The sequence below is a fragment of the Lysobacter sp. 05T417 genome (genome assembly GCF_056396405.1).
Genome location: NZ_JBFTLK010000005.1, coordinates 396,567 through 511,909 on the forward strand (window position 1 = coordinate 396,567; position 115,343 = coordinate 511,909).

Below are 115,343 nucleotides of genomic sequence, written 5' to 3' on the forward strand. Positions count from 1 at the left end.
GCCAGCGCATCGCCGACATTGCCGAACGCACTGCCCATGACCTGGTAGCTCGGGCCGACGATGCCGCCGAACGGATCGAGCGTGGCGCCACCGCCCAGTGCGTTGACCAGGTTGCGGCTGGCGGCGAACAGCTGCGCGCCGTTGACCGCTTCCATGCTGCCGCTGTTGATCGCGCCGGCCTTGAGATTGGCCAGCGTCGTGCCCGCTGCACCGTCGAGCGTGATCCGGTCGCGCGCTTGCCCGTCGTAGGTGACTGCGCGCACCGGGTTGCCGTCTTCGTCCACGAGTCCGGCCTCGCGCAGTTGCCTGACGTTGACAGCGTCGTTGTCCTGCGTGCCGTCGGCGACGTTGACGATCTGTCGCATCGCATTGCTGCTGCCCACCGACACCGAGTTCGCGCGATCGGCGAGTGAACCCTTGCCCAGCGCCACGCTGTTCTCCGCGACGGCAAGCGAATCGGCGCCCAGCGCCATGCTGTAGTCGGCATCGGTGCGTGCGCGAAGGCCCATCGCGATGCTCATCTTCGCCATCGCGTGGGTGAACTCTCCCACGCCGACCGAGCCGGCGCCCATCGCCGTGGCGCCGCCGCCGATCGCCACTGCGATGTCGGCGCCGGCATACGAGTGCCTGCCGATCGCGATGGCGAACTCGCCGTCGGACGTGGCGTCGGAACCCAACGCGACACCGAAGTCCTTGAGCGCGCTGCTGGCAGTGCCGATCGAAAGCGAGATGGCGCCATTGGCCTGCGCCACGCCGCCGAGCGCGATCGCGCCGTCGGCGGTGGCCTGGCTGCCCGCGCCTACCGCCATCGACTGGTTGCCCGATGCCAGCGGGTTCCATTCCACCCAGCCGTTGTCGGGAATGCTGAACATCCGATACGCGCCGCCGATGGCCAGGCTGCTCTCGCCGGTGGCCTGTGCGCCGGTGCCGAACGCCTGGCTGTTCTGGCCACTCGCGGTCGAACCGTAGCCGACGGCAGTGGTATAGGCGCCGGTGGCGAACGCACCGCTGCCCAGTGCGGTGGCGCCGATGTCGAGCGCATTGCTGGCCGAACCCACCGCAGTGGCGTACTCGCCGTCGGCGAGCGCATCGTCGCTGCCGTCACCGGCGCCGTTCGCATCGACGTAGTGGATCGAACCCGATACTGCGTCGCTGACCTCACGCAGCTGCGAGAGATTGACCGCATCGGTGGCTTCGGTGCCGGCGCCCACGTGGGTGATCTGGCGCGTCTGGGGAAAGCCATCGACGTTCTCGCCCGCACCCACCGAAATGGTATTGGCGCGATCCGCCACGGACCCTGCTCCCAGCGCGACGCTGTAATCGGCCAATGCAAACGAGTAGTAGCCCATCGACAGCGCGCCCTCGCTGCCGGCGAAGGCCTGCGCGCCCAACGCCGTCGAGCGCCGCATCGCGGCACGGGCCGATTCGCCCAGCGCCGTCGAGCTGATGCCTTCCGCCGCGGAATTGCCACCCACCGAGGTCGAGTAGTCGCCCGTCGCCCAGGCAGCCGAACCCAGGGCGGAGGACCGGATGCCGGTGGCCTTGGTGGGCAGGTGGCCGAACAGGCGACCGGCCGGCTGGCTGCCACCGACCGCCGTGCTCTGCGCGCCCGTGGCCTGCGCCGAATCGCCGATGGCCACCGCGTTGTCGCCTTCGGCATTCGCGCGCGAGCCGGTCGCGGTCGACCACAGGCCCGACGCGCTCGACGCCGCGCCAATCGCGGTGCCCAGGTTGCCCGATGCCTGCGCGCCTGCACCGAATGCACTGGCCGCCGCGCCGCTGGCAGCGGTAGTCCCCTGCAGCACCACGGTCTTGCCCGTCTCGAGGTCCTGGTAGGTGTAGTCGAGCTCACCGCCCACGCCGGTGCTGCTGTTGCCGCTGGCTTCGCTGCTGGCGCCATACGCGGTGCCGTGATCGCCGGTGGCGACGCTGTTGAATCCGCCGGCGGTGGCGAATTCACCGCGCGCCACGGCGCCGCTGCCGACTGCGGACGAACCCGTGCCGATCGCGCTGCTGCTCGCGCCCAGTGCCGAGCTGTAGTCGCCTTCGGCCAGGGAGTTGGCGCCCAGGGCGGTGCTGTCGATGCCCTGCGCGATCGCCGAGTAACCGTCAGCCGTGGCCTGCTCTGCGACCGCCTGGCTCAGTGCGCCGGTCGCGCTGGTGCGATCCGAACTGGCCTGCGCACCGGCTCCCACCGCGCTCGCACCCTCGCCGTCGGCGCGAGTGCGCACAAGCACGCCACTCCAGTCGCTGCCGTCGTCTTTCATGCCGACGAAATAGGCGCCGCCCAGCGCGGTGCTGTTGGCGCGGCTGGCTACCGTGCCCGCGCCCACGGCGGTGGCGGCATGCGCGCCGGCAACGCTGTCGCCACCCACCGCGGTCGCATAGGCGACGGTGGCCGCGGCGCCGGCGCCAATCGCGGTCGCGTGGTCGGCCTCGGCCGAGCTGTACGCGCCAAGGGCGGTACTCAGGTCGGCCGTCGCCCAGGCACTGGTGCCGGAGGCGATGGAGTCGATGCCGCTCGCCTTCGATGCCACGCCCATGGCCGTGCTGCGCTCGGCCTGGGCGAACGAGCCTTCGCCCACCGCCGTCGAGTCCGAGCCCTCTGCCACCGCCGCCGTGCCCAGCGCGGTGCTGAAGTGGCCGATGGCGAGCGAAGCGGTGCCGACCGCCGTGGAGGACTGCCCGGTCGCTTCGGTCTTGTGCCAGCCGCCGATCCAGTTGGTGGCGCCGCCAATGGCGACGCTGCCATTGCTGGCCGCGTGAGCCATGGGACCGATCGCGATGGTTTGCGCGTCGGCGGCGTGGGCCGACCAGCCCATGGCCACGCTCCATTCCTGGTCAGCCTGCGCGGCGTGACCGACCGCGACGCTGCCGGGCCCGCTGGCACGGCTGGCGGCGCCGACCGCTATCGCGTTCTCAGCCGTCGCTGCGGCATCGTCGCTGCCGTCGGCCAGGCCATTGGAAGAGAAGTAATGCAGGCCGTCGCCATCGGCGTCCGGCGGTGGCGTTCCTTTCACGCCCACGGCGGACAGCGTCGCCGCGCCCGCCTGCGCGACAGGGTCGCACTCCAGCAGCGCGCGATAGCGTCCCGCCGCATCGGGCTGGCCGGATTCGACGACCTTGCAGTTGTCCAGTTCGGGAGCGTGGGTCGGCTCCGGCGAGGTCGATGTGGTCGCAGGGGAGGGGGCCGCACCGGGGGAAATCTGGGCCAACGCGGCCGGGGGTGCGGCCAGTAACAGCAGGATCGCCACGTGCAATTGCGTGCGCTTCATGGTGCGTCTGTCTCCGGGGTGGAGACGCCCGCTCCGGAGGGGGCGGGACACGGGCGTCGAAAGAGCCCGGGACGCTGTCATGCAGGTCGATGGCGGTCATTCCAATCGCATTACAATCTCTTTACAGCGGATATTTCCCTTTGGATTCAGTTCCTTGAAGGTGCTGTCGCGTTGGATCCTGGAGCATTGGCCAAGGTCAGCTCCGCCGGAATCGGGCGTTCGCCTGCGAGCCGCTGGGCATGCTCGAGCGCCGCCCGCCACTGCATGGGTTGACCGAGCTGGCGGTACAGCTCGACCTGCAGCAGCGCCAGCTCGAAGTCGCGATCGGCCCACGGCGTGATCCGGCCGATCAGCGCAGCCGCGTCGCCCGGTTGCCCGTCATCCATCAGCCAGCGGGCGTGGGCGACGACCGCGCTGGCGATCTCGCCAGGGATGCCGCGTTCGTCGGCGAGCGCCAGCGCCTGGCGATAACTGGATTCAGCGGCCGCATCCTCGCCGGCCCGACGCTGACGCAGCGCCTGGCCCAACCGGTCGGCAAGGGCGTCGCCGGCCAGGGCCGAATCGTGGCCGGGCGAGGGCAGGTCGGCCGCCAGTGCGGCCTCGTGCTGGCGCAGGGCCATCCATGCGCGTCGCTGCGGAACGACGCCGGCGGGCCAGCCCTGCAGCGCCGCTTTCGCCAGCAACACGGTGGAGCGCAGGTCGCCCGCCTGCCGCGCCAGGTCCATCTGCAGGTACTCGCGACGGCGGTAGTCGCCAGCGGCGAAGGTCGCGTTCTCCGTCGTCTGCAACAGTTCGCGGGCCTCGCGCAGCCGGCCCACCGCGATCAGCACCTCGGCCCGGCACAGCATCAGGTCGGCCAATTGCGAGGGATCACGCACGCGCGAGCGCATCGACCAGGCGCGGTCGTTCACCGCCAGCGCCTGTTGCGGTTGCAGCAGCTGCAGATGGGCCGTGGTCAGCATGCCGCGGATGCCGGTCAGTTCGTTCACCGCGCCCATCGATTCGAAATCGGCCGTCGCCTTCTCGTAATAGGGCACGGCCTGTGCCGGGCGTCCACGGTCCATCTCCAGGTTGCCCAGATTGGCATCGACGCGCGCGACGGAAAGCCGGTCGCCGGCGCGGACCAGCGTCACCCGCGCCTTGCCGAAATCCGACAGCGCGCCGTCGAAGTTCGCCTGCGAGGAGCGCGTGACGCCACGACCGAGCAGGGCATGCCCCAGCTCGACGGGGGAATGGGGCAGCGCCTCCAGCAGCGCGATGGAATGGTCGTAGCTGCGCTCTGCGTCGAGATATCGGTCCAGGCGGATCAGCAGTGCGCCGCGCAGGTTGAACAGGCGCGCGTGGAACACGGGATCGTGGCGAGCGGCGTCGCCCTGCAGCAGCCCGTCGATCGCCGCCACGCCCTGTTGGTAACGTCCGGCGCGGAAGTCGATCTGCGCCAGGCGATAGCGAAGCTGTGGCTGCGAACGCTGCAGTTCCGGTGCGCCGACGAGAATGCGGCGCGCGGTCTCAAGTTCGTTGGCGAGCATGGCCGACTGCGCGCGCTGCAGTCGCTCGTCCAGTCCCGGCAGTTCGCCACCGGATGCCGGCGCCACGCCACCCAGCGCCGCCAGCAGGCGATCACTGGCGACGCGCGTGGCGGTGACCAGATCCGGGTTCGATGCCTGGCCGCGCTGCACCAGCCCCGAGGAATCGGTTGCCGCGAGCAGGACGTTCCACTGCTCCCGGAGCCGATGAGCGCGCGTCTCGACAATCCAGCTCGCGCCGGCGCTTCTCCTGAGTTCCGGCGTGGCCGCGTCGCCCTGGACCCGGCGCAGGACGCTGAGCGTCGCTTCGCTGGACAGCACTGGCAGGCCGGCGCGGCGCATGCGGTCGACCACGAAGTCCATCATGCCAAGGCGCGCCCACGCAGCATCGGTCGGGCCGTTCACCTGCATCGGCATGACCAGGATGGCGCTGCCCTCTTCGACCGGCGTTTCCGAGCCGGTGTGGCCCAGGCCCGCTCCGTGCATCGGACCAAATGACATCGCAACCGCCAGCACTGCGACAGCGATGAACCCAAGGTCGGCCAGGGCGAGCCACCACGGACGCGCAGCCCGGTGCGATGGCACAGGGGGCACCTCAGCCGCCGCGCTTCCTTCGACATCGATCGCGTCATCGGTGATCGCTTCGTCGAGGATGCCTTCGTCGACGATCGCTACGGCGACGGCTGCTCCTGCGAGCCGCGCTCCGGTGAGCGCCGGCGCGTCGCGGTCGTCCGCGGCAACCTCGTGCGCGGGTGCCGGTGCGTCGGCGTACTCCACCGAAACCGGCGCGACCCAGCGGAACCCATAGCGCGGCACGGTCCGGATCGCGCGCTGTTCATGGCCGTCGTCGCCAATCGCGCGGCGGGTGCGCAGCACGATCTGCGCCAGTTGCGAGTCGGATACGTCGGCGCGGCCGAAAACCGCGCGAACCAGTTCGTCCCGGCCCACGGCGCGATCCCGGTGCGTGATCAGACAGCCCAGGCATTCGAACGCGCGTGCCGGCAGCGCGATCGCGACGCCATCGCGCTGCAACTCGCGCTTGGCCAGCTCCAGCGTCAGCCGGTCAAAGCGATAGCGGGCGACGTTCATCGCTGTCCGCGTCTGCATGGGAGAGCAACCCCGCTTTCGTCCCGAGGCCGGTCGCCGCTGCGGCGAGGCCGTTCAACTTTGGGTGACGACACTCCGGCGCACCAGCAGGCCGGAACCACGTGCAGTGGGTCGCACCATCGAAGCATTGCGTGGCCCGATCATAGCCGCACGACACCTTAACGGTTGCGTGATGGGCAGGTGCAACACTGTGTTTGCCGTATCGGGCGAACGGCTCGGACCGTCGGTCGCGGCGGCCCGTGCAGAGACCGCAGCTGGTGGCATCCATCGCCGATTCAGGCGCATCCTTGGCCGGCTTGGGTTCCCTCCCCTCCGCACCCATAATCGGTACCCATGGAGATCAAATCCGAAAACCCCGACCACGGCTTCCAGTTCCCCGGCACGTTCGAGCTCAGCGCCATGGGCGCGGCCGAGAAGGACCTGGAGACGGTGCTGCCGACGTTGCTGCTCGACGCCGGCATCGAAGTGGTCAGTGAATCGGTCAGCTGGAAGCATTCCAGCAATGGTCGCTACGTGTCGGTGCGCATCAGCTTTCGCGCCGTGAACCGCGAGCAGTACGACCTGGCGCATGCGGTGCTGCGGGAACATCCGGAAGTGAAGTGGACGCTCTGAGCAACATGGACGTTCCGGCGGCTGAGACCCATCCCCTCCCCGGCCCTCCCCTTGAAGGGGAGGGGGCCATGTTTCCGACTCGCGTGAGGGATCTGGGGCGGCGCGCCTACGAGCCGGTCTGGCGGGCCATGCAGGCCTTCACCGATGAACGCACCGCCGACAGCCCCGACGAGCTGTGGCTGGTCGAACACGATCCGGTGTTCACCCTCGGACAGGCCGGCAAGGAAGAGCACGTGCTGTTCGCCGGCGACATCCCGGTGCTGCATGTCGACCGTGGCGGCCAGGTGACCTACCACGGTCCCGGCCAGATCGTCCTGTACCCGCTGCTGGACCTGAAACGGCTCAAGGTCGGGGTCAAGGAATACGTCCACCGGATCGAGCAGGCCATGATCGACACCCTGGCCGACTGGAACATCCACGCCGAACGCCGCGAAGGCGCGCCGGGGGTGTACGTCAACGGCGCCAAGATCGGCGCGCTCGGCATCCGCGTCCGTCGCGGCTGCACCTTCCACGGCCTGGCCTTCAACATCGCGATGGACCTGGAGCCGTTCGTGCGCATCAATCCGTGTGGCTACCAGGGGCTGAAAGTGACCTCGATGCTAGACTTGGGCGGCCCTTCGGGGCTGGACGCGGTCAAGCCGGTACTGATCGGCCACGTCGCCCGCCAGTTCGGCCTGCAGGTCGAACAGGCGCCGCCGCCGCGACTTTGAAAATGTCCCTTCTCCCGCTCGCGGGAGAGGGGGCAAACACCGCAGAGAACGCTTCGCCATGACCGATTCCACCGCCAAGTCCATCCCGCTCGCCATGGTCAGCGGCAACGCCGCGCCGGAAGCCTTGCAGCCTGGCGTGAAGCAGCTGGCAGGCGACAAGATCGCGCGCTCGCCGGTGCAGTTCGCCGATGCGCCGGTGCTGCGCAAGCCGTCGTGGATCCGCGTGCGCATTCCGTCTGGCAACTCGGTGCAGCAGCTCAAGGCCAAGCTGCGCGAGAACCGCCTGGTCACGGTCTGCGAAGAGGCCAGCTGCCCCAACATCCACGAGTGCTTCAGCCACGGCACCGCGACTTTCATGATCCTCGGCGAGGTCTGCACCCGCCGCTGCAGCTTCTGCGACGTCGCCCACGGCCGGCCGAAGCCGCCGGACGCCGGCGAGCCGCTGAGCCTGGCCACCACCGTCGCCGACATGGGCCTGAAGTACGTGGTGGTCACCAGCGTCGACCGCGACGACCTGCGCGACGGCGGTGCCCAGCACTTCGTCGACTGCATTGCCGCCATCCGCGAGCACAGCCCCAGGACCCGCATCGAGGTGCTCACGCCCGACTTCCGCGGCAAGGGCCGCATGGAGCGCGCGCTGGAGATCCTCGCCACGAACCCGCCGGACGTGTTCAACCACAACGTCGAGACCGTGCCGGACCTGTACCGCAACGTCCGCCCGGGCGCCGACTACCAGTGGTCGCTGACCCTGCTGCAGAAGTTCAAGGCGCAGCATCCGGACGTGGCCACCAAGAGCGGCATCATGCTCGGCCTGGGCGAGACCATGGAGCAGGTGCAGGCGACCCTGCGCGACCTGCGCGCCCACGACGTCGACATGATCACCATCGGCCAATACCTGCAGCCCAGCCCCCACCACCATCCGGTGCTGCGTTACTGGACCCCGGAAGAGTTCAAGGAACTGGAGGTCTACGGCATGGCCCTGGGCTTCACCCACGTTGCCTCCGGCCCGCTGGTGCGCTCGTCCTATCACGCCGACCGCTCGGCGATCGAAGCCGGCTTCGTCGCCGCCAACTGACTGCCCGCAGCCTCACGCCTCGTTGACCGGCCAGGCCGCAACTTGGCGGCGACGCGGGCCATCTAACGCTTGCGTAACGCCTGCCTGAACGCTTCCTCATGAACGGGCGTTTGTGCGGGCGATGGCACGCTTATTCCCACCCGTGGTGGGGTGACAGCCGCCGCAACTTTCGGCACTGTGGGGTTGTCGAACACCGGTCCATGCTGTCGGTTCATGCCGTTCCTTGTCCGTGTCCTGACGCCCCCCGCACCAAAGATCAGGCCGGCAACGGCCGCGAGCCCCGCGATGAATGCCAAGACCACGTTATTCGCTTTCCTGCTGACCACACCGCTGGCATTGCTCGCGCAGTCCTCCGATAGCGTCGACAAGAAGACCACCCAGGTCGAATTGCCGCAGCACGAGAAGCCGAGCCTGATCAAGTCGATGGAACCGTCGCCGCTGCCGCGTGCGCCGACCGCCGACCAGACCACCGCCGCCAAGCTCGTCTACGGGCTGCTCTCCGACAGCCGCTACGCCTACCGCCCGGTGGCGCTCGACGACACCTTGTCGGCTGACATCTACAAGCGCTACCTGGAGTCGCTCGACGGCGGCAAGCAGTTCCTGACCGCGCAGGACGTCGCCAAGTTCGACGTCTTCAAGCTCAAGTTCGACGACGCCATCAAGAGCGGCGACCTCGATCCGGCATACGCGATCTTCGCCACCTACAAGCAGCGCGTCGACCAGCGCGTGACCTTCGCGCGCAACCTGCTCAAGCAGGACATCTTCGATTTCACCGGCAGCGACCGCTACGAGTACGACCGCGAGGACGCGCCCTGGGCCACCGACGACGCCGCGCTCGACACGCTGTGGAAGCAGTCGGTGCGCAACGACTGGCTGCGCCTGAAGCTGGCCGGCAAGAAGCCCGAGGACATCCGCAAGACGCTCGACAAGCGCTACGCCAACATGGGCAAGTCGATCGCCGAGCTCAAGGGCGAGGACGTCTTCCAGACCTTCCTCAACAGCTACGCCAACTCGGTCGATCCGCACACCGATTACTTCACCCCGAAGACCGCCGACAACTTCAACGTGTCGATGTCGCTCTCGCTCGAAGGCATCGGCGCGGTGCTGCAGAAGCAGGACGACGTGGTCGCGATCCGCGAGATCGTGCCCGGCGGTCCGGCCGGCAAGTCCAACAAGCTCAAGCCCGGTGACCGCGTCGTCGGCGTCGGCCAGGGCGAAAGCGGCGCGATGGAAGACGTGATCGGCTGGCGCATCGACGATGTCGTCGCCAAGATCCGCGGTGCCAAGGGCACCAAGGTGCGCCTGGACGTGATCCCGGCCGAATCGGGCCTCGACAGTCAGCCGCAGCGCATCGTGCTGGTGCGCGACAAGGTGCGCCTGGAAGACCAGGCCGCCAAGTCGAAGGTCATCACCATTCCCGCCGTCAACGGCGCGCCGCAGCAACGCATCGGCGTTATCGAACTGCCGGGCTTCTACCAGGACTTCGAAGGCCGCCGCAAGAACAGCGCCGACTACGCCTCGGCCACGCGTGACGTTGCCAAGCTGCTGACCAAGCTGCGCGAGGAAAAGGTCGAAGGCGTCGTGCTCGACCTGCGCAACAACGGCGGTGGTTCGCTCAATGAGGCGATCGAGCTGACCGGTCTGTTCATCGACCGCGGCCCGGTCGTGCAGGTGCGCGAGTCCGGCGGCCGCGTCAGCGTCGAAGGCGACAGCGACAGCGGCATTGCCTGGGAAGGTCCGCTCGCGGTCCTGATCAACCGCGGCTCCGCTTCGGCGTCGGAGATCTTCGCCGGCGCGATCCAGGACTACGGCCGCGGCCTGGTCATTGGCGAAACCAGCTTCGGCAAGGGCACGGTGCAGAACCTGGTCGACCTCGACCGCTGGCCGGCCAACGAGGAAGCGCGCTTCGGCCAGGTCAAGCTGACCATCGCCCAGTTCTTCCGCGTCAGTGGCGGTTCGACCCAGAACAAGGGCGTGGTGCCCGACATCGCCTATCCGGTGTCGGTCGACGCCAGCGAATACGGCGAGAGCACCTACGACAACGCCTTGCCGTGGACCCGCATCTCGGCCGTGCAGCACACCGCCTACGGCAACTTCGCACCGCTCCTGCCCAAGCTCGAGACCCTGCACACCACCCGTATCGCCAAGGACAAGGAGTTCCAGTGGTGGTCGGATGACGTCAACGAGTTCCGCGAGGAACGCGCCAAGAAGTGGGTCAGCCTCAACGAAGCCGAGCGCCGCACCGAGCGCGACCGCGACGACAACAAGCGCAAGCAGCGCCAGGCAGAGCGCAAGACCCTGGGCCTGGACTTGGACCCGCTGGCCGACGACTACAACGACGACGGCCTGGCGGCGAACGAGCGCGACATCGCCAAGGACGCCGAACGCGAGAAGCTGGCCGAGAACCGTCCGGACCCGCTGCTGCGCGAATCGGCTGCGATCCTCGCCGACGCGGTGCACCTGCTCAACAGCGACCGCCAGCTTTCGGCGCAGGTGCTGCCGACGGCGACGACGGCAGGTCACTGGGCGGACTGACATGTAGCCCTCCCCTTCAGGGAGAGGGCTGGGTGGCGATGGGTTCAACGGTCGCCACCAGCAGCAAGAAACGGATAGCGGGCGCCCCAGGGCGCCCGTTACGCTTTGGACCATGAACACCGCCCGCCAGCTCCGCGACAAGCTCGACCACGCCCGGCAACTGCTCGACGCCGGCGAGCCGACGCTGACCGACCTGGCCATCGCGGTCGGCCTGAGCGCCTCGCACCTGCAGCGGCAATTCGGCGCGCGTTTCGGCCTCAGTCCGGCCGAGTACCTCGCGCAGCGCAAGCTGGGGACGCTCAAGGTCGCGTTGCGCGAAGGCAACGATGTCAGCGCGGCGCTGTACGACGCCGGCTACGGATCGCCGTCGCGCGTGTACGAAGGCGGTGCCGCGAAGCTCGGCATGACGCCCGCGCGCTATCGCGCCGGTGGCGCCGGTGAGCAGATCCGCTGGAGCATCGCCGCCACCGCGCTCGGCCAGGCCCTGGTCGCGACCACGCAGCGCGGCGTGTGCATGATCGAACTGGGCGAGGATGCCGATGCGCTGGAAGCGCGCCTGCACGAAGAGTTTCCGCAGGCACAGCTGGAGCGCGTGGATGCCGGTCGCGACGAGTTCCTCGCGCCGCGGCTGCGCGCGGTTGCCGATGCACTGGCCGGCAAGCAGGCACAGGTGCCGGTGGACCTGATCGGCACGGCGTTCCAGAAGAAGGTCTGGGACGCATTGATGAAGATCCCCCGCGGCGAGACGCGCAGCTATGCCGAAGTCGCGCGTGCAATCGGGCAACCGCGTGCGACGCGCGCCGTGGCCAGTGCGTGCGCCGGGAACCATGTGGCCATCGTGGTGCCGTGCCATCGCGTGATCCGCGGCGATGGTTCGCTCGGCGGGTATCGCTGGGGCCTGCCGATGAAGCAGAAGGTGCTGGCGCGCGAGCGCGCGGCGTGATGCCTTACCTCCGCCGCCTCGCCGGCATCCGGGTCGGTACGTGCAACCCCGCCTTCACCACGTCGAACACCATCCGCGTCTCGTAGCGCTTGATGTTGCCTTCGTCCATGAACAAGCGGTCGGCCACTTCGCGGCAATGGGCCACGCCGGTGGTCGACAGGATCACCAGGTAGTCCCACTCGCCCGCCAGCGTGTAGCACTGCTGCACTTCCGGCGCGGCGCGCATGCGGGCGTGGAACGCCGCATGCAGCTTGGCCGCCTCACGCTCCATCGCCACCAGCACCGTGGCCAGGGTGGTGGTGCCGAGCAGGGTGGGGTCGAGCACCGCGATCTGCCGCAGCAGCCCGCTCTTGCGGTACCGCGTGAGCCGCCGCTGCACCGCGCTGGCGGATAGCCCGACGGCTTCGCCGAGCGCGGTCAGGGTTGCCGAGGCATCGCGCTGCAGCAGCTCCAGCAGGCGGTGGTCGAACTCGTCCAGCATCACGGGAGTCTTGGCCATGCAAAATTTTTGCGTTTATGCGCACGATTTATCAATCCCGTCGCGGCCACTGCCGTTACGATTCAGTCATCCGAACGATCCCTGCACCGGCGGTGCGGCGTCCCGGCCGTCGATGACGGCACCGGGTCGCCGCGCGGCGCGGTGCCGGTCGCGTCGGCCGGCAGCACCGCCAACTCCCCACCTGGACTCCGCATGAGCACCGCTGCACCTACCGCCGCCCGCGCCGCTCCCGGCGGGCTGGCCGTCGCCTTTGCCCTGGCTTCGGTCTACATCCTCTGGGGCTCGACCTACCTGGCGATCCGCTTCGCGCTGGAAAGCTATCCGCCGTTCCTGCTCGGCGCCGGGCGCATGTTCCTGGCCGGCGCGATCATGTTCGCGGTGCTGCGCTGGCGCGGCGTCCCCAAGCCGACCGGAAAGCAGTGGCGCACGCTGTGGATCCTGTCGATCTGGATGGTGCTGCTGTCCAACGGACTGGTGAACCTGGCCGAGACCGAGGTCGGCTCCGGCCTGGCCGCGATTGCCGTGGCATCGATGCCGCTGTTCGCCGGCGTGTTCGCGATGCTGCGCGGCCGCCATCCTTCGAAGATCGAATGGGTTGGCCTGATCATCGGCTTCCTCGGCGTGCTCTGGCTCAATGCCGGCGGCGAGCTGTCGTCGTCCACGCTCGGCCTGGTGTGCCTGGTGATCGCGCCGATCGCATGGGCCTGGGGCTCGATCTGGAGCCGCGACCAGGACCTGCCGCAACCGTTCATGTCGGCCGCCGGGCAGATGCTCACCGGCAGCATCTGGATGCTGATCGCCGCCGTGTTGCACGGCGAGCGCATGACCGCGATGCCGAGCGTCAGCGCGACCGCGGCGATGCTGTACCTCGTGGTCGCCGGGTCGATCTTCGGTTTCACCGCCTACATCTGGCTGCTGCACCACGTGCGTCCGGCCCTGGCGACCAGCTACGCCTACGTCAATCCGCCGATCGCGGTGGTGTTCGGCGCGCTGATCGGTGGCGAGCACTTCACCGCGCACGACCTGGGCGCGATGGCGGTGATCCTGGTCGGCGTGGTCATCATCACCCTGGCCAAGGCGCGCGCCGGCAAACCGGCGGCGGTGGCAGCGGCAGCGACAGCGGTACCCGAGGAGCCGGCGGCATGAGCGATCACGCCGCCGCGCGCAGCGGCCTGTGGGTCGCGGCTGCCTCCTTCGTGCTGTGGGGGCTGATGCCGTTGTACTGGCATCTGCTCAAGGTGGTGCCGTCGCTGCAGATCGTGATGCACCGCATCGTCTGGAGCGCGCTGCTGGTGGCGGCATGGCTGGCGTGGAAGCAGGGCCGTGGCTGGCTGCGCGCAACGCTGGCGCGACCGCGCGCGGCCTGGATGCTGCCGCTCAGCGGCGCGCTGATCGCCTTCAATTGGGGCCTGTATATCTGGGCCGTCAACGCCGGGCACGTCGTCGAAAGCAGCCTGGGCTACTTCATCAATCCTCTGGTGAGCGTGTTGTTCGGCGTGGCCTTCCTGCATGAGCGGCTCAACCGCGTGCAGTGGCTGTCGGTGGCGCTGGCGGCGACCGGTGTTGCCTGGCTGACCTGGCAGTACGGCCAGCCGCCGTGGATCGCGATCGGGCTGGCGTTGTCGTTCGCGCTGTACGGCCTGATCCGCAAACTGGTGGCGGTCGACGCGGTCAGCGGCCTGGGTGTGGAGAGCGTGTACCTGTTCCTGCCTGCACTGGTCGTGCTGCTGTGGAGCGAGACGCACGGCAGCGGCCACTTTGCCGGCGGCTGGGGCCTGGGCGTGGATGCGCTGCTGATCTTTGGCGGCGCACTGACGGCATTGCCGCTGATCGGCTTCGCCTTCGCCGTGCGCCGCGTGCCGCTATCGGTGGTCGGATTGATGCAGTACATCGCCCCGACCATCCAGTTCCTGCTTGGCGTGCTGTTCTTCGGCGAAGCCTTCAACCGCGACCGCGCCACCGGCTTCATCTTCATCTGGGTGGCGCTGGCGGTGTTCGCGATCGATGGTCTGATGCGCGCGCGGCGCAGTGCCGCGCTGGCAAGCTGACTAGACGGCAGCCAGCGGCAGCGCCCGCACGCCGAGGACGGAGAGGATCACCGCCTCGTACTTCGCCAGCGCGGTCCTGACGATGGTGGTATGGACCGCACCCTGTGACGTCAGGTCGACGTTGCAGGCGTCGTTGACCTGGCCGCCCCAGAACGGATTGCTGCCCAGTGCGTAAGGCGAGCACTGGAGGAAGTTCAGGGTTTCCCAGCTGTCGCTGGCCAGCGTGTAGCGCCTCTGCATCGGCAACGGATTGAGCGGGCTGTGCGGATCGAACGCGACCAGGCCCTTCACCTCCACCGAACAGGCCGCCAGGTTGTTGGCCAGCCGCAGCACCTGGTCGCCGCCGACGCTGTAACCGAACAGGTAAACCGGACTGCCGGGCGAGACCGCCAGCCGGTCCAGGATCGAACGCTCGACGGTGGCCAGCGGCGCGCCGAAGATCGCACGCCCGTCGTACATGCTCGCGCCAATGGCGGCGCCGAATTCGTTGATGGCAATGTTGTCGAGCAGGTCTGCGGAACCTGCGCCGTCGATTCCGATCCGGATGCTGTTGTCCGTGCTTGAGACCGTGCTTGAGACCGTGCTTGAGACCGTGCTTGAGTCCATGTCCGAGTCCATGTACTGCGCGGGGAGCGGGGCGTCCCCTTCTGCATGGATCATCGCAACGCGCAGGCACGCGCCGCCTTCCACGGCGCGCACAGTTGCTTGCCAGGCGGCGCCCTACGCGCACACATCGCGCGAACCCCAGACGCGGACAAGGGCGCCGGAGCGCCCTTGTCTGCATGCATCCGCGCGTCGATCAGGCGGCGCGCAACGCCTCGGTCACCGGCAGTCGCGCCGCACGCAGCGCCGGGAACAGGCCACCGACCAGGCCGATGCCGAGCGCCCACTTCAGGCCGTTCCACAGCAATTCCGGTGAGACCTTGAACTGGAACACGACCTGGCTGAAGTTGTTGCCCAGCGTGGACACGCTGTAGCCGTTGAACACCAACCACGCCAGTCCGGCGCCGATCAGCCCGCCCAGCAGCGCCAGCAGCATTGTCTCCAGCATCACCGCCACCACCACCGGCACGCCGCGGAAACCAATCGCGCGCATCGTGGCGATCTCGCGAGCGCGGCCGGCGACGGCGGCGAACATGGTGTTGAGCGCGCCGAAGACCGCGCCGATCGCCATGATCGTGCCGATGACCTTGCCGAGGATGTTGATCAGCTTGGTCAGGCCTTCGGACTGCTTGGCGTAGTAGTTGTGCGTCGTCTCCACGTCCAGCTTCAGGCGCGGATCGCCGGCGAGGGCGGCCTTGAGGCGGTTGAACCCGTCCTTGCCGTCCAGCTTCGCCGTCACCGACTGGAACGCCTGGCGCTGGTAGGCCGGCCCGAGCACGTCGACGTCGGCCCACAGTTCCGAATCGTGCGAGTCGCCGGACGAGAACGCACCGACCACCGTCCACATCTGGTTGGCGAGCTTGAGCTGCTTGCCGACTTCCAGGCCGACGAACTGCTTCTGCGCACCCCGACCCACCACCAGTTCACGCATGCCGGGGTTGAACTTGCGACCTTCGACGATCTTCAGTTTCGGCCGCAGCGTCCACGCCATCGGGCCGACACCGCGGAACTGCACGTTGGAGTCGGTGCCGTCCGCCTTGCTGGGCAGGTTCACCACCTGCGACAACTCCGGCGAGATCACCGGTCGGCCGTCGGCGCCGCGCGAGATGCCGGCCAGCGACGAGATCAGCGGGACCTGGTCGCGGGTGATGACCGAGTTGGTCTCGGCCTGCGAACCGGCACGCAGGATGATCGCGGACGAGTCGCTGCCGGTCTGGTTGAGCGTGGCCTTGAAGCCTTCGCCCATCGCCAGCATCGCCACCAGCACGCCGACCACGCCGGCAATGCCGACCACGATCACCGACGAGGCACCCCAGCGCTGCGGCAGGCTGGCCAGGCCGATCTTGGCCGCCTCCCAGGCAAGTCGCCCGGAACGTGTGAGCAGCAGCCACAGCACGAACAGCACCACCACGGCCAGCACCAGGTACCAGGGCAGCACCGCCCAGGCGACCAGACCGATGACGAGCAGCAAGGCGATGCCGAGATTGATCATGAACTTCTTCATCTGGATCTCCTTGGCTCAGCGGCCGGCGAGGGCATCGACGATGTTCAGGCGCATGCCACGCAACGCCGGCAGCAGTCCCACGATCACGCCGATGGCGAGCATCAGCACCAGGCCCACCACCCAGGTCTGTCCCAGCACCGTCGGCAACTGGATCATGCCGCCGCTGGCCTTGCTCACGCCCGGCATCAGCAGCGAGGCGATACCCATGCCGATCACGCCGCCCAGCACCACCAGCAGGATCGACTCGGCCAGCACCAGCCACAGCACGCTGCGGTTGGAGAATCCGATCGTCTTGAGCACCGCCAGCTCCGGGATGCGCTCGCGCACCGCTTGCGCCATCGTGTTGCCGGTCAGCAGCAGCAGGGTGAAGAACACCGCGCCCATGATGCCGGTGACGATCAGGCCGATGTCGGCGAACTGCTTGGCGAAGGCCTGGTTGAACGCCGCTTCGGTCTGCGCCTTGGTCTCGTGGTCGGAGTTGGCCGAGAGCGAATCAATGGCCTTGGCCACGCCATCGGAACCGGCGCCGTCGGCGACCTTGACGATGTACCAGCCAACGCGACCCTTGACGTAGTCGTTGGCCTCGTCGAAGTACTTCCAGTGGAAGAACAGCACGTTCTCCTGCGCCTTCATCTTCTCGTCGTCGATGCGGAAGATGCCATCGAGCTTGAACGACCAGTTGTTGCTGCCCTGGGTCGGGAAGATGGTGGCCTGCAGCGGGATGGTGTCGCCGATCTTCCAGCCGTGGCGCTTGGCCAGCGCCTCGCCGACGATGGCGCCGGTGCGGTTGTTCTCCCACGCCTTGCGCTGCTCGGCCGGGAGCTTGAACTCCGGATACAGGTCGAGGTAGCCCGGCCCGACCGAGAAGTTGGCGAAGAAGTTCTTCGGATCCTGGTAGATGCCGCCGAACCAGGCCGCATAGGCCGACTTCTGCACGCCCGGGATCGCCTTGATCTGCGTGTCCAGGCTATAGGGGAGCATTTGCGTGATCGACAGGCGCGAAGCGACGACCAGGCGGTTGGCGCCGGTGACGCTGCCGCCGGAATTGAATGCCACGCGCACCGAGTCGAGCATGCCGAACAGCAGGAACGCGGTTACCACCGACAGCAACGTCAAGAACGTGCGGGTCTTGCTGCGGAACAGCGCGGCCCAGATCAGGTGCAGGTATTTCATCTCTGCTTCCTCAACATGTGTCTCCCTTCTCCCCTTGTGGGAGAAGGTGGCCCGAAGGGCCGGAAGAGGGGGCGGAGCGCCGAATGCGTGGCTGGCCCCTTGCCCTCAGCTCCTTGAGAAACGTCAGTGCTCCACTGCTAGCTCACGCTCGACCAGGGTGCCCTTGTCGAGATGGATCGTGCGCTGGGCGTGATCGGCGGCCTTGGGATCGTGGGTGACCATGATGATGGTCTTGCCGTGCTCGCGATTGAGCGACTGCAGCAGCGCCAGGATCTCTTCCGCCGACTGGCGGTCGAGGTCGCCGGTGGGTTCGTCGCAGATCAGCAGGGTCGGGTCGGAGACGATCGCGCGGGCGATCGCGACGCGCTGCTGCTGGCCGCCGGACAATTCGTTCGGGCGATGCTTGCCGCGTTCGGCCAGGCCGACCAGCTGCAGCGCGATCTCGGCATTGCGCTTGCGCTGTGCCGACGACAGCTTGGTCAGCAGCAGCGGCAGCTCGACGTTCTTCTGCGCGTTGAGCGTCGGCATCAGGTTGTAGAACTGGAACACGAAGCCGACGTTGTGGCTGCGCCACTGCGACAGCTGGCCGGCGCTGAGCGTGTCGATGCGCTGGCCGTCGACCTGGATCTCGCCACCGGTGGGGGAGTCGAGGCCGCCGATGAGGTTGAGCAGCGTGGTCTTGCCAGAGCCCGACGGACCCATCAGCGCGACGAAGTCGCCCTTGGGGATGTCCAGGTCGATGCTGTGCAGCACCTCCACCTTTTCCGGACCGCGTTGATAGGTCTTCCTGAGATTGCGGATCGAAACCAGCGTAGACATTGCGACGTCCTCGATACGGTAGGAGGAGGAACTGCGTTAACTGCTTCGTTGATTACTGGTCTGCCGAGCCGCTGTCGGACTCGGCGGCGGCGACGGCAACCTTGACGCGGTCGCCATCGGCCAGACCTGCGGGAGGGTCGAGCACGACCGTCTCACCGCCTGAGAGGCCCTGGGTGACTTCGCGGTCGTCGCCCAGGCTGCGGCCGACGGTGACCTCGTGCTGCTGCGCCTTCTCGTCGACGACGACGAAGGCCAGCTGCTTGCCGTCGCGGCTGGTGATCGCCGCGGCCGGCACCAGCACGCCCGGCTTCTGCTTCGGCGCTTCGGGTTTGGCTGCTTCCAGGAAGCTCACGCGCACACCCATGTCCGGGACGATGCGCGGGTCCTTGGTCTTCAGCGCGACGCGGACCTTGACCGTGGCCTTGCCGCGGTCGGCCGCCGGGATGATGGCGATCACCTCGGCCGGGATCTTCCAGTCCTGGTAGGCGTTGAGCGTGGCCTCGACCGGCATCTTCGGCTGCACGCGGCCGATGAAGGCCTCGCCGACCTCGACCTCGATCTCCAGCGAATCCATGTCGACGATGGTGCCGATGCCCGTGCGGGTGAAGCCGCCACCGGCCGACAGCGGCGAAACGATCTCGCCCGGCTGCGCGGCCTTGGCCGTGACCACGCCGGAGAACGGCGCGCGCACGATGGTGTTGTCGACGCCCAGGTCGGCGATGTGCAGGCGGTCGCCGGCGACCTTGGCATTGCGTTCGGAGGTGGTCAGTTCGGCGCGCAGCGAATCGCGCGCGGCGATCGCTTCGTCGTACTGCGCCTTCGACACCAGCTGCTGGTTGACCAGCGTGGACAGTCGGCGGGCGTTGGCTTCGGCCTCGGACAGACGCGCACGCACGCTTTCGACCTGGCTGCGCGAGGCGCCGACCTGGGCGCTGGCGAGGGTGCGTTCGGCATCGGCGTCGATCGGATCGAGCGTGGCCATGATCTGGCCTTCCTCGACCTTCTGGCCTTCTTCGATCAGCACTTCGCGCACTTTGCCGGTGATCTTGGCCGACACCGTGGCCATGCGGCGGGCGACGACATAACCGGTGGCGTCGAGCACCGAAGCGTTGCCACCGCTGCCGATGGCGGTTGCGGTGGCGGTCTTCACTTCGACGCCGCGCTCGCGGCCAAGCACGGCCCACGCCGCGAGTGCGAGTACGAGCACCACCGCAACGACAGCGAGCGCGATCCACAAGCCGCGGCGTGATGCCGGCGGCGGTGGCGCGCTACGGTCTATGCGCAATTCCCTGAGCAGGTCGGACGAGGCAGTCATATGCACACCAGACGCAAGACGGCGCCTAGTGTGACGTCAGACCACCGATTGCGCCAACCTGCCGGAAGTCAGTTTGTGCAGGACCGGGCACGTGGCACGGGGGTTATCGCTACCACCCGGGCCGGGTCGATCGCGATCATCCCAGGGCCCATCAGGTCGAGGACAGCTTCCTGAGCAGCGCATACGCCCCGCGCAGCCCTTGTGCTTCGCCACCGGCCGGACGGCCCGGGCGATCACTGTCGTTCCAGCTGTACACGTCCAGGTGCGCCCACTTCTGCACCGCCGGGACGAAGCGCTCCAGATAGATCGCCGCGGTGATGCTGCCGGCCATCTTCGAAGGCCCGCCGTTGGCGATGTCGGCGACGGTGCTGGTGAGGTAACGCAGGTACGGGCGCCACAGCGGCATGCGCCACAGCGGATCGCGTTGCTCGATGCCCGACTCCAGCCACAACCGCGCCACGTCCTCGTCGTTGCAGTACAGCGCCGGCAGGTCCGGGCCAAGGGCGATTCGCGCAGCGCCGGTCAGCGTGGCGAAGTCGAGCAGCAGCGCCGGCTTCTGCTCGCCGGCGTAGGTGAGCGCGTCGCACAGGATCACGCGGCCTTCGGCATCGGTGTTGTCGATCTCCACCGACATGCCCTGGCGCGTGGCGACCACTTCGCCCGGACGGAATGCATTGGGGCCCACGGCATTTTCGACCGCCGGCACCAGCAGGGTCATGCGCAGCGGCAGCTTGCGCGTCATCACCAGTTCGGCCAGGGCGATGGCATGGGCGGCGCCGCCCATGTCCTTCTTCATGTTGCGCATGCCGTCGGCCGGCTTGAGGTCGAGGCCGCCGGTATCGAAGCACACGCCCTTGCCGACGATGGCCACGTGCGGGTGCGATTCGTCACCCCAGGTGAGTTCGATCAGGCGCGGCGCACGGTGGCTGGCGCGGCCGACGGCGTGGATCGCCGGGAAATTGCGGGTAAGCAGGTCATCGCCGCTGATCACCTCGATCCGCGCGCCGAAGCGCTCGGCCAGTTCGCAGGCGACCTGCTCGAGCTGGTCCGGGCCCATGTCTTCGGTCGGGGTGTTGACCAGGTCGCGCACGCGAAGGCACGCAGCGAGCTGGGCGAAGGCTTCGTCGTCTGCCTGCACCTGCAACAGCGCCGGTTGCCGCAGCGGCTGCTTGTAGCGGTTGAAGCGGTAGCTGCCCAGGCCCCAGCCCAGGTGCAGTGCCGACCGTGCCTCGACCGGAAGCTCGGTCGCCAGCACCCAGCTGCGCAGCGGCAATGCATACGGCGCGTGGCCGTAGGAGTAGGGGTCGAGCAGGTCGGCCACGCCGATCACCGCAGCAGCCAGGCCACCATCCGCCGCGGGCAGGGTGAGCGCCGTCCACGGCGAGCCATCGAATCCCTGCGCATCGAGCCAGGCCAGCGCTGCCGCATCCTGCGTCGCCCGCCACTGGCCGATCGTGTCGCGGCTGACCACATGCAGCGGCAGGCTCTCGGTGCGGGTATCGGCAAAGCCGTGCGGGATGCTCATGCGCTGAGGAGTTCCGGTTGTTGTGCCAGGTCCAGCCAGTCGGCCAGTCCGGCGAGTGTGGCGAATTCGAGGTCGGGGCGCAGGTCGGCATGGGGCCAGTGCGCGCCGTCGCGGTTGATCCAGCAGCTGCGCATGCCGGCGCGGTGGGCGCCGACCACGTCCAGTTCGATGTCGTCGCCGACATGCAGGACATCGCCGGGGGCGAGGTCGAGCTGGCGGCAGGCGGCGTGGAAGATGCTCGCCGCCGGCTTGGGCGTGCCGTGCTCGCGCGCGCCGAGCTGGAAGGCGAAATGCGCCGAGACGCCAACGCGCGCCAGGTCGGCATTGCCGTTGCTGATCGCCGCCAGCGGTACGCGCGCGGCCAGCCGCTCCAGCGCAGCGAGGGCATCGGGGTAGAACTCGACGCGGTTGCGTTCGGTGTAGAACGCCTCGAACGCGGCATCGGCATGCTGCTGCGGATCATCGCCGCTCAGTTCCATCGCGCGGATCAGGCTCAGCTTGCGCAGCTGGCTGAAGTCGTGGGCGAGGTCCGGACGTTCGACGAAGACGCGTTCGCGCAGTTCGCGCATCGCCTCGATCGGGAAGCGTTGCGCCGTGCCTGGGCAATGCTGCAACAGCCACGCGTGCAGCACCTGCTCGACCCGCGCCCCGATCGGCGCGAACGGCCACAGGGTGTCGTCGAGGTCGAGGGTGATGGCGCGAACGGGGAATTGCATGCCGATATTTTAGCCTGTTTGCTGCACTGCCCCGTCGTTAACGGCATACCGCGCTTTTGCATGAGCGTCCCAGGCGACCTTGGCGCGCCCGGGGCCCGGATCCGGCTCGGCTCACTCCAGCAGGCGCGCCCAGCCCCCCAGGCCCTCGATCCGCGCCAGCACCAGCTTCACGCACACCAGCAGCGGCACCGCCAGCAGAAGGCCGATGATTCCCCACAGCCAGCCAAACAGCATCAGCGCCAGGATCAGCACCAGCGGCGACAGGCGCATGCGCCGGCCGAGCACGATCGGGGTGATGATCTGGCCCTCGATGGTGTGCAGCACCAGGTAGATGCCTGCCGGCAGCAGCGACGGCAGCAGCTTGTCGAAGGCGACGAAGCCCATCAGCAACATGATGACGATGCCGACAAGCGGGCCCACGTAGGGAGCGAAGTTCAGGATCGCCGCCATCGTGCCCCACAGCAGCGCTTCGGGCAGCGGCACGCCCAGCCAGTACAGCGCGCCGGCCAGGGCAAGGCCGAGGGCGATGTTGATCAGGGTGATGGTCAGCACGTAGCGCGATATCTCGCGCTCGATCGAATGCAGGATGTCGACGGTCAGCTTCTTCTGCTGCCGTGTCGGCAACAGCGCGATCGCGTTTCGTTGCAGGCTTTCGCCATAGACCATGAAGAAGAACGTCAGCAGCACCACCGCGAGCACCGAGGCCACCCGCCGCGGCGTCGCGGTCAGCGCCTTGTAGGGTTCGTTGAGCTCGGTGCGGATCACCTGCACCGGCTTGCCGGTGCTCTCGCCTCCGGCGGCTCGGGCGATGTTCTGCGCGGCCTTGTTGGCGTCGAGCATCGGCTTGGTCAAGTCGCGCAGCTTCGGCGCGATCGACTTCATTTCGCGCGGCACCTGCCGCACCCATTCGCCGGCCGGTTCGACCAGCTGGTTGCCCAGCGCGGCGGCGCCGGCGAGGCCACCGGCGAGCACCAGCACCGCACCGAGGAAACGCGGGACGTACAGCTTCTGCAGGCCGCGGATGATCGGGTTGCCGATGAGTGCGCAGAACATCGACAGCAGGACAGGCAGGACCAGTTCCTGCGCCGCCCATAGCGTGTAACCGACCGCGAGCGTGGCCAGCACCATGGCCGCGCTGGAGGACCTCGGGCGTGCCAGTAACGGGGATGGCGGAGCGTCGCCCTCGCCGGGCGGTTCCGATTCGGAAGGTGCTTGGGTTGCTGGGATGCTCAAGGTTCGACCGGATGGACCACGCCGCGTGCAGCTTGCACAGTTGCCTCGGCGCGCGCCAGCGTCAGTGCATCTTCGTCCGCAAGTGGAGGCGCAGCCACGACGGGCGCGGGAGCGGCGGCGGCCTGTTCGGCGCTGGCGGCTGCCTGCTCGGCACCTTCGGCGGCCACCTGGGCGCTGCCGCCGGCGAACAGGCCCGAGATCATCGTCACCAGCTGCATCAGTCCACCGCTTTTGCCCAGGGTGCGCAGCGGTTCGGCGCGGCCGACGACGAAGCCGGCGGCGAGGCCGGCGATCACGATCCTTCCCGGCGTCCACAGCTCGCGCCACGACGTGCGCACCTTGCGCAGGTCGGCTACGGCGCTGCGCTCGCTGGCTTCGAGCGCGTCCTCGGCCTGGTCGACCTTCTGGATCAGCTGTTCAAAGCGCATGGCGGCGGGCGACGAGGGAAGTCATGGGAATAGTCATGGGACTGGTCATGGCGGCGCGACGTCGATGCCCTGTTCGTCCTTCTTCGGCCGCCCCGACAGGCTCTGTTCGTGGCGCTTTGCAGCGTCGCGGGCCGATTCCTCCGAGCCCGGGCCGGGCATGAAGTCGGCGAGGTCGCCGATGCCCAGGCGCGCCAGCTGCCGGCGCGTAGCCTGCAGGCGGGTGTGGTCGAAATAGTGCATCGCGCGCCAGCAGGCGTAGCCCGTCACGGCCAGGCTGAGCAGTGCGGCGATCAGCATTGCCAGCAACCACGACAGGCCCAGGGTGGTCAGCAGCGCGACCAGGCTGCCCATCAGGAACAGCCAGGCCGAAGCGCCGAAAACGATCGCCACGCCGACAAAGGCAAGCGCGCGGCCCAGCGCACTGCGCGCCAGCGCCAGGTCGGCGGCGACGAGGCTGCGCATCGCCTTGGCCGATGCGCCCGCGGCGCGCAGGCCGGTGCGCGCGGTGGCGCCCAGTTCGCGCAGCGCCTCTCCCAACTGGTCAGGCGGCGGAACCGATGCCCCGGGCTCGGGTCCCTCGGGCGTTCGATCGTCCCCCACCTGGCTCATGCGGTTTTACTTGTCGCCGCTGCGGGCGAGCTTGGCGATGATCCAGCCGGCGGCAAAGGCGACGCCGAAGGACGCAAGCGGGCGCTCGCGGATCAGTTCGGCGGCGCTGTCGATCAGGTCGCGGCCCTTGTCCATCAGTGCATCCACCTGCTCGCGGGCAACGCCCCCGGCCTGCTCGGCGGCAGCGATTCCCGACAGGGCGCTGTCGGCCAGGTCGGCCTTCACGTTCGCCTTGCCCACGCGCAGTTCGTCGCCGGCCGCGCTGGCTGCGCCGCGCAGTGCCTCGCCGGCATCGCTCGCCGCCTGCTTGAGGTGTCCGCCGGCTTCGCCGAGGTGGGTCTTCATGCCGTCGCTGGGGGTGGGATTCATCAGGTGTTCCTCCAAGGGGTCTCGGGGTGTCGCAGGCGTGACGTTACTGCATCGACAAGTTGCCCTGTCGGCCGCCGCCACGTACGACGCGCAGGACCAACTGTGCGGGAGCCTGTGTGAAGCTGGCGCGGAAACCTGAAAGATCCTCGAACGTACCAGACGTGGCAGCGGTGATGATGTCGTCCTTCTGCAGGCCGTTCTGCGCAGCGCGGCTGCCGCGCGCGACCGATTCGACCAGCACGCCGGAATAGCCCGACTGGCGCAGGCGCTCGGGCAGTTCGGCGAACACGGCGCCGGCCAGGCGCGGGTCGAGCTCCAGTCCCTGGAACGACTTGGGCTGTTCGCGCAGCACGGTGTTCATCTGGATCACCTTGCCGTCACGACGCACCTCGAGCGCGACGCGGCTGCCGACGGCCTGCAGGCCTTCGAAGTTGCGCAGCGCGTCCGGGTCGTCGATGCGCTCGCCGTTGGCGCTGATGATCACGTCGCCGGGCTTGAGGCCGGCCGTCGCCGCGCCACCACCGGAGTAGACCTGCGTGACCAGTGCGCCGCGCGCTTCCTCCAGGCCCAGTCCCTGCGCCAGGCGCGCATCGACCGCCTGCGACTCCAGCCCCAGCGTTCCGCGGATCACCACGCCATTGTTGGCGATCAACTGGCCCATGATGTTGCGCGCCAGGCTGGTCGGGATGGCGAAGCCCAGACCGATGTTGCCGGCCATCGAACCGCGCGGATTGAAGCTGGCCGTGTTGATGCCGACCAGTTCGCCGTTGAGGTTGACCAGTGCGCCGCCGGAGTTGCCCGGATTGATCGAGGCGTCGGTCTGGATGAAGTTCTGGAAGCCCAGTCCGCGCAGGCCGGTGCGGCCGACCGCGGAGACAATGCCCGAGGTCACCGTCTGGCCGATGCCGAACGGGTTGCCGACGGCGACGACGAAGTCGCCGACCCGCAGCGCATCGGAGTTGGCCAGCGGGATCGCGGCCAGGTTGGGTGCGTTGATGCGCATCAGCGCGACGTCGGTATCCGGGTCCGAACCCAGGAACTCGGCCTTGAGCGTGCGCCCGTCGGCCAGCGTCACCGATACCTCGTCGGCGCCCTCGATCACATGGTGGTTGGTCAGCACGTACCCGCGCTGGGCATCGACGATCACGCCAGAGCCGAGCGATTCGTTGATCCGCTCCTGGGTCAGCTCCGGGAACATGCGCCGGAACATCGGGTCGCCGCCGAACGGGCTGACCTTGACCCGCTGCTTGGTGTGGACGCTGACCACGGCCGGGGTGACCTTGGCCAGCATCGGCGCCAGCGACGGCAGTGGCTGGCCGCTGACCACCACCGGCAACGCGGCCACGGCGGGCACGGTGGTGGCTGCGGCCGGCGCCGCCTGGGCAGGCGTTTCCAGGCCATCGCGCATGGCGATGGCGACGAATCCGCCGAAGGCGGCGGCCAGGGACAATGTAAGAAGGGTCGGCAGAGGGCGCATCGCGTCGTTCTGGCTGGAGGGGAGGAGGGGTCGGGTCCGCACACGGCGGCTGAACGGCCCCAGTGTCTGGCAAGACCACTAAATAGGCCATGAAGTTTCCAGCATCTGCGCCGCCGCCGCAGCCCCCGCCAGCGGCGGTCGCGAGACCGGCGCGGCTTGCAAGTGCACCTGCCGCACTGCATCGCTGACGTCCGTCACGCATTGTGACTGCGATCAAAAAAGCGTTGACTAAATTCGGCACCGGGTTTAGCTTGAACCCTCGCTTCGGCCACTACATGTAGTGGTCAACGGGCGGCGGGAGCCCAAAGTTAGGGATTTCCTGGCTTAGAGTTGCGGTACTGTCAGCGCTATCGGGGGATGGCGCGGAACGGGAGCAAGATGAGCCCAAAATCGAACCAGAACCCATGTTTCGCGGACGTGCAAGACCGGTCGCGGGCATCGCCGTCGGCGACCGTTTGGTGGTCAGTGGCTTGGCGGCACCCAATATAAGAATCCACCGGCAGCGGTCCCGATCCGCTGCCAGAACGAGGAGAAAGGACAGGCATGAGCACAGTGCGCCTCGAGGCGGTCAAGACGGCCGCGGCTGTAACGGGGGACCTCGAAAGGGAAATCCCGATGCAGCCCGCTTCCCAGGACATCTGGGACAAGAAGTACCGGCTGAAGACCAAGACGGGGAAGGCCGTCGATTCCGATATCGACGCCACCTACCAGCGCGTGGCCAAGGCCCTGGCCGAAGCCGAGCCCAATGCCGAGAAGCAGCAGTACTGGAACGAGCGTTTCGTGTGGGCGCTGCGCCGCGGGGCCATTCCCGCCGGCCGCATCACCTCCAACGCCGGCGCGCTCGAGCACAAGCCGGCCACCTCGACCATCAACTGCACCGTCTCGGGCACCATCGAGGATTCGATGGACGGCATCCTGGAGAAGGTCCACGAAGCGGGCCTGACGCTGAAGGCCGGTTGCGGCATCGGCTATGAGTTCTCGACGCTGCGTCCGCGCGGCGCGTTCGTCGCCGGTGCCGGCGCCTACACCTCCGGCCCGATGTCCTTCATGGATATCTACGACAAGATGTGCTTCACCGTGTCCTCGGCCGGTGGCCGTCGTGGCGCGCAGATGGGCACGTTCGACGTCTCCCATCCGGACGTGAAGGACTTCATCCGCGCCAAGCGCGAAGACGGCCGCCTGCGCCAGTTCAACCTGTCGCTGCTGATCACCGATGGCTTCATGGAGGCCGTCGACACCGACGCCGACTGGCCGCTGGTGTTCCCGGTCAACATGAAGGAAAAGGGCGACATCAACCTCGACGACGCGACCCAGGTCGTGTGGCGCGAGTGGCCGACCCACCGCAACTACATCGTGCGCGACGACGGCCTGGTGGCCTGCAAGATCTACGGCCACATCCGTGCCCGCCACCTGTGGGACATGATCATGGTCTCGACGTATGACTACGCCGAGCCGGGCTTCATCCTCATCGACCGCGTCAACGAGATGAACAACAACTGGTGGTGCGAGAACATCCGCGCGACCAACCCCTGCGGCGAGCAGCCGCTGCCGGCCTACGGCGCCTGCCTGCTGGGCTCGGTCAACCTGACCAAGTTCGTTCGCGACCCGTTCACCGACCAGGCGACCTTCGACTGGGAGGAATACAAGGAAGTCGTGCGCGTGTTCACCCGCATGCTCGACAACGTGGTCGAGGTCAACGGCCTGCCGCTGGAGCAGCAGCGCAACGAAATCATGCGCAAGCGCCGCCACGGCATGGGCTTCCTCGGCCTGGGCAGCACCGTGACCATGCTGCGCATGAAGTACGGCAGCAAGGAGTCGTGCGAGTTCACCGAGCGCATCTCCCGCGAGATGGCCGTGGCCGGTTGGGAAATGGGCCTGGCGCTGGCGAAGGAAAAGGGCGCCGCGCCGATCATGGACGAGCTGTTCGCCGTCGATGCCGAGATGCTGCGCAAGCGTCCGGAGATGGTGAAGGACGGCTGGAAGATCGGCCAGGACATCCCCGGCCGCGTCCTCCACGCCCGCTACAGCCGCTACATGCAGCGCGTCGCCTCGGTGGCGCCGGAGCTGGTGGACGAGCTTGCGCAGACCGGCGCGCGCTTCACCCACCACAGCTCGATCGCACCGACCGGCACGATCTCGCTGAGCCTGGCCAACAACGCCTCCAACGGCATCGAGCCGTCGTTCGCGCACCACTACAGCCGCAACGTGATCCGCGAAGGCAAGAAGTCGAAGGAAAAGGTCGACGTCTATTCCTACGAGCTGCTGGCCTACCGCGAGCTGATCAACGCCAAGGCCATGCCGTTCTCGGATGAAGAGCACGCCAGGCTGCCGGAGTACTTCATCTCCGCCGACGACATCTCCCCCAAGGAGCACGTCGACGTGCAGGCCGCGGCGCAGAAGTGGGTGGACAGTTCGATCTCCAAGACCGCCAACGTCCCGACCGACTACCCGTACGAGCAGTTCAAGGACATCTACCGCTACGCCCACCAGCAGGGTCTGAAGGGGTGCACCACGTTCCGCTTCAACCCGGCCGCCTTCCAGGGCGTGCTGGTCAAGGAAGCCGACCTGGAAAACACCACCTATCGCTTCGAGCTGGAAGACGGCAGCGTGCTGGAGGTCAAGGGCAACGAGCAGATCGAATACGACGGCGAGATGCATACCGCCGCCAATCTGTTCGATGCGTTGAAGGAAGGCTATTACGGAAAGTTCTGAGCGCTGTGGTCGCGAGCGCTGCGAGGGACCTGCTTTCAGGCGTCAGGCAACAACGGCACCCGGGGGAAGCAGGTTCCTCGCACTTTCGAAGCGGTAGAGGCAGGGGGCAGCGGTGATCGCCTCCACACGGAGTCCGGGCCGGCTCCGCGTTCATGTACCAGGCCCAAGTGAGTAACGTGTGGATTGTGTCGTGCGCGTGCAGCAGGTATAGCATCGCCCTTGCAACACCCCGATTACCGCAACACGCCAACCAGGTTTTGACGCCCGTCAGGAGGGCACATGAGCAATGGCAACGGAGTGACGGCGACCCTGTCGCAGGCCGCCGATAACGTGAAAGAAACCGCATCCCACATTTCCAGCGCGGTGATGCACCGTGCCGAGGAAGCGGTGGCGTCGGTCAAGACCACCGCCAAGAAGGCACGCAAGGCCGCCAAGAAGGCGGTAGGCACCGCCAAGAAGAAGCTCGCCGCTGCCAGCGCCAAGGCCAAGAAGGAAGCTTCGTCGCTGAAGGCGAAGGCCGGCAAGAAGACGGCCAAGAAGGCGACGAAGAAGGCTGCAAAGAAGGCAACCAAGAAGGCAACCAAGAAGGCTGCGACCAGGACGACCGCGAAGAAGGCGGTGAAGAAGGTTGCGGCGAAGAAGACGGCGAAGAAGGCCGCCAGGAAGGCAACGAAGAAGGTTGCCAGGAAGGCTGCGAAGAAGGCCGTCAAGAAGGCCACGAAGAAGACTGCGACGAAGAAGGTCGCGAAGAAATCAGCCGCCCGGAAAGCTGTGAAGAAGGCGCCGGCCAAGAAGGCCGTAGCCAGGAAGGCGGCGAAGAAGGCAGCCAAGCGACCCGCAAAGAAGGTCGCGAAGAAAGCTGCCAGGAAGTAAGTGCCCCGATTGGTCGCCGCGTCCCAGTGGCGCGGCGACCGCCTTAAGCGACATATAACTAGATCAGCGTTACCGCACCAGGAGCGGGTTCATGGCCGTCAAGATCGACAAGAAAATCAAGGGCTACAGCGTCGTCACCCCGGAAGACAAGGCGAAAGAGGCTTCGCGCCCGGCGCCGGTCGCCGCGGTCGAGTCGCTGCCGACCGCCGACGTGATCCAGATGCACGAGCGCATAGAGCGCCCCGAGATCCTGATCGGCTCCACCTACAAGATCAAGTCGCCGCTGTTCGAGCACGCGCTGTACGTGACGATCAACGACATCGTCCTCAACGCCGGCACCGAGCACGAACTGCGCCGTCCCTTCGAGATCTTCATCAACTCGAAGAACATGGACCACTTCCAGTGGATCGTCGCGCTGACCCGCATCATGTCGGCCGTGTTCCGCAAGGGCGGCGACGTGACCTTCCTGGTCGACGAGATGAAGGCCGTGTTCGACCCGAAGGGTGGCTACTTCAAGGCCGGTGGCGTGTACATGCCGTCGCTGGTGGCCGAGCTGGGCAGCATCGTGGAGGACCACCTCAAGTCGATCGGCCTGATGCACGACCCGGAGATGAGCGACGCCCAGCGCGCCCTGATCGCCGAGAAGCGCGCCGCCTACGCGCAGCTGTCAAAAAAAAACTCTGACGCGGGCCACGTAGACCTGTTCCCCGAACCGCGCATCAGCGATACGCCGCGCAGCGAGGACGTCGAAGTCACCGGCGACGGCGTCAGCTTCCCGCCGAGCGCGACGATGTGCCACAAGTGCAACACCAAGGCGGTCGTGATCATGGATGGCTGCGCGACGTGCTTGAACTGCGGGTACAGCAAGTGCGGTTGAGCTGACCGCGGGAACGGAACCGAAGCGGACGCCAAACCCGGGCGCGCGAGGCGCTTCGCCGGGATGGCCGACATCCCGGCCTACGGCTCAAGCTCCAGCGAAACCGCACGCCCCTGCGTTACCGAGCGCATCGCCGCTTCCATGACCGCCATTACCCGGACGGCCTCATCCGGCGCAACCGGATTAGGCCCATCGCCCGCGATGGCCTGCGCGAGCTCTGCATAGAACCGCGACTGGTCACCTGGCACGGCGGCCCGTGTCTGGATCGGGCCATCGTCCCGTCGCCATTGCAGGGGGTCTGGATCGATACCCCAGTCCGGGTCGCCGGGTCGAAGACCCGCAAGCAGTTGTTGCTCCTGGCGATCGGGCTGCACCTTGACCAGGGATCCTCGTGTTCCATGCACGACGAAGCGCGGTCCTGGGATCGCGGCGAGCATTCCTGCATGCAGGACGGCCCTGGTCGCACCGAAACCCAGCACGACATGGGCCCAGTCGTCCGTGGTGGCGCCGCTGCGTTGCTGTGCCAGGTTCGCCTGCACGGTGTCGGGCCATCCGAACAGCATCAGCGCCTGATCCACCAGGTGCGGTCCAAGATCCCACCACAGGCCTGCAGCCGGGCCGGGTCGCTCGCGCCAACGATCGCGAACCTGCGGGCGGAATCGTTCGAGTCGCGATTCGAAATGACGGGCCTCGCCGATCAGGCCTTCGCCCATGGCCTGTCGCACCGAGAGGAAATCGCTGTCCCAGCGACGGTTGTGAAACACCGAGAGGAGTCGGTCGTTTGCCTGCGCAGTCGCTCTGAGTTCGCTTGCCTGCGACAGGTCGGGCGTCATCGGCTTGTCGACGACGACGTGTTTGCCTGCGCGCAGCGCAGCTTGGGCGAGCGGAAAATGCGTGTCGTTGGGTGTGGCGATCACCACCAGGTCGATGCCGGGGGCGACGACGGCCTGCATGGGATCAGCTTCGATCTCCACGCTCGGCAGCTCCGCCCGCACCTGCTCGGGTCTGCTTGAGGCAACAAGCGCCATGGACAGCCGGGGGACCGCGTTGATCAGCGGCGCATGGAACGTGCGCGCGGCATAGCCGTATCCGATCAGCGCAGTGCGAATTGGACTGGATGGCGTGTTCATGGCGGATACCGGAATTGGCTATGCGCAGAATTACCAGAGGAGTGGTGAGACCGGCCAGTCACCTTACTCGGCCCGTTCCGAAACGTTGATCGAGTTCCACTCCCAGGTCTTCCCTTCATCGGTCGAGAAGGCCTGGCTCCAGATTGGCAAGGTGGGATTGCGCACGTCCCATCGGAATACCACGATGATCTTCTGGCCCTTGTAGGTATCCCTGGCAAAGAAGTGGCCCACCATGTTCTCGAACGAACCGACGACAGGCGGATCCAGGCGCCCGGAGTTGCCATCCGCCCAGTAGATGCTCCACAACCGGGTCTTGGGATCGAACAGTCGCAACGCCACGCCTTCGTACGGTTTGCCTTCGGACTGCTCGGTGTATTTGTCGATGTTGCCGAGGCCGTCGAGGATCTGATGCATCTCCACGCGGGACTCGAAGTCGATCCACTCGGTCGAGCCGGTGAGCCTGGATTTCAGTTTGCGGTTCCGGAGCTTCCAGTTTCCAACCAGGTAGTCGAAGTCATGCCGTGACGCCGTCGCCGACGGCGCAATCAGCAGTTCACCGTTGCTGTCGAAATGCAGCTGTGGGACCGCCAGCGAGGTGTCGGGCACGAGCGCCGGGTCTACGCGCGGTGCGGCCACGGAGCCGAAGGGCAGCACGGCAAGTGCGAACAGGAGCACGGCGCAGGCTTGCCCGGCTGGCCAGCGCCGCGCGCCGACCGTCTTCTTGGGGTCCGTTGCCTGCATGGGGTTGGCCATCATGTCGGTTCCTCCGAACTGGGTGTGCTGCGGCCGATCGTGCAGGGGCCGGCGCGATATCACACTCCCGTGGCGTTGATATGGCGTGAAGGCCTTGCAGCCCACAGTGTTGCGGCGACTCCACGGCGGTGGACGCGTGCAAGCGGCCCAGGCAATTGCCCTACAATGCCTCGATGGATTACCAGCTGATCATCAAGTTCTGGCGCAAGTCACTGGCGGACGAAGCCTTCCTCGCAACGATCGAGAGCGAGTTGAAGCAGGCGCTGGGCGACACGGTCGAGCTTGATGGTTATGACGTCAGCAAGAATGAGATCAATCTCTTCATGGTGACCTCCGACCCGAAGCAGTCCTTCCGGCGCGCCAGGGAGGTTCTGACGCGCATGGGTCTCGTCAACGGAGTCTCGAGCGCGTACCGGCTGGTTGGCGGCGCACGTTTCACCTCGCTGTGGCCGTTGCGCTCCACACGCAAGTTCACGTTGCCGTAGCGAAAAAAAGCGCCCCGCGTATGCGGGGCGCTGAGCAGCCCTGGTTCCCGGGTTGCGCTTACATCTTGCCTTGGGCTGCCTGTTCGATCAGCTGAGCCACCACGTCCGGCTTGGAGACATAGATCGCATGGCTGCCCGCTGCTTCGGCGACCTTGGCGCCTGCACGCTTGGCCATCATCTGCTGGGCCGGCGGCGGGATCATGTGGTCGTCGGTGGCGACCAGATACCAGCTCGCCTTCGACTTCCACGCCGGAACGGTCACCTTGCCAGCCAGGGCTTCAACACCCCACGGCACCTGCGACGCAGCCATGAACTCTGCTTCCTCTGCCGGGACATCACCTGCGAACGACGCGGCGAACTTCACCCGATCAAGGAACAGGAAGCCATCCTGCGGCGGCAGGATCGGCGGCTGCGCGGCGCCCGGCGGCGGGTTGGCGATCAGGGTCTGCACCGACTCGCCGGCGTCCGGCGCGAACGCGGCGATGTAGACCAGGCGCTCGACCTTGGGGTCGGTGCCGGCCTCGGAGATCACCACGCCACCGTAGGAATGGCCAACGAGCACGACGGGGCCGTCCTGCTGGGCGATGACGCGCTTGGTGACCGCGACGTCGTCGGCGAGCGAGAGGGTGGGGTTCTGCACGATGCTGACGTTGTAGCCATCCTTCTTGAGGATGTCGTAGACCTTCTGCCAACCGGAGCCGTCGACGAAGCCGCCGTGGACCAGGACGACGTTCTTGACGGCCTTCGGGGCCGGGGCGGGCTTGGCGGCGTGGGCGGTGGAGGCCAGCGAGACGGCGGCAACCGCAGCGAGCGCGAGCGACTTCAGTTTCATGGGATTCTCCAGATGGAATGGTTGGGCGGATCGGTCTTTCGGCGGAGGGGCTGGCGGGCCAACCTTGGAGCGCAGATTGCCGCCTGCCCCCCGCGCGCACCATCGGTTGAATGACCGAGGCCCGGACGGGCAGGGCGCAGATAGACTTCCCCTCCACCCCGTGTAGAGGTCATGAAGGCCGTGGACGAATCCGCAGTCGCCCTCCTGGATGTGATCCGCTCGTTGGCGTTCGTCGGCGACCTCGCCATGGGGCAACCCACCGACCATTCGCCGCGTGCCGCCTGGATGGCGGGACAACTGGCCCGCGAGACGGGAGCGGACAACGCCGCCTGCACGCGCGCCACCGCGGTCGCCCTGCTGCGCTGGTCGGGTTGCACCGCCAACGCACCGGAGTTCGCGCAGTTGTTTGGCGACGACGTGAGCGGGCGCAAGGCATTGCTCGCGATCCAGTCCTCCGGCAGCAGTTTCCGTTCTGGCACGCGCAACAAGGGTTCTGCATTCCTGTCACTGTCGCGCATCCATTGCGAAGTGTCGGGAGACATCGCCGAGCAACTGGGTTTGGACGAAGAAACACAGTTCGCCCTGCGCCACCTGTTCGAGAGTCACGACGGCAGCGGCGCGCCAGATGGCCTGCGTGGCGACCAGGTACCGATCGCGGTCTACATGGCGTCTATTGCCGGCGACCTCGACATCTTCAATCGTCTCTATGGCTTCGATCAGGCGTGCCGGCTGATTGGTGAGCGTGCCGACACGCTGTATCCGCGCGCAATTGCCGATGTGGTTCTCACGCATGCCCGCCAGTGGCTCGCGGCACTCGACGCTGACCCGACCTTGTCCGGGCCGTGCTCGCTGGAAGCAACGTTGGCAGGCCGTACGACGTCGCTGGAGATACTGGCCCACGTCATCGACCTGAAACTGCCGTGGATGACCGGTCATTCGCGCAACGTGGCGCAGATTGCACGCAACGCGGCCATCCATCTGGGCCTGGACGAAGTCAGTCAGCAGCGGGTGTACCGGGCCGCCCTCATTCATGGCATCGGGCGCGCTGCGGTGCCCAACATGGTCTGGGACACGCCGGGCCGCCTGGCCGTGTCGGCGTGGGAGCGTGTCCGCCTGGTGCCGTACTGGACCGGCCGCGCGGCACGCCAGATCGGCTCGCTTGGGGCGGAGGCGGAAGTCGCCTCGTACGCGTACGAGCGGCCCGACGGATCGGGCTACTTTCGCGAGGTCAAGGAGCTCAGCATCCCGCTGGAAGGGCGCATCCTCGCTGCCTCCGTCGCACTGGCCGCGCTCCGGGTCGAGCGTCCGTGGCGCGAAGCGTATCCGGACCACCAGGCCCGTGAAATGTTGATGGCCGAAGCCGAGGCAGGCCGGCACGACCTGGCCGTCGTCCGAGCGCTTTTCGACAGGCGCCGCGAGGTCGTCCGTCAGCCGACGCCCTCAACGACGGGATTGCTTACCGAGCGCGAACGGGACGTCCTTCGCTGGATCAGCCTGGGCGCCAGCAACAAGCAGGCGGCACAGAAACTCTCCATCAGCCCCAGTACCGTCCGCACGCACGTGGAAAGCGTGTTTCGCAAGCTCGAATGCACCACGCGTGCTGCGGCCACATTGAAGGCAACCCAGCTGGGCCTGCTGTAGCCGCGAGCGTTGACCGGATGCGGAAGCGGCCGGCGCGAAAGCCGGCCGCCTCGCATTGCGCCTTTACGCCGACGGCGCGTCGTCGGTGAACCGTTCGTGCAGCCTCACCGGCTCGACCTTGGTCCGTTCGCGCTTGCGGATCCACAGGTTGATCAGTTCGACGAACACCGAGAACGCCATCGCGGCGTAGATGTAGCCCTTCGGGATGTGCTGGCCGAAGCCATCGGCGATCAGCACCAGGCCGATCATGATCAGGAAGCTCAGCGCCAGCACCTTCACGGTCGGGTGGCGCTCGACGAAGTCGCCGATCGGCCGGGCGAACATCAGCATGAAGGCGATCGAGATCAGGATCGCGGTGACCATCACCCAGCGCTCGTCGACCATGCCCACCGCGGTGATGATCGAATCCAGCGAGAAGACGATGTCCAGCACCATGATCTGGGCAATGACGCTGGCGAAGGTGGCCGTCACCGTGCCGACGCCGACGTGCTCGCTGGCCCCTTCCAGCTTCTGATGGATCTCGTGGGTGGCCTTGCCGATCAGGAACAGGCCGCCGCCGATGAGGATGAGGTCACGCCAGGAAAACTCGTTGCCCAGCACCGAGAACAGCGGCGCGGTCAGGCCGACGATCCAGGCGATGGCCAGCAACAGGCCCAGGCGCGTCACCGCGGCCAGGGTGATGCCGAGCCGGCGCGCCTTGTTGCGCTGCTCCGGGGGCAGTTTGCCGGCAAGGATGGAGATGAAGATGATGTTGTCGATGCCGAGCACGAGTTCGAGCGCGGTCAGTGTGGCCAGGGCGATCCAGATCTCGGGGTTCAGTAGGGCGTCCATTGGGGTCTCGTAGAAGGGCGGGGCGGCCGTGGGCCGGTGGCTGGCCGAACCTGCCCGCGCACGCACGGTGCCTGCCGGGAGCGGCGGGGCCATGTGATGGGCGGTTGGGGTTCAAGGCGGCGGAAAAGCCACGGCGCCTGTGCATTCAATGGGCGCACCTTCGCCGTGGGACGGCGAAGGTCTTGCTCGCAGGACGCCTCAGGCGACCTGCTGCTGCACCGGGGACGAATCCCGTAGTGACGGTGCCAGCATGCGGGAGCTACTCCCCTTCGTGACCGGGATAGTAATGCATCGGCCGCCGCCGGAGGAATGGCGGGCCCGGGTTCGGCTATTCTCCGGGCCAGCGCGGTGAAGCTTCAGGCGCTACCTGGAAGCCATTGGCGGTTCAACCAGAGGGGAGAAGGATCTTGAGCGACCCGTACAACACGGCTGATTCGCAGCCAGTCACGCCGCGCGAGGCGACGCCTCAGCCCACCGCGGTCAGGCAGAGCGTCATGTTCCGTCTGCTTCGTTATGCAAGCGTCGGAATCTTCACCGCCAACATGCTGGTCATGTTCGCGACCACGGTGTTTGTGCCGGTGTTGAACGTGATCTACTTGAGGCCGCGCCAGGCGGACTGATCCGCATGACCCAGAGTTCTTCTTCCAGATCCACGACCCCACATCGATGAATCGCCAGGGCAGCGATACCGGAACCAGGTACCGTTCCGCCATCTTCTACCTGAGCCAAGCGCAGAAGCTTGCCGCTGAAGCCACGATTGCCGACCTCGAAGCCTCCGGTCTGCTTCCAGGCAAGGTGGTCACCTCGGTCGAGCCAGCCGGCACCTCTGGGAGGCCGAATCGGTGCACCAGGACTACCTCGAACGTTCGCAGCAGCTGGCATGCCGACGCATTCGCCCCGGTTGGAAGCTGCCTTCTGCCAGGGCATGACCCGGCAGGTTTGCGGGGCCGGCAGTCGCATGTGTTCGTCAGCCGGCGGCCGCGTTCCGTCGCACTGACGGCGGTTTCGTCGCAAGGCGGTCGCAAGGCTCGCGACACGGCAGCATGCTCCGCGAACTTGCGGAGCGCCGGAGCCCAACATGCGTGCCTACGGATGGATGACTGTACTTGCCCTCGCCGCTTCCCTCGCATCCGGCCCGGCAGCGCCCTCGGCGCCGCTTCCGTCGACGACCGCAGCGGCCGCGCCCGACCGTGCCATCGAGGACCGGATGGCGCAATCCGGGCTGGTCGGCATCGGCGCGGCAATCATCATCGACAAGAAGCTGGCCTGGTCGAAGGGCTATGGTTTCGCTGACAAGCAGCGCGGTGTGCCGTTCACACCCGACACGGTGATGAACATCGGGTCGATCAGCAAGACCGTCACCGGCGTGGCGCTGATGCAGGCCGTGCAGGACGGCAAGCTGTCGCTGGATGCCGACATCAACGACTATCTGCCGTTCAAGGTATCCAACCCGTCGTTCCCGCGCGTGCCGATCACGCTGCGCCAGCTGGCGACACACACGTCCGGGATCACCGACCGCTGGGAGGTGTACCAGCGCCTCTACCACTGGGGCGACGACGCGCCGGAGGCCCTGTGCGATTTCCTGCAGGGCTACCTGGTACCAGGCGGCGACGACTACGCGAAGGAGAACTTCCTCGCGTTCAAACCCGGGACGCATCGGGAGTACTCCAACATCGCCGCCGGACTGGCCGGCTGCATCATCGAGCGTGCCGTCGGCGAGAAGTTGAACGTGTACACCCGCCAGCGCATCTTCACTCCGCTGAAGATGGATCACAGCGGCTGGTTCCTGTCGGAGGTGCCGGCGGGCTCGCACTCCACGCTGTATGTCTACCAGGACGGCTTCAGTGTGCCGATCCCGTTGTACGGCGTGACCACTTATCCGGATGGCGGAGTGCGGACATCGGTGGCAGACCTGTCGAGGTTCTTCATCGCGCTGCTCGATGGCGGGCAGTACCAGGGGGTGCGCATCCTGCAGCCAGAGTCGGTCGCCGAGATGCTGAAGTTCCAGTACACACAGGCCAACAAGCCCGACAACGTCATCCTTGCCGAGAAGAACTCGGGCCTGTTCTGGTCGACCAAGTTCAATGTCACCCGCATTGGCCATGGCGGTTCAGACCCCGGCGTGCGGACCGAGATGCTGTCCAACCTGGCCAAGGACGTCGCGATCATCGTGTTCGTCAACACATCGCTGGCCGAACACGACGCCAAGGCCTACACCGCGCTCATGGACGACCTGTGGAAGTACGCGGAGGCGTTGAAGCAGCAGGCCGGCCGGTAGCGCCCGGCCGGGCTGCCCCGGTCACGCTGCGCCCTGCACCTTGCGCGAGTAGTGCAGCAGTCGCCCCCGGTACGGCGGCAGGTCCTCGTCGTCCATCGGGCAGCGCTCTTCGATCAGCTCGAACCCCTGCGCGGCAAGCAGGCGTGTGAAGCGGGTGCTGTGGCCGCGGCCGGGGTCTGTGACGACCACTTCGGCATCCGCACTTGCGTGCCTTTCGACCACGCCGGCGAGCAGCAATGCGTGGTCGAGCTCATACAGCACGTCGCTGGCGATGATCAGGTCGAAGTGACCGAGCGTCGGCAACGGCACGTTCCACAGCAGCTGGCGGTAATGCAGCGCCGGCAGCGCATTGAGCGCGGCGTTGTATGCGAGGAAGGATTCGGCCAGCGGGTGCATGTCCGATGCGACCACGTTGGCGCCGCGGCACTGCAGCACCAGGCTGGCCAGGCCGATGCCGCAGCCCAGCTCCAGGACGCGCTTGCCGGCGACATCGAAGCGGTGCATGGCCTGTGCTAGCAGGCGTCCTGCCGGCCAGACCTGGCCGAACAGGCTCCATTGCGCGGAGGAAATGCCCAGCCGCGCGCCATGGCCGTCCGGGTCCGAGAACTGCTGCTTGTCGCTCAGAACCCGCAGGCGGTAATCGTGCCCGCCAATGGGCACCACCTGGTTCCGCGTTGTGTAGCCGGGCATTGGCGCTCCCTGGGGGGGCGTCGCCCTGGAAAACAGGGCAGGACACGCATGAAAGGGAGCGCAGCGAGCGCGCCGATCGGTCGTACGGACGCGAAGGTGAAACGTGAGGATGCGAACCCATCGTACACCCGGCCGTTGTGGCAAGGTGGGCGCCGGCGCAACCCGTTGAGGAGCGCCTCCGGGCCACAACCAACGGGCCGCGGGCCCTTGCTTCACCGACCGGACTGACAGGAAGGATCCATGCCGCCGTTCTTCGAGCACGCACTGCGCATCACCTGGTTCGCCGTACTCGGCTATTGGCTGTGGGCTTCGCGCTCGGCCAAACGTGTCGAGCAGCAGGAGTCGCTCGCCAAGCGCCTGCTGTTCTACTGGCTACCGCTCGTCGTCGCCGCGCTGCTGCTGGGACCGGGCGAATGGTTCGGTCGAACGTTGCTTCGCGAACAGTTCGTTCCCCACTCCACACTTGTCTATGCGGTCGGTCTGGCCGTGGCGATCGGCGGTGCGGCGTTGGCGATCGTTTCGCGGGTGATACTCGGCCGCAACTGGAGCGCTACGGTCCAGCTCAAGCAGGACCACGAACTGGTCACCCAGGGGCCCTACGGCCTGGTCAGGCATCCGATCTACACCGGCTTCGTGTTGCTGTTCCTCGGCAACGCCATCATGGTCGGCGATTGGCGCGGCCTGCTTGCCGTCGCCATCGTGTTCGTGTCGTTCTGGCGCAAGCTGCGCCTCGAGGAACGTTGGCTTGGCGCCCATTTTGGCGAGCCCTACCGTCTGTACCAGGCGCGGACAAAGGCGTTGATTCCCGCCGTGCTGTAGTCGACATCACGGTCGATTCACGCATCTGGGCGATAGTGGCCGCCGGGCGCTACACAACTTTACAAAACGCCCGATCACCGGAAACAGCAGGGACACACGGGGCCGTTGAAATGACGGCGCCAATCCAGCAGGAGTCCCGTGATGAAAGCGCCTGTTCCCATCCCCGGCCAGCGAATCGACGCGCGCCCTGATTATTGCCTCCCCGGAACCACGGGGATGCCATCGGAGTGCATTCCGTGAAGCCTTTTCGCGTGCTTGAATTCCTGCAGCATCGCCGCGAGGTCGAGATGGACACCATCCAGACAGCCACGTTCGATCCGCACCGCAGGCGCCTGCTGGGCACGGCGGCGATGGGCATTGCGGTGGCGCCGCTGGGCCTGGCTGCTCCCGCGCGTGCGCATGCCGGCCCTTCGAAGTCCGCACCTGCCGGCGCGACCGGCGCGACCGGCGCGACGTTCTCCGCGCTCAGGCACGTGCGCGCCGGCGTACTGGACATCGCGTATGCGGAGGCGGGGCCGAAAAAGGGCCCGCCCGTCATCCTCCTGCACGGCTGGCCGTACGACATCCACAGTTATGCAGAGGTCGCGCCGTTGCTGGCGGCCGCCGGCTATCGCGTGATCGTTCCGCATCTGCGCGGCTACGGCACCACGCGCTTCCTGTCGGCGGACACCGTGCGCAACGGCCAGCCCGCGGCACTGGCGCAGGACGTCATCGAGCTTATGGATGCCCTGGGCATTGGCAAGGCGGTCATCGCCGGCTACGACTGGGGCGGCCGTTCGGCCGACATCGTCGCGGCAATCTGGCCCGAGCGTGTCAAGGCGCTGGTCGCGGTGAGTGGCTACCTGATCGGAAGCCAGGCGGCCGCGCAGGCGCCGCTGCCGCCGGAGGCGGAATTGCAGTGGTGGTACCAGTACTACTTCGCAACCGAGCGCGGACGCGCCGGTTACGCGAAGAATCGCCACGACTTCGCCAAGCTCATCTGGAAGCTGGCATCGCCGAAGTGGGCATTCGACGACGCGACCTTCGATCGCAGCGCGGCAGCGCTCGAGAATCCGGATCACGTCGACATCGTCATCCACAACTACCGCTGGCGGCTGGGCCTGGCCCAGGGCGAGGCGAGGTACGACGAGCTGGAAAGCAGGCTGGCCCAGTTCCCGTCGATCTCCGTGCCGACCATCACGCTCGAAGGCGACGCCAACGGCGCGCCGCATCCGACGCCGGAAAGCTATGCCAAGCGCTTCACGGGCAAGTACCAGCACCGCCTGCTAACCGGCGGCATCGGCCACAACCCGCCGCAGGAAGATCCGCACGCCTTCGCGCAGGCGGTCATCGATGCCGACCACCTGTAAGTGCGCAAGACGCATTGAACGATCCCCCATCGAAGGAGAACCGACATGAGAACCTTGCTTGCTGGCATCGCCCTGGCCGCCGCCCTCGCGGGTGGAAACGCGGCTGCGCAGACTGCGAAACCCACTGTCGTGCTGGTGCACGGCGCATTCGCTGATGCATCGAGCTGGAACGGTGTCATCCGCATCCTCCAGCACGACGGCTACACCGTGATCGCGGTCGCCAATCCGTTGCGCAGCGTCAGCGGCGACGGCGCCTACGTGTCCGATATCGTCGCCAGCATCACCACGCCGGTGGTGCTGGTCGGGCACTCTTACGGAGGCAGCGTCATCACCGAGGCCGCGCGCGGCCACGGCAACGTCAAGGCGCTGGTCTATGTTGGCGCGTTCGCGCCCGCGGCCGGCGAGACGGCGGCCGGGTTGTCGGGCAAGTTCCCCGGCAGCACGCTGGGGCCGACGCTTGCGCCACCGGTGAAGCTGGCCACAGGCGGCTCCGATCTCTACATTCTCCAGGACAAGTTCCACGCGCAGTTCGCGGCGGACGTCTCCCAGGCGGATGCCGACCTGATGGCCGCAACGCAGCGACCGATCACCGAAGCCGCACTCAACGAGAAGTCCGGCGCACCTTCGTGGGCGGGCATCCCGTCGTGGTTCATCTACGGCGACCAGGACAAGAACATCCCGCCCAAGGCCCTGGATTTCATGGCCAAGCGTGCGAAGGCCAAGCAGATCGATGTGATCCGCGGCGCGTCGCACGTGGTGATGGTGTCCAACCCCGCGCCCGTGGCGAAACTGATCGAAAAGGCCGCGTCCGCACAATGACGGGCCGCCGGCGCGCACGCCGTGCGCGCCGCGCTCGCGGTGTCTACTTGTAGGTAACCGCGATGTCCGCTGCCGTCGTGTTCTGCTTGAACACGCGCGCAGTACCCATTCCGGAGATCGTCACGGACGTCTCCGACTCCCAGCGTGCCTGCACCGGTACGTCGCCGCCAAGGATCAGGGCATTGCCTGGGATATTGGCGAGGCTGGCGGATTTTGGAAGGACCGAAACCTGCGTGTTGGCAGCCGTCGTCGCGCCGCAGTTGCGGTGGAACACGACCACGCGTGAGTTCCCGCTCGGGGACGGAACGACTGCCACCTGTTCGTTCCTGCATTTCTCGCCACAGCCCGTGGCGCCTGCCAGCAACGCGAAAACGAGCAGGAAGGTGAGTGGGAGCTTCATGCGCGTCCGGCCTCGGATTGGGATCAGCCAGGCGATAGCGTCGCCGGCCGCGGTGATGGCGTCGTGAATGACGGCGATGCCATGACAGTCGATGCGCCCGCTTTCATCACATCGGGCCCCGTCACGCCTGTTTAACATGGCCTGGTCGGACGATATGTCCGCCCCATTCCCCGGAGTCCCCATGAATCGCCTGCAGTCCTGCATGCTTTGCTTTGCCTTGACCGTTGCATTGGCCCCGATCTCGCTCACCGCGGTGCACGCCAGTGAGCCCGACGGCCAGGTGCAGGTGTCGAAACCTGCGACATCGCTGCCGGGCAAGCGCTATGCGTGGGTGGACATGCCGCCACAGCTGGCGGCCGAATTCGACAAGCGCGTGCAGGATCCCAAGTTGCGCCAGCGCTTGCAGGCGTCGCTGGACAAGGCGCTGCAGGCCAAGGGCTACACGCGCACCGATGACCTCCGCCAGGCCGACATCGCAGTGGCTTACCGCGCAGGCGTCCGCGATACCGAAGAGACGACGGTTCGCGACACCGGTCTGGCGAGCGCGAACGAGACTGCGGTCGAATGCAAGGCGGGCGGCTGTTCGCAGATCGTCACCCAGGGCGCCAATGGCGTGCCTGAGGTGAAGCTCGACACGAAGGAAATGGTCGAAGGAGGGTTGCTGGTGGAAGTCCTGCAACCGGGCGACATCCGCGTGTTGTGGCGCGCGCTGTACCGCGGTTCGGTGCGGGCCAAGGCCGGCCACAAGGTCAATCTGGACTCCATTGCGACCCAGACCCTCGCGCAGCTTCCCGGCGCGCGCTGACGCAGCGGCGCGCCTGCCTCTACCAGGACCGCGACAGGCTCAACACCAGGGCCGAATGATCGACTTCCGCCGAGGGGTAGTAACGCGCCTCGTCGCCGTCGCCTGCCACCCAGGCGATCTGAAGATCGCAACCGGCAATCCCGGCGCCAACGCCAGCGCGCAGGTCCAAGTGCTGGCGCTGCAATCCGGGGAAGGACTCGGCGGTGGTGTCATGGTCCAGCCAGCCGGCATGCCCCGTCAGTCGCACGCGATCGGTCAGCGGGTAGGTACCGTTGACCTCCAGGTACAGCGCATCGGAGTCGTCGCCGAAGTATCGATGCGCGTAGTACAGGCGAACGCTCACGCGCTCCCAGTTCAGCCCGACGTGAACCTCCGGATAGTCGTAGCCGGTTGCATCGAGGAAGGCCGCGTACTCCACGCCGAGCTCCCAGCCAGTGCCATTGCCGAACCGACGCGCAATGCCCAGGTAGGGCAACAGCTGCACATCGTTGCCGCTGTCGGGATCGGGGTGCGCGCTTGATGCAAGGGCGCCAAGGAAGAAGCCATCCGCGCCGTCCCAGGCGACGCCCAGCTGCGCTGCCGGTCGGTCATCGCTGAGGGACACACCGCGAAAACGGTAATCGGAAACGACCGCGGCACTGCCCGAGACCTGAGCGCCGGCTTCGGAGGCAAACGCGATTGCGAGCAGTGCGATGGTGCCGTGCGGCACGGAAGCATCTCAGCGGCGCGGCCTCGAGCTGGTGGTCGATGATGCCGAGCAGTCGCATGCGCAGCGCTGGGTCACGCGCACGACCGCGGCGCACGCATCGATCGGTTCCGGCCGCCTCGCCGCCAAGCCTAGCTCAAGACCCGGGGCGAGGGCAGCGCGCACTTGTGCCGGCCCCGCCGTGGGCGCCAGCTCACGCAGCAGGGCCACCAGCCCGCTGACTTGAGCGGCGGCGAACGAGGAGCCAGACACCAGGCTCCAACCTCCGCCGCTCGTGGTGGCCGGGATGGCGCGGTCCGGCGCCAGCAAGGCCCCCGGCGGAACCTGCCTGCCCTGTTCACCCGCCACTGCCAGCACGTCGCGGTGGGCTGAGGGAAATCCGCCATCCGGGCGACGCGGATCCACCGCCGCGACCACGCTGGTGCCCTGCGCGAACGCAACGTCCAGCAAGCGGCCGAGCAATGGATCCGCCGGCCCGCTCAGGCTGAGGTTGAGCACCTGGACACGCGAGTCGATCGCAAACTGCAGGGCCTTGGCCAGCGTGAAACTGCTGCACACCACCTGCGCAGGTTGCTGCCCCCAGCACGCCCGCAATGCCAGCAGCCGCGCCTGCGGGGCGACGCCGGTGATGCCGATGCCATCATCGCTGCGTGCACCAATTATCCCGATCACTTCAGTCCCGTGCGCCTCTGCAGGAGACACGCCGCTGCCGACGAAGTTGCGCGTGATGATGCCGCGCCCACGCAGGTCGGGATGGCTGACGTCGACGCCGGTATCGACCGCGGCGACGGTAACGTTGCGTCCGGTCGCCAGGGCATGCAGTTCGCGCAGGTGCCAGCCGGTGACCGCAGGCTGCGCGGCAGACAGCGGATCGCCATCGGCCAACGCATGAAACAGGCCCATCGGTTGCGCCGATTCGATCCGAGGGTCGGAGGCGAGCTGCCGCACCACCTGCTCGCGTGCGCTGCGGCTGCCGGCTTCCATCACGAAGCAGTCCAGGCCGAGCGCCGGCATCGGCCAATCGTCAATGAGCTGCAGGCCGTGGGCCTGGGCAATGGTGCGCGCTATCCGTCGCCGCGCCTCGCGACCGGGCGCACTGCGGTAGTTGCCGGCGTAGTCCGCGTCGGGGCGAAGGTGCGGCGGTGGAACGCGAAGCATGACCAGCAGCTGGCGATCGGTCTGCGGCTGCGAGTCGTGTTCGACCGCGTTGCCGGCAGCCGGCACGGCGGCAGGAATGGCCGCCGCGACGGGAGTCACGATACCCAGGACCAGCGCGGCTGCCAGGAGCGCGCGCATGGTCAGCGCCGCTCGACCGGTTCGAGACTTTCCACGAGGGTCACGCCATCGGCAGCGCGTAGCGCCGCACGCACCTCCGGTTCGCGCGACGCGGGCACGGCCAGGACGTAGGCGCCGGCCTCGTTCGGTCCGTCCACGATCCTGGCCTGGCTGGCCCGCAGGAGCTGCTGCATGCGGGCGTGCTCGATGTGCGGGTCGAACACCACGACCAGGTGTCGAAGCCCTGCGTCGGCGATGCCGGGCGCCGGCGTGTCGCCAAGCGCGCGGTACATGGCGGGCGCGGGCAGGTCTGCGCGATACGCAACGATGCCGAGCATGGCTAACGCCAGCGCGCACGGAACCGCCACCGCAGGACGCAACCACGCCGACAATCCGGACCATGCCTGGCGTGTGCGCGCGGCCATTGAGCGGGTGGGTCGGGGATGGGGCGCCTGCAGGCGTTGGCGCAGGCGAAGGAATGCCGCAGTCGGGTCGGGCGATGCGTGCTCCGCGGCGCGCGAAGCGGCCAGGCCGCGGAGCAGCTCGACCTCGCGCTGGCATTGCGGGCACTGGCCAAGGTGACGCTCGACGCGCGCGTGCTCGCCCTCGTCGAGCGTGCCGTTGACGTACCACGGCAGCAGACGGTCCGCCTCGTTGTGCGCCGAACCTTCGAAACGAAGAATGGTCACATGGCCTCCTCGCGGCTCCCGCCCAGCAACTCCCTGAGCCGACGCCGCGCATAGAACATCCGCGTCTTCACCGTGTCGACCGGGCAGTCCATGACAACCGCAATCTCGCGACAGGCGTAGCCCAGGTAGTACGTCAGTTCAATCGCCGCGCGCTGTTCGGCCGACAGCACGCGCATGGCCTGGTCGAGCATGGCGTGGACATCGCGTCGCTGCAGTTCGGCATCGGGCTCGAGTTGCGTCGACGGCAGCGGCTCGTCATCGAGCGTCCCGGCGTTCAATCCATCCGATGCCTGCCGCAGCGCCTTGAGCGCCTGCCGATAGGCGATGCCGAATATCCACGTCGATACCTTCGCTTCCGGGTCGTAGGTGTGCGCCCTGCGCCATACAACCAGCATGGTGTCGTCGAGGATCTCCTCAACCAGCGCCGGCCTGCGCGTCATGCCAAGCAGGAAGCGGCTCAGGCGCGGATGGTAGAGCCGGTACAGGACCTCGAAGGCGTCCATCTGTTCAGCCGCGACACGGCCCATCAGGACAACCTCGTCCATGCGGCCCTGATCGCCGCGTGCTCCGCCCTCTATGCCCGGTCCAGCGGCCACCCTGTGTCCTCATGCGCGCACGTCGTCAATACCGTGGACGGCGCGATCGGTTCAATCGTCTGCGTGGCGATTGTGGGCCTGGGACTCGCGCCCTGTTGTTACGCGTGCGTGAGCTTGAACCGGATGCGGCCATGCCGGCATGCACTCCCTGCAGCGCCGGGCCCGCGCTGCCGCGACAGCTTTCCCGCACACAATCCCTGCAACAGGAGCCTGGACATGAAGTCATCAGCCGTTTTCTGCGCGCCCCTGGCATTGGCAATGGTGGTCGCCTTCGCGGCCGCACCCCGAGCCGAGGCCGCCGGCGTTCGTTACGCGCAGCGCAATCTGGTGTCGGACGGCGCCATTCCCGCCGAACGCACCGATCCGAACCTCGTCAACTCGTGGGGCGTGGCGTTCAATCCGTTCGGCTTTGTCTGGGTGGCCGATGCCGACGCGCACGTGTCCACGCTGTATGACGGCGATGGCAACGTGCAGTCGCTGGTCGTGCAGATCCCCACGGCAACCACCGCTGACGGTGGCGAGCCGACCGGCATCGTCTTCAATGCCTCCGGTGCCTTCCTGGTGAGCCAGGGCGGGCTGTCAGGGGCTGCACGCTTCCTGTTTGCCACCGAGCAGGGCGTGATCGCCGGCTGGGCGCCCAACGTCGATCCCACCCACGCCATCCGCGCGGTCAACAACTCCGCCACCGGCGCCAACTACAAGGGCCTGGCGCTGAGCGCGGGCGGCGCCGGGCAACTGCTCTATGCGACCGATTTCTTCCACGCCCGCGTGGATGTGTTCGACAGCACCTTCAAGCCGGTCGCACTGCCGCCCGGGGCATTCACCGACCCTGGCATCCCGCGCGGATTCGCACCGTTCGGAATCCAGGCCATCGGCGGCGACATCTACGTGACCTACGCCAAGCAGAACGCCAGCATGACCGATGAAGTGCGTGGTCCCGGGCTGGGCTACGTCGACGTGTACACGCCCACCGGCAAGCTCATACGTCGCATCGCCACGCGCGGCACGCTGAATGCGCCTTGGGGCATCGCGCTGGCGCCGGCGGATTTCGGGTCCTTCAGTAATGCGCTACTGATCGGCAACTTCGGCGACGGCCACATCAATGCCTATGAGCCCGTATTCGGCATCCCGCTTGGCGTGCTGCGCGACAGCCATCTGCGACCGATCGCGATTGACGGCCTGTGGGGCATGGCATTCGGCAACGGCATCGCCAATCAGCCGGTCAATACCCTGTTCTTCGCATCCGGTCCGGATGACGAGGAGCATGGCCTCTACGGTCGCCTGGACGCGATTCCGTAGCCCTGCACTCCTTCATGGACGACCGACGCCGGGTGCCCGAGGGCGCCCGGCGCGGCTTTCGCGCAGTGCACCGCGCAGCCGCCGTAGCGGCGACTTGAGCGGCAGCGCGAACCGGCGATAGAAGTACGAGACCACGCGTCGCGACATCGGTACGCGCCGCGCCAGGCCTTCCTCGATCGTGTAGATGCACGGTGCGCAGATCCCGCAGGGGCGGCCACGCAGTGGCGTATGGCAGAACCACGTCATGTCCATGACCGCGCTCCAGCCATCGGTACCTGCGCGCCGGTCGATCCCGACCTTGTCGATGTGGAACAGTGGAAAGCCGAAATAGCGGAACAGCCGGAACTCGGGTGTATCGGCGTGGCGCGGGTCGACGCGTACGCTCCGGTAGCCGTCGGGATGGTCGAACTCCAGCGCATACGGACGCACCAGCGCCTGCACCTTGTCATCCACATGCACGCCAAGTTCGATCTGATCGATCGCGTTGTGCTTGCAGAACGAAGGCAGCCACGCGTACTGGCTGCCGATGAAGACCCGCTGGCGGATCTCACGCAGCGCCGCGGCAATCTCTTCGTCGACCATGACATCACGAACCGAAGCCACGCGGATCGGGTGAAGAAGCTCGCGCACGTGCGGGTACACGGCCCGCAGATGGTTGCCGATGCGCGCCATGGTCTGCAGCTCGATCGCGGTCGACGGCCGCGTCGGGTCTTCAAGGTAATAGGGAACCACCGGAACGCGATGCTCCAGCAGCAACTGCAGCAGCCGGAACGTCGAATCCCAGCCGCCTGTCCACAGCAGATTGACTGCGCAGCGGCGCGATTCCCTGTTGGATGAATCCATCGGCTCGACCTGGCTCCGGTGCATCAGCGCTGAGCACATCGTATAGCGCATCGCGCGCCGTGAACGAACGCTGCATGACTGGCGCATTTTTCCGAACGAAGCGTGAACCACGCAACAGCGAATGTGGATGATGAATACGTCGCAGCCGCGATGAAGCGCGATCACATCCACGTCCGGTGAAGATTTGCGCGAAATTGCGACGCGTTGGTCAACGTCGAGTGAAATATGACATCAACACGCGAAGTATGCTCCGGCCAAACTTCTCCAAGGTTGGGCGCATGACATTGCTGAAGAACCCGAGCGAACAGGACTCGTCATCCGCCGAGGCCGACGCGATCCGATCAGACGCGATCCAGACCGGTGGTTGGGACAGGCAGAGCTTCTGGCGGTTCGCCGACAAGGCGAAGGAGGCAACCGAAGCACTGGCCGCGCAGAAGATGCAGGTGCTGCCGCACTTGTCGATCGACGAGCTGCGCCTGGTCTGCACGCAGTACCGCTTCTTCACCATCGACTACATCAGCGACCTGGCCCTGCTGGTGGCGAAGCTGCCATTCGGCGGCCTGCGCAGCCTGCTCAGCGAGATCCTTGCCGAGGAACTCGGCGAGGGCAACCCGGCCCAGGCGCATCCGGCCATCTACGACCGCTTCCTCGCAACCATTGGCGTGGAACCCGCGCAGCTCGAACGCTGCCTGCCGGCCAACCGCGCCAACCTGGACAGATTGACGCGGCAACTGGCTGCGCGGGGGTCTGCATTCGGTGTGGGATTGCGCGGAATGGGCGGCGAGTGCCTTTGCCAGACCTACCTGTCGGTCATGTTCGAGCACCTGCAGACGCATCCGTACATGATCCAGAACGCCAAGAGCATCGACTGGGAGTTCTGGACCATCCATACCGGCGAGCAGGACATCATCCACGGCGAACTCACGCGCCAGGCCATCGACGACTACCTGTTGCATGAGCCCGAGTCGCTGTCGCAGCTGGCGCAGGGCTACGAATGCAGCATCACCGCGTGGAACCTGTTCTGGCAGAACATCTTCGCCGCATGCCGGACGTCGCCGGGCATGAGCCAACGTTGATGCCAACGATCAACCAGTTCCACCTGGCGTTCCCGGTCCGCGACCTGGACGAGGCGCGTCGCTTCTACGGCGGCGTCATTGGCTGTCCGCAGGGCAGGAGCGATACCCACTACCAGGACTTCGACTTCTTCGGTCATCACCTGGTCGCGCATATCGGCGGCGATGAGCGGCCATTGCTCGACAGCCAGTTCGATGGCGAGGCGGTGCCGGTACCGCACTTCGGCATGAACCTGGACCGCGAGTCGTGGGAGACCCTCGCCAGGCGCCTGACGACGGCCGGGATCGAGTTCGCCGAGGCGCCGCACCTTCGGCTGAAAGGCAAGCCGGGGCAGCACGTGACCATGTTTCTCTTCGATCCATCGGGGAATGCGCTAGAGTTCAAGTCGTTCGACGATCCGGAACAGACTTTCATCCCCTGAGCGCGGAACGACATGCGTGACGCAAACCAATACGGTGCGGCCGGTGTGCCCGGCGCCGGCGGCACGCGATCGGCGGCTGCCAGCAACGACAAGCTGCACGTGCTGCATTCATGGTCGGCGCATGGCGCGCTCGATCCGCTCGTCGTCACGGGCGCCGAGGGTGTCCATTTCAGCGACGAGAGCGGCCGCCGCTGGCTCGACTTTTCCAGCCAGCTGGTCAACGTCAATGTGGGTCATCAGCACCCGAAGCTCGTCGCCGCGATCAAGGCCCAGGCCGAGAAGCTGTGCACGGTGGCGCCATACCACGCCAACGAGGCAACCAGCGAAGCCGCGCGCCTGATCGCCGAAGTCGCGCCCGGTGACTTGAACCGCGTCTTCTTCACCAACGGTGGCGCCGAGGCGATCGAGAACGCGATCCGGATGGCCCGCCTCCACACCGGTCGCCACAAGGTGCTGACCGCGTATCGCAGCTACCACGGCGCGACCGCGGGCGCGATCACCGCCACTGGCGATCCGCGACGCTGGGCGTCCGAGCCTGGCGCTCCGGGGTTTGCGAGGTTCTGGGGGCCATATCCGTACCGCTCCGCATTCCATTCCAGCGATGCGCAGGAGGAATGCGCGCGTGCCCTCTCGCACCTGGCCGACACCATCATGGTCGAAGGCGCAAAGGGCATTGCCGCGATCGTGCTCGAACCGGTGGTCGGTTCCAGCGGGATCCTGGTTCCACCCGACGGTTACCTCCAGGGCGTGCGCGCGCTGTGCGACGCGCACGGCATCATGCTGATCGCCGACGAGGTGATGGCGGGCTTTGGTCGCTGCGGCGAGTGGTTCGCCATCGATCACTGGCGCGTCGTACCGGACCTGATCACCTTCGCCAAGGGTGTCAATTCCGGTTACGTCCCGCTCGGTGGCGTGATCATGAGCGATGCGATCTCCGCCAGCTTCGAATCTCGCGCCTATCCGGGCGGGCTGACCTACGCGGGCCATCCATTGGCTTGCGCGGCGGCCGTTGCCTGCATCGGCATCTACCGCGAGCAAGGCACCATCGAGCACGCAAGGCGCCTGGGCGAAGAGGTGTTCAAGCCGGCACTGCAGGCGATGCGCGACCGCCACCCATCGGTGGGCGACGTGCGTGGACTGGGCGCGTTCTGGGCGATCGAGCTGGTCCGCGACCGCGCCACCCGCGAGCCGCTCGTTCCGTTCAATGCCGCCGGTGCCGACAATGCACCGATGGTCGAGTTCGCATATGCCTGCAAGCGCCATGGCCTGTGGCCTTTCGTCGTGGGCAACCGCGTGCACGTGGTGCCGCCGTTGATCATCGACGAGCAGACCCTGCGCGACGGCCTGGCGATCATCGACGAGGCGCTGGACGTCGCTGACCGCTATTGCGTTGGATGAACCCCGGGGATGGGCCCACCACACGGACCATCACACGGCCGTACCGATCACCACGCCCTGTTCGCGCAATGCCAGCAACAACTCATGGCCTTGCTCAAGCATCCAGCCGGGATCCGCGCCGGCTTCGGTGGCCAGCGCCTCAAGATGCGCGCGCCCGCTCCGTGCGTCGCCTTGCAACGACACCAGCAAGCCAAACGCCAGCGGTGCAATGCGGGTGAAGCGGACCTGATGCGCGACGTCACGATGGACGAGCAGGGTCGTGGCCACTTCCGGTGCGATCGGCGGAACATGGCCAGGGCCGATGTCGGTGACCGGCCACCGGTAGGCCAGCGGTACCGATAGCGGCGACAGCAACGGCACGCCTTCGAACAGATCGCCGTCCGGATCGTGCGGCGGAAGTTGCGCGTCGCTGCTGAACAGGGACTGCTCGATCCATTCGTAATGCGCCAGTTCGGGCAGCCATTCCGGCAGGCCGGCATCGCTCGCGTGCCCATCGATGTAGCCGACGAATTCGGCGGCGACCTGCGTGAACAACGGCGTGCGACTGCGATGCGTGGCGTAGAACGCCTGCACCAGCCCTTTCCAGCGTTGGTCGCCGAGCGTGCCGCGGATCACCGGGAAGCTGCCCGCAAGCAAGCCCTCGATCGCGCCCAGGAACAGTTCGCGATACACGCGAAGGCGCCGGTCCTCGATGCCGGGCGGAGGCGGGTTGGCAGCGGGATCGCGCAGATGCCGCGCCAAGGTGAATTGCTGCTCGCGAAGGACTTCATGCACGGGACTGCTCCAGCAGGCGATGACGGTCGTCGTGCGCGGTCTGCATCATGCGGATGCGCCAGGTTTCGGCCAGCAGTTCCGCAATCGGGGGAAAGTTGAAGTCGCGCTCCAGCAGCGTCGGTCGCACGCCGAACCGGCGGTAGGCGCTGTCCAGCAGCGACCAGACGTCGCCCTTCACCGGCGCGCCGTGGGTATCGACCTTCAGGTCGATGTCCTCATCAAAGTGACCGGCGATGTGGTACGAGGCGATTCGGTCAGGCGGAAGTCGCGCCAGGAACGCCTGCGGATCGTAGCCGTGGTTGATGGCGTTGACGTACAGGTTGTTGACGTCCAGCAGCAGGTCGCTATCGGCCTCGACCAGGACGGCGTTGATGAAGTCGATCTCGGCCAGCGCCTGGTAGGGCGCGGCGTAGTACGAGACGTTCTCTACGGCGATGCGCCGGCCCAGCACGTCCTGCACCTGGCGGATCCGCGCGGCGACGTGGACGATGGCTTCATCGGTGAAGGGAATCGGCATCAGGTCGTAGAGATGGCCGTCGTCGGAGGTGTAGCTCAGGTGCTCGCTGTACAGCACGACATCGAAGCGTTCGTTGAACTCGCGGGTGCGCTTGAGCAGTTCCATGTCCAGCGGCTCGGTGCCGCCCAGCGACAATGACAGGCCGTGCGCGCTGATCGGAAATCGCGAAGACAGCTGGGCCAGTTGTTCGCCGAACCTGCCGCCGACGCCGATCCAGTTGTCCGGAGCCACTTCGAGGAAGTCCACCGCGCCATCGTCCATGGCCAGCAGTTCGGGGATCAGGCCGCGACGCAGGCCCAGGCCGGCAGACGTGGTTGCAGCGATGGTGTGCATGGGGCAAACCTCGGTTGAAGCGTGCCCCGTCGTCGTCGACAACGGGGACGCGCTGTGGTCCAGGAAGCGGCGAAAGACTTACTTGCCGATCTTCGCGAACAGGCCGGCCGGCATCGGCTTGCCATTGGCCGCGTAGGTGGCCTTCAGGAAGTCGTAGGCCTCCTTCTCGGAGATGTAGCCGTCGCTGTCGGTATCGAGCTTGGCGAAATCGCCGGCGCGGTCGCCGGCAACGGCGATGAACTCGGACTTGGAGACGCGACCGTCGTCGCTGGTGTCGGTCTTGGCGAACGAGGCATCGCCACACTTGCCTTCGCCGCACTTGCCCTCGGCGGTCTTGCCGGTAGCGGTGGCAGCCTTGTCGGACTTGGCACCGGTGGCGCCGCACTTGCCTTCGCCACACTTGCCTTCTCCGACGGCGTGGCTGGCGGCCAGCATGTAGCCCTGCGACAGCGGCTGCATGGCGAACGCGGAACCGCTCAGGACGAGACCAGCCAGGGCGATGCCGAGCATGCCGACGGAATTGCGATTGTTGATACGGGACATTTCATTTCTCCAGGGGGTGGGGGGTGGTGCGGGGTTGTTTGCAGGAAGCAATCAGGAAGCAATCAGGAAGCGATCACGAAGCGGTTGCCAGGACGTTCACGACGATGTGACCAGGCCAGCAGACCCAGGCCGGCGACAGCAGTGACGCCACCGGACCACGGCAACAGCAGCGACACGGTCAGTCCCGTGGCGAACAGCACCAGGCCCCAGGCGGATTTGTCGGCAGGCGCGGTCAGCGATGCGGCGGGCCGATGCGCGTTGAGCAGGCGGTCGAGGCTGAGGCGGCCGCCGCCGTTGAGCATCAGCGGCAGCAACATCACCAGGTAGATGAGCGGCAGCTTGTAATTGCCATGCCCGGCATTGCTGATGGCGTAGCCCTGCCACAACTCGGACAGGCTCGACCAGTCGGAAGGCCAGTGCACCGCGTAGATCGCAACGACCGTCAGCACCCACAGCGTGGCGGCCGCGTAGCGTGTGCCAAGCCCGACCAGCAGGGCGATGCTGCCAGCCAGTTCGAGCCAGGTGGCGAGCGTCCAGTTGACGTTGGCGCTCAACAGCGAGAACGGCAACGGGAACTTGTCGCCGAGGTCGGCGAACCAGTTGTCGCCCTGCAGCTTCTCGCGCCCGGCCTCGAAGAACTCCCACGCCAGCAGGACGCGCAGGCCGAGCGGGGACAGCCATTGGCCGACGCCATCGACGCGGGACAGCAGGGCGGGGGCGGGCTTGCGGTTGGACGTTGGCATTGCGGTTCCTCGTGGACGCCGTTGTTCTTCGGTGTCGCCATTTCGAGGCTTCGAGGTATCGCGCCGGTGTCGTGCAACCGGTCTTTTTGTCGGGAAACGTGGCCGCCGCTACCGCCGATACATTCGGATACAGATCCAGGCCCCCACCGTGCCAGCCCCTGAAACGACATCACCCCCGGATTGCTCCAGGGGTGATGGGGCGCAGCGGCTACGTCAGGTCAGTGACCGGCGCTCTGGCCGCCATCGACGTGGAGGATCTCGCCGGTCACGAAGCCGGCCGACTCCAGGTACAGCACCGCCTGGACCACATCGCTGATCTCGCCCATGCGGGCGACCGGATGCAGCGCGGCCAGCCATTCATGCGTCTCCGGCGCGTGCAGCGGCGTCTTGATGATGCCAGGAGAGACCGCATTCACGCGGATGCCGCGCTTGGCGTACTCGATGGCGAGCGACCGGGTGGCGGCGTTGAGGCCGCCCTTGCTAAGCGACGCCAGCACCGACGGCACGCCGTCGATCGCATGGTCGACCAGGCTGGTGGTGATGCTGACCACATGGCCGCTGCCCTGCTTTTCCATGACCTTCAAGGCGGCCTGGGTAAGGTTGAAGAAGCCATCGACGTTGATCGAAAGCACCTTGGAGTAGTCGTCGGCGCTGTAATCGGTGAACGGCTTGGCGACGAACACGCCGGCGTTGTTGACGACGGTGTCGATGCGGCCGAACCTGGCCAGCCCTTCGCTGATGATGCGTTCGGCCACGTCCCGGTCGGCGATGTCGCCGGCAATGGTCAGGATGTCCGGATCGTTCGATGGCTTGATCGAACGCGAGTTGGCGATGACGGCGTAGCCGCGGTCGCGGAAGGCCTGGACCAGGCCCGCGCCAATGCCCTGCGATGCGCCGGTGATGGCGACGACTTTGCGTGAAGTGCTCATGGTGGTTCTCGAAGTTTGGGGGGAGGGCGGAGGTGCCAGCGTGTGCTGGCATTTCCGTCGGGGCCCAATCTAGGAGCGAACCTGCGGCTTGCGAATCCACGGCGTCCGGCGATCACTCTTCCGCAAAACGGCGTAATGCTCGCCTAGGCCTTTGGAGACAGCCGCGCGAAGCTGGCGCGCAGGCGCGGCAGGGCGAAGTCGACGAAGGCCCGGACCTTCGGCACCGACAAACGCCCTTGCGGCGACACCAGGTGGACCGGGATCAGTCCCGGCTCGACGTCGGCCAGGACCACCCGCAAGGCCTCGGCCTCGATTTCGGGACCCACGTGGTACGACAGCAGCCGGGTGACGCCGTGCCCTTCAACCGCGGACGCAACCGCGGCGCGGACGTTGTTGACCACCAGGCGCGGGGTGAAGGAAACCGAGCGGGCGATGGTCGAGCCTTCCGCCGGCGGGAAGCTCCAGGAATCGAAGCCCGAATGCGTCAGTGCAATGATCTGGTGCCTGGCGAGGTCTGCCATCTCCTCGATGCGCGGGTGTGCAGCCAGATAGCGCGGCGATGCCACGACGACCCGGCGTGCATCGCCGACACGGTGCGCCACCAGTGTCGAATCGGCGAGGTGGGTGATGCGAAGCGCGAGGTCCATGCCTTCGTCGATCAGGTTGACCGGGCGCTCCAGCAGGTGCATCCGCACGGTGACGGTCGGGAACTCCTCCATGAAGGCATCCACGACCGGGCGCAGGATTTCCACGCCGGCGAACACGGTGGAGGTGATGGTCAGCGTGCCGCGCGGGACGGAGCGTTCGCCGGCAGCCTGGCGGTCGGCCTCCTCCAGGTCGGCCAGCACCTTGCGGCACGCCAGTGCATAGCGCTCGCCGGCTTCGCTGAGCTTGATCGAGCGCGTGGTCCGGTGCAGCAAGGGCACGCCGACGTGTGCTTCGAGCGATGCGACCGCCCTGCTGACCGCGGCCGGCGACCGACCGGTCCTGCGACTGGCGCCGGCGAGACTGCCCTCGTCGAGGGCAGCGATGAAGATCTTCATGGCCTCGATGCGATCCATAACCCCAGCGACTCTCCCGGAGCCGTCATGCCCGCAACGCGGTGGAGGCAAAGTCTGCCGCCGTGGCGGTTAGTGGCCGGTGACGCGGTGCCTTTGCTGTTTCGCTGGTGTGGTGGCTATGATCCGAGCCGTGCAGTCACTCATCGCCGCCGCCTTCGATGTCCTGGTGTTCGTCGTCCTCGCATGGTGCGTGTGGCGCGGGCTGGGCAGGTCGATCCCCATTGCCGTGATCCCGATCGTGATTGGCCTGGTCATGGCGGCCACCGGTGCCGGCTCCCTCGGGCTTCCCTCCGCCCTCGGCGATGACATCGGCTGGGTCGGCGTGCTGCTGCTGGCTTTCACGGCCGGCATGGAGACGCGCCAGGAGGCGCATCTGCCCGCGCAAACCGGCACGGCATCCAATGCCAACGCCGGCAGGCTGCGATTCCTCACCAGTGCAGCGGTCGCACTGCTGCTGCCGTTCTGTGTCGGCACCGCTGCGGCGCACTTCTATTTCACACGCCTGCCTGGCTGGGACGCACCCCGCGGTGGCGAGTGGCTGGGATCGGTGGCGATTGGTCTTTGCCTGGCGGTCAGTGCGCTGCCGGTGCTGATCGGCATCGTTCGCGAACTGGGGCCGCTGCACCGCAGGCTCTCGCAGATGGCGCTCGGCATCGCGGTGATCGACGACGCGGTGTTGTGGGTCGGACTCGCCCTCGTCCTGCTCGTGGCCGATAACGGCTCGCTGCTGGACGGCGTGTCCGCCGGGCAGTTGGCGGCGCTGCTGTTGCTCGTTGTGCTGGCGACCGCGGCAACCCTGGTCAAGCGCCTGCAACTGTTGCCGCCGCGCTGGCTGGTCTGGGCGATCCTGCCGGTATTCCTTGGCGCCGGCGCGTGGTCGACGTCGCAACTGGGGTTGCATGCACTGCTCGGTGCCTATTTCGCCGGCGCGATGGTGCCGCAGGCGTGGGCGAGGCAGGTGCCGGTCGAGCGCATTGGCCAGGTCGCGCTGGTCGCCCTGGCTCCGCTGTTCTTCGGCCACAGTGGCCTGAAGATCGATGGCGACGTGCTGGGCTGGGCGTCGCTGCAGGCGTCCGTGGCGCTGCTGGTGCTGGCGGTGGTCGCCAAGCTCGCCGCGGTGCGGCTTTATCCGCCGGCACCGGGACTGCATCGGCGCGATGCCCTGGCGGTGGGCGCCCTGCTCCAGTGCAAGGGCCTGATGGAGATCGTGGCCGCTACCATCCTGCGCGACAAAGGGCTGCTCTCCGAACATGCGTTCGCGGCACTGGTGACGCTGGCGGTGCTGTCGACCTTGCTGACCGGCCCGGCGTTCCGCTGGCTGGTTCGCGAACGCACGGTCGAGTCGCCGGGCCGCGAGATGGCCTGACGGTCAAAAGAAAAAGGCCCCTTGCGGGGCCTTTTTCATTATCGATATCGGGATCGATATCGGGATCGAGATCCGGTCGCCGGCTCAGTGCCGCGGCTGCAGCAGTGCCGCACCTTCGGCCTGCCCCAGGTGCGAGGCCACGCGCGACCCGCGCAAGCCGTACCAGGCGATGTAGGCATAGCAGACCAGCGGCACCGCGAACGCCGCCTGGATGCCGATGCTGTCGGCCAGTGCGCCCTGCAGCATCGGCACGAGTGCGCCGCCCACGATCGCCATCACCAGCAGGCTGGACGCCTTGCCGGTCAGCGGACCCATGCCCTCGATCGCCGAGGCGAAGATGGTCGGGAACATGATCGAGTTGAACAGGCCGATCGCCAGCACGCTCCACATCGCGACATGGCCGTGCGTGCTCATCGTCGTTGCCAGAAGCGCCGCGGCAACCACGGCGAACAACACCAGCAGCTTGCGTGCATCGATCACCGTCATCAGCGCCGCGCCGATGAAGCGGCCGACCATCGCGCCGCCCCAGTACCAGACGAGGTAGCGACTGGCGGTGGCTTCGGTCAGGCCGCCGATGTCGGGCTGGGCCATGTAGTTGATCAGGAAGCTGCCGATGGAGACCTCGGCGCCGACATACAGGAAGATCGCCAGCACGCCCCAGCGCAGGTGCGGGTGCTGCAGCGTCTCGCGGTAGGTGTGGTGATGGAGCTTGTCGCCGGCGTCGGTCGCCTCGCGCAGCGACGGGATGCGCAGCAGCAGCACCAGCGCCGCCATGGCGAGCAGGCCGCCGGCCAGCAGCAGGTACGGGATCTGCACCGACTGCGCCTGCGTGGTCTTGTAGGCCGTCAGCGCTTCGGGCGCCATCGCCGCCAGCTGGTCCGCGCCCAGCACCGCGCCGGACAGGATCAGCGGGCCGATGAAGTACGGGAAGAGCGTCGTTCCCAGCGAATTGAGCGCCTGGGCGAGGTTGAGCCGGCTGTGCGAAGTGGCCGGGTTGCCGAGCAGGCTGATGTAGGGATTGGCGGCGACCTGCAGCAGGGTGATGCCGCTGGCGAGCACGAACAGCGCCACCAGGAAGACCGCGTACGAAGGCAGGCGTGCGGCCGGGTAGAACATCGCCGCGCCCACGGCGGCGGTCAGCAGGCCAATGACGATGCTCGACTTGTAGCCGATCCGCGACACCACCGCGCCGGAGGGCAGCGACATCAGGAAGTAGGCGCCGAAGAAGGTGAACTGGATCAGCATCGTCTGCGCGTAGTTCATCGCGAACACGGCTTTGAGATGCGGGATCAGCACGTCGTTGAGACTGGTCATGCCGCCCCACGCGAAGAAGATCAGACTGATGATCGCGATGGTGACGGGGGTGGACAGCTGGCGTTGCGTCATGTGGGCTCCGCTGACAAAAAGGGTGGGCCTCAGTGGGCGCCCGGTGATTGGCTGGCTGCGGTCTGCTGCTGCCTGACGTGGGTCATTATGTTGGCGAAGGTATCGACCCAGTACTCATCGCGGTGCCGGGCCAGATAGTCCAGCAGTTCCTGATGTGCCTGCGCCGACGTGGTGAGGTAGTCGCCGCCCACGCCGTGAAAGGTCAGGCTGACCAGGCCATGCTTGTGCCGGGCCTGTTTGACCAGCGCGATCAACTGCTTGCCGGTCATCCCTTCGGTGGAGATTACCGGAACCGAGGCCGGGTCCATCGCCGCGACATCGGCCGTGACCGCACTGCCGCCGACGCGGACGACACCTACTGCCAGCAGGCGATCGAGATCTTCTGCGCGGCGTTCGGCTCCATGGCCGGCGACCTCGTGCTGATGCACGGTGCCTGGGATGGCGTGTTCCTCGCCGGGGGCCTTGTTCCGAAACTGCTCCCCGCGCTGCAGGCGTCGTCGTTCCGCGCCCGTTTCGAAAGCAAGGGCCGCTTCTCGTCGGCACTGGCCCAGGTGCCTTCGCTGGCCATCGTGCACCCGAGCTCCGGGCTGCTGGGAGCGGCGGCGCATGCAGTGGAGATGTTCCAATCGGCCGGTGCATCAGGCTAGAGTTGCAGTGCCATGAGCCGACTATTTGTCTACGGAACCCTCGCGCCGGGACGCCCCAACGCGCACGTGCTGGCCAACGTGGCTGGCACCTGGGAGCCGGCGACGGTGAGGGGCACGTTGTTCCAGCAGGGCTGGGGCGCGGCGATCGGCTTCCCGGGCATCGTTCTGGAGGCGTCTGGCGACGAGGTGCAGGGGCTCGTCTTCAGTTCGGATGAACTGGCCGACCACTGGGCGCGCCTGGATGCATTCGAGGGCGAAGGCTACCAGCGCGTGCTCACCTCGGCGACGCTCCGCGACGGGACGGTGGTGGACGCTTACATCTATCAGCTCAGCGACAGCCGTTGAGGCCTTGGGGCAACCAATGAGCACCCGAATGCCGCAGCCGATCCGGTGGTGCAGGCAGCTCCGCTTCGTGGGAAGCGTCTGTCGATGCCGGCTCGTCGGCTGTGGACATCGGTGACGTCAGCGACGCGCTCGATCCAGAAGCAGGTTTGCCGATTCTGGCGGTAGTCGCGCTGGCGGCAGTGGTCGCCGTCGCCGTTATCGCCGCCGGATGGGTGGTCTGGTCCGCGCCCGTGCTGATGGCGGAACTCCTCGTGGACGCTGCAATCGCCGGCGGACTCTACAGGCGCATGCGCAGAACGCAGGCGCAGGGATGGTGGTGCGCCGGGGGCAACCACCCTGATGGAAGCGATGCGCGCATGACCTGGCGGTCCGCGGCGATCCGACCGTGACCAACATCACGACACAACGGTGATAGACTTCCGCGACTCGCCGGTGGCCCGAGCTTTCCTCCGGGCCCATTGGCGAGCAGGCCGCCCTTGTTTCTGACGGCGGGGGGCCGAAGGGGATCCAACGATTTGCAGCTTGCGTTGCCGAAGTGAAGCGGCGACGTCGTGTCCGTGCGCCGTACCAGGCGTCGCGGTGCTGTGGCCATGGGGTTCGCTTTTTCAGGACGGGCGCGTTTGCCCGGCTGATCAGTCCGTCAGGGAATCGTCGGGGGGCGGTTCGTGGCGGGTCAAGCCTGCGTCCCTGCGACACCTCAAGGTGAAAGGGGACATCGTGGGAATTTCGTTGAGCACGCGCCAGGCGTGGCGTCGTTTTGCGCAGACCATCGGTCTGCTGCTGTGCGCGGCCGCGCCGTCGGTTCAGGCGGCGTCCTTCACCGATGACTTCAGTTCATCGTTTGCCCAGGGCACTACTGTCACGCGCTCATTGGGCGGGCAAACGTTCACCTTCGCATTCGTCGGAAATGGCGATCTGGCGTGGGACAACGACTCCAGCCCGGGCAACCCGGCCCTGTCGGCCCTGTCGGCCCTGGAAGACCCCGCCATCGAGCGGGTCGACATCGCCCGCACCGACGGCGCCGACTTCGTATTCAATGGCATTCACGTCGACGTACTGATGGGTGCCACGACGACGGTTCAAGCCTACCGGAATGGCGCGACGGTCGGCGCCGCGCAGACCGTGTTCCCGGGGCAGAGTGTCGCGTTGAGCTTCGGCGCGATCGTCGTCGATGAAATCCGCATCTCCTCGAGCGACTTCTTCTCCACCAACTTCGACAATTTCATTGGCGACACCACGGTGCCTGCACCGCCGGTGGTCAGCGACAGCAACATCAGCATCCTCGGTGCGAGCGGTACCGGCGGTGCCTACAAGATCGGCGATACCGTCACCGCGCGCTGGAACAATTCGGCCGCCGGCGACAACAACGCCGGCGTCACCGGCGTGACGGTCGATTTCAGCCAGTTCGGCGGTGGCGCGGCTACGGCCGCGACCCTCAGTGCCGGAACGTGGACTGCGACCTACACGATCACCGCTGGCTCCATCGACACGGCCTCGCGCAACGTGAGCGTGACCGCGACCAACGCAATCGGCTCGACCACGCGGGCCGATACCACCAATGCCACGGTCGACAGCATTGCCCCCACCGTCACCGAGGGGCGCATCGGCATCTCCGGCGCAAGCGGCACCGGTGGCGCGTACCGGATCGGCGATACCGTCACCGCGACCTGGAACAACACCGCCGGCGGCGACAACAACGTCGACAGCATCAGCTCGGCGACGGTGAACTTCCTGCAGTTCGGCGGCGGCGCGGCGGTAGCGGCGACCAACAGCAGTGGCACCTGGACCGCCACCTACACTCTGGTCGCAGGCACGATCGACGCCGGCAACCGGAATGTGTCGGTCACCGCGACCGACAACGCCGGCAACGCCACCACCACGGCCGACGCCAGCAATGCCACCGTGGACAACGTTCGCCCCACCGCAAGCAGCATCGCCGTGAGTGGTACCCCGGCCGCGACCGCCACGAGCATGGCGTTCGCCGTGACCTTCAGCGAACCGGTCAGCAACATCTCCTCCGATGATTTCACCCTGGTGGGCACCGGTACCGCGTCGGGCACGATCGACAGCGTTTCCGCGGCCACGGGTGCCAGCATCAACGTCAACATCGTCGGTATCACGGGCAGCGGCACGCTGAAGGTGAACCTCAACGGCGGCACCGACATCGTCGATGACGCCGGCAATGCCGGCGTGGCCGGTTTCAGCGTTGGCTCGTTCCACACCGTGGCGGTTCCGACCGCGCCGGCTGCGCCGACGATCGGCACGGCAACGGCCGGCGACGGGCAGGCATCGATCACCTTCACCGCGCCCGGCAGCAATGGCGGGTCCGCCATCACCACCTACACCGCGACTGCCAGCCCGGGTGGCGCCTTCGGAACCTGCGCAGGGCCTGCGGCCTGCACCGCGACGGTCACCGGCCTGAGCAACGGCACGGCTTACACCTTCACCGTCACCGCGACGAACGCGATCGGCACCGGCGTGCCGTCGACCGCGTCCAACGCGGTCACGCCCAAGGCGACCCAGACGATCGCCTTCGGCAACCCCGGCGCGCAGACCTTCGGCACGTCGCCCACCCTGACGGCCACCACGACGTCGGGCTTGACGCCGGTCTTCAGCTCGGCCACCACCGGCGTTTGCACCATCACTGGCGGCGGCGTGCTGACCTTCGTCACGGCCGGTGCGTGCACCATCGACGTCAACCAGGCGGGCAATGGCGCGGTCAACGCGGCGGCGACCGTCACGCACACCTTCACTGTCAACGCCGTGATTCCGGCTGCGCCGACCATCGGCACCGCCACCGCCGGCGACACGCAGGCCACGGTCACCTTCACCGCTCCGTCGTTCACCGGCGGCAACTCGATAACCGGATACACCGTGACAGCCAGCCCCGGCGGCGCTACCGGCACCGGCAGCAGTTCGCCGATCACCGTGGCCGGCCTGACCAATGGCGTGACCTACACGTTCACCGTCACCGCCACCAACGCCACGGCCGGTACCGGTCCGGCGTCGGCGGCGAGCAATGCGGTGACGCCGGCCAGTCCGCAGGTGATCACCTTCGCCAATCCCGGCGCGCAGAACTTCGGCACGACGCCGACGCTGACGGCGTCGGCGGACTCGGGCTTGTCCGTTTCGTTCACTTCGTCCACCACCGGTGTCTGCACGACCACCAGCGGTGGTGCGTTGACCTTCGTGGCGACGGGCACCTGCACGATCAATGCAGATCAAGCCGGCGACAGCAGCTTCCTGAGTGCGTCGCAGGTTTCGCGATCGTTTACCGTCAATGCGGTCGCGCCGGGCGCACCGACGGCGGCCGTCGCCACTGCCGGCGACACCGCTGCCAGCATCGCGTTCATTGCGCCGACCTATACGGGCGGGGCTCCGATCACTGGCTACGTCGTGACATCCAATCCGGGTGGAATCGTCGCCGTGGGCGCTGGCTCGCCCCTCACGATGGTCGGTCTGACCAATGGCGTGCCCTATACCTTCACCGTGACGGCGACCAATGCGGCCGGTACCGGTTCGGCATCGGCCGCTTCCAACTCGATCACTCCGGCTGCCACCCAGGCCATCACGTTCAACAATCCCGGTGCGCAGAACTTCGGCACGACGCCGACGCTGACGGCCACCGCCGACTCGGGCCTGACGCCCGTGTTCACCTCGTCCACGACCGGCGTGTGCACGATCACCGGCGGCGGCGCGTTGACCTTTGTCGCCGCTGGCACCTGCACGATCAATGCCGACCAGGCCGGCAACGGCAGCTACCTCGCGGCCGCGCAGGTCAGCCGAAGCTTTGCCGTCAATGCAGTCGTGCCGGGCGCCCCGGTGATCGGTGTCGCCAGCGCTACCGGACCGGGCTCGGCGAGCGTGAGCTTCACCGCGCCGGGCTTCACCGGTGCAAGCGCCATCACTGCCTACACCATGACCTCGTCCCCGGGCGGCGTCACCGCGACTGCCACCGCCTCGCCTGCTGTCATCACCGGCCTCACGCCGGGAGTGACCTACACGTTCACGGTAACGGCCACGAATGCGGTAGGCACGGGCGCAGCTTCGGCCGCATCCAACGCGGTTGTTCCCATTCCTGCACTGGCGGTGTCGCCGGTCAGCGCAACCATTCCGTATTCGGCGGGCGCCACGGCCATCACGCTGGATATTGTCGGCACTGCGGCTTCGGTAGCCATCGACACCGCGCCCGCGCATGGCACGGCCGTGGCGAGTGGGACCACCATCACTTACCAGCCCAACGCCGGCTATGCCGGTGCTGACAGCTTCAGCTACACCGCCACCGATCCCTACAGCACGACGGCGCCCGCCGCGATCAGCATCACCGTCGCCAACGCGACCGTGGCCCTGGCCGCGACGGCAACGCCGGGCGCAGTGGGCGGCACGCCGTACCACCATCAGTTCAGCGCCAGCGGCGGCACCGGACCGTATTCGTTCCAGTTGCTCTCGGCGAACCTGCCTGCCGGTATGACGTTGGCGGCAAACGGCGAGCTGTCAGGCACGCCGACCGTGGCAGGCACCTTCAACCTGACCGTGAAGGTGACCGACAGCAGCACCGGTACCGGACCGTTCTCGGACCAGCGCGTCTACACCCTGGCCGTTGCCGCACCGCAGCTGGCGTTCGCGCTCAGCGCATTGCCGCAGGCCACGCACGGCGCCGCATACGATCAGCCGCTCGATGTCTCCGGCGGAACGGCGCCGTACGCGTTTGCGATCACCGCCGGTGCGCTGCCTGCCGGCTTGACGCTGGACGCTGCCGGTCGACTGTCCGGTGCGCCCGAGCAGGCGGGATACTACGCCTTGACCGTCCAGGTGCGCGATGCCTATGGCTTTGCCGCCAGCCAGGCGTTCGACCTGCAGGTCGAACAGGCCGCGCAGGTCATCACCGCATTCGTGGCCAATCCCGATGCGCCGGTATTCGCGCACAACGGCCACTTCGCGGTGTCGGCGACCGGTGGCGCATCGGCCAATCCGGTGGTGTTCGCCAGCAGCACGCCTGCGGTCTGCCAGGTCAGTGGCGCAAGCGTTGCGATGCTGTCGGCGGGCGTGTGCGGCCTGTCTGCAAACCAGGCCGGTGACGCGAACCACGCCGCCGCTGCCCCGGTCGTGCTGGAAGTGACGATCGCCGCAGCCGCACCGACCCTGCAGTGGGTCGACGGACTGCACAAGGTGTACGGCGAGCCGAGCTTCGAATTGCCAGAGCCGCAAAGCGACAGCGGCGGCAGCTTCACCTACAGCAGCGACAACGCACAGGTGGCCACCGTGAGTGGCCGCACCGTGACGCTGGTCGGTGCCGGTACGGCCGTCCTGACCGCCACCCAGGCTGCTTCGGGCAGCTTCACCGCCGGCTCGGTGCAGATGCGCCTGGTAGTCGACGACCGGCCCGATCCGACGCGCGATGCAGACGTGGTGGGCGGGCTGCAGGCGCAGGTCGATGCCAGCGTCCGCTTCGCGGCCGCGCAGCAAGGCAACATCCGCGGTCGCCTGCGCCAGGTCCGCAATGGCGACAACGCATCGAGCACCGCACTCTCGCTGGCCTATGTCGGCGAACCCGGTTCGCAGGGCATGGCGATGCCTGTCGGCCAGGCCGTCGGCGGCCGCTGGCCGATGCTGGCCAATGGCTGGGGCATATGGGCCGCCGGTACGGTGAACGTCGGCCGGAGCGGGGACGGACAGCGCTACGACTTCCAGACTGACGGTGTCTCCTTCGGCGCGGACCGGGCACTGGGCGACCACGCCCTGATCGGCCTGGCCGGCAGCATGGCCAAGCACGACGGCGACGCCGCCGGTTCGGTATCGAGCGTGGATGCAGACCAGCGCTCCCTCACGCTGTACGGCCTGTGGGGAGCTGGCGAGCACTTCTACGTGGATGGCCTGCTGGCCTACGGCCAGCTCGACTTCGACCTGGTTCGCTGGAGCGAGGCGGCCGGACGCGCCGCGAACGCACAGCGCGATGGCGATCAGCTGTTCGGATCGTTGAGCCTGGGCTACGAGCATCACGGCCCCAATGGATTGTCGCTGACCGGCTATGGCCGCCTGGACGGCAGCCGCACCACCCTGGATGCGTATCAGGAGAGCGGGCTGGGCATCTACGACCTCGTCTATCGGGAGCAGACGCTGCAGAACACCTCGATGGCCGTTGGCCTGGAAGGCAGCTACGAGTTCGCCGGAAGGAACGCGCGCCTGCGTCCTTTCTGGACGGTCGAGTACACGCAGGCGCTCGAAAACCAGGGGCTGGCGCGCATCAACTACGCGCAGCAGCCGGTTTCCAGCGACTACGGCCTGCGACTGCGCAGCTACTACGACGATCTGTTTTCGATCGGCGCCGGCATGGACATCCGATTGCAGACGGGCTGGCTGTTCACGCTGCTCGTCGGGCACGAGCAGGGCGGCAACTCCACGAGTGCCAACAGCGTGGGCGTGTCGATTTCGTACGGCGCGGGAGCTGCCCGTCCTGCATCGGCGCCGGCCTCGTCCGTCGCGGACCAGGAGCCGGCCTGCAGCGGGCGCCAGTGCCGTCGACAGGACGCGCGCTGATCGTCGCCATCAGGTACGGCGGGCAGGGGTGACCCCTCCCGCCGATGGCATGCCGCCATGCGCAACGCATGGCGGCCGGGTGCCGGGACCTCCCGGAGCCCGCCGGTAGGGTCATCCGCGCACGTGGCCCCCTGCGACCCCTGCGGTAAGTCATTGCCCCATAAGGCATTCCGCATTGCAGCAAGCCATTTCCCGAAACGCTGGGTAGAGTGCCCACATCCGTCCCGGGACCCCCTTAGACCTATGAATCGGCTGGCCAACATCCCCAGTGATGTTTTTTTATGCGTCCAGAGTGGTAGCGCTAACTTTTTTTCTGGAAGGTCCGCATGAGCCTGTTCGTCGGCCTCGACGTTGGTACCCAGAGCGTCAAGCTGATTGCCTACGATCCGCAGGCACGCAAGGTCGTGGCCACGCACGGCCATGCGCTGGAGTTGATCGCGGGCGATGACGGCAGCCGCGAGCAGCACGCGCAGTGGTGGATCGATGCGATCCGCGCCTGCTTCGCGCGCATGGAGCCCGCGCACCGCGCGCGCGTGGGCGCGATCGGTGTCTCCGGACAGCAGCACGGCTTCGTCCCGGTCGATGCCGCGGGCGAGGTGCTCGCGCCGGCCAAGCTGTGGTGCGACACCAGCACGACGGTCGAGTGCGACGAGATCATGGCCGCGGCCGGTGGCGCGAAGGGCTGCATCGCACTGGCGGGCAATCCGATCCTTGCCGGCTACACCGCATCGAAGCTGCCGTGGACGCGCAAGCACCGGCCCGAGGTCTACGCGCGCCTGGCCGCGATCATGCTGCCGCACGACTACGTCAACTTCTGGCTGACCGGCGAGCGCTGGATGGAGTACGGCGATGCCTCCGGCACCGGCTGGCTCGATGTACGCACGCGCCGCTGGTCATCGCGCATGCTGGCCGCGACGGACGCGCAACGCGATCTCGCGGCGCTGCTTCCGCCGCTGGTCGAAGCCGATGCCAGCTTCACCATCGCCGCATCGATTGCCGACCAGCTGGGCCTGCCGCACGGCGTGCGCGTGGCCGCCGGCGGTGGCGACAACATGATGGCGGCCGTGGGCACCGGCAATGTCGCCTCGGGCGTGCTGAGCATGAGCCTGGGCACGTCGGGCACGCTGTTCGCGCACGCCGACCATCCGGTCGTCGATGAAGCCGGTGGCTGGGCCGCGTTCTGTTCCTCGACCGGTGGCTGGCTGCCGCTGATCTGCACGATGAACTGCACCGTCGCCACCGAGAGCGTGGCGCGCATGTTCGGCTTCAGCAGCCGCGATGGCGATGCGGTGATGGCCGACACCGCGCCCGGTGCAGGCGGACTGGTGATGCTGCCGTTCCTCAATGGCGAGCGCACACCGGACCTGCCGCACGCGCGCGGCTCGCTGCACGGCATGGATTCGACCAACCTGACCCGCGGCAACGTCTACCGCGCGGCGATGGAGGGCGCGACCTACAGCCTGCGCTACGGCTATGACGCATTGACCGCCGCGGGGCTGCAGTTCGACGCGATCCGCCTTACCGGCGGTGGCAGCCAGAGCGCGGCATGGCGGCAGATGGTGGCCGACGTGTTCGAGCTGCCGGTCGCCGTGCCGGAGCAGAGCGAGGGCGCTGCGTTCGGCGCCGCGCTGCAGGCGCTGTGGGCGCACGGCCGCGCCAACGGCGGCGGCGACGACATCGCCACCATCGCACGCGAACACGTCGGCACCGACGAGGCGTCGATCGCGCGCCCCGACGGCAGCGCCGCTTCGGCTTATCGCACCCATTACCGCCAGTTCCGCCGCCACCTCGATGCGGCCATGCAATTCCACGCCAACCCCAACAACCCCAAGCCCTGACGCCAGCCGGGCTGCGGCCCGCCACCCAAACACACTCAGTGACTCCGACCATGACGACTCCTTTCATCGGCGCCCGCGAATACTTCCCCGGCATTGGTCGCATCCCCTACGAGGGACGCGATTCCGACAACCCGCTGGCGTTCAAGCACTACGACGCCAACAAGCGCATCGGCGACAAGACGATGGCCGAGCACCTGCGTTTCGCGGTGTGTTACTGGCACAGCTTCTGCAATGCCGGCCACGACCCGTTCGGCCCGGGCACGCGCGTCTATCCGTGGGATGCCGACGCCAAGCCGCTGGCGCGCGCCGAGGCCAAGGCCGACGCCTCGTTCGAGTTCTTCACCAAGCTCGGCGTGCCGTACTACTGCTTCCATGACATCGACCTCGCACCCGACGCCGAGGACATCGGCGAGTACGAGAAGAACGTCAAGCACATGGTCGCCATCGCCAAGGAACGCCAGAAGGCGACCGGCATCAAGCTGCTGTGGGGCACCGCCAACCTCTTCAGCCATCCGCGTTACATGAACGGTGCGTCCACCAACCCGGACTTCGCCGTGGTCGCGCGCGCTGCCGTGCAGGTCAAGGCCGCGATCGAGGCCACCGTCGAGCTGGGCGGCGAGAACTACGTGTTCTGGGGCGGCCGCGAAGGCTACGCCTCGCTGCACAACACCAACATGAAGCGTGAGCTGGCCCACTTCGGCCGCTTCCTGACGATGGCGCGCGACTACGGCCGCAGCCTGGGCTTCAAGGGCAACTTCCTCATCGAGCCCAAGCCGATGGAGCCGATGAAGCACCAGTACGACTTCGACTCGGCCACGGTCGTCGGCTTCCTGCGCGAGCACGGCCTGGACCAGGACTTCAAGCTCAACATCGAAGCCAACCACGCCACGCTGTCGGGGCACACCTTCGAGCACGACCTGCAGGTCGCCTCCGATGCCGGCATGCTCGGCAGCATCGACGCCAACCGCGGCAATGCCCAGAACGGCTGGGACACCGACCAGTTCCCGACCGACCTGTACGACACCGTTGGCGCGATGCTGGTGGTGCTGCGCCAGGGCGGCCTGCAGCCGGGCGGTCTCAACTTCGACGCCAAGGTGCGTCGCGAGTCGACCGACGCCGACGACCTGTTCCTGGCCCACATCGGCGGCATGGACGCGTTCGCGCGCGGCCTGGAAGTGGCGCACGCGCTGCTCAACAAGTCGCCGTGGGAGCAGTGGCGCGCCGAGCGCTACGCCAGCTTCGACAAGGGCGCAGGCAACGACTTCGCTGCCGGCAAGATGGACCTGGCGGCACTGAGCGCGCTGGCGGGCAAGGCCGGCGAGCCGGCCAAGCTCAGCGGCAAGCAGGAGCGCTATGAAAACCTGCTCAACCAGTACCTGATGCGCTGAGCGGCACAGGCCTCCCCCGTTTCCGGCAAACGGGGGAGGGATGCGACATCACCGCGCGCCATGCGCGGCGACAGGGGGCCGGAGAAGTACCGCTCACAACTCAGGGGTAGCCATGAACAGCGCCACGCTCGAAAATGCTCCGTCCAACCGCGACGCCGAGAACACCCGCCTGATCGTCCTGGTCAGTTGCGTGGCCACCATCGGCGGCTTCCTGTTCGGTTTCGACAGTGGCGTGATCAACGGCACCGTCGACGGACTGCAGCAGGCGTTCGGTTCCAGCAAGGCCGGGCTCGGCTTCGAGGTCGCCTCGATGCTGCTGGGCTGCGCGATCGGCGCGTTCTTTGCCGGACGCCTGGCCGACCGTTGGGGCCGGCGCTCGGTGCTGATCATCTCCGCCGTGCTGTTCCTGCTGTCGGCCATCGGCGCCGGCGCTGCGGCGACGTCATGGATGTTCGTCACCGCGCGCGTGCTCGGCGGTTTCGCCGTTGGCGCCGCCAGCGTGATGTCGCCGGCCTACATCGCCGAGGTGGCCTCGGCGCGCTACCGCGGCCGCCTGGCCACGGTGCAGCAGATCGCGATCATCGGCGGATTGTTCTGCGCCTTCCTGAGCAACTACCTGTTGGCCAAGGCCGCCGGCGCCTCGACCGAAGGGCTGTGGCTGGGGCAGGCCGCGTGGCGCTGGATGTTCTGGGTGCAGTCGGTGCCGTCGCTGCTGTTCCTGTTGCTGCTGCTGACCATTCCGGAGAGCCCGCGCTACCTGGTGGTGAAGAAGCGCCAGGCCGATGCGCTTGCGGTGCTCACGCGCCTGTACGGTGCGGCCGAGGCACGCACCAAGCTGGCCGAGATCGATGCATCGCTGTCCTCCGACCATCACCGCCCGCAGCTGAGCGACCTGATCAACAAGGCCACCGGCAAGGTCCGTCCGATCGTCTGGATCGGCATCGGCCTGGCCACGTTCCAGCAACTGGTCGGCATCAATGTCGTCTTCTACTACGGTGCGGTGCTGTGGCAGGCGGTCGGCTTCTCCGAGAGCGACGCGTTGCTGATCAACGTGCTGTCGGGTGCGCTCAGCATCGGCGCCTGCCTGGTCACAGTGCTGCTGATCGACCGCATCGGCCGCAAGCCGCTGCTGTGGGTCGGCTCGGCCGGCATGGCGGTAGCGCTGGCGATGATGACCTGGGCCTTCACCACCGGATCGATCGATGCCAACCACAAGCTGGCGCTGTCGGACTCGATGGGCACGCTGGCGCTGGTCGCGGCCAACGTCTACGTGATCTTCTTCAACATGTCCTGGGGCCCGGTGATGTGGGTGATGCTGGGCGAGATGTTCCCCAACCAGATCCGCGGCTCGGGCCTGGCTGTGGCCGGCGCGGCGCAGTGGACCTCGAATTTCACCATCACCGTGACCTTCCCGATCCTGCTGGGCAGCATCGGCCTGGCCGGCGCGTACGGCATCTACACGGTGTGCGCGATCATCTCGGTGTTCTTCGTCCTGCGCTACGTCTACGAGACCAAGGGCAAGGAACTGGAACAGATGGAAGGCTGAGCCGGAGGATGGATGCGGTTCCACCCGTTCCGGCGCGCGTTGCCATGAAGCCCGCAATCATGCGGGCCTCACCGGTTGGTGGTGCCGCCCGGCTTGGCCGGCGGCGCGACCGAGTCGCGCGAAACCAGCTGGTGCGGCAGGACGTGGTCGACCACCACGCGCGTGTTGCGATCCTTGCGGCGGATGTTGCGCAGCAGGATGTCGACCGCCGAGTCGGCCATCGAGGCGATCGGCTGGTGGATGGTGGTGAGCTCCGGCCACACCGTGGTCGCGGCCGAGGTGTCGTCGAAGCCGACGACCGACAGGTCGCGTGGTACGTCGAGTCCGCGCCGGTGCGCGACCGAGATGACCGCCGAGGCCATGTCGTCGTTGCTGGCGAAGATCGCGGTCGGCGGATTGCGCAGCCCGAGCAGCGTCTCGGTGGCGTCGAGGCCGGAGCGATAGGTGAAGTAACCCTGCTGGACCAGCGCCGAATCCAGCGCGATGCCCGCTTCGTTCATTGCGGCCTGGAAACCTTCGTAGCGGCGCGCGCTGGCGGTCTGGTTCGGGTTGCCCTTGATGTAGCCGATGCGGGTGTGGCCGAGCGAGATCAGGTGCGCGGTGATCTCGCGGCTGGCGTGGAAGTCGTCGATGCGGACGCTGGAGATCTCCTGGCTGAAGCGTCCCGATGCGATCGCCACCACCGACACGCCGGCGCTGACCAGTTCGGACACGATGGCCTTGGACTCGCACAGCGGCGGCGGCAGGATCGCGCCGGCGACGGTCTTGGCCAGCGCACGCGCGGCATGGCGCTGCTGCTCGGCGTCGAAGTTTTCCCAGGTGTCGATGACCAGTTGCGCGGCGGTTCGCGACGCGCCGTTCAACGCACCCACCAGCAACTCGCGCAGGTACGCCGCGCTGGGGTTGGTGTAGATCAGTGCAATGCGCGTGTCCTGCGCCGCGGCCAGCGAACTGGCAGCCTGGTTGGGCGTGTAGCCCAGTTCGCGCACCGCCTGGGTGACGCGTTCGCGGGTGGACTCGCGGACCTTGCCGTAGCCGTTGACGACACGCGACACCGTCATCGGCGACACGTTGGCGAGCGCGGCCACCTCGTCGATGGTGACGGCGCGACCCTTGCGGCGGACGGACTTCTTGGGCTTTTCCAACGTTCCTTCCTTCGCGTTGCTTAGGTCGGCGCAGACGTTCTCACCAACGTGAGTTTCCACACCAAAGTGACATCGGACAGGGAATGACAGCGAACCACATGGTACCCACAACCGTCCAACGCAGCGACAGCGTACTCCCGAAGCCGGGAGCGCAGGCGTTGCTGCGCCGGGCCGGTCGCCGCCTCGGCCTGGCCGCTGTCGCCATGGTTGCCCTGGTTGCCGCGCTTTCGGCAGCACCTGCCGTGCACGCCGAGGACGGCTACGACCTGTGGCTGCGCTACGTCGCGCTGGCGCCGGAGCAGGCCGCGGTCTATCGCCCGCAGGTCGCGCAACTGGTGATGGCCGGCGATACGCCGACCCGATCGGTGGCCCGTGCCGAACTGCTGCGCGGTCTCGCCGGTCTGCTGGGCAGCGCCCCGGCAGCGTCCGACGCGGCGAGCGCGGACGGAGTGGTAATCGTGGGTACGCCGGCATCGTCGCCACTGATTGCCGCCATGCGCTTGAAGCTGCAGGGACTTGGCCGCGAGGGGTACCTGATCCGCAGCGTCGACGTTGATGGCCACCGCGCCACCGTGATCGCCGCCAATGAAGACGTGGGAGCGCTCTACGGCACGTTCCATTTCCTGCGCCTGATCCAGACGGGCCAGCCGCTGGCGGCGCTGGACCTGCGCCAGGCGCCGCACGTGCAACTGCGCGTGCTCAATCACTGGGACAACCTCGATCGCCACGTCGAGCGTGGTTACGCCGGCGAATCGATCTGGGACTGGCACAAGCTGCCCGATTACCTCGACCCGCGCTACACCGATTACGCCCGCGCCAACGCCTCGATTGGCATCAACGGCACCGTGCTCAACAACGTCAACGCCAACGCGCTCAGCCTGACGCCGATGTACCTGGAGAAGGCGGCGGCGCTGGCCGGCGTGTTCCGGCCGTACGGCATCCGCGTCTACCTGAGTGCGCGCTTCAGCGCGCCGATCGAGATCGGCGGACTGAAGACAGCCGATCCCCTGGATCCGCAGGTGCAGCGCTGGTGGCGCGACAAGGCCGACGAGATCTACCGCTACATCCCCGACTTCGGCGGCTTCCTGGTCAAGGCCAATTCCGAAGGCCAGCCCGGCCCGCAGGATTACGGCCGCACCCACGCCGACGGCGCCAACATGCTTGCCGACGCGGTCAAGCCGCACGGCGGCGTGGTGATGTGGCGCGCGTTCGTCTATTCGCACGAGGAGCCCGACGACCGCGCCAAGCAGGCCTACAGCGAGTTCGTTCCGCTCGATGGCAGGTTCCGCGACAACGTCATCGTCCAGGTCAAGAACGGCGCCATCGATTTCCAGCCGCGCGAGCCGTTCCATCCGCTGTTCGGCGCGATGCCGAAGACGCCGCTGATGATGGAGTTCCAGATCACCAAAGAGTACCTGGGCTTCGCCACCCACCTGGCCTACCTCGGACCGATGTACCAGGAGACGCTGGACGCCGACACGCAGCGCCGTGGCAAGGGTTCGACCGTGGCGAAGGTGGTCGACGGCTCCCTGCACGGCTACAAGCTCACCGGCATGGCCGGCGTGGCCAACATCGGCTCGGACCGCAACTGGAGCGGGTCGCAGTTCGACCAGGCCAACTGGTACGTGTTCGGGCGCATGGCCTGGGACCCGACGCTGAAGGCCGGACCCATCGCCGAAGAATGGGCGCGGATGACCTTCTCCAACGAAAGCGACGTGGTGAAGCCGATCGTCGACATGATGATGGGCTCGCGCGAGGCGGTCGTGGACTACATGACGCCGCTCGGCCTGCATCACCTGATGGGCAATGGCCATCACTACGGCCCCGGTCCCTGGGTGTCCGGTGGTCCGCGCGCCGACTGGACCTCGGTCTACTACCACCGCGCCAACCAGGACGGCATTGGCTTCGACCGCAGCGCCAGCGGCAGCAACGCCGTTGCCCAGTACGCGCCGCCGGTGGCGCGCGAGTTCGGCGATCTCAAGCGCGTGCCGGAGAAATACCTGCTGTGGTTCCACCACGTGCCGTGGGACTACCGCACGCAGTCCGGGCGACCGCTGTGGGACGAGCTGGTGTATCGCTACTCGCACGGCGTCGACACCGTCAGGCAGATGGAACAGACCTGGCAGCGGCTGGACGGCCGCATCGATCCCGAGCGCCATGCCCAGGTCGCCACGTTCCTGTCGATCCAGGAGAAGGAAGCGCAGTGGTGGCGCGACGCCAGCATCGCCTACTTCCAGACGTTCTCGCAGCGCCCGTTGCCGCAGGGCCAGGCCCCGCCTGCGCATTCCCTGGAGTACTACGAAGCGCTTTCCTTTCCATTTGCACCGGGTCACTGAGGCTGCATGAAGACGCCAACGTCATCGATTCGTTCGACCCTGCTTGCAGTCGCCCTGTGCGCCGCCTCGGCAACGTGCGCGGCGCAAAGCGCCAACGCGCACGAACCGCTCCAGGACCGGCCCGGCGCCACCGCATCGGCACCCGTCGCCACGCCGCTGCTGCACGAGATGTTCCAGGACCATGCCGTCCTGCAACGCAATGCGCCGATCCGGGTGTGGGGACAGGCGCAGCCGGGGCAGGCCGTGCAGGTGACGCTGGCGCGCAGGAAAGCCAGCGCCCGTGCCGATGAAAACGGCCGCTGGGTGGCCACGTTGCCGCCGATGGCAGCCGGCGGACCGTACACGCTCAACGCCAGCGCCCAGGGCGGCGCGAAGCAGACCGTCAACGATGTGATGGTCGGCGAAGTCTGGCTGTGCTCGGGCCAGTCGAACATGGTGCTCCAGGTGCACCGGACGCTGGACTCGCGCGCCGAGATCGACGGCTCCGGCAACGACAGCATCCGCATGCTCACCGTCGGCGAGACCGGCAGCGTCACTGAGCTGGAGCATTTCGCCACGCCGGTGAAGTGGCTCAAGGCAGCGCCGGCCACCGTTCCCGATTTCTCCGCCGCCTGCTTCTATTACGCCCGCGAGCTGCAGAAGACCGTCAAGGTGCCGATGGGCCTGGTGACGGCGGCATGGGGCGGATCGCGCATCCAGGCCTGGACCAGCGCCGGGGCATTGCGTGCGTCGGGCCAGTACAACGACGAGCTCGACGTGCTGGCGACCTACGCCAACGACCCGGTCGACGCGGTCGCGAAGTGGGGCGAGGTATGGGGCAAGTGGTGGCGCGGTCGCAAGGACGTACAGGCCGGGGACGAGCCGTGGGCAGACAAATACTCCGCGACCACCGGCTGGCGCAACGCACCGCCGGCGCTCGGCCCGTGGGAGGAGTGGAGCGTGAAGGACCTCGCCGCCTATGACGGCATGGTCTGGTTCCGTACGTCGGTGAACCTCACCGCGGCGCAGGCCGCGCAGGATGCGGTGCTGCTGCTGGGGGCCATCGACGAAGTCGACACCACCTGGGTCAACGGCCGCGGCGTCGGCAGCACCTACGGGCCCGGGTCCGGACGCGAGTACGTGTTGCCGGCAGGACTGCTGCATGCCGGCGAGAACTCGGTGGCCATCAACGTCCTCGACACCTACCGCGCCGGTGGCATGAGCGGTCCAGCTTCTGCGTACGCATTGCGCCTGAAGGACGGCACGACCGTGCCGCTCGACAGCGCATGGAAGTACCGCACGGCCCCGGGCACCGACTCGCCGCCGCGCGCGCCGTGGCAGACCGCCTCGGGCCTGTCGACGCTCTACAACGGCATGATCGCGCCGATCGGCAAGTACGGTTTCCGCGGCATGCTCTGGTACCAGGGCGAGTCCAACACCTTCGAGGCCGACCGTTACGCCGACCTGCTGCGGATGTGGCGCAACGACTGGCGCACGCGCTTCGGCGCCAACCTGCCGGCGCTGATCGTCCAGCTGGCTGGTTACGGCATGCCGAAGACGCAACCGGCGGAAAGTGGTTGGGCCGGACTCCGCGAAGCGCAGCGCATCGTCGCCAACGAGGACGCGCACAGCGGTCTGGCGGTGGCGATCGACATCGGCGACCACTACGACATCCATCCCGCCAACAAGCAGGAGCTGGCGCGCCGGCTCGCACGCGCTGCGCGGCATGTGGTCTATGGCGACAAGCAGCCGCCGTCGGGCCCGGTTCCGGCGTCGGCCAGGCGCGAGGGCGATGCGGTCGCTGTCACGTTCGCCGACGTCACCGATGGCCTGGTCGCCTTTGGCGCCGATGGCCCGATCGGCTTCGAGCTGTGCGGCGCCACGCAGGACAGCTGCCACTACGCCGATGCGCGCATCAGCGGCAACAACGTCACGCTCAGAGCGCCCGCGATCGCGAATGTCACGCGCGTGCGCTACTGCTGGGCCGATGGCCCGGTCTGCACCCTCTTCGATGGCGCCAGCCTGCCGGCCGGCCCGTTCGAGACCCCCATCCAGTAAACGCATCCACCGAGTCGATGATGAGCACGAACCCCCCAACCGAAACCAGCACGCACGGCTCCTCGCGTGACCGCGAGATCGTCGACGCGCGCGTCATCGTCACCTGCCCGGGACGCAACTTCGTCACCCTTCGCATCGAAACCCGCTCCGGCGTCGTCGGCCTGGGCGATGCGACGCTCAATGGCCGCGAACTGGCGGTGGCGTCCTACCTGCAGGACCACCTGGTGCCGAACCTGATCGGCCGCGACGCCGGCCGCATCGAGGACATCTGGCAGTTCTTCTACCGTGGCGCCTACTGGCGCCGCGGGCCGGTGACGATGACCGCGATAGCGGCCGTCGACGTCGCGTTGTGGGACATCCTCGGCAAGATGGCCGGGCTGCCGCTGTACCAGCTGCTCGGCGGCCGCTCGCGCGAAGGCGCCCTGGTCTATGCCCACGCCAACGGCCGCGACATCAGCGAGGCCAGCGAGGAAGTCGGCAAGTACCGCGAGAAAAGTTTCCTCGCCGTGCGCGCGCAATGCGGCGTGCCGGGCGTGAAGAAGGCCTACGGCATCTCCACCGCCGGCAAGCCCTACGAGCCAGCCGAAAGCGAACTGCCCGCCGAGACGGTGTGGTCGACGCCGAAGTACCTGGAAGTGGTGCCGAAGCTGTTCGAGCGCCTGCGCGCCGACCACGGCAACGATGTCGAACTGCTGCACGACGTGCACCACCGCCTCAGCCCGATCGAGGCCGCGCGCCTGGCCCGCGATGTCGAGCCGTACCGGCTGTTCTGGCTCGAGGACGCCACGCCTGCCGAGAACCAGAAGTCGTTCGAGCTGATCCGCCAGCACTCGGTCACGCCGCTGGCGGTGGGCGAAGTGTTCAACTCGATCTGGGACTGCAAGCACCTGATCGAGAACCAGCTGATCGACTACATCCGCACCACGATCGTGCATGGCGGCGGCATCACCCATATCCGCCGCCTGGCCGACTTCGCCGGGCTGCACCAGGTGCGCACGGGGTTCCATGGCGCCACCGACCTGTCGCCGGTGTGCATGGGCGCGGCCCTGCATTTCGACACCTGGGTCCCCAATTTCGGCATCCAGGAGTACATGTTCCACTCCGACGAAGCCAATGAGGTCTTCCCGCACGACTATGTGTTCCGGGACGGTCGCCTGCACGTCGGCGACACGCCGGGCCACGGCGTCACCATCGACGAGAAGCTGGCCGCGCGCTATCCGTACCAGCCCAAGCAACTGCCGATCGCGCGCCTGGAAGACGGCTCGATGTGGGACTGGTGATGGCGATGCGACGGCTGCTCTGCGCACGGATGCCCTCACTGCTGTGCCCGCTGCTGCTGGCGCTGTCGGCGGCACCCCTGCATGCGGGCGAACCGGTGCTGTTCGACTGGTTCCAGTACAGCGGCCACGACGCCACGTTCGAGCAGCCGTTGCCGGCGGGCAGCTACCGCAATCCGGTGCTCGCCGGGTTCCACCCTGATCCGGCCGTGGTGCGCGCGGGCGACCGCTACTACCTGGTCAACTCGAGCTTCGCCTACTTCCCGGGCATCCCGGTGTTCGAGAGCCGCGACCTGGTGCACTGGCAGCAGGTGGGCAACGCCATCGAGCGGCCGTCGCAGCTGGACTTCGATGGCCTGGGCATGTCGCGTGGCGTGTTCGCGCCGACGATCTCGTACCACGACGGCACCTTCTACGTCGTCAACACCGCGGTCGACAACGGCGGCAATTTCCTGGTGACCGCGAAGAACCCGGCCGGGCCGTGGTCGGATCCGGTCTGGCTGAAGGACATCGACGGCATCGATCCGTCGCTGTTCTTCGATCGCGACGGCAAGGCCTACCTGCTCAACAACGGTGAGCCGGAGGGCAAGCCGCGTTACGACGGCCATCGCGCGATCTGGATGCAGCAGTTCGATCTGGCGCAACGCAAGCCGGTCGGTCCGCGCAAGGTGCTGATCGATGGCGGCGTGGACCCGTCGAAGAACCCGATCTGGATCGAAGGCCCGCATGTGTACCAGCGCGAAGGCTGGTACTACCTGGTCTGCGCCGAGGGCGGCACCGGGCCGGATCATTCGCAGGTGGTGCTGCGCAGCCGTTCGGTGTGGGGGCCATACGCGCCGTACGAGCACAACCCGATCCTGACCCAGCGCGATCTCGATCCCGGCCGTGCGAACCCGATCACCAATGCCGGCCACGCCGACCTGGTCGAAGGCCTCGATGGCAGCTGGTGGGCGATCTTCCTCGCCAGCCGCAACTACGGTGGCGTGCACTACAACACCGGCCGCGAGACCTATCTGCTGCCGGTGACGTGGAAAGACGGCTGGCCGACGATCCTGGAACACGGTCGCGCGATACCGCAGGTGCTGGCAGGTCCTGCCTTCATCGATCGCAAGGCCACGCAGGCGCCGATGACCGGCAACTTCACCTGGCGCGACGAGTTCGACAAGCCGGCGCTCGACCGCGCGTGGATGCAGCTGCGCGTGCCGAAGCAGCCGTGGGCCGATCTCACGGCGCAGCGCGGGAAGCTGGCGATCCATCCGCTGGCGGAAGGCCTGGACACGCTGCGAAATCCCTCGTTCCTTGCCCGCAGGCAGCAGCATCTGGCCTTCGAGGCAAGCACCTCGCTGACGGTGCCGACGGAGGCGGGGACCGAGGCAGGCATCGCCGCATTCCAGAACGAGCGCTACTGGTACTTCCTTGGGGTGCGTCGCCGTGGCGCCGGTTTGCAGGTGTTCCTGCAGCGCAGCAGCGCCGGCGAGGCCAGCACCGTCGCCACGGCCAGCATTGCCGATGAGAAGACCCTGAAACTGAAGATCACCGCTGACGCTGGCGCCTACTCGTTCGGCTTCGATGCCGACGGCAAGGGCTGGCAGTGGCTGCGGCGCGATGACGACGGAACCATCCTCAGCACCGATGTCGCCGGCGGATTCGTCGGCGCGGTGGTGGGGCCCTATGCGCGCACGGAGACGGACCAATGAACAACCTGCGTAGTCGCCACCTGGCCGTGATGTCGGCACTGGCATTGCTCGTCACCAGCGCGCAGGCGCTTGGCGCGCCACCGGCCGCCGCATCCCCGGCCTACCTCGACCTCGATCGCAGCTTCGAGGAGCGCGCCGCCGATCTGGTCTCGCACATGACCCTCGACGAGAAGGCCGCGCAGATGCAGAACGCGGCGCCGGCCATCGACCGCCTGGGAGTCCCGGCCTACGACTGGTGGAACGAGGCGCTGCACGGCGTCGCGCGCGCAGGCGCGGCGACGGTGTTTCCGCAGGCGATCGGCATGGCGGCGACCTTCGATGTGCCGCTGATGGGCGAGGTCTCCAGCGCCATCAGCGACGAGGCGCGCGCCAAGCACCACGAGTTCGTGCGCCAGGGCCAGCACGGCCGCTACCAGGGCCTGACCTTCTGGTCGCCCAACATCAACATCTTCCGCGACCCGCGCTGGGGCCGCGGCCAGGAGACCTACGGCGAAGACCCCTACCTCACCTCGCGCATGGGCGTGGCATTCGTGAAGGGCCTGCAGGGCGACGACCCGAAGTACCGCAAGCTCGACGCCACCGCCAAGCACTTCGCCGTGCACAGCGGTCCGGAGGCCGATCGCCACACCTTCGATGCGCGCCCGAGCCAGCGCGACCTGTACGAGACCTACCTGCCCGCGTTCGAAGCGCTGGTGAAGGAAGGCCAGGTCGATGCGGTGATGGGCGCCTACAACCGCGTCTACGGCGAGTCCGCCAGCGCCAGCAAGTTCCTGCTGCAGGACACGCTGCGCGGGCAGTGGGGCTTCAAGGGCTACGTCGTCTCCGACTGCTGGGCCATCGTCGACATCTGGAAGCACCACAAGATCGTCGCCACGCCCGAGGAGGCCGCGGCGCTGGCCGTGAAGAACGGCACGCAGCTCGACTGCGGCGACACCTACATGCCGTCGCTGCCGGTCGCGGTAAAGAAGGGCCTGATCAGCGAGGCCGAGATCGACCATGCGCTGACGATGCTGTTCACGGCGCGGATGCGCCTGGGCATGTTCGATCCGCCGGAAAAGGTCCGCTGGGCCGGCATCCCGTATTCGGTGAACCAGTCGCCCGCGCACGACGCGCTGTCGCGCAAGGTGGCACAGGAGTCGATCGTGCTGCTGAAGAACGACGGCGTGCTGCCGCTTTCGCGCGATACCAGGCGCATCGCGGTGGTCGGTCCGACCGCTGACGACACGATGGCGTTGCTCGGCAACTACTACGGCACGCCCGCCGCACCGGTGACGATCCTGCAGGGCATCCGCGAGGCCGCGCCCAACGCGCAGGTCGTGCATGCGCGTGGCGTCGACCTGGTCGAAGGTCGCGACGACCCGGCGGCGACGCCGCTGATCGAACCGCAGTACCTGCGCCCGGAAAAAGGCTCGACCGAGCGCGGCCTGCGCGGCGAGTACTTCCGCAGCAAGGACCTGTCCGGCACGCCGGCACTGGTCCGCGTCGATTCGCAGATCGGGTTCCGCTGGGACCGCGGTTCGCCGACCGACAACCTGATGGCACGCGGTGAAGCCCACGGCGGCCAGTCTGTACCGTCGGACAACTTCAGCATCCGCTGGAGCGGCCAGCTGCTGCCGCCGGTGTCGGGCACCTACCAGCTCGAAGCCGCCGCCAACGACGGCTTCCGACTGTACCTGGACGGCAAGCTGCTGCTTGACCACTGGGATGCCACCGACCGCTTGCGCGCCGACAATACCAGCGTGAAGCTGGAGGCCGGCCGAAGCTACGACCTCAAGCTGGAGTACTTCGACGGCGAGCGCGACGCCGGCGTGCGCCTCGCATGGCGCATGCCTGGCGCGAAGCCGCCATTCGAGGAAGCCGTGCAGGCGGCGCGCGATTCCGACGTGGTGATCTTCGTCGGCGGACTCACCGGCGATGTGGAAGGCGAGGAAATGACGGTCAGCTACCCGGGCTTTGCCGGTGGCGACCGCACCGACATGCGCCTGCCCGCAACGCAGCGCAAGCTGCTCGAGGCGGTGCACGCGACCGGCAAGCCGGTGGTGATGGTGCTCACGGCCGGTTCGGCGGTGTCAGTCGATTGGGCCAAACAGAATGTGCCGGCGATCGTGTTCGCCTGGTACCCGGGTCAGCGCGGCGGCAACGCGGTGGCGGACGTGCTGTTTGGCGACGCGAATCCCGCCGGGCGCCTGCCGGTGACGTTCTACAAGGCCGACGAAAAGCTGCCGGCATTCGACGATTACGCAATGCAGGGGCGTACCTACCGCTACTTCGCGGGCGAGCCGCTGTATCCGTTCGGTCACGGACTGTCGTACACGACGTTCGCCTATTCCGACCTGCAACTCGATCGCACCAAGGCGGGTCCGCAGCAGCCGGTGACGGCGAAGTTGAAGGTGCGCAACAGCGGCAAGCGTGCCGGCGACGAGGTCGTGCAGCTGTACCTGCACGCGGTCGATTCGAAGCAGGCGCGTGCGCGCAAGGAGCTGCGCGGCTTCCAGCGCGTGACGCTGCAGCCGGGCGAGGAGCGGGTACTGACGTTTGTCATCCATCCGATGGCCGACCTGCGTTATTACGACGAGGGCAAGAAGGCTTACGCGGTGGACCCGGGTGCCTACGAGGTCCAGGTCGGTGCGTCGAGCGAGGACATCCGGGCGACCGGGAAGCTGAGCATCACGAAGTAGGCATCACCGACACCGTCATTCCCGCGAAGGCGGGAATCCATGGACGTCGAGGACGCAACAGCAACGTCCCTGGATCCCCGCCTTCGCGGGGATGACGGGATCGGATTTTCATCGAAGGAAGTACTGATGCCGCACCGCTTGAACCAGGCCGCCCTTGCCACCTTGCCGGCGGACGTCGTGCGCCCCGCGTACGACCGCGCCGGCACGCGCATCGGCATTGTCCATATCGGCGTTGGCGCGTTCCATCGCGCCCACCAGGCCGTCTACCTGGACGATGTGCTGGCGAGGGAGCCGGACTGGGCGATCTGCGGCGTCAGCCTCAACAGTCCCGATGTCCGCGATGCATTGCAGCCGCAGGACGGCCTGTACACGCTGGCGCTGCTCGGCGAGAAGCCCTCGCTGCGCGTGATCGGTTCGATCCGCGAACTGCTGTTCGCGCGCGAGCAGCGCGACCAGGTGCTCGCTCGCCTGGCTGATCCGCTGGTGCGCATCGTCACCCTGACCATTACCGAAAAGGGCTACTGCCTGTCTGGCAGCGAGCTTGATCTTGCCCATCCCGAGATCGTTCACGACCTGGCCAACCCGGACGCACCCACCGGCGCGATCGGCTACATCGTCGCCGGCCTGGCCGCGCGGCGACGACTGCGCCTGCCACCGTTCACCGTGCTGAGCTGCGACAACCTGCCCGAGAACGGACGCAAGCTCGGCCGCGCGGTGGTGCAGTTCGCGCGGCAGATCGATCCCGATCTGGCGCGATGGATCGAAGCCGAGGTCGCGTTCCCGTGCTCGATGGTCGACAGCATCACCCCCGCAACTGACGGTGCCCTGCGCGCGCGCGTCGCGGACCAGCTCGGCTGCACCGATGCCTGGCCGGTGCAGCGCGAGGCTTACACGCAATGGGTGGTGGAGGACAGCTTCTGCAATGGCCGGCCTGATCTCGAACGCGTGGGCGTGACCCTGAGCGGCGAGATCGCCGGGTACGACAAGGCCAAGCTGCGCCTGCTCAATGCGCCGCACTCGGCCCTGGCCTACCTGGGCGCACTGATGGAGATCGATACGGTTGCCCAGGCCATGGCCACGCCGGTGCTGGCCGGCTTCGTCGAGCGCCTGATGCACGACGGCATCGTGCCGAACGTCAAGGCGCCCGCGGGTTTCAACGCCGGTGCTTACGTCGAGGCGATCCTGGCGCGCTTCCGCAATCCGGCGATCCAGCATCGCCTGCTGCAGATCGCGTGGGACGGCTCGCAGAAGTTGCCGGTGCGACTGCTCGGCACCATCAGCGATGCGCTCGCCGCAGGTCGCCCGATCGACCTGCTGTGCCTGCCGGTGGCGGCATGGATGCAGTTCGTGCGGCGGCAGGCGCGCAATGGCGTCGCGATGGTCGACCCGATGGCGGATGCCCTGGTCGACGTCGGTCGCAAGACCACCGGCGACCCGGAAAGCGATGTCGCTCTCTTCCTGACGCTGGACGCCGTGTTTGCGCCGCTGTCGGGCGACAGGCGCTTCGTCGACGCGGTGCGCGAGGCGTACGCCCGACTAGGCGACGGAACGCCCTCGGCGGTGTGGCGCGCGCTGTCGGACTGATCCGGCGACAGCACGCCGGGCCATCGCGGGTTCACGCGATCCATGACTGTGGCCACGGCGTCAGGTTCCAGCCTTCCGGCCCCGCGTGCAGGCGTGCGTCGAGGCCCAGGCGGTCGAGGAAGGTCTCGTCATGAGATGCCACCACGATCGCGCCGGGGTACTGCACCAGTACCCGCTCCAACGCTTCAATCGATGGCAGATCGAGGTGGTTGGTGGGCTCATCGAGCAACAGCAACTGCGCGGGAGTATCGCCGTACAGCGCACAGGCCAGTGCGGCCTTCAGCCGCTGTCCGCCGCTGAGCAGGCGATCGGGCGTCAGCGCCATGTCGGCGGTCAGGCCCAGCAATGCCAGGCGCGTGCGAAGGTCGGACTGCGAAGCCATCGGGTTGGCCGCCATCAGCAGCTGCAGTGGCGTGGCATCGTCCGACGTCATCTCCAGTTGCTGGGACAAGTAGGCGACTGGAACGTGCACACTGCACTGGCCCGCAAGCGGCGCCAGCCATCCGGCCAGCACCTTCAGCAGGGTCGACTTGCCACTGCCGTTGCGCCCGACCAGCCCGATACGCTGGCAGCCAACGACATCCAGATCGAGCGGAAACGCGCCGGCCGCGCCGTGCGGCAGCAGCAGCTGCTCGATGCGCGCAGCCCGGCGCTGCGACGCGGCCGCCGGCATCGGCGCGAACAGCGCGATGGCGGCATCGTCATCGACACGTTCGGCGGCCTGGCGGACGCTTTCTGCCAGTGTGTCGGTGCGCGCTGCGTGCTGGTGCTGCAGCTTTCCCGCACTAGCCTGGCTCCATTGCCTGAGACCGCCCAGCAGGATCTTCGCCTGATTGGCCTCGCGCGCCTGCTGCGATGCCCGCGCCAGCCGGTGCTCCTGCCGCTCGCGTTGCTCGCGCATCTCGATCTCGCCGCGCTTGCGCTCCAGCTTGCGGCGCTCGAGCTCGCGCGCAGCGTGTTCCCGCTCCTGCGTTCGCTGGCGGGCATAGAGCGAATAACCCCCCGCGTAGTCCCGAAGGCCGGACGGCGACAGCTCGAGGATGCGCTCCATCGATTCCAGCAGTTCGCGATCGTGGCTGATCACCAGCAGACCGCCGCGCCACTGCTGCAGCTTGGCCAGCAGCATCGCGCGTTGCTCACGATCCAGATGGTTGCTGGGTTCGTCGAGCACGAGGAAATCGGCGGGCGACAGCCAGGCGCCCATCAGCGCGACGCGGGTCAGTTCACCGCCACTCAGCGTCGCGGCGAGCTGCCCGGGTTGAAGGTGTCCGAGGCCGTGCGCTTCCAGCTCGGCGGTCAGTCGCTGGCGAATGTCCCATCCCTCGCCGACGATGTCGAAATCGTACGGGTCGGTTGAGCCGGTCTCGATGCGGGCGAGGGCATCGAGCCGCGATTGCACCCCGGCCACCGCCGCCACGCTCGCGTCGGCGCCGGACAGGATCTGCTGCGGCAGGTAGTGGACGGATCCCGCGTGCAGGCATTGGCCGCTGCCCGGCGCCAGGTGGCCGGCGATGATGCGGGCGAGCACGCTCTTGCCGACACCGTTGCGTCCGACCAGGCCAGTGCGGCGCTGGTCGAAGCGGGCATCGAGATCGGTGAACACGATCCTGCCGTCGGGCAGGGAAAATGCGACGCGCTCAAGCGCGAGCAGGGTATTCGTCATGCGGACTCCAGGGGATGCCTGAAACCAGGGGATGCCTGAGACACGGAACCACCCGCGCGGGGTGGACTCGATCAGACCGTCACGGGGACGGCGGCATCACTTGCGCATGGCGCGAAACCCTCAGAAGCGTGGCAGACCGGGCAATTATAGCGATGCGACGCCAGCGCCGGCCCGGGCGCCGGCGGGACGTTCATGGTCGGGCAGGTCTAGCGCTCGAAACCCAGGCCCATGACCTTCACGCGCACCCGTGCCACGGTGGTGTGCGAGGTCATGTACAGCGTGCGGCCGTCATCGCCGAATGCGCAGTTGGACACGCGGGCGCCGGTTTCGATGCGGCCCAGGCGCTTGCCGTCCGCGTCCATGACCAGCAGGCCGCCCGGTGCGGAAGCGAACAGGTGGCCGTCGCCGGAGATGCACAGGCCGTCGGGGGCACCAGAGGCGCCGGCGGCGATCAGGTCCGATGCGTCCGCGAGCACGCGCCGGTCGAGCGCGTTGCCGCGATCGTCCAGGCGGTATGCCATCCACACGGGGCGCTTCTCGTCCGAGTTGGCCACGTAGAGCGTGCGCTGGTCCGGCGAGAGCGCCACGCCGTTGGGGAAGCGCAGTTCCCCCTCGATCAGGTGCACGGAACCGTCGGGGTCAAGGCGATAGACGCCGTTGACGGGCTGCTCTTTCAGCGGTGATTCGTCGATGCCTTTCAGGCCATACGGCGGATCGGTGAAGTACACCGATCCATTGCCATGGCGGACCACATCGTTGGGGCTGTTGAGGCGCTTGCCGGCGTAGGTGGCGGCAAGCGTGGTCTTGCGCTTCGTTGCCGGGTCGAGGCGGGCGATCAGGCGAGAACCCGAATCTGCGAGCAGCACCGTGCCCTGTGGTTCGGCGTCGAGGCCATTCGCACCGGCTTCGCGCAGTCCTTCCACGTCCGTGCCGCCGTAGCCGGATGGCTTGAGGAATACCGACTTCCCTTCGTTCGGCGACCAGCGGTACATCGTGTTGCCGGGCACGTCGTTGAACAGCAGGTAATTGCCGTCACGCATCCACAGCGGGCCTTCGGACCACTCCAGGCCGTCCGCGATCCGCTCGATGCGTGCGTCGGGGGCGATGAGGGTCCCGAGCGCTTCGTCGTAAACCGTGATGCGCCCGATCGTCGGGTACGACGGGGTGGTCGCCGGGTCCGCGTGTTGCACCGCGGACGCGCACGCTGTTGCCGCGGCCAGCGCCGTGACCGCCAGGGCAACGCGCAGTGCCCGATTCGTCGGCGCGCGCATCATTGCACCCGCACCACGGTTTCGGCGCCCTGCAGCTGCGCCGATTGCGCGCGCACGGTGACGGTGCCGGTCTGGCCCGGCATTGCGCGCACGATGACCAGTGCCAGTCCGTTGAACGCATGTCGCTCGTGCGACGGGAACGCAGTCATGTCGGTCGGGTCTCCGTTGTCGGTCGCGACGATCTCGGCCGGACCGTCCACGCTGAAGGCGATGCGCGAGGCAGCATAGGGCACCGGACGCCCGTCGTGGTCGAGCACGCGCACGGTCACGAACGACAGGTCGGTGCCGTCGCCGTGGATCTCGCGGCGGTCCGGCTGCAGCTCCAGCTTCGCTGCCTCGCCCGCCGTCCGGGTGCTCGCCTGCGCCCATGGCTTGCCATCCTTGTAGGCCTGCACCCGCAACTCGCCGGGCTGGTAGACGACGTCGTCCCAGCGCAACCGGTATTCGTAAGGGCCTTTCTTCCGGCGCCCGTGCGACTTGCCATTGACGAACAGCTCGGCCTCGTCGCCGGAGGTGAACACATGCACCGGCGTGACCTGGCCCTCGCGCCCCGGCCAGGTCCAGTGCGGCAGCAGGTGCACCATCGGCAGATCGGGCCGCCAGCGTGACTGGTACAGGTAGAAGCGATCCTTGGGGAAACCGGCCAGGTCGACGATGCCGGAGTAGGAGCTGCGCGAGTCGTAGTAGGGCGTGGGTTCGCCGAGATAGTCGAAGCCCGTCCAGACGAACTCGCCGGCGACGTAGGGATGGCGGTCGAGCGAGGCGAACACCTTGTCGGCGCTGGAGCCGAAATCCACCGCGTGCAGCTCGTACGCGCTGACCTGGTGGGTCTTCGAATCGCCACCGCGGCCATCACGAACCGGCGCGCTGGTCTCCTTCGTCACCGGGAACAGGTATGCACCACGGCTGCTGAGCGCCGACGCGGTTTCAGTGCTGACGATCGCCTTGTCCGGAAACCTGGCATGGAACGCCGGGTACTGCGGCTTCGTGCGGATGCGCTCGGTGCCCTCGAACTGCGGCGTGTCGCGGATGCCTTCGCCCTGGTAGTTCAGGCCGATCACGTCGAACACCGCCGACAACGGCATGTCCGGCTTGGCCCAGTTCATCGCGTTGGTGGTCGGCCGGGTCGGGTCTTCCTCGCGGACGATGGCGTGCAGGCGCCGTGCGATCGCAGCGCCTGCCTCGCCGGTGTACTGCTCGCCGACTTCGTTGCCGACGCTCCAGGCGATGATCGAGGGATGGTTGCGGTCGCGGCGCAGCATCGATCGCAGATCCGGCTCGTGCCAGTCCTTGAAGACCAGATGGAAGTCGAGCGGCGTCTTCTTGCGCTCCCAGGAATCGAAGATCTCGTCGACCACCAGAAAGCCCATGCGGTCGGTGAGTTCGAGCAGTTCCGGCGCCGGCGGGTTGTGACTCATGCGCACGGCGTTGGCGCCCATTTCGCGCATGATCTCCAACTGGCGCTGCGCTGCGCGGGTGTTGAACGCCGCGCCGAGTGCACCCAGGTCGTGGTGGTTGTTGACACCGCGGATGACGACGCGCTCGCCGTTGACGATGAGACCCTGGTTGGCATCGAAGCGGACCGAGCGGATGCCGAACGGCGTTTCATGGCGATCGACCACGCGACCGCCACGCGACACGGTGGTCACGGCCACATAGCGGTTCGGCCGCTGCGTCGGCGGTGGACCCCACAGCTGCGGATGGGCCAGGCTGGTGGCGCCGTTCACGCGGGTGCTCGAATTCGCCGCGACGTGCGCACGCGCCGTTTCAATGCGAGCGACCACACCGCCGGTACTGCGGCCCTCGGCATCGAGGGCGAGGATATCGGTGGCAACATCGACATCGGCGTCGCGGCCCGAGTCGTTGTCGAGGGTCACGGCCAGGCGGACGGTCGCCATCCCGGCCGATACCTGCGGCGTCGTCAGCTGTGTTCCCCAGTGCGCCACATGCACCGCATCGACCTTGGTCAGCCAGACGTTGCGATAGAGCCCGCCACCCGGGTACCAGCGTGCAGAATCGGGCGGGTTGTCCAGGCGGATCGCCAGCTGGTTGTCGCCGCCGGGCTTCAGGTACGGCGTAAGGTCGACGCGCCAGGAGTTGTATCCGTACGGCCAGCCGCCCACGAGGCGGCCGTTGAGCCAGACAGTGGCGTATGACATCGCCCCGTCGATATCGAGGAAGACCGATCTGCCACGGTCGCTGGCCGGGATGTCGAGCTTGCGGCGGTACCAGCCGATGCCCCAGCTCGGCAGTCGGCCCATGCCGCCATAAGGGCCTTCGCGCAGGAACGGTCCGGCGATGGCCCAGTCGTGCGGCAGCGTCACGCGTTGCCAGCCACGGTCATCGAAATCCTTGCGCACGAACGCGGCATCACTGCCAGGATCGCCAGCAGGACGCACGTGGCGCCGCGTCCTGTCGGCGATGAAGGCATTGCCGCTGGGCAGGATCCATGGCTTGAGCACGCCATCGGCCCGCGCCGCGGGCTGTTCGGCCTCCTCGGGGCGGGCGTCGGCGGCCTTTCCGTCCTGGTTGTCCGACACCTTCGGCCGCACGTCGTAATCCAGCCGGGTCGACAGATCCGACGGATCGCCCTGGTGGAAACGCCAGCCGCTGTTGATCGAAATACGCTCGCGTGGCGATGCCTCGTCTGCCATCACAGGTGCGGACAGCACCAGCAGCGCCAGCAGGGGCGCTGCCGAGCAGCGGAGGAGGCGGCCAAGCATCACAACTTGTAGGCCTGCTTCGGCAAGCGGTAGGCGAGGTCGATGGCCACTTCGGCCGCCTCGTCCTCGTCCATGCGGTGTTCGCTGACCAGCTTGGCCAGAAAGGCGCAGTCGACGCGTCGGGCAACGTCGTGGCGCGCCGGGATCGACAGGAACGCACGCGTGTCGTCGTTGAAGCCGACCGTGTTGTAAAAGCCGCCGCTGCTGAGCGTCTGCTCGCGGAATCGCCACATGCCTTCGGGCGCGTCGTGGAACCACCACGCCGGGCCGAGGAACAGTGCCGGGTAGTGCCCGGCCAGCGGCGCCAGTTCGCGCGCGTAGGTGCTCTCGTCGAGGGTGAAAACGATCACGCGCAACCGCGCGTCGTTGCCGAAACGGTCGAGCAGCGGCTTGAGCGCGTTGACGTAGTCGGTGCGCATCGGCATGTCGGCGCCCTTGTCGCGGCCGAAGCGTTCGAACAGGCGGGCGTTGTGGTTGCGGAAGCAGCCGGGGTGGATCTGCATCACCAGGCCGTCGTCCAGGCTCATCGCCGCCATCTCGGTCAGCACCTGGGCGCGGAACAGTTCCGCCTCGGCCGCGCTGGCGCCGCCACGGGAGACCTTCTCGAACAGGCGGCGTGCTTCGTCGGCCGGCAGGTCGGCGGTCGCGGCGCTGGGGTGGCCGTGGTCGGTCGAAGTCGCGCCCATCGCAGCGAACGCGGCGCGGCGCTGCCGGTGCGCGCGCAGGTAGCCGTCCCAGCTGTAGACGTTCTCGCCGGTGATCTCGCCGAAGCGCTCCAGCGAGACGGCGAACTCTTCGTGCTCGGGATCGACCACTGGATCGGGCCGGTAGGCCGTGACCACGCGTCCCGGCCAGCCACTGGCGCGGATCGCGGCGTGGTGATCGAGTGGGTCGAGCGGTGATTCGGTGGTTGCCAGCAACTCGATGCGGAAGCGGTCGAACAATGCACGCGGTCGGAACTCCGGTTGCTGCAGCGCCGCGGTGATGTGGTCGTAGTAGCGGTCGGCGCTGCCGGCATCCAGGCGCTCGCGCAGGCCGAAGACCTCGTGGAAGACATGGTTGAGCCACATCGACGACGGCGTGCCGCGGAACAGATGGAAATTGGAGGCGAACAGCCGCCACGCCGCACGCGGGTCCACCGCCGAGCGCGAGCCGTCGCGACGCGGGATGCCGAGCGCGTCCAGTTCGATGCCCTGGCTGTAGAGCATGCGGAACACGTAGTGGTCCGGGATCAGCAGCAGGTCGGTGGCGTTGGCGAATGCTGCGTTGCCTGCGAACCAGGACGGGTCGGTGTGCCCGTGCGGGCTGATGATCGGCAGTTGCGCGACCTCGCGGTACAGCCGCCGAGCGATCGCGCGCGCGCCGGCGTCGGCGGGAAAGAGGCGGTCCGGATGCAGGTCGAGGGATTTGCTGTTCATGGTGCTTGCTGTCTCATCATTTCGCAGTGGCGGTATCGATATCGGCATCGATATTGGTACCGGTCGCGGTGGACGGTCCTGTCACGCCACGCACATAACCCCGCAGCCAGGCCAGGGCCGGCCGCTCGCTGCCGTCCTTGCGCACCAGGTAGGCCTTTTCCTTGCTGCGCCACATGCCCGGGCGATAGCCCCAGAGCGTGATGCCCTTGACCCCGGGATGCTCCCAGAACACCGGGAAGATCCGCTGGTAGTCCTTGAGCTGCTGGGCGTCGGTTGCGCCGTCGATGTCGAGCTCGGTCACGTAGATCGGCAAGCCAGTGGCGGCAAGGCGGTCGAGGTTGGCGCGATGCACCGCCATCGGCGTGTCGGCCTTGGTCGCGAAGGCGTGGCCCTGCACGCCGATGCCGTCGAGGAGATGATCCTTCTGCAGCAGCCCGATGATCTCGAGATAGCGACGGGTGTTCTCGTCCTTGTTGGTGATGTTGTAGTCGTTGATCAGCAGCTTGGCGTGCGGGAACGTTTTGCGGGCGAGACGGTAGGACTCCACGATCCAGTCCCAGCCCGTGGCGCCACTGCCGCCGAGCGCGTTGATGTAGTTGCCGCCGCCTTCGTCGTCCTTGCTGGGCGGGTCATTGAGCGCTTCGTTGACCACTTCGACGTAGTCCAGGTCGGGGTAGCGCTGCGCGACCGCGGCGAACCACTCTTCGATCTCCTCGCGCTGTTCCTTCGGCGGCAGCGTCTCCACCCACTCCGGCTGCTGGTTGCCCCAGATCATCACGTGCATCTGGAACGGGAAACCGTGGCTCCTGGCGAACTGGTAGGCCGCATCCAGTCCGCTCCAGTCCATCTGGTCGCGCACGGCTTCCACCGAGCCCCACTTGCCGGCATTTTCCGGCGTGACCTTGTTCCAGTAGCTGGCGAAGCCGGGGATCTGGGTGGGGCTGTGGACGCTGCCGAGGAACTTCTGCTGGCCGGACGCGAGCGGTGCGCCCTGCGCGTGCAGCGCAAGCGGCATGGCAACCAGGATGGCCAAAAGCAACGATTTCATCTTTCCCTCCCCCGTGAAGATACTCATGCGTCCGTCGATTCCAGCTGTGCCGGCTCCAGCTGCGCCGGCTCCAGGCGCGGCGCCAGCAGGTGCACCGCCAGCAGCGCGATCAGGTAGGCCGAGCCGGCCATCAGGAACACCGGCAGATAGCTGCCGGTGGTCTGCAGCAGGAAGCCGGTGAACGTGGCGATCATCATCCCGCCGACCGCGCCGGCGAAGCCGCCAATGCCGACCACGGACGCAACCGCGCGACGCGGGAACATGTCCGAGGTCAGGGTGAACACATTCGCCGACCAGCCCTGGTGGCCGGCCGTTGCCAGGCCGATCAGGCCGACCGCGAGCCAGAGGTTGTCGGCCTGCGCGGCGAACACGATTGGCACCACGGCCAAGCCGCAGATGCCCATGGCGGTCTTGCGCGCGCGATTGACGCTCCAGCCGCGCTTGATGAAACGCCCGGCCAGCCAGCCACCGGCGATGCTGCCGACATCGGCCAGCACGAAGATCACGATCAGCGGCAGGCCCAGGCCAAGCAGCGTCAGTCCGTATTCGGCGTGCAGGAACTTGGGCAGCCAGAACAGGAAGAACCACCAGATCGGGTCGGTGATGAACTTCGCCGCGACGAATGCCCAGGCCTGGCGATGGCGCAGGATGCGCGACCACGGCACGCGCACCGTCGGCTCGGCCGGGTCGCTGCGGATGTACGCCAGTTCCGCGGCGCTGAGCCCGGGTTGTTCCTCGGGCGTGCGATAGATCAGCAGCCAGGCGACCAGCCATGCCGCGCTGAGCGCGCCGGTCACCAGGAACGCTGCCTGCCAACCCCACGTCGCGGCCACCACCGGCACCATCATCGGCGCCACGATCGCGCCGACATTCGAGCCGGAGTTGAAGATGCCCGTGGCCAGCGCCCGTTCCTTGCGCGGGAACCACTCGGCCACGGTCTTGATCGCGGCCGGGAAATTGCCGGCCTCGCCGAAGCCAAGCACGAAGCGTGCGGCGGCAAAGCCAATCACGCTGGCGGCGAGCGAATGGCTCATCGCCGCCAGGCTCCAGATGCTGATCGCGATCGCATAGCCCACGCGCGTGCCGAGGCGGTCGATGATCGCGCCGGCGCAGAGCAGGCCAATCGCATAAGCCGCCTGGAAAGCGGTGACGATGTAGCCGTACTGGATCTCGTTCCAGCCGATCTCGTCCTGCAGGAACGGCGCCAGCACGCCGAGTACCTGGCGATCGATGTAGTTGATCGTGGTCGCCAGCAGGAGCAGGGCGCAGATGCGCCAGCGGTACATGCCGACCTTGCCGGCCGGCGCTGTTTCCGTCGCCGTTGCCGAAGCCGCGCTCATGCCGCCGCCGTCCGCATTTTCGCCGGTATCGCGGTGGCGCCGTCAGCGGACAGCAATTTGTTGCGATGCAGCGAGCTTTGCGCAGGCATGTCGAAGCGTTTCATCACGGGTTTCCTGCGGTTTCCCTGCGTTTGCCACGCAGGCGCCACTTAGTGTTAGCGCTAGCATTAGCACAGGAATCGGTGACCGGGCTACTGCCTTTCGACGGCGGTCACAGAAGCAAAATCGTCGTGGTGCCAGCAGCTTGCGACCGAAGTGCCGAACACGCGCCCCGTCCTCTCTCGGCAAAACGGCTCATGTTGCTATGCAGCGTGCGAGGCAAAAATGGTAGCGCTACCATCCGCCCGGACCGCCTCAGACGGATTTGTAGCGCCATCACCGATGTAGCCAAAAAACACACATCCAATCGCAGGCCGCGCCAACGTCGCGCGCTGCCGGAACACCAGAAACGGGAGGGGAGTACGGTGCAAATCGTTTTCGCAAGAACGGCATTGTCGCGTGCCTTGGGAATGGCGCTGATCGGGATGGCGAGCACTTCCGCCATCGCCCAGCAGGCTCAACCGGCGCCGCAGGTGCAGGTCGAGACACAGGCGCAGGCGTCGCAAGAGACCACCACCACCACCACCGTGGCGCCCGCGGCCGCCGGTGCAGCTGACGCACAGGCATCGGCCCCGGCGAGCGCGGCCGACCAGATCCGGGAACTCGACCGCGTGGTTGCCACCGGTTTCCGCCAGAGCCTGCAGTACTCGACGCAGGACAAGCGCGACTCGACCGGCTTCACCGATTCGATCTTCGCCGAGGACATCGGCAAGTTCCCCGACGTGAACATCGCCGAGTCGCTGGCGCGCATCCCGGGCATCCAGCTCAACCGCGACGTCAACGGCGAAGGCCTCAACATCGCCATTCGCGGCTTGCCGTCCAGTTTCACCAAGACGACCATCAACGGCGTCTCGGTCGCCACCGCCTCGATCGGCCTGGATGCGACCAACCAGAACCGCGAAGTCGACCTGAACCTGTTCCCGAGCGAGTTCTTCAACCAGCTCAAGGTCTACAAGTCGCCGACCGCGGCGCTGACCGAAGGCGGTGCGGCCGGTATCGTCGACATGCGCAACGTGCGCCCGTTCGACAACCCCGAGTCGCAGGTCACCTACGCACTCGAGGCCGGCTACAACACCAACAGCGAGAACGTCGATCCGCGCGGCACCGTGATCGGCAGCTGGATCAATGACGACCACACCTTCGGCGTGCTCGGCGGCGTGACCTCGCAGCGTGGCTCGATCGGCGTGGAAGGCTACGAAACCGTCGGCTGGACCAACCCGAACCTGACCAACGCGCAATGCGGGAACGGCGGCGCTGCCGCGGGCTTCCCGGCCCTAGGCACGGCATGCAACATGAGCGGCGGCAATGGCTGGCGCATTCCGGACGCGGTGCCGAACAACGCATCGACGATTGCCGCAGGCCTCACGCCGACCCAGCCCATCGACGCGGCCTGGCTGCAGTCGCACAACCCGGGCCTGACCAGCGCGCAGATCGGCGAAGCGCTGATCCCGCGCCTGGGCCGTCCGGTGCACATGTCCGGCGACCGCGATCGCGACTCGTTCCTGGGCTCCGTGCAGTGGCGTCCGAACGAGAGCGCCGAGATGTACATGGACGTCCTGTACTCCAAGGCAAAGCGCACCAACGACCGCATCGACATGAACCTGATCGGTCGCAACGGCGGCATGATCCCGTTGGACATGCAGCTCGACGCCAACAACGTCGTTACCAGCGCCACGTTCACCAATGCCCAGTTCTTCCTCGAAGCGCGTCCCTACACCGAGGAAGTGGAGTACTGGCAGGTCACGCCGGGCGGCACGTTCTATTTCGATGAAGACGTCAAGCTGGACGTGCAGGGCAGCTACAGCCGCAGCTGGATGCGTCGCGATTCGCCCACCATCCTCTTCAACTCGCCCTTCACCACGCTGCAGTACACCAACAACGGCGACATCCCGAGCTGGACCACCGACCTGGATCTGAATGATCCGAACCTGGGGTGGACCTGGACGGGCGGCCGCGTGTGGGCGCAGAACGAGAAGCGCGTGACCGAAACCAAGGGGCTCAATGCCAGCCTGCAGTTGGGCGACGACAAGAACAACGTCACCTTCGGCATGGCATGGGACGAGAATGCCCGCACCATCCGCGGCTTCGGCGATACCGGCACCAACTGGCAGCCGTACGCGTTCTCGCAGGTGCCCAGCTCGGAACTGCCCAACTACATCTCGCCGGGGCCGTTCGGTTTCGTGACGGTTGACTTCGACCGTTTCATGGCCGACACCAACTACGCGTTCTACCGCGATACGGCAGCCGAGGCCAGCGGCGCCAACACTGGCGCTCCCACCGGCGGCTTCGACGAGGCCAACACCGCGGCCTTCGTCATGGTCAACGGCGAGTCGGAGGTCTGGCACCGCAACCTGCGCTACAACCTCGGCGTGCGTTATGCGTCCACAGACCAGGACATCAGCGGCCCGGTGACGATCGGCGGCGTGCGCCAGTACCAGACACTGACCAGCGATTACGACGAATGGCTGCCGTCGTTCAGTGCGGCGTGGGACGTGGCCGAAAATGTCGTCCTGCGCACCTCGGCTTCCCGCACCATGACCCGCCCGAACCCCAGCTCGATGCTGCCGGCAACCACCTTCACCGACATCTCGGCGCAGGTGGCCACGCAGGGCAATCCGGACCTGACACCGTACATCTCCACCAACTTCGACATCGGTGGCGAGTGGTACACCGGCGCCGAGGGCTTCGTCGGCCTGACCCTGTTCAACAAGCGCATCGAGGGCTACACCTACCAGGGCGTGACCACGCGCCCGTTCACCGACCTGGGCATTCCGTTCGACACGCTGGTGGACTCGCAGCAGCAGGCGATCAACTCGCGTGGCGGTCCGAACGTTGCGACCGTCAACGTGCAGCAGCAGGTCAACGCCGATGCCGAACTGGAGATCCAGGGCCTGGAAGTGATCTGGGTGCAGCCGCTGAGCTTCCTGTTCGAGGGCCTGGGCTTCATGGCCAACTACTCCAAGCTCGACATCAGCACGATCGGCAAGGACGCCAAGGCACTGGCCGGCAATGTCTACGGCGTGGCACCGAGCCTGTGGAACGCCACCGCCTACTGGGAGAACGACGTCGCCTCGGTGCGCCTGTCGTACAACTGGCAGGAAGGCGCCGTCGGCACCGGTCCGAACCAGCAGGGCATCCCGTTCGCGCAGCTCTACGGCGAAGACCGCGGCCAGCTTGACCTGTCGGCCAGCTATACGCTGACCAACATCACGTCCTCGCCGCAGATCTACTTCAACGTGCAGAACATCACCAACGAGGAGCGTCGCTCCTACTTCGCGTATCCCAATGCGGTCAACGACATGTACGATCCGGGTACCACGTACATGGTGGGTATCCGCGGCACCTTCTGATGCATTCGACCGTGCAATGAGCTGAGCAGCAAACCGCGGCCCGCTCCGGTGACTCCACCGGGCGGGCCGCGCCTTATCGATGGACGCACTGCTCCACAATGCCCGATGCAAGACCCCAATCACTCGCCAGCGGCGGCCCATGAACAGCACTTCTGAAGTCCTCTCCGTCAGGGAAAAGGTCGGCTACAGCCTCGGCGACCTGGCCGCGAACCTGATCTTCCAGACCCTGGTCGCCTTCCTGGCCTTCTTCTACACCGACGTGTACCGGATACCGGCAAGCACGGCCGCGAAGATCATCTTCATCGGCGGCATGCTCGGCGCCTTCGTGTTCACCCCCATCATCGGCTTCGCCGCCGACCGCACCAGCACGCGCTGGGGGAAGTTCCGACCGTGGATCCTGTGGACGGCGATCCCGTTCGGCGTGTTCTCGCTGCTGGCTTTCAGCACGCCGGACCTGGGCGAGCACGGCAAGGTCGTGTATGCCCTTGCGACCTACATCCTGCTGGTGATGATCTACGCCGCCAACAACCTGCCGTACTCGGCGCTCAGCGGCGTGCTCACCGGCTCCATGGCCCAGCGCAACAGCCTGTCGTCGTACCGTTTCGTGGCGGTGATGATCGCCCAGTTCGTGATCCAGGTGCTGCTGCTGCCGCTGGTGCTGATCCTGGGCAGCGGCGACAAGGTGCGCGGCTTCCACAACACCATGATGCTGTTCGCCGTGGTCGGCACGGTCTTCTTCCTGATCACCTTCTTCACCACGCGCGAGCGCATCGTGCCGGCGCCGGAACACAAGTCCAGCGTCCGCCAGGATCTCGCCGACCTGGCCCGCAACCGGCCCTGGCTGGTGATGCTGGCGCTGACGATCCTGGTGTTCGTGACCCTCGCGCTGAAGGGCGGCTCGTACATCTACTACTTCCAGTACTACCTGGATCCGGCTGCGCTGTCGAAGTTCCTGGAAGACGTCGGCTTCAACCGGCTCATCGGCGGCCTCAACGCCGTGCTCACCGGCATCGGCCTGACCGAGTTCCAGTGGCCCAAGGACGCGCCGACGTCGGCCTACAGCATGTTCAACGCCGCCGGCATCATCTCGATGATCATCGGCATCGGTTTCTCCAAACGCCTGGCAGACCGGTTCGGAAAGCGCGACGTCTTCGGCGGCGCGCTGTTCGTATCGACCCTGTTCCTGCTGGCGTTTTTCTTCTACCCGCCAACGGCAGTCGGGCTGGTGTTCGCCTCGCTGATCGCCCACGGCGTCTTCTACGGCATCACCATCCCGCTGCTGTGGGCAATGATCGCCGACGTCGCCGACTACTCGGAGTGGAAGAACAGCCGCCGGGCCACCGCGATCATCTTCTCGGCGATGCTGTGCGGCCTGAAGATCGGCCTGAGCGTCGGCGGCGCCCTGGTGGCGGGCCTGCTGGCCCATTACGGCTACCAGGCCGGCGAGCCGGTGCAGTCGCCGCAGACCATCGACGGCATCCGCATGGCCGTGAGCATCTACTGCTCGGTCCCGCTGCTGCTGTGCGTGGTGCTGCTGTTCCTGTACCAGATCAACAAGACGATGGAATCGCGCATCGAACAGGAACTGGGCGCGCGCAGGCTGCAGGCCGGCGCCGCTTCCTGATCGCCGCGCAGTCACGTTCCCCCAAACACACAGGCAACCGTCATGGCCGACGACAACGAAACCGGGGATCTTCAGGCGCTGGCCGCGAAGGCCATCTCGCAGCCGCTGGTCATGCATATCTACACCGCCGACCCGTCGGCGCATGTCTTCGACGGCAAGCTCTACATCTATCCGTCGCACGACATCGATGCCGGCCTGCCGTTCGACGACGACGGCGGTCACTTCGGCATGGAGGACTACCACGTGCTGCGCATGGAGTCGCCCGATGGCGAGGCGGTGGACTGCGGCGTCGCCCTGCATGTCAAAGACGTGCCGTGGGCGCAGCGGCAGATGTGGGCGCCCGATGCCGCCAGCAAGGACGGCAAGTACTACCTCTATTTTCCGGCCAAGCGCGCCGACGGCATCTTCCAGATCGGCGTGGCGATCGGTGATCGGCCGGAAGGACCGTTCGTGCCGGAGCCTGAGGCCATCACCGGCAGCTACTCCATCGACCCGGCCGTGTTCGCCGACGACGACGGTGGGCACTACATGTACTTCGGCGGCATCTGGGGCGGGCAGCTGCAGAAGTACCGCGACAATGCCCATGCCGCAGGGAACGAGGAGCCGGCTGCCGGCGAGCCGGCGCTGTGCGCGCGCGTCGCGCGCCTGGCCGGCGACATGAAGCAGTTCGCCGAGACGCCGCGCGAAGTGATGATCCTCGACGCGTCCGGCCAGCCGCTGCGCGCGGACGACCACGACCGCCGCTTCTTCGAGGCGTCGTGGATGCACAAGCACCAGGGCCGCTATTACTTCTCCTACTCGACCGGCAACACGCACCTGCTGTGCTACGCGGTGGGCGACAACCCGTACGGGCCCTTCACCTACCAGGGCACGATCCTGACCCCGGTCGTGGGCTGGACGACGCACCATTCGATCTGCGAGTTCCAGGGCCGCACGTACCTGTTCTACCACGACTCCATTTTGTCCGGCGGCGTCACCCACCTGCGCTCGATCAAGGTCACGCAGCTGCATTACGACGACAGCGGCACCATCAGGACGATTCATCCCTATGGGGAGTGATCCGCGCGACGACGCGATGCTGCCGTTTGCGCCGGGGCCGCAGGTCTCGATCGGACGTGGCGCACTGGCCGTCGATATCGCGCCGGAGGCGGGCGGACGCATCGCCCAGATTCGCCACGACGGCGTCGCCCAGCTGGTGGGCCACGGTGCGGGAACCGACGGCGTCATCGCCTGGGGCTGCTATCCGATGGTGCCGTGGGCGGGACGCGTCCGGCACGGCCGTTTCGAGAGCGAAGGGCATCGCCACCGGTTGCCGCTCAATCTGGGCGACCACGCCATCCATGGCGTCGGCTTCGCGATGCCGTGGCGCCTGGAGATGCTCGGCGAAGATGCCGCCGAGTTGTCGCTGGCGTTGCCACAGGACCGCTACTGGCCCTTCGGCGGCAGCGCCATGCAGCGCATCGAAGTCGGCGAACGCCATATCCGGCTGACGCTGTCGGCCACCGCCGGCGAGCGCGCGATGCCGGTGACGATCGGCTGGCACCCCTGGTTCCGCAAGCCCGACCGCCTCGATTTCCAGCCGCGCATGATCTATCCGCGCGACGCCGATGGCATCGCCACGCGTCCGCTGGAAGCGCCGACGGCGGGGCCCTGGGACGACTGTTTCATCAACGACCGGCCGGTCACCGTCGAGCGCGGGGGACAGCGCATCCGCATGACGTCCGACTGCATGCACTGGGTCGTCTTCGACGCGGCGCCGCACGCCACCTGCGTCGAGCCGCAGAGCGGGCCACCGGATGCATTCAACCTCGAGCCGATGCTGCTGGCGCCGCGGACTTCGGTGGAGGCCTGGTTCCTGCTCGAGTGGCTGTGATGTGAAGGCGCCTTGTCAGGCGCGTGGGCGGGCGGCGCTATGATCGGTGTTCGCCCAGGAGAAGCCGCCATGAGTGAGCACGTCTACAAGCACCTCGAGCTGACCGGTTCGTCAAAGACCAGCTGCGACGACGCCATCCGCAAGGCGATCGAACGGGCCTCGGGCACGGTGCGCAACATCAAGTGGTTCCAGGTGCTCGACACGCGGGGCCATGTCGAAGACGGCAAGGTCGCGCACTGGCAGGTCACCATCAAAGCAGGGTTCACGCTCGAGTGACCGCGGCGGCGGCCGCGACTCCGGCAAAGGCTCCCGAGCCTTGAGCCAGATTCAATGCAGGCTTGCCAAACTATCGCTTTTTCGGCGGATCGGCCGGGTCTAACGTTGCCTTCCACTCAAGGCAAAGAAGGACTTGGCCATGAACATCTACACCGGCTTGCTGTTCCAGCACGGCTACATCCAGAACCCTGAACTGGCGGTCTCCCTCGCCGGCGACGGGGACGACGCACAGGCGGCGTCCGACGCCCCGGCATCGCCTCGCGACGCCCACCAGCCACGCCGCCGCGGCGGCGCATTCCGGCTGGGCGCGCTGGTGGCCATGCTCAATGCATTGATGTCGCCGCCGCGGTGAACGCGAGGGTTCAGGCATGAGTGCAGGCATGAGTGCAGGCATCAAGATCGTCGCGCGCCTGTGGCACGGCATCACCCTGATAGAGGATGCCGACGAGTACCTGGCGTTCCTGCGCGATAGGGCCGTGCCCGATTACCGCGGCACGCCGGGCAACCTGTCGGTGAGCGTGATGCACCGGCGCGAGGGCAGGCTCGCGCACTTCCTGATCCTGACCCACTGGCAATCGCTGTCGGCGATCGAAGCGTTCGCCGGCGCCGAGGTGACGCGGGCGAAGTATTACCCCGAAGACAACCGCTTCCTGCTCGAGTTCGAGCCGTCGGTGGTCCACTACGAAGTCGACGGCCCCGGCTAGAGACAGCCCCGGCTAGAGTTGCGACTGCACCGGCAGCAGCTTCATCAGCCAGGCCTGGAAGCGGCGGAATCCGGAGGCCTCCGGATCGCGCGTGAAGGTCTGCGTGCCATCGCTCCACTGCAGCTTGCCGTCGACGCGCTGCACCTTCCAGGCGCGGCTGCCCTGCAGTTGCTCCTGGAAGATGCGCTCCAGCTCCTGCGCCAGTTCCGGGCTGGCTACCAGCACGCCCTGCTCGGTGTTGATCGAGGTCGAACGCGGATCGAGGTTGTAGGAGCCGACGAAGATCTGGCGGTTGTCGATGATCATCGCCTTGGTGTGCAGGCTCGAACCGGAAGAGCCGCGCAGGCTGAAGCGCGACTCCGCATCACTGGTCGGCTTGAGCTCCCAGACCTTCACGCCACCGTCGATCAGCGCCTCGCGATAGCGTGAGTAGCCGCCGTGGACGGCAGCCACGTCGGTCGCCGCCAGCGAGTTGGTGAGCACCCGCACGTCGGTGCCGGCAATGGCGGAAGTGACCAGCGACTGCGTCGCCTGCGGCCCGGGCACGAAATACGGCGAGATCAGATGAAGCTCGTGCTGCGCGGCGCGCAGCGCGGGGGTCAGCGTGGCCAGCACCGCCGAGCGGTCCTGGGCGGTGCCGCTGTCGTCGAAGTGGAGCTTGAGCGGGTCGTCGCTGGCGAAGCGCCACTCGGCCGTCCAGTGCAGCGTGGTGCCGCCGGTCAGCAGGCGCTGTACGTCCGGGTCCTCGCGCAGCACCGAGGCGTAGGGGCTGGCGCGAAGTTCCGCCGGCACGCCCTCTAGCAGGGTCCGCAACCGGGCGAGCGCCTCGGGCGTCACCGCGTCGGGGCTGATCGTGGCGATCGGGTAGTTGCTCGGGGCATTCCAGTAGCGATCGAAGCTGCCGCTGACCTGGCGCACGACCGGGCCGACCAGGGCCAGGTCCAGGTCGACGAAGTTGCTCTCGGCGCTGGCGCCGAAGTACTCATCGCCCAGATTGCGCCCGCCCACGACCGCTATCCGGTTGTCGGCGATCCAGCTCTTGTTGTGCATGCGGTGGTTGAGCCGGCTGTAGCCGGTGCCCAGCTCGCCGAGCTTGTTGGCGGTGCCGCTGCGGCTGGCGAAGGGGTTGAAGATGCGCACCTCGATGTTCTCGTGCGCGTCGAGCGCGGCGAAGCCCGCGTTCTTGGCGCGCGCGTCCATGTCGTCGACCAGGATGCGCACGTGCACACCGCGGTCGGCCGCGGCCAGGGCCCGCTGCGCGAGCATCTTGCCGGTCAGGTCCGGGTGCCAGATGTAGGTCTGGATATCGAGGCTGCGGGTGGCCACCTGGGCGCTGTACATGCGCAGCGCATAGGCCTCGGTGCCGTTGCTGAGCAGGCGGAATCCGGACTGCCCCGGGTGGCGTGCTTCGGCCGGCCCGGTGCGCAGCGCCAGTTCGCCGTCGCTGGCCGGCGCCGGAGCGAACGCATCGGGCAGGACCGGCCGCTCCGGCAGACTGGAGCATGCGGCCAGGGCCAGCAGGCACATCGACAGGGCAACCCGGATCATGTGCGCCATGGTGGTTTCACCGGTTGGTTTGCAGTCGGATATCACACGGCCTGCGGGGGCACAATGGGCCAGCCCTGCGGGGCCGACCGCGTCGCGGCGCGGCCCCGGCTGGGCCTAGAATGCCAAAACAGGCCGTGAGGTGGGCTGCCTCCGCCTGGTCATCACGCACAAGGAACTCCATGTCCCGAAACTCCAAGGTCAAGCGCGCGGTGCGCCGGAAGAACGAACCCAAGCGCCCGATTCGCCGCCTCGGCTCGGCGTTGCAGCCGCACGCCCAGTTGCTGGACCGCGACGGCGCCGCCGTCGGCGGTGTCGGCTGGCGGGATGGCCAGTGGTTGCTGGTGCTGGCCGGGCAGGTGGTCGCCAGCAGCGACAGCGCAGCCATGGCGCTGGCGATGCTGCGCCATGTCGTCGCCGTGCAGGCCGACGCCGGAACCGAGCTGGAGCTGCACGCCTCACCGCCCCTGCTCACTGCGGCCGCGCGTGAAGCCGCCGTGCACGAGCAGACCCTGGAGGAGTACCTGACCGCGCTGGAGCACGAGCGCCAGAGCCGCGACGACGAAGAAGCGCTGCTGCGTCCGTCGGCCGGCATGCAGGCGCCTTACCGCCTGCAGTAGTCCGTACGCCCTGCGCCGGCGCGCTGGCGTGCGTTCTGGCCTGCGCGCTGGCCTGCGCACGTGGCGCGGCGCGTTGTTCCGGTCACAAGGAACCGGAGCACATCGATGCGCACTCATGGAACGTGGCTCGCCCTGGTCCTGGCAGGCGCAACGATGTCCGTCATGGCTGCGGCCGCGGCCGCACAGGACCTGCGAGCCGAATCGCTGAAGCTGTATGGCGGCGTCTACTCGCCCGATTGCGGCAACGCCGCCGCGCCGCGGGTGCGCATCGCCGCCGACGGCCTGCAGATCAGCGCCAACGGCAAGAACGTGCGCACGCCGGCGCGGATGGATTCGTACACCAGCTTCGGCGGCGCGCCGACTTCGGCCGTGCCCGAGGGCTACAAGGTCGAGTTCATCGGCGACGATTTCTCGCTGTACGTGTTCGAGGACGGCAAGGGCATGTACGTGCCGCTGGAGGGTTACGTCCCCAACGCCGCCGTGGTGGTCGGCGGCCCATCGATGAAAGCCCGCTTCGGACACTGCAGCGGGTCCTGAGTCTTTCACCGCCTGCGCTTCCCCTTCACGATGGGCTGCGCGATGCTTCGCCATCGCCCGCGCGACCCCACCGGGCAGGAGGCTGCATGGAACTTGGCATGATTGGTCTGGGCCGGATGGGCGCGAACATGGCCGAACGGCTGGTTCGCAACGGCCATCGCGTGGTCGGTTTCGACCCCGGCGCACCGGCGCGCGAGCAGGCCGCCGCGCGCGGCATCGAAGCGGTGGCGTCGCAGGCGGAGCTCATCGCCGCGCTGCCAGCGCCACGCGCGCTCTGGTTGATGGTGCCGGCCGGTGAGCCGGTCGATCGCAGCATCGACGAACTGCTGCCGCAACTGGCGGCCGGCGATACCGTCATCGACGGCGGCAACTCCAACTACAAGGACTCCCTGCGGCGCTCGGCGCGCCTGGCCGACCATGGCATCGCCTGGATCGACTGCGGCACCAGCGGCGGGGTCTGGGGGCTGACCGAGGGCTACAGCCTGATGATCGGAGGCGAGGAAGCAGCGGTCGAGCGGCTGCGGCCGATCTTCAGCGCCCTGGCGCCCACGCCCGACAGCGGCTGGGGTCGGGTTGGTCCGAGCGGTGCCGGCCACTTCGCCAAGATGGTCCACAACGGCATCGAGTACGGAATGATGCAGGCCTATGCCGAAGGCTTCGCGATCATGCAGCGCAAGTCCGACTTCGGCCTCGACCTGGCCCAGGTGGCGCAGATCTGGCGCCACGGCAGCGTCGTGCGCTCGTGGCTGCTCGACCTGAGCGCCAACGCGCTCGGGCGCAACCCGCAGCTGGACGGCATCGCCCCCTACGTCTCCGACTCCGGCGAAGGCCGCTGGACCGTGGCCGAGGCCATCGATCTGGACGTGTCGGCGCCGGTGATCACCCTGTCGCTGCTTGAGCGGCTGCGCTCGCGTGAGGACGATTCCTTTGCCGACAAGCTGCTGGCGGCGATGCGCAACGAGTTTGGCGGCCATGCGATCAAGAAAACCTGAGCGTCATGCCGCACTGCGGCATCGGGGTAGTCTTGCCGCCGGGCAACCCGCCCCTGGGGAGGAGAGGGAATCATGACCACCGTAGTCGCGTCTTCGCGTCCCATCAGCTACTGGATCATCGCCACGCTGGCGCTGGTATGGAACCTCATCGGCGTCTACATGTTCTACACGCAGTTCACCGGTGGCCCGGCGCAACTGGCCGCACTGCCGGCGGAGCAGCGCCAGATACTTGAAGCGACGCCGTCCTGGATCAACGCCGCCTATGGCGTGGCCGTGTTCGGCGGGGCGCTCGGCGCGATTGGATTGCTGATGAAGAAGCGCTGGGCAGTGTCGATGTTCCTGCTGTCGCTGCTGGCGCTGATCGTACAAGTGGCGGGTTCCTTCGCGGTGACGCCGGCCTGGTCGCTGCTCGGACCTGCTGGCCTGGCGATGCCGGCACTGCTCGTCGCCATCGCGTTGTTCCTGCTGACGTATGCGCGCAAGGCAGCGGCGCGTCGCTGGATCGGCTGAGGGTGGATCAAGCTCGATGAAGGGCGTTCGATGAGAGCCGTTGTGGCCACACTGGCCATCGCCATGGTCCTGGCGGGTTGCGCGACGGCTCCGCCCGCCGCGCCCAACCCGTCTCCCGATTGGCGGCCGTCGTTGAACTACGACGGCCGCAGCGCGCAGATGATCATCATCCACCAGACCGAGATGGAATCGGCCGAGGCGGCGCTGCTGACCCTGCAGACGAGCAACTCCAGCGGTCGCGTCAGCGCTCATTACCTGATCGGCAAGGATGGCCACCTGTACCAGCTGGTGGCCGAATCCCAACGCGCCTGGCATGCGGGTGCATCGCGCTGGGGCGGCGTCACCGATCTCAACTCGGGCACGATCGGCATCGAACTGGACAACGATGGCGTTGCGCCGTTCAGCACCGTCCAGATCGACACGCTGCTGCGCCTGCTCGACAACATCACGGGCCGCCTCGACATCCCGCGCCATCTGGTGATCGGCCACGGCGACATCGCGCCGGCGCGCAAGCGCGATCCAAGCGCGCTGTTTCCGTGGCAGCGACTGGCCGAGGCCGGTTTTGGCCTGTGGCCGCGTCCGCAGCCCGTCGCCGTCCCGGACGGTTTCGATCCCTGGGTGGCGATGCGCCTGGTCGGCTACGACCTGCGCGATCCGGCGGCGGCGGTGCGCGCATTCCATCGCCATTACCGCGGCAATGAAGACGAGCAATGGCTGCCGGGCGACGCGGAGATCCTCCGTGACCTGGAGCTGCAGTTGATGGAGATGCCGTTGCCCGAAGTCGCGCCCTGAGGCGCTTTACAGATCGGCCGGCACGCGCCGGAATCTGTAGACAACCGCGCCTGCCAGCAGCGCCACCGCGGCGGCCAGCAGGTTGGCCACGCTCGCACTGGCCAGCAGGCCAAGGCTGAGCACGATCGCCGCGATCGGGATCAACGGACCTCCTGGCAGTTGCAGTGCGCCGGGCTGCCCGCCATGGCGGCGACGCAGCACCAGCACCGAGCAGGCTGTGCCGATGTAGGTGCACAGGCGCGACACCACCGACAGCAGCGCCAGTTGCACGAACGATCCCGACAACGCCAGCGCCAGCGAGATCACGCCGATCACCACCACCGCGACGGCGGGCGTATGCAGGCGCGGGTGGATCGCGGCCAGTGCGCGCGGGCCGTAGCCATCGCTGGCCAGTGCCAGCAGGTAGCGCGGCGCCATCATCACGGTGTTGCTGTTGGTGCCCAGGATCGAGATGCTGGCGCCGATGGTCAGCAGCAGCGCCAACGCCTCGCCGCTGAAGCCGGCGGCGGCCTGTGCAAGCGGCGTCGTGGAATGCGCCAGGTCGGGCAGGGTGCCAAGAGCGACCCATTGCACGCTGACGTAGATCAACGTGACCGTGGCGATCATCGTCAGCAGCGCGAACGGCACGTCGCGGCGCGGGTTGCGGTACTCGCCGGCGGCGGCCGGAAGGTTCTCGAAACCGGCGTACGCGAACAGCAACAGCAGCGCTGCTTCGGCCAGCGTCTTCGAGGAGATGGGTGCGTTGGCCGGCGAGGCCAGCGTGGTGTCGACATGGAACGCGCCAATGGCCACGAACAGCACCAGCGGCAACAGCTTGCCGATCGCCAGCACCACGCCGGTGCGGGCGGCGGCGCGCACGCCGGCGATGTTGATCGCGACCAGCAGTCCGAGCGAACCGGTCACGATCGCGATACGCGGCAAACCCGACGCTGCCGCTGGCCAATAGTGGGTAACGGCTTCGGCCAGGCCATTGCTGAGCGCGGCCGCGGTCGCCAGCCGGGTCAGCAGCAGCATCCAGCCCACTTCGAAGCCTATGAACGACCCGAACGCTTCGCGTGCATACAGGTAGCCGCCGCCGGGTCCGTCGAAGTAGCTGGCGGCCTGGGCGTAGCACAGCACCAGCAGGCTGACGGCGAATCCGGCGAGCAGTACGGCCCACAGGCTGGCAGGTCCGAGCAGTGCCGCCGCGGCCGCTGGCAGCAGGTAGATGCCGCTACCGATCACGTCGTTGATCGAGAGGCCGACGATCTGCCACCGGCTGACGGCGCGGCGTGTCGAGGAGGGGCTTGCCGTTGCCTGCTGGTCCAAGGGCGTTGCCTTTGCGAGGGCGCTGTGGCGACAGAGTGCCTGATGCTGCGGTGCGGTTGTCGCCACCAAAGAAAAAGCCGCCGGATTGCGCCGGCGGCTTTGTCGTCATCGGGTTGGCTGCGATCAGAAGTCGTAGCGTACCTGGATCTGCGCCAGGTCCAGGTCGGTGTCTTCGACCTCGAAGCGGCTGTACTCACCGCGCAGGGCGACGTGGTCGGTGAACTTGTACTGCACGCCGACGCCATAGGTCGGGTCGGTGCCGCTGTCATCGCTGTTGCCGACCACGCTCGGGATCGCGCTGTCGAGGTCCCAGCGCTGGAAACCGGCCTTGCCGTAGGCGGAGAACTTGTCGGTGATCGGCACCGTGCCGACCGCGGTCAGGTAGACCGAACTGGCTTCGAGATCGGCGCCATTGCCACGCGGTTCGAGCTTGCCGAAGTCGGCGTAACCGGCCTCAAGGCCGAAGTAGCGGTTGAACTGGTAACCGCCGAACACCGAGAACGCGGTGTCCTCGTCGTCGTAGTTGCCTTCGTCGACGAACGACTGGCCGACGCCGGCACCGGCGTAGAAGCCCTTGTCGGCGGCCTGCGCGCCGAATGCGGCGGCACCGGCGAGAACGGCGATGAGGGCGCGGGAAAGCATCTTGTTCTTGCTCATTGCTGTGAAGACTCCTGCAACGTTCACCGCGACCAATCGGGGGAGGGAGCGGTGGCGTGTCTGCGATGGGCCCCGACGGAATGCCTGGGCAGCCAGCGCTGCACGACATAAGTGGGTCTGCACCGGCGCAGCCCAAGGCCAGCGATGGGGGATTCACTGTCCCGTGGCTGGAACGGAATGCGCGCCCGGGAGCGTGCAGGCGGCGGACTTTTCCGAATCTGGCGGAAAGCGAACGGGGCGCCGTGAAATCGCGAAGGTCGCAATACGATCGGCACACAAGTCAAAACAATGGAGCTGTGCATATGTTTTCAAGGAATGGGGTGCTGGCGGCTGTCATGTCGATCGTCCTGGTAGGCAGCTGCGTCGTGCTGCCTGTCGCCCGGGCGGCGGATAAGCCGTTCGACACCGTGGCAGTCATGGAGAAGCAGGACCGTATCCGTCTCAACGTGGCGTCCGGCGCGGCCGGCTTCAGCGAGCTGTCCGCCGACAAGCGCAGCGAGCTGCAGCAGCGCCAGGCTGCGTTGAGCCAGACCATCAAGGGACGCAGCTACGCGGACCTGACCACCGAAGAGCGCAGCAAGGCGTCGGCCGACATCGCATGGATCGACGAGGTCGCCGCGCAGGCTGCCGACGAGCGACTGGTCTGCGAGCGCACCAAGAAGGCGGGCACCAACCGCGTCGAGCGCGTGTGCATGACCGTGGCGCAGCGGCGCGAAGCGCAGCAGCGTGCACGCGAGACGTTGCAGGACGGCGGTTCGCGCATGTCGCCGAACCTGGGCCAGTAATCGCGCGGAGCGGCACTGGTCGAGTGTGGCGCGAAAGGCGGCTTCGGCCGCCTTTTGTTTGCCCATCGTTTGCCGATCCGGGCGGACGCGACCCGTTCCCGGCGCCGCCACGGGCCATGCGACAATGCCCGGCGATGAACGAAGCAGTAGACATCGACCTGGCCAGGCTCCGCCGCAGTTGCGCGCAATGCTCGCTGCAGCAGCTGTGCCTGCCGGCCGGCATCGACGCTGGGGAACTGGCCCGTCTCGACGAGATCGTCCGCCGCCGCCGCAGCCTGGGCCGCGGCGAACGGTTGTTCCGCATCGGTGATCCGCTGGCATCGGTCTTCGTTGCCCGCGATGGCGCATTCAAGACCGTCAGCATCAGCCAGGACGGCGAAGAGCAGGTCATCGGTTTCCACCTGGCCGGCGAGCTCATTGGACTGGACGCCCTCGGCGAAGGTGCGCATCGCTGCGAGGCGGTGGCGCTGGAGAAAGCCAACGTCTGCGACGTCCCGCTCGAACGGCTCAGTGCCGTGGCCGCGCAGCTTCCGAGCCTGCAGCAGCAGCTGCTGCGCGTGATCGGGCACAGCCTCAATCGCGACCACGACCATCTGGAAATGCTGGTGCGGCGCCAGGCCAACGAACGCATCGCGCTGTTCCTGCACGGCCTGGGTGAGCGCTTCCGCCAGATCGGGCAGTCGCCGCTGGAATTTCGCCTGCCGATGAGCCGCGAGGACATCGCGCGCTACCTGGGCCTTGCCCTGGAAACGGTCAGCCGCGGCTTCACCCGGCTGCAGGAAGACGGCGTGATCGCGGTGCACGGGCGCCGCGTCGAGATCCTCGACATCGGCATCCTCGAACGTCTAGCGCACGGCAGCGAGAGCGGCGAGACGAAGCGGCAACGAAGCGTCGTCTAGCGCGACGTTCAACGCGTCGATCATGCGGGCAGGCTGCCGCACCCCAGCGCCGCCAGCAGCGAATGCAACGCCGGCACCCGCATCAGCCACGGCGCCGCCAGCGTCAGCACGCCGGCGACCAGCACCAGCGTTGCGGCGGCATTGCGCCAGCGCGTCTGCAGCCAGCGCCCAAGGCGCGCGCCGCTCATCGTCAGTGGCAACATCACCGGCAACGTTCCAAGGCCAAAGGCGGCCATCGTCAGGGCGCCGTGCAGCGCGCTCGCCTGCAACCAGGCCGCGACCAGCAAGGTCGTGCTCAAGCCGCACGGCAGCCAGCCCCACAGCAAGGCCAGGCCAAGCCGTCGAGCCCGCGTGTTGGCCGGCAGCAGGCGCAGCTGCAGCGGGCGCAACAGCAGCCAGATCCGATTTCCAGGCCGCGACAGGAACGCCAGTCGCCCCTGCCGATCGAACAGGCGCAACGCAACGATCACCAGCACCAGCCCGACCAGCATGCGCAGGCCGAGCGCGAGGCCTTCGATCCGCGCGACCGAGACGATGCCATGGCCCAACCCGCCTGCGATCGCGCCGGCAATGACGTAGCCACCGATACGACCGAGGTTGGCCTCCAGCGCGATCCGGCCGGCGTTGCCGCTGGCGGTTGCCGAGAATCCGGTGGCGATGCCGCCGCACATCGCGGCGCAATGCACGCCGCCCAGCAGGCCGCTGAGCAGGGCCGCGCCGAGGGTCAGCCAGTCAATCGGCATCCTTGCCTTCCGCGGTTGCCGGCGAATCCTGAGAGGACTGCGACGTGGTGGCCGGCATCTGCTCGGCCGGCAGCGGATCCTCGCGCAGGATGTCGATGGCGGGCGTGTCGAGGTCATCGAACTGGCCGCGGCGCACGGCCCAGACGAATGCCCAGATCGCCACGCCGAGCAGGACCAGGCTGATCGGCACCAGCAGCAACAGGATGGTCATGCCGGCCTCACCGTGCGGCGCCCCAGCCGCAACGCATTGAGGGTGACCAGCAGCGACGACATCGCCATGCCGACCGCGGCGATCCACGGCGTGACGTGCCCGCTCGCCGCCAGCGGCAGTGCCAGCAGGTTGTAGCCCAGTGCCCAGGCAAGGTTCTGGCGGACCACCGCACGGGTGCGGCGTGCGAGGGCTATCGCCTGGGGAATGCGCAGCAGCGAAGGGCTGGTGATGACGAAGTCGGCCGCGCGTTGCGCCAGCGCCGCGCCTTCGGCCATGGCGATCGAGACATCGGCGCCGGCCAGCACCGGGGCATCGTTGAGCCCGTCGCCGACCATGGCGACGATGCCACCGTGCGACTGCAACTGGCGCACGTGCGCGAGCTTCTGCTCGGGTGTCTGCCGCGATGCCACCGTGTCGATGCCGATGCCGGCGGCGAAGCGCCGCACCGACGCGTGCGCGTCGCCGCTGCACAGCTCGACTGCGAGGCCCTGCGCGCGCAATGCCGCCACCGCCTCGCGTGCGTCCTCGCGCCTGGCCTCGCTGACGGTGAAGCGGGCGACCGCGACCCCATCGCGGGCGAGCCAGAGTGCGCCGTCATCGTCGCCATTGGTAGCGAAGTCCGCGCGTCCCAATCGCCACAGTTGCTGGCCGATGCGGCCCTCGATGCCGAGGCCGGGCACACTGCGCAACTGCTCCACGCGATGGTCGCTGTCGATATCGGCGAACGCGTGCGCGAGAGGATGGCCGCTGTCGCGCTCAAGCGCGGCGGCGATCGCCAGCGCGGCGTCTGGATCGTGCGTGCTCGGAGCGTGCGTGCTCGGAGCGTGCGTGCTCGGAGCGTGCGTGCTCGGAGCGTGCGTGTTCGGCTCCGGGGCGCCGTTCGCGGTGTCGTTGAAGATGCCGACCGAATCCAGTTGCGGCCGCCCGTTGCTCAACGTTCCGGTCTTGTCGAAAACGACGCGGTCCACCCGCGCCAGCGTCGACAGGGCGTCGCCCCGCAGCCCGAGCACACCCATCCTCGCCAGTGCGCCGTGCGCCGCCGTCAGCGCGGTCGGGATCGCCAGAGACAGCGCGCACGGGCAGCTCACCACCAGCAGCGCCAGGGTCACTTCCAGTGCCCGTGCCGGATCGTGCTGCTGCCACCAGGCATACACGGCCAGCGCGCACGGAAGCAGCGCCAGCACGAAGCCGCTGGCAATGCGGTCGGCGACACGCGCCAGCGCCGGCCGTTCGCCCTGGGCCTGTTCGACCAGCCGGGTCAGCTGCGACAGGCGCGTGTCGTTGCCGACGCGATTGACGCGAATGCGCGCGGCCTGTTCGCGGCAGATGCTGCCGGCCAGCGCAGTCGCGCCGGGCTGGCGCTGGACCGGTGCGGACTCGCCAGTGATCAGTGCTTCATCGAATCCCGAGGCATGGTCGAGCACGACGCCGTCGGCAGGCACCGATTCGCCCGAAGCCACGCGCACGACATCGCCGATGGCCAGGTCACTGATTGCGACCTGTTCGCGGCTGCCATCGTCGCGCTCGCGCGTTGCCAGCGCCGGCCGCGCCCGCGCCAGCGCATCGACCTGGGCGCTGGCGATGCGGCGCGCGCGCTGTTCGAACATTCGCGCCACCAGCAACAGCAGCACGAACATCACCGCCGCGTCGTACCAGACGTGGACGCCGCCGCGGATGGTTTCGACGAGGCTGGCGAAGTAGGCCAGCAGTGTCGACGAGGCGATCAGCGTGTCCATGCCGAGCCGGCGCCCGCGCAGCTCGCGCCACATGCCTTCCAGGAACGGCCAGCCGGAATAGAAGACCACCGGCGTGGACACCAGGAAGGTGATCCAGCGGAAGAAGTCGCGCGTGGGCAGCGGCATCTGCCCGCGCGTGTCCAGGTACAGCGCCTCGGCGAACATCATCGCCTGGATCGCACCGAGGCCGGCGACGCCAAGACGGATCAGCCAACGCCTGCGCTCCTGCCGCTGCGCCTGTTCGCGCTCCTCGCCGGTGGCCAGCCATGGGCGGTAACCCAGGGCATTCAGGCGCGACATCAGCGTCGACAAGGCCACCTGCCGCGGATCCCACGCGACCACGATGCGCCCGGTCACGGCATTGGCGCCGGCATCGAGCACTCCCGGCAGCCGCCGCAAGGCCCGGTCGACCAGCCACGCGCAGGCGGCGCAGCGCATTGCATCGGTGAGCACGGTGATCTCGCGACCGCCGGGCACGCTGCGGCTGTGCTCGGCAAGCACGACTTCGCGATCCCAGCCGGCGAAGTCGGCGGCGTCGGCATCGACGCGCCCGGCCGGCACCGTGCGCAGTCGGTAGTAGTCCTGGAGCGCGGCCTGCTGGATCCAGCTGGCCGCCGCGGCGCAGCCGTCGCAGCAGTACCGCTCGCCGTCGCTGGCGATGGCGGTGGTCTCGACGACAGGCTCGCCGCAATGATGGCAGCTGGCGGCAACCGCACCTGCGCGATCGTCACCTCGGGTCGGAGCCAGCGCGGTATGCGTGACACTCATGCAGACATCATCCCCCAATCGCGCAGTCGGCAAATACCCGATGGCCGGGATCGCCTGGTGCCGCGGCGATCAATCGTCCGCCAGCGCCGGAGCCAGGTGCGCCGCACGCTGCCCGGCCTGCAGGCGGCCGCGAAGACGCCAGCTCCGGTCGCGCGGCGCGAGCAGCAGCAGCCAGTCGTGCCCGGCCGCCGGCTCGACGTTGGCGCGCCAGCCCATCTCGCTCGGGGTCAGGTTGATGGTGCGGTCCTGCGCCGCCTCACTGGGGTGCGACAGGATCAGCGTCAGCGGTTCGTCGCGGGCGACACTGCCGTCGCCGAAGCCACCGGCCACTGGCAGCAGTTCGACCATGCCCTTGTCGACGCGCAGCACGGCCGACAGCTTCAACTCGCGCGCTCGCGCGTCCGGGCCCAGTTCGGTGAGCTGGATCTGCGCCGTGCGCTGGACCGTGTCGATCACCGCATCGTCGCTGCCGCTGCGCACGGCTGCCACCAGCAGCCCCACGCCGGCGACGACCGAGACGATCGGCAGGCCGAGCACCAGCCACATGATCGGCATCCGCAGCGGGCTGGAACGTTCCATCACATCGGTCCGAAGAAAGTGGAAGGGACATCCGCCTGCGCGGCGCCATCGATGCGCTGCACCTTGAAGGTGACCTCGTGCTTGCCGCGCACGTCCCCGGGCGAGGACAGCGTCAACGGAAGGTTCAGCACCTGCTCGGCGGGCGCGTCGACGACCTGCGCGCCGCCGGTTATCGCGCTGCCGACCAGGGTGATGCCGGCCGGGGCCTGCACGCTCACGCGGAAGCGCTGCGCCTTGACGTCCTTGTTGACCAGCTTGAGGGTGTAGCCGTTCTCGATGCGGTCGCCGGCCTCGCGGTAGAGCGCGTTGCGGTCGCGCAGGACTTCGGCGATCAGCGGGCTGCGATGGCCGACGCCCCAGGCCCAGCCCGCGCACAGCGCGAGCAGCAGCAGGCCATAGACGAACACGCGCGGTCGCAGCACGCGCGTGGGCTTGCCATCGATGGCGTTCTGCGTGGAGTAGCGGATGAGGCCCTTCGGGTAACCCATCTTGTCCATCACCTGGTCGCAGGCGTCGATGCAGGCGCCGCAGGCGATGCATTCGTACTGCAGGCCGTTGCGGATGTCGATGCCGGTCGGGCAGACCTGCACGCAGATGGTGCAGTCGATGCAGTCACCCAGCTCTTCCGGCGCGAATCTCGGCAGCGGTGCCGCCTGAAGGCCGGCATCGGTGACCGCCGTGGTGCCGGCGGTCGCGACGGCGTGGCTGGAATGGTGCGCCGAGCGGAACACGTAGTCGTAGGCGGCCACCGGGTCGAGCAGGCCGCGCGCACGCTCGAGCACGCTGGCCATGCCGCGCTTGCGTGGGCCGCGCGGTTCGCCGCGCATCGGGTCGTAGGCGATGATCAGTGTGTGGCGATCGAACATCGC

Annotated in this window: 97 protein-coding genes and 3 pseudogenes (1 of these 100 only partly in view); 51 read left to right on the top strand and 49 right to left on the bottom strand. The window is 67.4% G+C overall.

The window, feature by feature from the left end; genetic code table 11:
• Positions 1-296: 296 nt before the first annotated feature.
• Positions 297-3,356, bottom strand: a pseudogene (locus AC1DER_RS11415) (hypothetical protein); the annotation flags it as partial.
• A 65-nt stretch (positions 3,357-3,421) separates the two neighbouring features.
• Positions 3,422-5,908 (bottom strand): winged helix-turn-helix domain-containing protein, encoded by a 2,487-nt coding sequence (locus AC1DER_RS11420; RefSeq protein WP_477243738.1) that lies wholly within the window; start codon positions 5,906-5,908, stop codon positions 3,422-3,424.
• Between the two features lie 333 nt (positions 5,909-6,241).
• Here AC1DER_RS11420 and AC1DER_RS11425 point away from each other — a divergent pair, with 333 nt between their 5' ends.
• The 5 genes from AC1DER_RS11425 to AC1DER_RS11445 all read left to right on the top strand — a co-directional run bounded on the left by AC1DER_RS11425 (position 6,242) and on the right by AC1DER_RS11445 (position 11,783).
• A complete protein-coding gene (locus tag AC1DER_RS11425; RefSeq protein ID WP_441815272.1) occupies positions 6,242-6,520 on the top strand; it encodes a DUF493 family protein in 279 nt (92 codons plus the stop codon).
• Positions 6,521-6,525: 5 nt separating this feature from the next.
• Positions 6,526-7,230, top strand: coding sequence for a lipoyl(octanoyl) transferase LipB (gene lipB, locus AC1DER_RS11430; RefSeq protein WP_477243769.1), 705 nt, complete (start codon positions 6,526-6,528; stop codon positions 7,228-7,230).
• A 58-nt stretch (positions 7,231-7,288) separates the two neighbouring features.
• The gene (gene lipA, locus AC1DER_RS11435; RefSeq protein WP_477243736.1) at positions 7,289-8,305 is read left to right on the top strand and encodes a lipoyl synthase; all 1,017 of its coding nucleotides are present in this window, start codon (positions 7,289-7,291) and stop codon (positions 8,303-8,305) included.
• Between the two features lie 285 nt (positions 8,306-8,590).
• Entirely contained in the window at positions 8,591-10,840 is a 2,250-nt protein-coding gene (locus AC1DER_RS11440; RefSeq protein WP_477243734.1) for a carboxy terminal-processing peptidase, read from the top strand.
• Positions 10,841-10,952: 112 nt separating this feature from the next.
• Positions 10,953-11,783, top strand: coding sequence for a methylated-DNA--[protein]-cysteine S-methyltransferase (locus tag AC1DER_RS11445; RefSeq protein ID WP_477243732.1), 831 nt, complete (start codon positions 10,953-10,955; stop codon positions 11,781-11,783).
• 4 nt (positions 11,784-11,787) lie between these two features.
• On the opposite strand, the gene AC1DER_RS11450 is transcribed toward AC1DER_RS11445, so the two are convergent.
• Positions 11,788-12,282 (bottom strand): Lrp/AsnC family transcriptional regulator, encoded by a 495-nt coding sequence (locus AC1DER_RS11450; RefSeq protein WP_477243730.1) that lies wholly within the window; start codon positions 12,280-12,282, stop codon positions 11,788-11,790.
• 192 nt (positions 12,283-12,474) lie between these two features.
• Here AC1DER_RS11450 and yedA point away from each other — a divergent pair, with 192 nt between their 5' ends.
• Together yedA and rarD are read left to right on the top strand one after the other, a co-directional pair.
• The gene (gene yedA, locus AC1DER_RS11455) at positions 12,475-13,428 is read left to right on the top strand and encodes a drug/metabolite exporter YedA (protein WP_477243728.1); all 954 of its coding nucleotides are present in this window, start codon (positions 12,475-12,477) and stop codon (positions 13,426-13,428) included.
• On the top strand, positions 13,425-14,330 hold the full coding sequence (rarD, locus tag AC1DER_RS11460) for an EamA family transporter RarD (protein WP_477243726.1): 906 nt from the start codon (positions 13,425-13,427) through the stop codon (positions 14,328-14,330). Before yedA ends, rarD begins: the two co-directional genes overlap by 4 nt.
• Here rarD and AC1DER_RS11465 read toward each other — a convergent pair whose 3' ends face one another.
• From AC1DER_RS11465 to AC1DER_RS11520, 12 genes are all read right to left on the bottom strand, one after another.
• Positions 14,331-14,936, bottom strand: a complete 606-nt coding sequence (locus tag AC1DER_RS11465; protein ID WP_477243724.1) for a hypothetical protein — start codon at positions 14,934-14,936, stop codon at positions 14,331-14,333.
• A 193-nt stretch (positions 14,937-15,129) separates the two neighbouring features.
• Complete coding sequence (locus AC1DER_RS11470) at positions 15,130-16,437, bottom strand: ABC transporter permease (RefSeq protein WP_477243722.1); 1,308 nt, start codon at positions 16,435-16,437, stop codon at positions 15,130-15,132.
• A gap of 15 nt (positions 16,438-16,452) precedes the next feature.
• Positions 16,453-17,610 carry an ABC transporter permease gene (locus tag AC1DER_RS11475; RefSeq protein ID WP_477243720.1) on the bottom strand — a complete coding sequence of 386 codons (1,158 nt, stop codon included), beginning with the start codon at positions 17,608-17,610 and terminating at the stop codon, positions 16,453-16,455.
• Between the two features lie 123 nt (positions 17,611-17,733).
• Positions 17,734-18,429 (bottom strand): ABC transporter ATP-binding protein, encoded by a 696-nt coding sequence (locus AC1DER_RS11480; protein WP_441815261.1) that lies wholly within the window; start codon positions 18,427-18,429, stop codon positions 17,734-17,736.
• A 52-nt stretch (positions 18,430-18,481) separates the two neighbouring features.
• Entirely contained in the window at positions 18,482-19,744 is a 1,263-nt protein-coding gene (locus tag AC1DER_RS11485; RefSeq protein WP_441815260.1) for an efflux RND transporter periplasmic adaptor subunit, read from the bottom strand.
• Positions 19,745-19,895: 151 nt separating this feature from the next.
• On the bottom strand, positions 19,896-21,269 hold the full coding sequence (locus AC1DER_RS11490; RefSeq protein WP_477243717.1) for a leucyl aminopeptidase family protein: 1,374 nt from the start codon (positions 21,267-21,269) through the stop codon (positions 19,896-19,898).
• Positions 21,266-21,985, bottom strand: a complete 720-nt coding sequence (locus tag AC1DER_RS11495; protein WP_477243715.1) for an HAD-IA family hydrolase — start codon at positions 21,983-21,985, stop codon at positions 21,266-21,268. The genes AC1DER_RS11490 and AC1DER_RS11495 overlap by 4 nt, the downstream gene beginning before the upstream one ends.
• 111 nt (positions 21,986-22,096) lie before the next feature.
• On the bottom strand, positions 22,097-23,218 hold the full coding sequence (locus AC1DER_RS11500) for an AI-2E family transporter (RefSeq protein WP_477243713.1): 1,122 nt from the start codon (positions 23,216-23,218) through the stop codon (positions 22,097-22,099).
• Positions 23,215-23,646, bottom strand: coding sequence for a hypothetical protein (locus tag AC1DER_RS11505; protein WP_441815256.1), 432 nt, complete (start codon positions 23,644-23,646; stop codon positions 23,215-23,217). Before AC1DER_RS11505 ends, AC1DER_RS11500 begins: the two co-directional genes overlap by 4 nt.
• A 45-nt stretch (positions 23,647-23,691) precedes the next feature.
• Positions 23,692-24,255, bottom strand: a complete 564-nt coding sequence (locus tag AC1DER_RS11510; protein ID WP_477243710.1) for a phage holin family protein — start codon at positions 24,253-24,255, stop codon at positions 23,692-23,694.
• A gap of 6 nt (positions 24,256-24,261) precedes the next feature.
• The gene (locus AC1DER_RS11515; RefSeq protein WP_441815254.1) at positions 24,262-24,624 is read right to left on the bottom strand and encodes a hypothetical protein; all 363 of its coding nucleotides are present in this window, start codon (positions 24,622-24,624) and stop codon (positions 24,262-24,264) included.
• 43 nt (positions 24,625-24,667) lie between these two features.
• On the bottom strand, positions 24,668-26,101 hold the full coding sequence (locus AC1DER_RS11520; RefSeq protein WP_477243708.1) for a trypsin-like peptidase domain-containing protein: 1,434 nt from the start codon (positions 26,099-26,101) through the stop codon (positions 24,668-24,670).
• A gap of 543 nt (positions 26,102-26,644) precedes the next feature.
• Here AC1DER_RS11520 and AC1DER_RS11525 point away from each other — a divergent pair.
• The 3 genes from AC1DER_RS11525 to AC1DER_RS11535 all read left to right on the top strand — a co-directional run bounded on the left by AC1DER_RS11525 (position 26,645) and on the right by AC1DER_RS11535 (position 30,563).
• Positions 26,645-28,813, top strand: coding sequence for an adenosylcobalamin-dependent ribonucleoside-diphosphate reductase (locus AC1DER_RS11525; RefSeq protein WP_441815252.1), 2,169 nt, complete (start codon positions 26,645-26,647; stop codon positions 28,811-28,813).
• 279 nt (positions 28,814-29,092) lie between these two features.
• Positions 29,093-29,686 carry a hypothetical protein gene (locus AC1DER_RS11530; RefSeq protein WP_477243705.1) on the top strand — a complete coding sequence of 198 codons (594 nt, stop codon included), beginning with the start codon at positions 29,093-29,095 and terminating at the stop codon, positions 29,684-29,686.
• A 91-nt stretch (positions 29,687-29,777) separates the two neighbouring features.
• The gene (locus AC1DER_RS11535; protein ID WP_441815250.1) at positions 29,778-30,563 is read left to right on the top strand and encodes a TSCPD domain-containing protein; all 786 of its coding nucleotides are present in this window, start codon (positions 29,778-29,780) and stop codon (positions 30,561-30,563) included.
• 80 nt (positions 30,564-30,643) lie between these two features.
• Here AC1DER_RS11535 and AC1DER_RS11540 read toward each other — a convergent pair whose 3' ends face one another.
• Entirely contained in the window at positions 30,644-31,693 is a 1,050-nt protein-coding gene (locus tag AC1DER_RS11540; RefSeq protein ID WP_477243703.1) for an oxidoreductase, read from the bottom strand.
• A 63-nt stretch (positions 31,694-31,756) separates the two neighbouring features.
• Positions 31,757-32,446, bottom strand: coding sequence for a hypothetical protein (locus AC1DER_RS11545; protein ID WP_477357973.1), 690 nt, complete (start codon positions 32,444-32,446; stop codon positions 31,757-31,759).
• 173 nt (positions 32,447-32,619) lie between these two features.
• Here AC1DER_RS11545 and AC1DER_RS11550 point away from each other — a divergent pair, with 173 nt between their 5' ends.
• Positions 32,620-32,931: a hypothetical protein gene (locus AC1DER_RS11550; protein ID WP_477243699.1), complete on the top strand. Its 312-nt coding sequence runs from the start codon at positions 32,620-32,622 to the stop codon at positions 32,929-32,931.
• A 58-nt stretch (positions 32,932-32,989) separates the two neighbouring features.
• On the opposite strand, the gene AC1DER_RS11555 is transcribed toward AC1DER_RS11550, so the two are convergent.
• Positions 32,990-33,763: an alpha/beta fold hydrolase gene (locus AC1DER_RS11555; RefSeq protein ID WP_477243697.1), complete on the bottom strand. Its 774-nt coding sequence runs from the start codon at positions 33,761-33,763 to the stop codon at positions 32,990-32,992.
• Between the two features lie 171 nt (positions 33,764-33,934).
• Between AC1DER_RS11555 and AC1DER_RS11560 the strand changes: the two genes are divergently transcribed.
• Positions 33,935-35,404, top strand: coding sequence for an HD domain-containing phosphohydrolase (locus AC1DER_RS11560; protein ID WP_477243695.1), 1,470 nt, complete (start codon positions 33,935-33,937; stop codon positions 35,402-35,404).
• Between the two features lie 63 nt (positions 35,405-35,467).
• Here AC1DER_RS11560 and AC1DER_RS11565 read toward each other — a convergent pair whose 3' ends face one another.
• Complete coding sequence (locus tag AC1DER_RS11565) at positions 35,468-36,235, bottom strand: TerC family protein (RefSeq protein ID WP_441817003.1); 768 nt, start codon at positions 36,233-36,235, stop codon at positions 35,468-35,470.
• Between the two features lie 407 nt (positions 36,236-36,642).
• On the opposite strand from AC1DER_RS11565, the gene AC1DER_RS11570 reads away from it, so the two are divergent.
• The 3 genes and pseudogenes from AC1DER_RS11570 (at position 36,643) to AC1DER_RS11580 (ending at position 38,513) form a co-directional block, all read left to right on the top strand.
• Positions 36,643-36,855, top strand: coding sequence for a hypothetical protein (locus AC1DER_RS11570; RefSeq protein WP_441817002.1), 213 nt, complete (start codon positions 36,643-36,645; stop codon positions 36,853-36,855).
• A 46-nt stretch (positions 36,856-36,901) separates the two neighbouring features.
• A pseudogene (locus AC1DER_RS11575) lies at positions 36,902-36,997 on the top strand (peptide-methionine (S)-S-oxide reductase); the annotation flags it as partial.
• 316 nt (positions 36,998-37,313) lie between these two features.
• Positions 37,314-38,513: a serine hydrolase domain-containing protein gene (locus tag AC1DER_RS11580; RefSeq protein WP_477243692.1), complete on the top strand. Its 1,200-nt coding sequence runs from the start codon at positions 37,314-37,316 to the stop codon at positions 38,511-38,513.
• Positions 38,514-38,534: 21 nt separating this feature from the next.
• On the opposite strand, the gene AC1DER_RS11585 is transcribed toward AC1DER_RS11580, so the two are convergent.
• Entirely contained in the window at positions 38,535-39,203 is a 669-nt protein-coding gene (locus tag AC1DER_RS11585) for a class I SAM-dependent methyltransferase (RefSeq protein WP_477243690.1), read from the bottom strand.
• Positions 39,204-39,443: 240 nt separating this feature from the next.
• Here AC1DER_RS11585 and AC1DER_RS11590 point away from each other — a divergent pair, with 240 nt between their 5' ends.
• The 3 genes from AC1DER_RS11590 to AC1DER_RS11600 all read left to right on the top strand — a co-directional run bounded on the left by AC1DER_RS11590 (position 39,444) and on the right by AC1DER_RS11600 (position 42,190).
• On the top strand, positions 39,444-40,022 hold the full coding sequence (locus AC1DER_RS11590) for a methyltransferase family protein (RefSeq protein WP_441816998.1): 579 nt from the start codon (positions 39,444-39,446) through the stop codon (positions 40,020-40,022).
• A 236-nt stretch (positions 40,023-40,258) separates the two neighbouring features.
• On the top strand, positions 40,259-41,371 hold the full coding sequence (locus tag AC1DER_RS11595) for an alpha/beta fold hydrolase (RefSeq protein ID WP_477243687.1): 1,113 nt from the start codon (positions 40,259-40,261) through the stop codon (positions 41,369-41,371).
• A gap of 45 nt (positions 41,372-41,416) precedes the next feature.
• A complete protein-coding gene (locus AC1DER_RS11600) occupies positions 41,417-42,190 on the top strand; it encodes an alpha/beta fold hydrolase (protein ID WP_477243685.1) in 774 nt (257 codons plus the stop codon).
• Positions 42,191-42,233: 43 nt separating this feature from the next.
• Here the strand turns inward: AC1DER_RS11600 and AC1DER_RS11605 are convergent, their stop codons facing one another.
• The gene (locus AC1DER_RS11605; protein WP_477243683.1) at positions 42,234-42,728 is read right to left on the bottom strand and encodes a hypothetical protein; all 495 of its coding nucleotides are present in this window, start codon (positions 42,726-42,728) and stop codon (positions 42,234-42,236) included.
• A 43-nt stretch (positions 42,729-42,771) separates the two neighbouring features.
• On the opposite strand from AC1DER_RS11605, the gene AC1DER_RS11610 reads away from it, so the two are divergent.
• Positions 42,772-43,395: a DUF4136 domain-containing protein gene (locus AC1DER_RS11610; protein ID WP_441816994.1), complete on the top strand. Its 624-nt coding sequence runs from the start codon at positions 42,772-42,774 to the stop codon at positions 43,393-43,395.
• 19 nt (positions 43,396-43,414) lie between these two features.
• On the opposite strand, the gene AC1DER_RS11615 is transcribed toward AC1DER_RS11610, so the two are convergent.
• Genes AC1DER_RS11615 through AC1DER_RS11630 form a run of 4 tightly spaced genes read right to left on the bottom strand, consistent with a single transcriptional unit; the run spans position 43,415 to position 46,610 of the window.
• Positions 43,415-44,104, bottom strand: coding sequence for a TorF family putative porin (locus AC1DER_RS11615; protein WP_477243681.1), 690 nt, complete (start codon positions 44,102-44,104; stop codon positions 43,415-43,417).
• Positions 44,105-44,113: 9 nt separating this feature from the next.
• Positions 44,114-45,397, bottom strand: coding sequence for a S8 family peptidase (locus AC1DER_RS11620; RefSeq protein WP_477243679.1), 1,284 nt, complete (start codon positions 45,395-45,397; stop codon positions 44,114-44,116).
• Positions 45,398-45,399: 2 nt separating this feature from the next.
• Complete coding sequence (locus AC1DER_RS11625; protein WP_477243677.1) at positions 45,400-46,065, bottom strand: zf-HC2 domain-containing protein; 666 nt, start codon at positions 46,063-46,065, stop codon at positions 45,400-45,402.
• Positions 46,062-46,610, bottom strand: a complete 549-nt coding sequence (locus AC1DER_RS11630) for an RNA polymerase sigma factor (RefSeq protein ID WP_441816990.1) — start codon at positions 46,608-46,610, stop codon at positions 46,062-46,064. Before AC1DER_RS11630 ends, AC1DER_RS11625 begins: the two co-directional genes overlap by 4 nt.
• A gap of 267 nt (positions 46,611-46,877) precedes the next feature.
• Between AC1DER_RS11630 and AC1DER_RS11635 the strand changes: the two genes are divergently transcribed.
• Entirely contained in the window at positions 46,878-47,960 is a 1,083-nt protein-coding gene (locus tag AC1DER_RS11635) for a TIGR03118 family protein (protein WP_477243675.1), read from the top strand.
• A gap of 12 nt (positions 47,961-47,972) precedes the next feature.
• Here the strand turns inward: AC1DER_RS11635 and AC1DER_RS11640 are convergent, their stop codons facing one another.
• On the bottom strand, positions 47,973-48,974 hold the full coding sequence (locus AC1DER_RS11640; protein WP_477243673.1) for a hypothetical protein: 1,002 nt from the start codon (positions 48,972-48,974) through the stop codon (positions 47,973-47,975).
• A 107-nt stretch (positions 48,975-49,081) separates the two neighbouring features.
• On the opposite strand from AC1DER_RS11640, the gene AC1DER_RS11645 reads away from it, so the two are divergent.
• Genes AC1DER_RS11645 through AC1DER_RS11655 form a run of 3 tightly spaced genes read left to right on the top strand, consistent with a single transcriptional unit; the run spans position 49,082 to position 51,696 of the window.
• Complete coding sequence (locus AC1DER_RS11645; protein ID WP_477243670.1) at positions 49,082-49,879, top strand: iron-containing redox enzyme family protein; 798 nt, start codon at positions 49,082-49,084, stop codon at positions 49,877-49,879.
• Positions 49,879-50,298 (top strand): VOC family protein, encoded by a 420-nt coding sequence (locus AC1DER_RS11650; RefSeq protein WP_441816986.1) that lies wholly within the window; start codon positions 49,879-49,881, stop codon positions 50,296-50,298. The genes AC1DER_RS11645 and AC1DER_RS11650 overlap by 1 nt, the downstream gene beginning before the upstream one ends.
• 12 nt (positions 50,299-50,310) lie before the next feature.
• Complete coding sequence (locus AC1DER_RS11655; protein WP_477243668.1) at positions 50,311-51,696, top strand: aminotransferase class III-fold pyridoxal phosphate-dependent enzyme; 1,386 nt, start codon at positions 50,311-50,313, stop codon at positions 51,694-51,696.
• Positions 51,697-51,726: 30 nt separating this feature from the next.
• Here the strand turns inward: AC1DER_RS11655 and AC1DER_RS11660 are convergent, their stop codons facing one another.
• The 6 genes from AC1DER_RS11660 to AC1DER_RS11685 form a co-directional block, all read right to left on the bottom strand.
• Positions 51,727-52,470 (bottom strand): HvfC family RiPP maturation protein, encoded by a 744-nt coding sequence (locus tag AC1DER_RS11660; RefSeq protein ID WP_477243666.1) that lies wholly within the window; start codon positions 52,468-52,470, stop codon positions 51,727-51,729.
• Positions 52,463-53,320 carry an HvfB family MNIO-type RiPP peptide maturase gene (locus tag AC1DER_RS11665; protein WP_477243664.1) on the bottom strand — a complete coding sequence of 286 codons (858 nt, stop codon included), beginning with the start codon at positions 53,318-53,320 and terminating at the stop codon, positions 52,463-52,465. The genes AC1DER_RS11660 and AC1DER_RS11665 overlap by 8 nt, the downstream gene beginning before the upstream one ends.
• Positions 53,321-53,398: 78 nt before the next feature.
• Positions 53,399-53,863, bottom strand: a complete 465-nt coding sequence (locus tag AC1DER_RS11670; protein ID WP_477243662.1) for an HvfA family oxazolone/thioamide-modified RiPP metallophore — start codon at positions 53,861-53,863, stop codon at positions 53,399-53,401.
• Positions 53,864-53,925: 62 nt separating this feature from the next.
• Positions 53,926-54,606, bottom strand: coding sequence for an HvfX family Cu-binding RiPP maturation protein (locus AC1DER_RS11675; RefSeq protein WP_477243660.1), 681 nt, complete (start codon positions 54,604-54,606; stop codon positions 53,926-53,928).
• Between the two features lie 218 nt (positions 54,607-54,824).
• A complete protein-coding gene (locus AC1DER_RS11680) occupies positions 54,825-55,535 on the bottom strand; it encodes an SDR family NAD(P)-dependent oxidoreductase (RefSeq protein ID WP_477243657.1) in 711 nt (236 codons plus the stop codon).
• A 143-nt stretch (positions 55,536-55,678) separates the two neighbouring features.
• Positions 55,679-56,578, bottom strand: a complete 900-nt coding sequence (locus AC1DER_RS11685; RefSeq protein WP_477243655.1) for a LysR family transcriptional regulator — start codon at positions 56,576-56,578, stop codon at positions 55,679-55,681.
• 148 nt (positions 56,579-56,726) lie between these two features.
• Between AC1DER_RS11685 and AC1DER_RS11690 the strand changes: the two genes are divergently transcribed.
• Positions 56,727-57,962: a cation:proton antiporter gene (locus AC1DER_RS11690; RefSeq protein WP_477243653.1), complete on the top strand. Its 1,236-nt coding sequence runs from the start codon at positions 56,727-56,729 to the stop codon at positions 57,960-57,962.
• 84 nt (positions 57,963-58,046) lie between these two features.
• Here the strand turns inward: AC1DER_RS11690 and fucP are convergent, their stop codons facing one another.
• Complete coding sequence (fucP, locus tag AC1DER_RS11695) at positions 58,047-59,348, bottom strand: L-fucose:H+ symporter permease (RefSeq protein WP_477243651.1); 1,302 nt, start codon at positions 59,346-59,348, stop codon at positions 58,047-58,049.
• A gap of 29 nt (positions 59,349-59,377) precedes the next feature.
• Positions 59,378-59,776 (bottom strand): hypothetical protein, encoded by a 399-nt coding sequence (locus AC1DER_RS11700; RefSeq protein WP_477243773.1) that lies wholly within the window; start codon positions 59,774-59,776, stop codon positions 59,378-59,380.
• Between AC1DER_RS11700 and AC1DER_RS11705 the strand changes: the two are divergent.
• The 7 genes and pseudogenes from AC1DER_RS11705 to AC1DER_RS11735 form a co-directional block, all read left to right on the top strand.
• Positions 59,672-59,995: pseudogene (locus AC1DER_RS11705) on the top strand (glucokinase); the annotation flags it as partial. The gene AC1DER_RS11700 and the pseudogene AC1DER_RS11705 overlap by 105 nt on opposite strands.
• Positions 59,996-60,007: 12 nt before the next feature.
• Positions 60,008-60,340, top strand: a complete 333-nt coding sequence (locus AC1DER_RS11710; RefSeq protein WP_477243649.1) for a gamma-glutamylcyclotransferase family protein — start codon at positions 60,008-60,010, stop codon at positions 60,338-60,340.
• A 101-nt stretch (positions 60,341-60,441) separates the two neighbouring features.
• The gene (locus AC1DER_RS11715; protein ID WP_477243647.1) at positions 60,442-60,729 is read left to right on the top strand and encodes a hypothetical protein; all 288 of its coding nucleotides are present in this window, start codon (positions 60,442-60,444) and stop codon (positions 60,727-60,729) included.
• Between the two features lie 328 nt (positions 60,730-61,057).
• Positions 61,058-66,877, top strand: coding sequence for a fibronectin type III domain-containing protein (locus tag AC1DER_RS11720; protein ID WP_477243645.1), 5,820 nt, complete (start codon positions 61,058-61,060; stop codon positions 66,875-66,877).
• Between the two features lie 326 nt (positions 66,878-67,203).
• The gene (gene xylB, locus AC1DER_RS11725) at positions 67,204-68,715 is read left to right on the top strand and encodes a xylulokinase (protein WP_477243643.1); all 1,512 of its coding nucleotides are present in this window, start codon (positions 67,204-67,206) and stop codon (positions 68,713-68,715) included.
• Positions 68,716-68,765: 50 nt separating this feature from the next.
• Positions 68,766-70,103 carry a xylose isomerase gene (xylA, locus tag AC1DER_RS11730; RefSeq protein ID WP_477243641.1) on the top strand — a complete coding sequence of 446 codons (1,338 nt, stop codon included), beginning with the start codon at positions 68,766-68,768 and terminating at the stop codon, positions 70,101-70,103.
• 112 nt (positions 70,104-70,215) lie between these two features.
• A complete protein-coding gene (locus tag AC1DER_RS11735; protein WP_441816971.1) occupies positions 70,216-71,649 on the top strand; it encodes a sugar porter family MFS transporter in 1,434 nt (477 codons plus the stop codon).
• A 68-nt stretch (positions 71,650-71,717) separates the two neighbouring features.
• On the opposite strand, the gene AC1DER_RS11740 is transcribed toward AC1DER_RS11735, so the two are convergent.
• Entirely contained in the window at positions 71,718-72,794 is a 1,077-nt protein-coding gene (locus AC1DER_RS11740) for a LacI family DNA-binding transcriptional regulator (RefSeq protein ID WP_441816970.1), read from the bottom strand.
• A 161-nt stretch (positions 72,795-72,955) separates the two neighbouring features.
• Between AC1DER_RS11740 and AC1DER_RS11745 the strand changes: the two genes are divergently transcribed.
• The 6 genes from AC1DER_RS11745 (at position 72,956) to AC1DER_RS11770 (ending at position 84,403) form a co-directional block, all read left to right on the top strand.
• Complete coding sequence (locus tag AC1DER_RS11745; protein WP_477243767.1) at positions 72,956-75,130, top strand: alpha-glucuronidase family glycosyl hydrolase; 2,175 nt, start codon at positions 72,956-72,958, stop codon at positions 75,128-75,130.
• A 6-nt stretch (positions 75,131-75,136) separates the two neighbouring features.
• Entirely contained in the window at positions 75,137-77,167 is a 2,031-nt protein-coding gene (locus AC1DER_RS11750; protein WP_477243639.1) for a sialate O-acetylesterase, read from the top strand.
• Positions 77,168-77,187: 20 nt separating this feature from the next.
• Complete coding sequence (gene manD / locus AC1DER_RS11755) at positions 77,188-78,447, top strand: D-mannonate dehydratase ManD (protein WP_477243637.1); 1,260 nt, start codon at positions 77,188-77,190, stop codon at positions 78,445-78,447.
• Between the two features lie 29 nt (positions 78,448-78,476).
• Positions 78,477-80,141, top strand: coding sequence for a glycoside hydrolase family 43 protein (locus tag AC1DER_RS11760; RefSeq protein ID WP_477243765.1), 1,665 nt, complete (start codon positions 78,477-78,479; stop codon positions 80,139-80,141).
• Between the two features lie 29 nt (positions 80,142-80,170).
• The gene (locus AC1DER_RS11765) at positions 80,171-82,819 is read left to right on the top strand and encodes a glycoside hydrolase family 3 protein (protein ID WP_477243763.1); all 2,649 of its coding nucleotides are present in this window, start codon (positions 80,171-80,173) and stop codon (positions 82,817-82,819) included.
• A 126-nt stretch (positions 82,820-82,945) separates the two neighbouring features.
• Positions 82,946-84,403, top strand: a complete 1,458-nt coding sequence (locus AC1DER_RS11770) for a mannitol dehydrogenase family protein (RefSeq protein ID WP_477243635.1) — start codon at positions 82,946-82,948, stop codon at positions 84,401-84,403.
• Positions 84,404-84,434: 31 nt separating this feature from the next.
• On the opposite strand, the gene AC1DER_RS11775 is transcribed toward AC1DER_RS11770, so the two are convergent.
• The 6 genes from AC1DER_RS11775 to AC1DER_RS11800 all read right to left on the bottom strand — a co-directional run bounded on the left by AC1DER_RS11775 (position 84,435) and on the right by AC1DER_RS11800 (position 93,866).
• Positions 84,435-86,066, bottom strand: coding sequence for an ABC-F family ATP-binding cassette domain-containing protein (locus AC1DER_RS11775; RefSeq protein WP_477243633.1), 1,632 nt, complete (start codon positions 86,064-86,066; stop codon positions 84,435-84,437).
• A 206-nt stretch (positions 86,067-86,272) separates the two neighbouring features.
• Positions 86,273-87,337, bottom strand: a complete 1,065-nt coding sequence (locus AC1DER_RS11780; protein ID WP_477243631.1) for an SMP-30/gluconolactonase/LRE family protein — start codon at positions 87,335-87,337, stop codon at positions 86,273-86,275.
• Positions 87,337-90,060, bottom strand: coding sequence for a beta-galactosidase GalB (gene galB, locus AC1DER_RS11785; protein ID WP_477243629.1), 2,724 nt, complete (start codon positions 90,058-90,060; stop codon positions 87,337-87,339). Before galB ends, AC1DER_RS11780 begins: the two co-directional genes overlap by 1 nt.
• On the bottom strand, positions 90,060-91,478 hold the full coding sequence (gene uxaC / locus AC1DER_RS11790) for a glucuronate isomerase (RefSeq protein ID WP_477243627.1): 1,419 nt from the start codon (positions 91,476-91,478) through the stop codon (positions 90,060-90,062). Before uxaC ends, galB begins: the two co-directional genes overlap by 1 nt.
• A 16-nt stretch (positions 91,479-91,494) precedes the next feature.
• The gene (locus AC1DER_RS11795) at positions 91,495-92,526 is read right to left on the bottom strand and encodes an endo-1,4-beta-xylanase (RefSeq protein ID WP_477243625.1); all 1,032 of its coding nucleotides are present in this window, start codon (positions 92,524-92,526) and stop codon (positions 91,495-91,497) included.
• 23 nt (positions 92,527-92,549) lie between these two features.
• Positions 92,550-93,866, bottom strand: coding sequence for an MFS transporter (locus AC1DER_RS11800; RefSeq protein WP_477357976.1), 1,317 nt, complete (start codon positions 93,864-93,866; stop codon positions 92,550-92,552).
• Positions 93,867-94,390: 524 nt separating this feature from the next.
• Between AC1DER_RS11800 and AC1DER_RS11805 the strand changes: the two genes are divergently transcribed.
• The 7 genes from AC1DER_RS11805 (at position 94,391) to AC1DER_RS11835 (ending at position 101,792) form a co-directional block, all read left to right on the top strand.
• Positions 94,391-97,315 (top strand): TonB-dependent receptor, encoded by a 2,925-nt coding sequence (locus AC1DER_RS11805; protein ID WP_477243621.1) that lies wholly within the window; start codon positions 94,391-94,393, stop codon positions 97,313-97,315.
• A 139-nt stretch (positions 97,316-97,454) separates the two neighbouring features.
• Positions 97,455-98,939 carry an MFS transporter gene (locus tag AC1DER_RS11810; protein WP_477357979.1) on the top strand — a complete coding sequence of 495 codons (1,485 nt, stop codon included), beginning with the start codon at positions 97,455-97,457 and terminating at the stop codon, positions 98,937-98,939.
• Between the two features lie 42 nt (positions 98,940-98,981).
• Positions 98,982-99,998, top strand: coding sequence for a glycoside hydrolase family 43 protein (locus AC1DER_RS11815; RefSeq protein ID WP_477243617.1), 1,017 nt, complete (start codon positions 98,982-98,984; stop codon positions 99,996-99,998).
• The gene (locus AC1DER_RS11820; RefSeq protein ID WP_477243615.1) at positions 99,988-100,812 is read left to right on the top strand and encodes an aldose epimerase family protein; all 825 of its coding nucleotides are present in this window, start codon (positions 99,988-99,990) and stop codon (positions 100,810-100,812) included. Before AC1DER_RS11815 ends, AC1DER_RS11820 begins: the two co-directional genes overlap by 11 nt.
• A gap of 69 nt (positions 100,813-100,881) precedes the next feature.
• A complete protein-coding gene (locus AC1DER_RS11825; protein WP_477243613.1) occupies positions 100,882-101,088 on the top strand; it encodes a dodecin in 207 nt (68 codons plus the stop codon).
• Between the two features lie 139 nt (positions 101,089-101,227).
• Positions 101,228-101,440, top strand: a complete 213-nt coding sequence (locus AC1DER_RS11830) for a hypothetical protein (RefSeq protein WP_477243611.1) — start codon at positions 101,228-101,230, stop codon at positions 101,438-101,440.
• A gap of 28 nt (positions 101,441-101,468) precedes the next feature.
• Positions 101,469-101,792, top strand: a complete 324-nt coding sequence (locus AC1DER_RS11835; RefSeq protein ID WP_477243609.1) for an antibiotic biosynthesis monooxygenase family protein — start codon at positions 101,469-101,471, stop codon at positions 101,790-101,792.
• A gap of 12 nt (positions 101,793-101,804) precedes the next feature.
• Here AC1DER_RS11835 and AC1DER_RS11840 read toward each other — a convergent pair whose 3' ends face one another.
• Positions 101,805-103,340 carry a phospholipase D family protein gene (locus tag AC1DER_RS11840; RefSeq protein ID WP_477243607.1) on the bottom strand — a complete coding sequence of 512 codons (1,536 nt, stop codon included), beginning with the start codon at positions 103,338-103,340 and terminating at the stop codon, positions 101,805-101,807.
• A 179-nt stretch (positions 103,341-103,519) separates the two neighbouring features.
• Here AC1DER_RS11840 and AC1DER_RS11845 point away from each other — a divergent pair, with 179 nt between their 5' ends.
• The 5 genes from AC1DER_RS11845 to AC1DER_RS11865 all read left to right on the top strand — a co-directional run bounded on the left by AC1DER_RS11845 (position 103,520) and on the right by AC1DER_RS11865 (position 106,788).
• Positions 103,520-103,957 (top strand): hypothetical protein, encoded by a 438-nt coding sequence (locus AC1DER_RS11845; RefSeq protein ID WP_441816955.1) that lies wholly within the window; start codon positions 103,520-103,522, stop codon positions 103,955-103,957.
• Between the two features lie 162 nt (positions 103,958-104,119).
• Entirely contained in the window at positions 104,120-104,494 is a 375-nt protein-coding gene (locus tag AC1DER_RS11850; RefSeq protein WP_477243605.1) for a hypothetical protein, read from the top strand.
• Positions 104,495-104,580: 86 nt separating this feature from the next.
• Complete coding sequence (gnd, locus tag AC1DER_RS11855) at positions 104,581-105,486, top strand: phosphogluconate dehydrogenase (NAD(+)-dependent, decarboxylating) (RefSeq protein ID WP_477243603.1); 906 nt, start codon at positions 104,581-104,583, stop codon at positions 105,484-105,486.
• Between the two features lie 72 nt (positions 105,487-105,558).
• Positions 105,559-105,996: a hypothetical protein gene (locus tag AC1DER_RS11860; protein WP_441816952.1), complete on the top strand. Its 438-nt coding sequence runs from the start codon at positions 105,559-105,561 to the stop codon at positions 105,994-105,996.
• Between the two features lie 30 nt (positions 105,997-106,026).
• Complete coding sequence (locus AC1DER_RS11865) at positions 106,027-106,788, top strand: N-acetylmuramoyl-L-alanine amidase (RefSeq protein ID WP_477243600.1); 762 nt, start codon at positions 106,027-106,029, stop codon at positions 106,786-106,788.
• A gap of 6 nt (positions 106,789-106,794) precedes the next feature.
• Here the strand turns inward: AC1DER_RS11865 and AC1DER_RS11870 are convergent, their stop codons facing one another.
• Both AC1DER_RS11870 and AC1DER_RS11875 read right to left on the bottom strand, forming a co-directional pair.
• Entirely contained in the window at positions 106,795-108,096 is a 1,302-nt protein-coding gene (locus tag AC1DER_RS11870) for an APC family permease (protein ID WP_477243598.1), read from the bottom strand.
• A 123-nt stretch (positions 108,097-108,219) separates the two neighbouring features.
• Complete coding sequence (locus AC1DER_RS11875; protein WP_477243596.1) at positions 108,220-108,753, bottom strand: outer membrane beta-barrel protein; 534 nt, start codon at positions 108,751-108,753, stop codon at positions 108,220-108,222.
• A gap of 335 nt (positions 108,754-109,088) precedes the next feature.
• On the opposite strand from AC1DER_RS11875, the gene AC1DER_RS11880 reads away from it, so the two are divergent.
• Together AC1DER_RS11880 and fnr are read left to right on the top strand one after the other, a co-directional pair.
• Positions 109,089-109,538 carry a hypothetical protein gene (locus tag AC1DER_RS11880; protein ID WP_441816948.1) on the top strand — a complete coding sequence of 150 codons (450 nt, stop codon included), beginning with the start codon at positions 109,089-109,091 and terminating at the stop codon, positions 109,536-109,538.
• Between the two features lie 134 nt (positions 109,539-109,672).
• On the top strand, positions 109,673-110,437 hold the full coding sequence (fnr, locus tag AC1DER_RS11885) for a fumarate/nitrate reduction transcriptional regulator Fnr (RefSeq protein WP_477243594.1): 765 nt from the start codon (positions 109,673-109,675) through the stop codon (positions 110,435-110,437).
• Between the two features lie 20 nt (positions 110,438-110,457).
• Here fnr and AC1DER_RS11890 read toward each other — a convergent pair whose 3' ends face one another.
• From AC1DER_RS11890 to AC1DER_RS11910, 5 genes are all read right to left on the bottom strand, one after another.
• Positions 110,458-111,180 carry a sulfite exporter TauE/SafE family protein gene (locus AC1DER_RS11890; RefSeq protein ID WP_477243592.1) on the bottom strand — a complete coding sequence of 241 codons (723 nt, stop codon included), beginning with the start codon at positions 111,178-111,180 and terminating at the stop codon, positions 110,458-110,460.
• Positions 111,170-111,391, bottom strand: a complete 222-nt coding sequence (gene ccoS / locus AC1DER_RS11895) for a cbb3-type cytochrome oxidase assembly protein CcoS (RefSeq protein WP_477243590.1) — start codon at positions 111,389-111,391, stop codon at positions 111,170-111,172. The genes AC1DER_RS11890 and ccoS overlap by 11 nt, the downstream gene beginning before the upstream one ends.
• The gene (locus tag AC1DER_RS11900; RefSeq protein ID WP_477357982.1) at positions 111,388-113,895 is read right to left on the bottom strand and encodes a heavy metal translocating P-type ATPase; all 2,508 of its coding nucleotides are present in this window, start codon (positions 113,893-113,895) and stop codon (positions 111,388-111,390) included. Before AC1DER_RS11900 ends, ccoS begins: the two co-directional genes overlap by 4 nt.
• A gap of 69 nt (positions 113,896-113,964) precedes the next feature.
• Positions 113,965-114,474, bottom strand: coding sequence for a FixH family protein (locus AC1DER_RS11905; RefSeq protein ID WP_441816943.1), 510 nt, complete (start codon positions 114,472-114,474; stop codon positions 113,965-113,967).
• A protein-coding gene (locus AC1DER_RS11910) for a 4Fe-4S dicluster domain-containing protein (protein ID WP_477243585.1) crosses the window boundary here: on the bottom strand, positions 114,474-115,343 show its 3' portion. It continues 693 nt past the right edge of the window; the window shows 870 of its 1,563 coding nt (coding positions 694-1,563); its start codon lies off the right edge, out of view; it ends in the stop codon at positions 114,474-114,476. Before AC1DER_RS11910 ends, AC1DER_RS11905 begins: the two co-directional genes overlap by 1 nt.

Excerpts from the sequence above, each read along its gene's own strand:
- AC1DER_RS11420 (WP_477243738.1), bottom strand. The coding sequence starts at position 5,908 with ATGCAGACGCGGACAGCGATGAACGTCGCCCGCTATCGCTTTGACCGG.
- AC1DER_RS11425 (WP_441815272.1), top strand. The coding sequence starts at position 6,242 with ATGGAGATCAAATCCGAAAACCCCGACCACGGCTTCCAGTTCCCCGGC.
- lipB (WP_477243769.1), top strand. The coding sequence starts at position 6,526 with ATGGACGTTCCGGCGGCTGAGACCCATCCCCTCCCCGGCCCTCCCCTT.
- lipA (WP_477243736.1), top strand. The coding sequence starts at position 7,289 with ATGACCGATTCCACCGCCAAGTCCATCCCGCTCGCCATGGTCAGCGGC.
- AC1DER_RS11440 (WP_477243734.1), top strand. The coding sequence starts at position 8,591 with ATGAATGCCAAGACCACGTTATTCGCTTTCCTGCTGACCACACCGCTG.
- AC1DER_RS11445 (WP_477243732.1), top strand. The coding sequence starts at position 10,953 with ATGAACACCGCCCGCCAGCTCCGCGACAAGCTCGACCACGCCCGGCAA.
- AC1DER_RS11450 (WP_477243730.1), bottom strand. The coding sequence starts at position 12,282 with ATGGCCAAGACTCCCGTGATGCTGGACGAGTTCGACCACCGCCTGCTG.
- yedA (WP_477243728.1), top strand. The coding sequence starts at position 12,475 with ATGAGCACCGCTGCACCTACCGCCGCCCGCGCCGCTCCCGGCGGGCTG.
- rarD (WP_477243726.1), top strand. The coding sequence starts at position 13,425 with ATGAGCGATCACGCCGCCGCGCGCAGCGGCCTGTGGGTCGCGGCTGCC.
- AC1DER_RS11465 (WP_477243724.1), bottom strand. The coding sequence starts at position 14,936 with ATGGACTCAAGCACGGTCTCAAGCACGGTCTCAAGCACGGTCTCAAGC.
- AC1DER_RS11470 (WP_477243722.1), bottom strand. The coding sequence starts at position 16,437 with ATGAAGAAGTTCATGATCAATCTCGGCATCGCCTTGCTGCTCGTCATC.
- AC1DER_RS11475 (WP_477243720.1), bottom strand. The coding sequence starts at position 17,610 with ATGAAATACCTGCACCTGATCTGGGCCGCGCTGTTCCGCAGCAAGACC.
- AC1DER_RS11480 (WP_441815261.1), bottom strand. The coding sequence starts at position 18,429 with ATGTCTACGCTGGTTTCGATCCGCAATCTCAGGAAGACCTATCAACGC.
- AC1DER_RS11485 (WP_441815260.1), bottom strand. The coding sequence starts at position 19,744 with ATGACTGCCTCGTCCGACCTGCTCAGGGAATTGCGCATAGACCGTAGC.
- AC1DER_RS11490 (WP_477243717.1), bottom strand. The coding sequence starts at position 21,269 with ATGAGCATCCCGCACGGCTTTGCCGATACCCGCACCGAGAGCCTGCCG.
- AC1DER_RS11495 (WP_477243715.1), bottom strand. The coding sequence starts at position 21,985 with ATGCAATTCCCCGTTCGCGCCATCACCCTCGACCTCGACGACACCCTG.
- AC1DER_RS11505 (WP_441815256.1), bottom strand. The coding sequence starts at position 23,646 with ATGCGCTTTGAACAGCTGATCCAGAAGGTCGACCAGGCCGAGGACGCG.
- AC1DER_RS11510 (WP_477243710.1), bottom strand. The coding sequence starts at position 24,255 with ATGAGCCAGGTGGGGGACGATCGAACGCCCGAGGGACCCGAGCCCGGG.
- AC1DER_RS11515 (WP_441815254.1), bottom strand. The coding sequence starts at position 24,624 with ATGAATCCCACCCCCAGCGACGGCATGAAGACCCACCTCGGCGAAGCC.
- AC1DER_RS11520 (WP_477243708.1), bottom strand. The coding sequence starts at position 26,101 with ATGCGCCCTCTGCCGACCCTTCTTACATTGTCCCTGGCCGCCGCCTTC.
- AC1DER_RS11525 (WP_441815252.1), top strand. The coding sequence starts at position 26,645 with ATGAGCACAGTGCGCCTCGAGGCGGTCAAGACGGCCGCGGCTGTAACG.
- AC1DER_RS11530 (WP_477243705.1), top strand. The coding sequence starts at position 29,093 with ATGAGCAATGGCAACGGAGTGACGGCGACCCTGTCGCAGGCCGCCGAT.
- AC1DER_RS11535 (WP_441815250.1), top strand. The coding sequence starts at position 29,778 with ATGGCCGTCAAGATCGACAAGAAAATCAAGGGCTACAGCGTCGTCACC.
- AC1DER_RS11540 (WP_477243703.1), bottom strand. The coding sequence starts at position 31,693 with ATGAACACGCCATCCAGTCCAATTCGCACTGCGCTGATCGGATACGGC.
- AC1DER_RS11545 (WP_477357973.1), bottom strand. The coding sequence starts at position 32,446 with ATGGCCAACCCCATGCAGGCAACGGACCCCAAGAAGACGGTCGGCGCG.
- AC1DER_RS11550 (WP_477243699.1), top strand. The coding sequence starts at position 32,620 with ATGGATTACCAGCTGATCATCAAGTTCTGGCGCAAGTCACTGGCGGAC.
- AC1DER_RS11555 (WP_477243697.1), bottom strand. The coding sequence starts at position 33,763 with ATGAAACTGAAGTCGCTCGCGCTCGCTGCGGTTGCCGCCGTCTCGCTG.
- AC1DER_RS11560 (WP_477243695.1), top strand. The coding sequence starts at position 33,935 with ATGAAGGCCGTGGACGAATCCGCAGTCGCCCTCCTGGATGTGATCCGC.
- AC1DER_RS11565 (WP_441817003.1), bottom strand. The coding sequence starts at position 36,235 with ATGGACGCCCTACTGAACCCCGAGATCTGGATCGCCCTGGCCACACTG.
- AC1DER_RS11580 (WP_477243692.1), top strand. The coding sequence starts at position 37,314 with ATGCGTGCCTACGGATGGATGACTGTACTTGCCCTCGCCGCTTCCCTC.
- AC1DER_RS11585 (WP_477243690.1), bottom strand. The coding sequence starts at position 39,203 with ATGCCCGGCTACACAACGCGGAACCAGGTGGTGCCCATTGGCGGGCAC.
- AC1DER_RS11590 (WP_441816998.1), top strand. The coding sequence starts at position 39,444 with ATGCCGCCGTTCTTCGAGCACGCACTGCGCATCACCTGGTTCGCCGTA.
- AC1DER_RS11600 (WP_477243685.1), top strand. The coding sequence starts at position 41,417 with ATGAGAACCTTGCTTGCTGGCATCGCCCTGGCCGCCGCCCTCGCGGGT.
- AC1DER_RS11605 (WP_477243683.1), bottom strand. The coding sequence starts at position 42,728 with ATGTTAAACAGGCGTGACGGGGCCCGATGTGATGAAAGCGGGCGCATC.
- AC1DER_RS11610 (WP_441816994.1), top strand. The coding sequence starts at position 42,772 with ATGAATCGCCTGCAGTCCTGCATGCTTTGCTTTGCCTTGACCGTTGCA.
- AC1DER_RS11620 (WP_477243679.1), bottom strand. The coding sequence starts at position 45,397 with ATGCGCGCGCTCCTGGCAGCCGCGCTGGTCCTGGGTATCGTGACTCCC.
- AC1DER_RS11630 (WP_441816990.1), bottom strand. The coding sequence starts at position 46,610 with ATGGACGAGGTTGTCCTGATGGGCCGTGTCGCGGCTGAACAGATGGAC.
- AC1DER_RS11635 (WP_477243675.1), top strand. The coding sequence starts at position 46,878 with ATGAAGTCATCAGCCGTTTTCTGCGCGCCCCTGGCATTGGCAATGGTG.
- AC1DER_RS11645 (WP_477243670.1), top strand. The coding sequence starts at position 49,082 with ATGACATTGCTGAAGAACCCGAGCGAACAGGACTCGTCATCCGCCGAG.
- AC1DER_RS11650 (WP_441816986.1), top strand. The coding sequence starts at position 49,879 with ATGCCAACGATCAACCAGTTCCACCTGGCGTTCCCGGTCCGCGACCTG.
- AC1DER_RS11655 (WP_477243668.1), top strand. The coding sequence starts at position 50,311 with ATGCGTGACGCAAACCAATACGGTGCGGCCGGTGTGCCCGGCGCCGGC.
- AC1DER_RS11665 (WP_477243664.1), bottom strand. The coding sequence starts at position 53,320 with ATGCACACCATCGCTGCAACCACGTCTGCCGGCCTGGGCCTGCGTCGC.
- AC1DER_RS11670 (WP_477243662.1), bottom strand. The coding sequence starts at position 53,863 with ATGTCCCGTATCAACAATCGCAATTCCGTCGGCATGCTCGGCATCGCC.
- AC1DER_RS11675 (WP_477243660.1), bottom strand. The coding sequence starts at position 54,606 with ATGCCAACGTCCAACCGCAAGCCCGCCCCCGCCCTGCTGTCCCGCGTC.
- AC1DER_RS11680 (WP_477243657.1), bottom strand. The coding sequence starts at position 55,535 with ATGAGCACTTCACGCAAAGTCGTCGCCATCACCGGCGCATCGCAGGGC.
- AC1DER_RS11685 (WP_477243655.1), bottom strand. The coding sequence starts at position 56,578 with ATGAAGATCTTCATCGCTGCCCTCGACGAGGGCAGTCTCGCCGGCGCC.
- fucP (WP_477243651.1), bottom strand. The coding sequence starts at position 59,348 with ATGACGCAACGCCAGCTGTCCACCCCCGTCACCATCGCGATCATCAGT.
- AC1DER_RS11710 (WP_477243649.1), top strand. The coding sequence starts at position 60,008 with ATGAGCCGACTATTTGTCTACGGAACCCTCGCGCCGGGACGCCCCAAC.
- xylB (WP_477243643.1), top strand. The coding sequence starts at position 67,204 with ATGAGCCTGTTCGTCGGCCTCGACGTTGGTACCCAGAGCGTCAAGCTG.
- xylA (WP_477243641.1), top strand. The coding sequence starts at position 68,766 with ATGACGACTCCTTTCATCGGCGCCCGCGAATACTTCCCCGGCATTGGT.
- AC1DER_RS11735 (WP_441816971.1), top strand. The coding sequence starts at position 70,216 with ATGAACAGCGCCACGCTCGAAAATGCTCCGTCCAACCGCGACGCCGAG.
- AC1DER_RS11750 (WP_477243639.1), top strand. The coding sequence starts at position 75,137 with ATGAAGACGCCAACGTCATCGATTCGTTCGACCCTGCTTGCAGTCGCC.
- manD (WP_477243637.1), top strand. The coding sequence starts at position 77,188 with ATGAGCACGAACCCCCCAACCGAAACCAGCACGCACGGCTCCTCGCGT.
- AC1DER_RS11760 (WP_477243765.1), top strand. The coding sequence starts at position 78,477 with ATGCCCTCACTGCTGTGCCCGCTGCTGCTGGCGCTGTCGGCGGCACCC.
- AC1DER_RS11765 (WP_477243763.1), top strand. The coding sequence starts at position 80,171 with ATGTCGGCACTGGCATTGCTCGTCACCAGCGCGCAGGCGCTTGGCGCG.
- AC1DER_RS11770 (WP_477243635.1), top strand. The coding sequence starts at position 82,946 with ATGCCGCACCGCTTGAACCAGGCCGCCCTTGCCACCTTGCCGGCGGAC.
- AC1DER_RS11775 (WP_477243633.1), bottom strand. The coding sequence starts at position 86,066 with ATGACGAATACCCTGCTCGCGCTTGAGCGCGTCGCATTTTCCCTGCCC.
- AC1DER_RS11780 (WP_477243631.1), bottom strand. The coding sequence starts at position 87,337 with ATGCGCGCGCCGACGAATCGGGCACTGCGCGTTGCCCTGGCGGTCACG.
- galB (WP_477243629.1), bottom strand. The coding sequence starts at position 90,060 with ATGCTTGGCCGCCTCCTCCGCTGCTCGGCAGCGCCCCTGCTGGCGCTG.
- uxaC (WP_477243627.1), bottom strand. The coding sequence starts at position 91,478 with ATGAACAGCAAATCCCTCGACCTGCATCCGGACCGCCTCTTTCCCGCC.
- AC1DER_RS11795 (WP_477243625.1), bottom strand. The coding sequence starts at position 92,526 with ATGAAATCGTTGCTTTTGGCCATCCTGGTTGCCATGCCGCTTGCGCTG.
- AC1DER_RS11800 (WP_477357976.1), bottom strand. The coding sequence starts at position 93,866 with ATGAGCGCGGCTTCGGCAACGGCGACGGAAACAGCGCCGGCCGGCAAG.
- AC1DER_RS11805 (WP_477243621.1), top strand. The coding sequence starts at position 94,391 with ATGGCGAGCACTTCCGCCATCGCCCAGCAGGCTCAACCGGCGCCGCAG.
- AC1DER_RS11810 (WP_477357979.1), top strand. The coding sequence starts at position 97,455 with ATGAACAGCACTTCTGAAGTCCTCTCCGTCAGGGAAAAGGTCGGCTAC.
- AC1DER_RS11815 (WP_477243617.1), top strand. The coding sequence starts at position 98,982 with ATGGCCGACGACAACGAAACCGGGGATCTTCAGGCGCTGGCCGCGAAG.
- AC1DER_RS11820 (WP_477243615.1), top strand. The coding sequence starts at position 99,988 with ATGGGGAGTGATCCGCGCGACGACGCGATGCTGCCGTTTGCGCCGGGG.
- AC1DER_RS11825 (WP_477243613.1), top strand. The coding sequence starts at position 100,882 with ATGAGTGAGCACGTCTACAAGCACCTCGAGCTGACCGGTTCGTCAAAG.
- AC1DER_RS11830 (WP_477243611.1), top strand. The coding sequence starts at position 101,228 with ATGAACATCTACACCGGCTTGCTGTTCCAGCACGGCTACATCCAGAAC.
- AC1DER_RS11835 (WP_477243609.1), top strand. The coding sequence starts at position 101,469 with ATGAGTGCAGGCATCAAGATCGTCGCGCGCCTGTGGCACGGCATCACC.
- AC1DER_RS11840 (WP_477243607.1), bottom strand. The coding sequence starts at position 103,340 with ATGATCCGGGTTGCCCTGTCGATGTGCCTGCTGGCCCTGGCCGCATGC.
- AC1DER_RS11845 (WP_441816955.1), top strand. The coding sequence starts at position 103,520 with ATGTCCCGAAACTCCAAGGTCAAGCGCGCGGTGCGCCGGAAGAACGAA.
- AC1DER_RS11850 (WP_477243605.1), top strand. The coding sequence starts at position 104,120 with ATGGCTGCGGCCGCGGCCGCACAGGACCTGCGAGCCGAATCGCTGAAG.
- gnd (WP_477243603.1), top strand. The coding sequence starts at position 104,581 with ATGGAACTTGGCATGATTGGTCTGGGCCGGATGGGCGCGAACATGGCC.
- AC1DER_RS11860 (WP_441816952.1), top strand. The coding sequence starts at position 105,559 with ATGACCACCGTAGTCGCGTCTTCGCGTCCCATCAGCTACTGGATCATC.
- AC1DER_RS11865 (WP_477243600.1), top strand. The coding sequence starts at position 106,027 with ATGAGAGCCGTTGTGGCCACACTGGCCATCGCCATGGTCCTGGCGGGT.
- AC1DER_RS11875 (WP_477243596.1), bottom strand. The coding sequence starts at position 108,753 with ATGAGCAAGAACAAGATGCTTTCCCGCGCCCTCATCGCCGTTCTCGCC.
- AC1DER_RS11880 (WP_441816948.1), top strand. The coding sequence starts at position 109,089 with ATGTCGATCGTCCTGGTAGGCAGCTGCGTCGTGCTGCCTGTCGCCCGG.
- fnr (WP_477243594.1), top strand. The coding sequence starts at position 109,673 with ATGAACGAAGCAGTAGACATCGACCTGGCCAGGCTCCGCCGCAGTTGC.
- AC1DER_RS11890 (WP_477243592.1), bottom strand. The coding sequence starts at position 111,180 with ATGCCGATTGACTGGCTGACCCTCGGCGCGGCCCTGCTCAGCGGCCTG.
- ccoS (WP_477243590.1), bottom strand. The coding sequence starts at position 111,391 with ATGACCATCCTGTTGCTGCTGGTGCCGATCAGCCTGGTCCTGCTCGGC.
- AC1DER_RS11900 (WP_477357982.1), bottom strand. The coding sequence starts at position 113,895 with ATGAGTGTCACGCATACCGCGCTGGCTCCGACCCGAGGTGACGATCGC.
- AC1DER_RS11905 (WP_441816943.1), bottom strand. The coding sequence starts at position 114,474 with ATGGAACGTTCCAGCCCGCTGCGGATGCCGATCATGTGGCTGGTGCTC.